Origin of the sequence: Anaerovibrio sp. RM50, from assembly GCF_000622005.1 — a bacterium.
GTDB lineage: Bacteria > Bacillota > Negativicutes > Selenomonadales > Selenomonadaceae > Anaerovibrio.
Genome location: NZ_JHWV01000006.1, coordinates 1 through 115343 on the forward strand (window position 1 = coordinate 1; position 115343 = coordinate 115343).

The 115343-nt window shown below is 44.5% G+C and carries 101 protein-coding genes (1 of these 101 running past the window's edge); 27 read left to right on the forward strand and 74 right to left on the reverse strand.

The genetic code is table 11. The features are described 5' to 3' along the window. The 9 genes from T525_RS0103580 to T525_RS14080 form a co-directional block, all read left to right on the forward strand. Positions 1–705, forward strand: a 705-nt coding sequence (locus T525_RS0103580; RefSeq protein WP_027406077.1) for an autotransporter domain-containing protein, incomplete at its 5' end; no start/stop codon positions are given. A 284-nt stretch (positions 706–989) separates the two neighbouring features. Further along, positions 990–2453, forward strand: a complete 1464-nt coding sequence (locus tag T525_RS14070; protein WP_051533376.1) for a radical SAM protein — start codon at positions 990–992, stop codon at positions 2451–2453. A gap of 60 nt (positions 2454–2513) precedes the next feature. Continuing rightward, positions 2514–6188, forward strand: coding sequence for an autotransporter domain-containing protein (locus T525_RS0103590; protein WP_037325053.1), 3675 nt, complete (start codon positions 2514–2516; stop codon positions 6186–6188). 214 nt (positions 6189–6402) lie between these two features. Continuing rightward, entirely contained in the window at positions 6403–6765 is a 363-nt protein-coding gene (locus T525_RS0103595) for a hypothetical protein (protein ID WP_027406079.1), read from the forward strand. Between the two features lie 144 nt (positions 6766–6909). Then, the gene (locus T525_RS0103600; protein ID WP_027406080.1) at positions 6910–7776 is read left to right on the forward strand and encodes a transporter substrate-binding domain-containing protein; all 867 of its coding nucleotides are present in this window, start codon (positions 6910–6912) and stop codon (positions 7774–7776) included. Between the two features lie 305 nt (positions 7777–8081). Then, complete coding sequence (locus tag T525_RS0103605; RefSeq protein ID WP_027406081.1) at positions 8082–8291, forward strand: hypothetical protein; 210 nt, start codon at positions 8082–8084, stop codon at positions 8289–8291. An 89-nt stretch (positions 8292–8380) separates the two neighbouring features. After that, entirely contained in the window at positions 8381–9247 is an 867-nt protein-coding gene (locus tag T525_RS0103615) for a hypothetical protein (protein WP_027406082.1), read from the forward strand. 428 nt (positions 9248–9675) lie between these two features. Continuing rightward, positions 9676–10428: a response regulator gene (locus tag T525_RS15465; protein ID WP_051533377.1), complete on the forward strand. Its 753-nt coding sequence runs from the start codon at positions 9676–9678 to the stop codon at positions 10426–10428. Between the two features lie 18 nt (positions 10429–10446). Next, positions 10447–13017, forward strand: a complete 2571-nt coding sequence (locus tag T525_RS14080) for an ATP-binding protein (protein ID WP_051533378.1) — start codon at positions 10447–10449, stop codon at positions 13015–13017. 95 nt (positions 13018–13112) lie between these two features. On the opposite strand, the gene T525_RS0103630 is transcribed toward T525_RS14080, so the two are convergent. Then, the gene (locus T525_RS0103630) at positions 13113–14741 is read right to left on the reverse strand and encodes a GDSL-type esterase/lipase family protein (RefSeq protein ID WP_027406083.1); all 1629 of its coding nucleotides are present in this window, start codon (positions 14739–14741) and stop codon (positions 13113–13115) included. 145 nt (positions 14742–14886) lie between these two features. Between T525_RS0103630 and murB the strand changes: the two genes are divergently transcribed. The 16 genes from murB (at position 14887) to T525_RS0103710 (ending at position 35149) form a co-directional block, all read left to right on the forward strand. After that, positions 14887–15804 carry a UDP-N-acetylmuramate dehydrogenase gene (gene murB / locus T525_RS0103635; RefSeq protein ID WP_027406084.1) on the forward strand — a complete coding sequence of 306 codons (918 nt, stop codon included), beginning with the start codon at positions 14887–14889 and terminating at the stop codon, positions 15802–15804. Continuing rightward, the gene (locus T525_RS0103640; RefSeq protein WP_027406085.1) at positions 15804–16268 is read left to right on the forward strand and encodes a CYTH domain-containing protein; all 465 of its coding nucleotides are present in this window, start codon (positions 15804–15806) and stop codon (positions 16266–16268) included. Before murB ends, T525_RS0103640 begins: the two co-directional genes overlap by 1 nt. A gap of 195 nt (positions 16269–16463) precedes the next feature. Next, positions 16464–18092 carry a ShlB/FhaC/HecB family hemolysin secretion/activation protein gene (locus tag T525_RS0103645; RefSeq protein WP_198022603.1) on the forward strand — a complete coding sequence of 543 codons (1629 nt, stop codon included), beginning with the start codon at positions 16464–16466 and terminating at the stop codon, positions 18090–18092. Positions 18093–18176: 84 nt separating this feature from the next. Then, entirely contained in the window at positions 18177–23402 is a 5226-nt protein-coding gene (locus T525_RS0103650; protein WP_027406087.1) for a filamentous hemagglutinin N-terminal domain-containing protein, read from the forward strand. Positions 23403–23711: 309 nt separating this feature from the next. Further along, the gene (gene ilvN, locus T525_RS0103655; RefSeq protein WP_027406088.1) at positions 23712–24242 is read left to right on the forward strand and encodes an acetolactate synthase small subunit; all 531 of its coding nucleotides are present in this window, start codon (positions 23712–23714) and stop codon (positions 24240–24242) included. Beyond that, the gene (gene ilvC / locus T525_RS0103660) at positions 24223–25239 is read left to right on the forward strand and encodes a ketol-acid reductoisomerase (RefSeq protein ID WP_027406089.1); all 1017 of its coding nucleotides are present in this window, start codon (positions 24223–24225) and stop codon (positions 25237–25239) included. Before ilvN ends, ilvC begins: the two co-directional genes overlap by 20 nt. Positions 25240–25387: 148 nt before the next feature. Then, positions 25388–26647, forward strand: a complete 1260-nt coding sequence (leuC, locus tag T525_RS0103665; RefSeq protein ID WP_027406090.1) for a 3-isopropylmalate dehydratase large subunit — start codon at positions 25388–25390, stop codon at positions 26645–26647. A gap of 1 nt (position 26648) precedes the next feature. Beyond that, on the forward strand, positions 26649–27149 hold the full coding sequence (locus T525_RS0103670; RefSeq protein ID WP_027406091.1) for a 3-isopropylmalate dehydratase small subunit: 501 nt from the start codon (positions 26649–26651) through the stop codon (positions 27147–27149). Position 27150: 1 nt separating this feature from the next. After that, positions 27151–28218, forward strand: a complete 1068-nt coding sequence (leuB, locus tag T525_RS0103675) for a 3-isopropylmalate dehydrogenase (protein ID WP_027406092.1) — start codon at positions 27151–27153, stop codon at positions 28216–28218. A gap of 15 nt (positions 28219–28233) precedes the next feature. Beyond that, positions 28234–29907 (forward strand): biosynthetic-type acetolactate synthase large subunit, encoded by a 1674-nt coding sequence (gene ilvB / locus T525_RS0103680; protein WP_027406093.1) that lies wholly within the window; start codon positions 28234–28236, stop codon positions 29905–29907. A 645-nt stretch (positions 29908–30552) separates the two neighbouring features. Continuing rightward, positions 30553–32850, forward strand: a complete 2298-nt coding sequence (locus T525_RS0103685) for an AAA family ATPase (protein WP_198022604.1) — start codon at positions 30553–30555, stop codon at positions 32848–32850. Positions 32851–32854: 4 nt separating this feature from the next. Continuing rightward, positions 32855–33298: a hypothetical protein gene (locus T525_RS0103690; protein WP_027406095.1), complete on the forward strand. Its 444-nt coding sequence runs from the start codon at positions 32855–32857 to the stop codon at positions 33296–33298. 25 nt (positions 33299–33323) lie between these two features. Then, on the forward strand, positions 33324–34019 hold the full coding sequence (locus tag T525_RS0103695; protein ID WP_051533380.1) for a hypothetical protein: 696 nt from the start codon (positions 33324–33326) through the stop codon (positions 34017–34019). A 13-nt stretch (positions 34020–34032) separates the two neighbouring features. Next, positions 34033–34197: a hypothetical protein gene (locus tag T525_RS16205; RefSeq protein ID WP_198022605.1), complete on the forward strand. Its 165-nt coding sequence runs from the start codon at positions 34033–34035 to the stop codon at positions 34195–34197. Positions 34198–34340: 143 nt separating this feature from the next. Continuing rightward, the gene (locus T525_RS16510) at positions 34341–34517 is read left to right on the forward strand and encodes a hypothetical protein (RefSeq protein ID WP_198022607.1); all 177 of its coding nucleotides are present in this window, start codon (positions 34341–34343) and stop codon (positions 34515–34517) included. Positions 34518–34528: 11 nt separating this feature from the next. Further along, on the forward strand, positions 34529–35149 hold the full coding sequence (locus T525_RS0103710; protein WP_027406097.1) for a hypothetical protein: 621 nt from the start codon (positions 34529–34531) through the stop codon (positions 35147–35149). A 224-nt stretch (positions 35150–35373) separates the two neighbouring features. Here the strand turns inward: T525_RS0103710 and T525_RS0103715 are convergent, their stop codons facing one another. The 3 genes from T525_RS0103715 to T525_RS0103725 all read right to left on the reverse strand — a co-directional run bounded on the left by T525_RS0103715 (position 35374) and on the right by T525_RS0103725 (position 38414). Continuing rightward, complete coding sequence (locus T525_RS0103715; protein WP_072031616.1) at positions 35374–35997, reverse strand: TetR/AcrR family transcriptional regulator; 624 nt, start codon at positions 35995–35997, stop codon at positions 35374–35376. A 195-nt stretch (positions 35998–36192) separates the two neighbouring features. Continuing rightward, entirely contained in the window at positions 36193–36645 is a 453-nt protein-coding gene (locus T525_RS0103720; RefSeq protein WP_027406099.1) for a low molecular weight protein-tyrosine-phosphatase, read from the reverse strand. Positions 36646–36887: 242 nt separating this feature from the next. Beyond that, positions 36888–38414: an FAD-dependent oxidoreductase gene (locus T525_RS0103725; RefSeq protein WP_051533381.1), complete on the reverse strand. Its 1527-nt coding sequence runs from the start codon at positions 38412–38414 to the stop codon at positions 36888–36890. Between the two features lie 366 nt (positions 38415–38780). Between T525_RS0103725 and mtnN the strand changes: the two genes are divergently transcribed. After that, the gene (gene mtnN, locus T525_RS14090) at positions 38781–39614 is read left to right on the forward strand and encodes a 5'-methylthioadenosine/S-adenosylhomocysteine nucleosidase (RefSeq protein WP_051533382.1); all 834 of its coding nucleotides are present in this window, start codon (positions 38781–38783) and stop codon (positions 39612–39614) included. A 398-nt stretch (positions 39615–40012) separates the two neighbouring features. Here the strand turns inward: mtnN and T525_RS0103740 are convergent, their stop codons facing one another. The 33 genes from T525_RS0103740 to T525_RS14105 all read right to left on the reverse strand — a co-directional run bounded on the left by T525_RS0103740 (position 40013) and on the right by T525_RS14105 (position 94329). Further along, a complete protein-coding gene (locus T525_RS0103740; RefSeq protein WP_027406101.1) occupies positions 40013–40945 on the reverse strand; it encodes an alpha/beta hydrolase in 933 nt (310 codons plus the stop codon). 55 nt (positions 40946–41000) lie between these two features. Beyond that, entirely contained in the window at positions 41001–41192 is a 192-nt protein-coding gene (locus T525_RS0103745; protein ID WP_156945541.1) for a hypothetical protein, read from the reverse strand. Between the two features lie 286 nt (positions 41193–41478). Next, positions 41479–42429, reverse strand: coding sequence for a hypothetical protein (locus tag T525_RS0103750; RefSeq protein ID WP_156945543.1), 951 nt, complete (start codon positions 42427–42429; stop codon positions 41479–41481). Between the two features lie 327 nt (positions 42430–42756). After that, positions 42757–43038, reverse strand: coding sequence for a helix-turn-helix domain-containing protein (locus T525_RS0103755; RefSeq protein WP_027406104.1), 282 nt, complete (start codon positions 43036–43038; stop codon positions 42757–42759). A gap of 527 nt (positions 43039–43565) precedes the next feature. Then, positions 43566–46220: an autotransporter outer membrane beta-barrel domain-containing protein gene (locus T525_RS0103760; RefSeq protein ID WP_027406105.1), complete on the reverse strand. Its 2655-nt coding sequence runs from the start codon at positions 46218–46220 to the stop codon at positions 43566–43568. A gap of 251 nt (positions 46221–46471) precedes the next feature. Next, a complete protein-coding gene (locus T525_RS0103765) occupies positions 46472–47425 on the reverse strand; it encodes a hypothetical protein (RefSeq protein ID WP_027406106.1) in 954 nt (317 codons plus the stop codon). 190 nt (positions 47426–47615) lie between these two features. Further along, the gene (locus T525_RS0103770) at positions 47616–52208 is read right to left on the reverse strand and encodes an autotransporter outer membrane beta-barrel domain-containing protein (protein ID WP_027406107.1); all 4593 of its coding nucleotides are present in this window, start codon (positions 52206–52208) and stop codon (positions 47616–47618) included. A gap of 332 nt (positions 52209–52540) precedes the next feature. After that, positions 52541–54040, reverse strand: coding sequence for a GGDEF domain-containing protein (locus T525_RS15470; RefSeq protein WP_027406108.1), 1500 nt, complete (start codon positions 54038–54040; stop codon positions 52541–52543). Positions 54041–54367: 327 nt separating this feature from the next. Next, positions 54368–54781: a peptide deformylase gene (locus tag T525_RS0103785; RefSeq protein WP_027406109.1), complete on the reverse strand. Its 414-nt coding sequence runs from the start codon at positions 54779–54781 to the stop codon at positions 54368–54370. Positions 54782–54849: 68 nt separating this feature from the next. Beyond that, positions 54850–55692: an AmmeMemoRadiSam system radical SAM enzyme gene (gene amrS, locus T525_RS0103790; RefSeq protein WP_027406110.1), complete on the reverse strand. Its 843-nt coding sequence runs from the start codon at positions 55690–55692 to the stop codon at positions 54850–54852. 65 nt (positions 55693–55757) lie between these two features. Then, positions 55758–59087 (reverse strand): autotransporter domain-containing protein, encoded by a 3330-nt coding sequence (locus T525_RS0103795; protein ID WP_027406111.1) that lies wholly within the window; start codon positions 59085–59087, stop codon positions 55758–55760. A 67-nt stretch (positions 59088–59154) separates the two neighbouring features. Next, positions 59155–62484, reverse strand: a complete 3330-nt coding sequence (locus T525_RS0103800; protein WP_027406112.1) for a S8 family serine peptidase — start codon at positions 62482–62484, stop codon at positions 59155–59157. A 224-nt stretch (positions 62485–62708) separates the two neighbouring features. After that, on the reverse strand, positions 62709–63323 hold the full coding sequence (locus T525_RS0103805; protein WP_027406113.1) for a hypothetical protein: 615 nt from the start codon (positions 63321–63323) through the stop codon (positions 62709–62711). A gap of 111 nt (positions 63324–63434) precedes the next feature. Beyond that, positions 63435–65051: a bifunctional UDP-sugar hydrolase/5'-nucleotidase gene (locus T525_RS0103810; protein ID WP_027406114.1), complete on the reverse strand. Its 1617-nt coding sequence runs from the start codon at positions 65049–65051 to the stop codon at positions 63435–63437. A 29-nt stretch (positions 65052–65080) separates the two neighbouring features. Continuing rightward, positions 65081–66352, reverse strand: a complete 1272-nt coding sequence (locus T525_RS0103815) for a hypothetical protein (protein WP_027406115.1) — start codon at positions 66350–66352, stop codon at positions 65081–65083. Positions 66353–66513: 161 nt separating this feature from the next. Beyond that, complete coding sequence (locus T525_RS0103820) at positions 66514–67149, reverse strand: TetR/AcrR family transcriptional regulator (protein WP_027406116.1); 636 nt, start codon at positions 67147–67149, stop codon at positions 66514–66516. Positions 67150–67462: 313 nt separating this feature from the next. Further along, a complete protein-coding gene (locus T525_RS0103825; protein ID WP_198022611.1) occupies positions 67463–69085 on the reverse strand; it encodes a methyl-accepting chemotaxis protein in 1623 nt (540 codons plus the stop codon). 296 nt (positions 69086–69381) lie between these two features. After that, positions 69382–70305: an RluA family pseudouridine synthase gene (locus T525_RS0103830; RefSeq protein WP_027406118.1), complete on the reverse strand. Its 924-nt coding sequence runs from the start codon at positions 70303–70305 to the stop codon at positions 69382–69384. A gap of 5 nt (positions 70306–70310) precedes the next feature. After that, entirely contained in the window at positions 70311–72317 is a 2007-nt protein-coding gene (gene ligA, locus T525_RS0103835) for an NAD-dependent DNA ligase LigA (protein ID WP_027406119.1), read from the reverse strand. A 21-nt stretch (positions 72318–72338) separates the two neighbouring features. After that, positions 72339–74636, reverse strand: coding sequence for a DNA helicase PcrA (gene pcrA, locus T525_RS0103840; protein ID WP_027406120.1), 2298 nt, complete (start codon positions 74634–74636; stop codon positions 72339–72341). 87 nt (positions 74637–74723) lie between these two features. Then, positions 74724–75656: a manganese-dependent inorganic pyrophosphatase gene (locus tag T525_RS0103845; RefSeq protein ID WP_027406121.1), complete on the reverse strand. Its 933-nt coding sequence runs from the start codon at positions 75654–75656 to the stop codon at positions 74724–74726. An 85-nt stretch (positions 75657–75741) separates the two neighbouring features. Beyond that, entirely contained in the window at positions 75742–76224 is a 483-nt protein-coding gene (trmL, locus tag T525_RS0103850; RefSeq protein ID WP_027406122.1) for a tRNA (uridine(34)/cytosine(34)/5-carboxymethylaminomethyluridine(34)-2'-O)-methyltransferase TrmL, read from the reverse strand. Between the two features lie 17 nt (positions 76225–76241). Continuing rightward, the gene (gene ilvD, locus T525_RS0103855) at positions 76242–77900 is read right to left on the reverse strand and encodes a dihydroxy-acid dehydratase (protein ID WP_027406123.1); all 1659 of its coding nucleotides are present in this window, start codon (positions 77898–77900) and stop codon (positions 76242–76244) included. Between the two features lie 235 nt (positions 77901–78135). Further along, positions 78136–78717 (reverse strand): YSC84-related protein, encoded by a 582-nt coding sequence (locus tag T525_RS0103860; protein ID WP_027406124.1) that lies wholly within the window; start codon positions 78715–78717, stop codon positions 78136–78138. Between the two features lie 29 nt (positions 78718–78746). Then, positions 78747–80576 carry an amidohydrolase gene (locus T525_RS0103865; protein ID WP_027406125.1) on the reverse strand — a complete coding sequence of 610 codons (1830 nt, stop codon included), beginning with the start codon at positions 80574–80576 and terminating at the stop codon, positions 78747–78749. 86 nt (positions 80577–80662) lie between these two features. Then, positions 80663–81490: an acetolactate decarboxylase gene (gene budA, locus T525_RS0103870; protein ID WP_027406126.1), complete on the reverse strand. Its 828-nt coding sequence runs from the start codon at positions 81488–81490 to the stop codon at positions 80663–80665. A 603-nt stretch (positions 81491–82093) separates the two neighbouring features. Then, on the reverse strand, positions 82094–82630 hold the full coding sequence (gene cobO / locus T525_RS0103875; RefSeq protein WP_027406127.1) for a cob(I)yrinic acid a,c-diamide adenosyltransferase: 537 nt from the start codon (positions 82628–82630) through the stop codon (positions 82094–82096). Continuing rightward, positions 82609–83970, reverse strand: a complete 1362-nt coding sequence (locus T525_RS0103880; protein ID WP_156945545.1) for an MATE family efflux transporter — start codon at positions 83968–83970, stop codon at positions 82609–82611. Before T525_RS0103880 ends, cobO begins: the two co-directional genes overlap by 22 nt. Next, positions 83971–87384 carry a DNA translocase FtsK gene (locus T525_RS15475; protein ID WP_198022617.1) on the reverse strand — a complete coding sequence of 1138 codons (3414 nt, stop codon included), beginning with the start codon at positions 87382–87384 and terminating at the stop codon, positions 83971–83973. 183 nt (positions 87385–87567) lie between these two features. Then, positions 87568–88284 carry a hypothetical protein gene (locus tag T525_RS0103890; RefSeq protein ID WP_027406129.1) on the reverse strand — a complete coding sequence of 239 codons (717 nt, stop codon included), beginning with the start codon at positions 88282–88284 and terminating at the stop codon, positions 87568–87570. 299 nt (positions 88285–88583) lie between these two features. After that, entirely contained in the window at positions 88584–91769 is a 3186-nt protein-coding gene (locus T525_RS0103895; protein ID WP_027406130.1) for an efflux RND transporter permease subunit, read from the reverse strand. 13 nt (positions 91770–91782) lie between these two features. Then, complete coding sequence (locus tag T525_RS0103900) at positions 91783–92976, reverse strand: efflux RND transporter periplasmic adaptor subunit (protein ID WP_156945577.1); 1194 nt, start codon at positions 92974–92976, stop codon at positions 91783–91785. Positions 92977–92982: 6 nt separating this feature from the next. Further along, positions 92983–94329, reverse strand: a complete 1347-nt coding sequence (locus T525_RS14105; protein WP_051533384.1) for a TolC family protein — start codon at positions 94327–94329, stop codon at positions 92983–92985. A gap of 253 nt (positions 94330–94582) precedes the next feature. Between T525_RS14105 and T525_RS14110 the strand changes: the two genes are divergently transcribed. Then, positions 94583–95707 (forward strand): twin-arginine translocation signal domain-containing protein, encoded by a 1125-nt coding sequence (locus T525_RS14110; RefSeq protein ID WP_198022619.1) that lies wholly within the window; start codon positions 94583–94585, stop codon positions 95705–95707. Positions 95708–95810: 103 nt separating this feature from the next. Here the strand turns inward: T525_RS14110 and T525_RS0103915 are convergent, their stop codons facing one another. The 37 genes from T525_RS0103915 to T525_RS0104100 form a co-directional block, all read right to left on the reverse strand. Then, positions 95811–96392 carry a viroplasmin family protein gene (locus T525_RS0103915; protein WP_027406132.1) on the reverse strand — a complete coding sequence of 194 codons (582 nt, stop codon included), beginning with the start codon at positions 96390–96392 and terminating at the stop codon, positions 95811–95813. Positions 96393–96556: 164 nt separating this feature from the next. After that, a complete protein-coding gene (locus T525_RS0103920; protein ID WP_027406133.1) occupies positions 96557–97159 on the reverse strand; it encodes a RadC family protein in 603 nt (200 codons plus the stop codon). A gap of 24 nt (positions 97160–97183) precedes the next feature. After that, positions 97184–97351, reverse strand: coding sequence for a DpnD/PcfM family protein (locus T525_RS15820; protein WP_084276875.1), 168 nt, complete (start codon positions 97349–97351; stop codon positions 97184–97186). Further along, on the reverse strand, positions 97348–97539 hold the full coding sequence (locus T525_RS0103930) for a DpnD/PcfM family protein (RefSeq protein ID WP_027406134.1): 192 nt from the start codon (positions 97537–97539) through the stop codon (positions 97348–97350). Before T525_RS0103930 ends, T525_RS15820 begins: the two co-directional genes overlap by 4 nt. A gap of 60 nt (positions 97540–97599) precedes the next feature. Beyond that, complete coding sequence (locus T525_RS0103935; RefSeq protein ID WP_027406135.1) at positions 97600–97818, reverse strand: YdbC family protein; 219 nt, start codon at positions 97816–97818, stop codon at positions 97600–97602. Positions 97819–97836: 18 nt separating this feature from the next. Next, the gene (locus T525_RS0103940) at positions 97837–98160 is read right to left on the reverse strand and encodes a hypothetical protein (protein ID WP_027406136.1); all 324 of its coding nucleotides are present in this window, start codon (positions 98158–98160) and stop codon (positions 97837–97839) included. Between the two features lie 14 nt (positions 98161–98174). Then, positions 98175–98549, reverse strand: coding sequence for a hypothetical protein (locus T525_RS0103945; protein WP_027406137.1), 375 nt, complete (start codon positions 98547–98549; stop codon positions 98175–98177). 14 nt (positions 98550–98563) lie between these two features. Then, a complete protein-coding gene (locus T525_RS0103950; RefSeq protein WP_156945549.1) occupies positions 98564–98926 on the reverse strand; it encodes a hypothetical protein in 363 nt (120 codons plus the stop codon). A gap of 74 nt (positions 98927–99000) precedes the next feature. Continuing rightward, entirely contained in the window at positions 99001–99273 is a 273-nt protein-coding gene (locus T525_RS0103955) for a hypothetical protein (protein ID WP_027406139.1), read from the reverse strand. 5 nt (positions 99274–99278) lie between these two features. Then, a complete protein-coding gene (locus T525_RS0103960) occupies positions 99279–99476 on the reverse strand; it encodes a hypothetical protein (RefSeq protein ID WP_027406140.1) in 198 nt (65 codons plus the stop codon). Between the two features lie 181 nt (positions 99477–99657). Further along, a complete protein-coding gene (locus T525_RS14115; protein WP_037325064.1) occupies positions 99658–99927 on the reverse strand; it encodes a hypothetical protein in 270 nt (89 codons plus the stop codon). Positions 99928–99966: 39 nt separating this feature from the next. Continuing rightward, entirely contained in the window at positions 99967–100380 is a 414-nt protein-coding gene (locus T525_RS0103970; protein ID WP_156945550.1) for a hypothetical protein, read from the reverse strand. Beyond that, positions 100373–100765 carry a hypothetical protein gene (locus T525_RS0103975; protein WP_027406142.1) on the reverse strand — a complete coding sequence of 131 codons (393 nt, stop codon included), beginning with the start codon at positions 100763–100765 and terminating at the stop codon, positions 100373–100375. The genes T525_RS0103970 and T525_RS0103975 overlap by 8 nt, the downstream gene beginning before the upstream one ends. Before the next feature lie 15 nt (positions 100766–100780). Next, a complete protein-coding gene (locus tag T525_RS0103980) occupies positions 100781–101302 on the reverse strand; it encodes an antirestriction protein ArdA (protein WP_027406143.1) in 522 nt (173 codons plus the stop codon). Between the two features lie 94 nt (positions 101303–101396). Continuing rightward, the gene (locus T525_RS0103985) at positions 101397–101795 is read right to left on the reverse strand and encodes a hypothetical protein (protein ID WP_027406144.1); all 399 of its coding nucleotides are present in this window, start codon (positions 101793–101795) and stop codon (positions 101397–101399) included. Between the two features lie 126 nt (positions 101796–101921). Beyond that, entirely contained in the window at positions 101922–102110 is a 189-nt protein-coding gene (locus T525_RS0103995; protein ID WP_027406145.1) for a hypothetical protein, read from the reverse strand. A 22-nt stretch (positions 102111–102132) separates the two neighbouring features. Then, positions 102133–102342 carry a hypothetical protein gene (locus tag T525_RS0104000; RefSeq protein WP_027406146.1) on the reverse strand — a complete coding sequence of 70 codons (210 nt, stop codon included), beginning with the start codon at positions 102340–102342 and terminating at the stop codon, positions 102133–102135. A 531-nt stretch (positions 102343–102873) separates the two neighbouring features. Further along, on the reverse strand, positions 102874–103599 hold the full coding sequence (locus T525_RS14120; RefSeq protein ID WP_072031617.1) for a peptidoglycan recognition family protein: 726 nt from the start codon (positions 103597–103599) through the stop codon (positions 102874–102876). A gap of 184 nt (positions 103600–103783) precedes the next feature. Continuing rightward, positions 103784–104080, reverse strand: a complete 297-nt coding sequence (locus T525_RS0104010; RefSeq protein WP_027406147.1) for a hypothetical protein — start codon at positions 104078–104080, stop codon at positions 103784–103786. Positions 104081–104082: 2 nt separating this feature from the next. Continuing rightward, positions 104083–104457, reverse strand: a complete 375-nt coding sequence (locus tag T525_RS15480; protein WP_051533386.1) for a hypothetical protein — start codon at positions 104455–104457, stop codon at positions 104083–104085. After that, complete coding sequence (locus tag T525_RS0104020; protein WP_027406148.1) at positions 104458–104694, reverse strand: hypothetical protein; 237 nt, start codon at positions 104692–104694, stop codon at positions 104458–104460. It abuts the gene before it with no gap. 32 nt (positions 104695–104726) lie between these two features. After that, positions 104727–104873 carry a hypothetical protein gene (locus tag T525_RS16210; RefSeq protein ID WP_156945552.1) on the reverse strand — a complete coding sequence of 49 codons (147 nt, stop codon included), beginning with the start codon at positions 104871–104873 and terminating at the stop codon, positions 104727–104729. Beyond that, entirely contained in the window at positions 104866–105090 is a 225-nt protein-coding gene (locus tag T525_RS0104030; RefSeq protein ID WP_027406149.1) for a hypothetical protein, read from the reverse strand. The genes T525_RS16210 and T525_RS0104030 overlap by 8 nt, the downstream gene beginning before the upstream one ends. After that, positions 105083–106306, reverse strand: coding sequence for a reverse transcriptase domain-containing protein (locus tag T525_RS0104035; protein ID WP_051533387.1), 1224 nt, complete (start codon positions 106304–106306; stop codon positions 105083–105085). Before T525_RS0104035 ends, T525_RS0104030 begins: the two co-directional genes overlap by 8 nt. A 217-nt stretch (positions 106307–106523) precedes the next feature. Next, positions 106524–107069: a hypothetical protein gene (locus T525_RS14130; protein WP_156945554.1), complete on the reverse strand. Its 546-nt coding sequence runs from the start codon at positions 107067–107069 to the stop codon at positions 106524–106526. Positions 107070–107125: 56 nt separating this feature from the next. After that, positions 107126–108049 carry a hypothetical protein gene (locus tag T525_RS14135; RefSeq protein ID WP_051533389.1) on the reverse strand — a complete coding sequence of 308 codons (924 nt, stop codon included), beginning with the start codon at positions 108047–108049 and terminating at the stop codon, positions 107126–107128. A 17-nt stretch (positions 108050–108066) separates the two neighbouring features. Then, a complete protein-coding gene (locus tag T525_RS0104050) occupies positions 108067–108483 on the reverse strand; it encodes a hypothetical protein (RefSeq protein ID WP_027406151.1) in 417 nt (138 codons plus the stop codon). A 16-nt stretch (positions 108484–108499) separates the two neighbouring features. Beyond that, entirely contained in the window at positions 108500–108769 is a 270-nt protein-coding gene (locus tag T525_RS0104055; RefSeq protein WP_027406152.1) for a hypothetical protein, read from the reverse strand. 95 nt (positions 108770–108864) lie between these two features. Further along, entirely contained in the window at positions 108865–109794 is a 930-nt protein-coding gene (locus T525_RS0104060) for a hypothetical protein (RefSeq protein WP_027406153.1), read from the reverse strand. A gap of 90 nt (positions 109795–109884) precedes the next feature. After that, positions 109885–110199, reverse strand: coding sequence for a hypothetical protein (locus tag T525_RS0104065; RefSeq protein WP_027406154.1), 315 nt, complete (start codon positions 110197–110199; stop codon positions 109885–109887). Between the two features lie 14 nt (positions 110200–110213). Further along, positions 110214–110654, reverse strand: a complete 441-nt coding sequence (locus T525_RS0104070; RefSeq protein ID WP_027406155.1) for a hypothetical protein — start codon at positions 110652–110654, stop codon at positions 110214–110216. Further along, entirely contained in the window at positions 110651–111754 is a 1104-nt protein-coding gene (locus T525_RS0104075) for a putative phage tail protein (RefSeq protein WP_027406156.1), read from the reverse strand. Before T525_RS0104075 ends, T525_RS0104070 begins: the two co-directional genes overlap by 4 nt. Further along, positions 111747–112898, reverse strand: coding sequence for a baseplate J/gp47 family protein (locus tag T525_RS0104080; RefSeq protein ID WP_027406157.1), 1152 nt, complete (start codon positions 112896–112898; stop codon positions 111747–111749). The genes T525_RS0104075 and T525_RS0104080 overlap by 8 nt, the downstream gene beginning before the upstream one ends. Before the next feature lie 17 nt (positions 112899–112915). Continuing rightward, positions 112916–113368: a DUF2634 domain-containing protein gene (locus tag T525_RS0104085; RefSeq protein ID WP_027406158.1), complete on the reverse strand. Its 453-nt coding sequence runs from the start codon at positions 113366–113368 to the stop codon at positions 112916–112918. 11 nt (positions 113369–113379) lie between these two features. Next, complete coding sequence (locus T525_RS0104090) at positions 113380–113775, reverse strand: hypothetical protein (RefSeq protein WP_027406159.1); 396 nt, start codon at positions 113773–113775, stop codon at positions 113380–113382. Between the two features lie 5 nt (positions 113776–113780). Further along, on the reverse strand, positions 113781–114866 hold the full coding sequence (locus T525_RS14140) for a hypothetical protein (protein ID WP_051533390.1): 1086 nt from the start codon (positions 114864–114866) through the stop codon (positions 113781–113783). A gap of 12 nt (positions 114867–114878) precedes the next feature. After that, on the reverse strand, positions 114879–115343 hold the 3' portion of the coding sequence (locus T525_RS0104100) for a LysM peptidoglycan-binding domain-containing protein (RefSeq protein WP_027406160.1). It continues 336 nt past the right edge of the window; only the last 465 of its 801 coding nucleotides appear in the window; its start codon lies off the right edge, out of view — the gene reads right to left on this strand; the stop codon is at positions 114879–114881.

The following is a 115343-nucleotide window of genomic DNA, read 5'->3' on the forward strand; positions in this document are numbered from 1 at the left end:
CGTGCTTATGGCAAGAACTGGCGTGCTGGTATTTTTGTCAGCCATGGCAGCTTTTCCTTTGCCGATAATTTATCCCATGACGATGTAAAGGATACTCGCCTTGGTGTATATGGTGGCTATAGCAATGGTCCTCATAATGCTCATGTTTATCTGGACTATGGCTGGCAGAAGAATGATCTGACCCGTCGTCTTACTGGTCTTGGTTTAAATGCCCGGGCCGATTATAACAGCCGTATTCTGGAGCTGGGTGGAGAATATAAATACGATTTAAATGCCAAGAACATGAAGGTATGGCATATCAGCCCTTACGTAAATGTACAGCTTTCCCAGCTGTGGCAGGATGGCTACACCGAAGGCGGAGCCGGCATTTTCGGTCATCGGGTGGACAGCCAGTCCAATACTTATTTCGCCGGGGGACTCGGCCTTGAATTTAAGCGCTATCTGAGCAATGGCAGCTACGCTTTGCGTCTGGGTGTTAAGCACGCCTTTGCTGGAAGTGACCCTAAATTTACCTACGGCTATGTTGGTGATACTACCAACAGCTACCAGCTGCAGGGCCAAAATGACAAGACACATTTCCTTATGTCCCTGGGTGGGGAGGCAGAATTTGCCCCTGGCTGGACTCTTGCCGGGGATTTGGCTCTCCAAAAGGGCAGCCACGATAAGGACATTATGGCAGCAGTTACCTTAAGAAGAATGTGGTAAATTAATAACGAGCTTTAAGATGTCCCCTTCCTCTTTAGGTGGGGGAAAACAAACTACAACAGCTGGTGAGAATATCTCCCAGCTCGTTGAAACGCTAATTGGAAGATTTTTCTTCTAAAGAAGAAAAATTTGAACAATGGCGTTATAACGAAAAAGGGCAGTGCATCACATTGCCCTTTTATCATGCAGGATATTCATATTATATGCAGAAGTATAAAAACAGAGATAATATTTTGTAAGGCAAAATCTAAACATAATTATGGAAATGAGGGGAGGAGAACCTGGTGTATTACAAGCTGAAGGATGATTTGCGACTAAGGGGTTGGGAGCTATTGTCCACGGGAATTGTGCGAAAGCTCTCCGAAGAAGTTAGCTTTATGCCTACGGAGGTTTATAGGGCCCTGCAAAAGGCATGCGGTTCAGTTCCCATAAATAGTCCGCTATTTTCACCAAAGGAAAAGAAAATACTGGATGAGCTGTTACAGGAAGGCATTTTGGAGAAAACAGACACTCCTGTGCCTCTTACCCCTGAACAAAAATATAGGTTATATCCCAACCGTTTTCTTTATTCTGTTCATTGGTCCATTACGGGAAATTGCAACTGTCGCTGCCGTCATTGTTATATGTCGGCGCCGACGCGCATGGACGCGCTAGTGCGGGGACAGGCACGTGATGTGCCGCATTTGTCCCCGCCGACGCGCATGGACGCTGAGCCTACCCTTGAGGAATGTCTTGATATCGTCCGTCAAATGGAGGCGGCTGGGGTGCGGGCCGTATCATTGACCGGCGGTGAGGCCTTGGTGCGCCCTGATTTCTTTAAAATTGTGGACGCACTTCTGGATGCAGATATTCTCATTAACACCGTTATGTCCAATGGTTTGCTGGTTAATGAACGAACCTTGGACGAATTTGAACGGCGGGGAATTAAGCCGGAATTTAATATGAGCTTTGACGGCATTGACTGTCATGATTGGCTTCGGGGAATTCCGGGAGTGGAAAAGGCCGTGAAACGGGCCTTTAAGCTATGCAAGGAACGTGGCTTCCCAACAGGGGCAGAATATTGTCTGCACAAGGGAAATATTCATGCCCTAAGGGATAGTGTGAAGCTCCTGGGAGAATTGGGCTGCCAAACCCTGAAGGTTAACCGTTTGAGTCTTGAGGGAGAAGGCGTGGCCATAGCAGATAAAGCCATTACACGGGACGAGGAATATCAGGCCTATTTGGATTATATTCCGCAATTTTACGAGGATGGTGCTCCTCTCAGTATTATGCTGGCGGGGATTTTCAGTAATATTGGAAAGGATGACTACATGATTCCATGCGAAAAGAATCTGGAAGATGAAGACTGTGGTAATTACTGTCTTTGTGGCCATGCCCGCAGCCAAATGTATATAACTCCTGATGGATATATGGTTCCTTGTATTCCTATGGGTAGTGTGGAAGGTGGACGACGCCATTTTCCTAATCTGAAAACAACCACCCTTTCCTCTGCATTGCAGGATTCCTATTATATGGACTTTATTGACATGAGATTGAGGGATTACTTCGCTCATAATCCTGGATGTGAGTCTTGTCAATACCGCAACCGTTGTGCTGGCGGATGTCGTGGACATGTGGCGGCCATAGGTGGCGGTGAGGATTTACTGGCCAGGGATGAGGACACCTGCGGATTTTTCCGGCAGGGGTGGTACAAGAAAATTACTGAACTAATGTCATCGGTGTTAAGTAAGAGTTCAAATATTGGATAATTGGGTTGCTTTATCAATGTTGTGTATAATTCAATTTTTAGTAAGGTGTGAAACATATTTATGAAAAAAGGAAAATTATCTCATAAACGCTTATGTGCATTGACAGCATCCATTTTGCTGGGAATGTCATCCATGTCTGTGGTCAGTGCAGGTGAGAAAATTAACAGTGGCAATAAAGATCTTTTTGACGTAAATATTATTGATGATACGGATGCTACCCGGGAGCAGATAAAAAAATATATTTTTTTCGATGGCGTAATAGGCAAGAACCCTATGACCATAAGTGAGGATAATAAGAACGGTATTATAAAGGGAATACAGTATTGGGCTGATATTTTGGCTCCAAATACTACAATAACTCACCCGGCCCAGTTTTTTGTGGCTGGTATAGCCAAGGAAAAAAATGCCTATGCTGGTTTTTATGGCTTCGATAAGGGCATCTTCACCATTCAGCCATATTTTGAAGAGTATCTTCAGGGGCTACGGGATTTAAATGATGTAAATATATTAAAATTTGAAACTGGTGCGGATAAAAAAACCTATGAAAATGGTCAGCTGGTGGATAATGGGGCCTATGGCACAATCATGCTTGGACAGTATATGGGAGCAAAGCGGGAGGGCTCCACGGATGGCTGGTGGATGAAGGGAAATGCCATATTGTCGGATAATGAGCAGGCTACTGATGGTGTAGCCATGATACGCCATGAAGTAGCCCATTCCTTGGGAATTCTTTCCCAAGTATATGTAGAGACGGATAAGGATGGCAATCCGGTGGTAGATAAGGATGGTACTACTGTATATTATTTTCCGGTAAGATTAGGCAAGAATAATACGTATGCGGATCATGTCTATGATCAGAATCTTAACCGGTACCAACCAAATCAGCTGATAATCACGTCAAAGGAGTTTGAACGTCGTCAGGTTGCTGACCCTACTCTTAAGCCATCAGATTTTTTCATTTTGGATAATAAATTGGACGATAAGTTTAAATCGGATAATCCACGGTCAGGCAACGCGTATTTTATAGGTGATAATGTATCCAAGGTATTAAATGGCCGGACCTTTGATGGGGTTGACGGTCTGCCGTTGAATACCTGGGAAAAAAATACAGATGCAAAGGTAGTATTGGATTTGGGGCATTTTAGGCTAAACAGCCTTATGAGCCATAATGAGTACCGCAATATGACAATATTTAATGAGGTGGAGCTGGCCGCGTTGCAGGATATAGGCTATAACTTTGATCGGCGGGCTCATTTTGGTTATTCCATCTATAATGACAATCTGACCTTTACCAATACCAATGGTTATTCAGCCCGTAATAGTGCTGGTACAGACTATATCAACGCATACAGCACCATTCCTTTTGGGGTAGGTCTTCATATTTATGGCACCAATAATGATATTACCCAGGCGGCTAATGTTTTTACCATTGGCGATGGGGCAGTTGGTATTTGGGTAAGTGGAACGGGTAATAAACTGACTCTGCCCCAGGGGCATGAAATTCATGCCGATGGTGAGGATGGCGTAGGCGTATTGGTATCCTATGGTGGCAATCAGGTCTTTAATCAACAGGGAACCGTTACTGCCAATGGCCAGAAGGGCAGTGGTGTACGCTTTGATTTTGGCTCCAATATGCTGGGGGCTGACGAAATCTATTGTGGCTCCTATATTTACTATGACAGGGATATAGAAGACCAAGGCAACATAACCACTGCTAAGAATGGAAATTACAATGAAAAAAAGGATATGGATAATTATGCACCGGAGCTGGGAGCCCCATTGATAAGTGAATATAATTTATCAGGGAGCTTGTCCGGTGGCGCTAATGCCATTTATATTGGCAAAAATGCTTTTGTATATAATATCAATGTAAATTCCGGTGCCCATATAACTGGCAATATAACCTCTGATTGGAAGCATTTTGGAGATTCTGTCTATGAAGGAGCCTATGACAGCAATGGTGCCAAACGGGATGTGCTGCGTATTCAGTATAATGGCATGATGGAAAAAAATGGCTATGAATACTACAAATATATACCTGATTTGGTAACGAACCTGAATATTAACACAAATCTAAAATATGATGGAAATATAACTGGTGTTGACAACATGAGGCTGAATGTTAATGCCGGTACCATGATTTATGGGGGAACTGCCAATGTGGTAAATGTCAATGTAGCTAAGGAGGCCGCATTACTTGGTGGCAGCTTCACCGTAAATGATATGACCTCCAGTATGGCAGAGGGCTTTAGCGATGGCACCACTGGCCAGTTAATTAATCATGGTACCATTGGGGCCAACAGTGCAACAAGTGACATGACCATAAAAGGTACTCTGGTGTCCGATGGAGTACTGCGTGGCTATGGTGGAGGCTCCAATGGCCAACTTGTGATTGATGGTAACGCAAATGTGAATGGATCCATAGCATCTGTCACAAATGCCCTGCCAAATGAAGAATTTACCGTTTTACGGGCCAATGCAATAAACGGTACGCTTGAAAATTCCACAACACCATATGCTGCCACGGGTATGCTGAATACCATCGGCAAAGTGACAGGCAATGAAATAAAAGTACAAACCACTGCAGCCAATAATCTTGGTCCCATAGATAACACTCAACAGCAGGCATACGATGCCATGACGGATATGCAGATGTATCTGTCAGCCAAGGGTGATAGCCGGGTCAATGAAATGCGCCCACTGTATAGTATGGACAGCAATGAGGCAAAGGAAGCCCTTACTGCCATTTCCTCCAGCCCTGTTCCAAATACCATGAATCTCATTCAGAGAAATACCATGAACAGCCATATTATTTCCTCACGGCTTAATGAAGCCTTTGCCAAGAAGGATTTGGAGGTCAATATTCCGACCACAAGCCTTGATACGGACAAATCCGATACGAATCCAACTATGAAGATGAAGCTGGATCAGCCAGTGGACAATGATTTCTGGTTTAAGACCGCCCGTAACTGGGGTGAGGGAAGCGGCAGCAGCTATTATCAGGGCACCACCTTTGCGGGAGGCTGGGACCGGGCCTATGGCAAGAACTGGCGTGCTGGTATCTTTGTCAGCCATGGCAGCTTCTCCTTTGCCGATAATTTATCCCATGACGATGTAAAGGATACCCGTCTTGGCTTATATGGGGGCTACAGCAAGGGGCCACATTCCGGCTATGTATATCTGGACTATGGCTGGCAGAATAATGATCTGACCCGTCGTCTTACTGGTCTTGGCTTACAGGCTCAGGCCGATTATAACAGCCGTATTCTGGAGCTGGGTGGTGAATATAAATACGATTTGAATGCCAAGAACATGAAGGTATGGCATATCAGCCCTTATGCCAATGTACAGCTTTCCCAGTTGTGGCAGGATGGATACACGGAGAAGGGAGCCGGCATTTTCGGACATAGGGTGGACAGCCAGTCCAATACCTATTTCGCTGGGGGCCTTGGTCTGGAATTCAAGCGCTATCTGAGCAATGGCAGCTATGGCTTGCGACTGGGAGTGAAGCACGCCTTTACGGGGGCTGATCCAAAGTTCACCTACGGCTACATTGGTAATGACACTGCTACCTATGAGCTGCAGGGACAGCAGGATAAGACCCATTTCATCATGTCTCTTGGAGGCGAGGCTGAATTTGCCCCTGGCTGGACTCTGGCCGGGGATTTGGCTCTCCAAAAGGGCAGCCACGATAAGGACATTATGGCAGCAATTACCTTGAGAAGAATGTGGTAGGTTTGGAGATTGCTTTAGTATTTAAAATAATATGTAAATTTATTTTAAATAAAAAGGATTTTGATAATTTTTGTTGAAGTATCTACTAATAGAAAAAATTAAATCACCTCGTATTGTATTTTTTATCTGGAGGAGGCGGTTACTGGCAAATACAAAGCAGTATCATAATTGTTTCCGTTTTTTATCAATTTTATGTAACAGGAGGAATTTGTTTATGAGGAAATTTAACTTGCACAAATTGTTGTTAGCTTTCGTTATGGTGTTAGGCTTGACCTTCATGTGTTCATCCACTGCAGATGCCAAGGAGTTGGCTTTGGTAAATAATACTGGTTCTACTATCGTGGTATTAAATTGTTCACCTACCATCAGCAATCAGTGGTATGAAGATGTACTTGGCAGCTCTGTTTGGGAAAATGGTACCACTATCACCTTGGATTTTGATCGTTGGGCATTGTGCGATACTTGGGATTTCAAGGTTCATTTCACTAATGGTGATTCCGAGGATTGGCGTGACGTTAATGTAAATAATGTAAATACCATTATTTTAGAGCCTAATAGTGTTAATACCTATCTTTGATTAACAGGTATAAAATAAGTTACGATAATGAAACAGCCTCTCAATTTTTTGGGAGGCTGTTTTTAATAATTTGCAGGAAATTTACATTATTTGCAGAAATAACACTTTAAAGGAAGTGATGATTTTTTAAAGGAGGAAGCGTTAATGAACATCAGAAAAATTATTGGTTTATTTCTCGGATGTGCAATGGCAGGGGCTGTTCTTGTGGGCTGCGGTGCCAACAGTGGTACCAGTGAGCCTTCAAACAGCGGTCCTGTGAAGCTTGGTATGCTGACCAATATGAACATAACTGAAATGGTATATGCTGACTTGCTGGAAAAAGCTGGTGAAATGGGCGGCCGTATGCCTGAAAGTATGCGTTTTGATATAACATACTATGATAATCTTAATACCATGCTCCTGGGATTGGATTCAGGTAGTATTAAGGAGTTAAGTACTTATCAGTCTATTGGAAAATATCTAATAGGTAAAAATTCCAAATATCAGCTTACTGACTTCAATAAGCTTAAGATGGCAGATGCTTTCTGCTGTGCTCTTAGGGAAGATGATAAGGAGCTTCTTGAAAAATTTGATGTTGCCATAAAATCAATGAAGGATGACGGAACCCTTGACCGATTGGTTAAGGAGTATATTGAAAATGTGAATGCCGGACAGAATCCGCCAGCAGTAACAATTGAAAAGGTAAATGGAAGACGCAATATTAATGTGGCCGTAACAGGTGATTTACCTCCTATTGATTTGGTATTGGCAGATGGTTCACCAGCCGGTTTTAATACTGCGGTATTGAATGAAATCGGAAAACGCATAAATATGAATATTGATATTGTGCAGATCGCCAGTGGGGCAAGAGCATCAGCTCTGTCTGCCAAAAAGGTTGATGTAATATTTTGGGCAGTAGTTCCAGCGGATAATAACCAGGTTCGCCCTGCAGATATAGACAAGCCAAAAGGAATTGCCACAACTGTACCATATTATAAAGATGAGATAGTTCATATTAACATGGCCAAATAATAACGAGCTTTAAGATGTCCCCCACCTCTTTAGGTGGGGGAAAACAAACTACAACAGCTGGCGAGCATATCTCCCAGCTCGTTGAAACGCTAATTGGAAGATTTTTCTTCTAAAGAAGAAAAATTTGAACAATGGCGTTATAATAAAGAACTTTAGTCCATGGGAGCAGTGCATTTTTTGCACTGCTTCTTTGCTATCCCGTTAGTTTTATTTTTTAAAAAAATTTATAACACTTTTATTATCTCGGGGATATAAAGAGTAAAAGATACTGAAAATAATGGACAAACAACACTGGAGGGATAAAAATGGATGATGAAAAGCTGACAAAGAGACTGGAAAATTTTGATTTTTCCCGCATTCATCCAGTGAGGGAGAACTTGCTGAATCAATTGATTTTTATGCACCGCAAGGATAATGCCCCACAAGGTGTATTGCCAGGGAAAATGACAGATGATGAGCTGGACATGGCAGTTGCTGCCGGCAATCCTGCTTTGGCAAAAAAAGATAAAGAATAGGAAGAATTAAGCATCATGGCAAAGGACGATAAAAACATGATAGATTTCGCCCACATGAGATTCTTCATAAAACAAAATAAGGAATTATTATGGATTTAAAGGTAAATGTATATAAGACATTTTTAAAACATTGCTATGATATACCGGAGAATTTGTCAAAGCTGCCACTGGAGGACGAGTCTTATGTGGCAAATTGGCAGAAGGCTGAAGGGAAAGATGTACTCAGATTTTTAGTGGATGATTTGGGACTTTCAGCTTTAGATTTTAAGTGGGAAAATGAGGCTGACTTAAGTATTTCCTTCACTGAAACCTTAGGAGGAAGACTTCCTGTTATTACCACCAAAAGCCACAAGGATTTTCTTTTTATGGATGCATTGCTGAATGGTCGGGAGCAAATAAGAGAGGTTCCCGCAACAGTAAATGCTTTTACTATGCAGACCAAAGCCGAGGCAATTTTTAGGCATCGCGTTATTCTCCTGAATTTTGCCCCATACAGCAATATTCCTGCTGAAAAAATAAGATTACCATGGGATGAGTGGCTGATTCTTTCACAAAAAATTCGCCTTGCCCATGAAAGTGCCCATTATGAAACTCTTCGTTTATTGGGGGGCATGAAAAATCATCCATTGGACGAAATTGTGGCAGATGCCTTTGGACAGCTTGCCGCATTTGGAGATTTTAGTGCTGACAGACAAAGGCTTTTCTTCGGACTGGAAAAAGGAAAAGATACTTGTAATGGCAGGCTGTCATTTTATACTTACAATATACCGGAGAATGAGCGGGGAAAAATATATAAGGCAGTTGATAATGTTCTTGATGATGTGGAAAAAGAAATACGGGATAGACTTTCACGTCAGGAGAATAAGGTACAGCTTTTTATGGCTCTGGCTGGAAAGAGCATATTTGACAGGCTGAATCATCTATCATTACATAAAAGAACTGCTCCGGGACGGTGAAGAACTGTCCCGTATTACCTATGAAAATACAAAGGATGGGAAAACTCCCCCTGCCGGTGATTACGGCTTCAGTTACATTACAATTCCGGGAAAAGACCCATTTCATTATGTCCCTTTAATCTATGGGAGCAATGCATTTTAGGTACATTGCTCTTATTTTTGGTTCCTGTGAACAAAGATAACTTTTTTTAAAAGATACTGCAAAATGACATGGTTTTAAAGGAAAATGGAAATGTATGTAGAATTTTTAGAAGATAGAATAGTTGTCCCAGGGATTGCTTTGATGGCATTATGACTTATGGAAAATTCCTCGTAAAAAATAATGTGGATAATATAATCTATGAGCGGCGAAACGATAAAAATATTCTTACCATAAAGAAGAAAATAGTTTAATAAATATAGTTAATTTATATAGGGGGTATTTCAATATGGAAATGGGTCTTAATATTTATTTAATTTTGTATAAACCAAGTGTGGTAGCAAAGGCCATTGAACGGAAGCTTACTGAATGTGGCTACAATGTGGTAACAATTGCCGGTGAATTTGGCAGTATAAAGGCTCTTGCGGATTCTGCCCTGTTGTTTATTATCTATTTGCCAGGGGATATTGCCGATGATTCGGAGGAGATGCAAATTCTGGACAATATTCATGAGCAGATTTGGCAAACCAGTACAAACTTGCTGCTTATTGGTGAAAAGAAGGACCGTTCCCGTCTGATACAGCATAATAATCGTCTTGAACATGTTGCATGGCTGGACCGCCCCGTGAAGATGGATGAGCTGGAGAAAACTGTTTTGAATTGTATTTACACCGGGGGAAAGAAAAAAATTCTTATTGTGGATGACAATCCTTCCTTTGCCAAAATGGCTACTGAATGGATGAAGGAGGATTATCAGGTTTACAGTGTAAATTCCGGAATGGATGCCATTACCTTTTTGCTGAAAACCCCTGTGGATTTAATATTGCTTGACTATGAAATGCCGGTGGTGGACGGACCCCAGGTTTTCCAGATGCTGCGTCAGGAGCCTTTAACCAGACGTATCCCAGTTGTTTTTCTCACGGGAGTGGGCACCAGGGAAGGTGTGGAAAGGGTTATGGCCCTTAAGCCTGATGGCTACATTTTAAAGTCCACTACCAGGGAAAGCTTGCTGGAAACCTTGCGTGGAGTACTTGCGAAATAAGGGAGAGGAGCAATCTCTATGTTTTATCTGGCTTTAATAGGACTGCTGGCTGTACTTATCCTTTTGATTGTAAATTATGATATTTTATTTCAGTATGGCAAAACACAAAATCTTCCTGCAGTAAAAATGTACAGGAGATTTCTCTTTGCTGTTTTGGCGTACTATATTTCCGATACACTTTGGGGTGTATTCAGTGAACTGAATTTATTTAACCTGCTTTTTACCAATGTGGTAATATACTATATTGTCATGGCTGCGGGCATACTGACCTGGACACGTTATGTGGTTACCTATTTGGGCGAGGATCACAAATTTGGAAAGTTTCTTCTTTGGACGGGACGCATTTTCTTTGTAACAATTACATTGGCATCCCTTGCCAGCATCTTTACCCCGGTGCTGTTCTGGTTTGATGAGGCCGGTGAATACCACGCATGTCCTGCCAGATATGCACAGCTTATTTTCCAGATTGTGCTGTTCCTTTTGACCTCTGCATACACCTTCAATGCCATGTTAAGCTTGGAAGGTGCAATAAAGAAGCGTCATCGTACTATTTGCCTCTTTGGCCTTGTTATAGCAGTATCCCTTATTCTTCAGCTGGAATTCCTTTTCATTCCGATGTACACCATTGGCTATATGCTGGGAACATGTCTACTGCATACCTTTGTTATAAGTGAACGCGTGGAGGAATACCGTAGGGCCAGTATTGAATCAATGCGCCGTGAAAAGGAGGCTGCTGAACAGGCATCCCAGGCCAAGAGCGAATTCCTTTCCAATATGTCCCATGAGATACGTACCCCAATTAATGCGGTTCTGGGCATGAACGAGCTGATACTTCGTGAATGTGATGACGATAATATTCTGTCCTATGCGGAAAATGTACGGAGCTCCGGCAATACACTGCTGGGACTCATAAATGATATTTTGGATTTCTCAAAGATCGAGGCAGGAAAAATTGAGATTATTCCCGTTGATTACGATCTTTCCTCCACCCTTAATGATATGGTGGTAATGATCCACAATAGGGCGGATGACAAGGGGTTAGAGTTTAAGGTGGACTTTGATCCAAATGTGCCAAAGCAGCTTTTTGGTGATGAGGTCCGTATAAAACAGGTTATCACCAATATTTTGACAAATGCTGTGAAATATACAGAATCAGGCAGCGTAACCTTTTCTGTAGGCTTTGATAAATGCGAGGATGACCCGGACAGTATTATTCTTCACGTGAAGGTGAAGGATACGGGTATCGGCATAAAGCCGGAGGATATGAAGAAGCTCTTCTCCAAATTTGAGCGTATTGAGGAAAAACGCAACCGCAATATCGAGGGTACAGGTCTTGGCATGACCATCACCAAAAATCTTTTGGATATGATGGGAAGCTCCCTGCAGGTGGAAAGCATCTATGGTGAGGGGAGCACCTTCTTCTTCGATTTGAAGCAAAAGGTTGTGAAATGGGAAGCCCTGGGAGATTATAAGACATCCGTTAATATGCTGTTAAAGGAGCATAAAAAATACAGGGAGAAGTTTACTGCTCCTGAGGCTGCGGTGCTTGTGGTCGACGATAATCAGATGAATCTGACGGTATTCAGGAGTCTCCTTAAGCGTACCAAGATAAAAATTGATACGGCCAGCAGCGGAGATGAGGCACTCACCATGGCTCAAAGCAAGATGTACGATATGATATTCCTGGATCACATGATGCCGGGGAAGGATGGTATTGAAACCTTGCATGAACTGCGGGAACAGGTTGATGGACCAAATGAGGCCACTGTTTCTGTTTGTCTTACTGCCAATGCCATATCCGGGGCAAGGGAGCAGTATATCGCAGCGGGCTTTGACAATTATCTTACCAAGCCAATTAATCCGGGCAAGCTGGAGGATATGCTGATGATGTATCTGCCAGGGGATAAGATCCGGATTTCCGGGGAAGATGATATTGACGACAATGAAGATTTAGATAAAGAGGGGCAGGAGAGTATTCCTGCAAAATTGGAGCCCCTGAAGGCAATGGAGTTAATTGACCTCTCAAAGGGTATCAAACACAGCGGAGGACCGGATATGTATTTGAATCTGCTGAAAATCTTTTATGATGCCTTGGAGAATGAGGCCACTACATTAAATGGATTCTATGATGACAGTAATTTCGATGACTACACCATACAGGTCCATGCCATGAAAAGCTCTGTACGGCTTATTGGGGCTGAGTCCCTTGCCGAAGAGGCCCAGTTGCTGGAAAATGCCGGCAAAGCAAAGGATATTGATTATTTAAAGCAGCATCATGAAGATTTCATAACAACCTACAGGAGCTTTAAGGAACCATTGTCTTTGATTTTCACTGATGAGGTGGAAGAAACGGGGGCAGCTGAGGTTGAAGAGGAAATGCCTGAGGCAGATGCAGAGCTCATGGACACCGTATATGAGGAAGTCAAAGCCTCCGCCCAGTCCAGTGATGCTGAAAGCATAGAGGCTGTTTTTGCGGAGATAGAGGGTTATCGTATTCCGGATTCTGAAGCTGACCTTTGCCAGAAAATAAGGTCTGCGGCAGCCAATGGAGATTTTGAAACAATTTTGTCCCTGCTGGCAGAGAGATAATTTTTAAATAATGAAGTCACTCTTAGTTGTGACCAATAAAAAATACCAGTCACCAAAGCTTAAACTTTGATGACTGGTATTTTTGTGCTTAATTTTTAATGTTTAAATACTTCCTTATGGGCATTAATGGCCTCTGCCATAATCATTTTACCCATTATATCAGGATGGAGGCCGTCGTTGGCGAAGGCTGGATCCATGAATGTGTGGGTGGGATCATAGAAATATGGCTCCAGATCAATGTAATATGGCTTGGTCTTAATATAGTTGTTTATGGTCACCAATTTGGAGTACCAGTTAGGGTCTGTAGGCGTCCTGAAGGCCAGCATGATGTTGGCAGGATTGATTGGGGGCAGGGTGAGCATAATAGGCCTGATATCGTTGGCAATGCACTTCTGATATATTCCCTCAAGATCTGCAATAACCATGTCAGCTGAAATATCGGAATTTCTCAGGCAGTTGGAGCCGGTGAGAATCATAAGATTTATAGGCTTAATCGGCAGTACATCGTTGTCGAAGCGGTCAAGGGACATTTTTGATGTATCGCCGCTGCGGCCAATATTGATGGCTGGAAAATCAAGATAAGTGGTGTAGCTGTACTGCATACTGCAAGGGGAGAAGGATACGGCACCGCCCCCGTGGGTAATACTGTCACCGAAGGCAGCAGCAAATGGGCGGGTGAGATGGTTTTCCATCTCAAAGGTATCAGTATCGGAGAAGACGCCGATGGTCTCACCCCGCATATTTACAGCCCTTACACGCCAGTAATAGGTGCCCGCATACATTCTTGGATATTCGTCATAGCAGCTGAAGGAGTCAGTAACAGTCTTGGCCCATGCCCTGTGCGGGGTTGCCACTGTGTTGTTTTCTTCCACAGGAGGCTTGGCCATAAGCTCCACCTCGTATCTGTCGGCTCCATACATTGGAATCCAGTGGAATACAGGATAAATAGGCTGCTTGAAATCAGGCATTACGTCGAAATTATTGAGAAGGGGCTTGTTTGGAATTGGCTGTGCTGAATCCACCATAATCTGCTCTGCCGTGGAGAAGACGCCAATTGGCTCCTTTCTGAGGTTTAAGGCCCGGACACGCCAGTAAAGGCGAGGCTGGTTCAGATATGGTCTAAGGTCAATCTGAATGCCGTTGGTAAACACCTGCTGGGTTGCCATAAGGTGATTTGTCTTGGAAAGAGTAATGGTATTTTCCTGATCCGGCGGGCCGGAAAGCAGCTCCAGCTCGTAGAGCACCCCGTCAGGAACACTGTGCCATACAAGATATGGTATAGGACTGGCGGGATTATCCTGGGTATATTTATATATTGGAATTGGTCTTATAGGATCGCTGTAATTTGGATTTGGTACGAAAATTTCATCAGAGGACAATTTACCAAAAATTCCGTAGGCAGTAATTTTATAATAGGTAGGAATTGCTGTGGTTGGCACATCAAAGGAATTTTCAAAGGTATATTCTTCCTTCAGCTGATGATATTCAGGGCTGTTTGGCACCTTTCCGGTGGTCTTGGAATAAACATCTACCTTATAAAAACAAGGATATGGGTACTTGTTCCAGTCCATGGTCATCTTGCCATTTTCCTCAGTAAAGTTGGCTTCTATTTTAAAGTTTTTTAAATTAAATAAATCAGTCTTCTCTGTCAAAAATACACATAGTGTGGTGAAACAGAAAATCAGCACAAGAAAAGAAATAAAACCAACGATAAGTTTTCGCATTACAAATCCACCTACAATTAAAAATCAACTCACAAAGTAGATTATATAACAACAAACAACTCTTTTCAAATAGATGGGAAACGAGTATAATATAGAAGTTAATTAAGTTGTTAATAACTAATTTACTTATTGGAGAAATGACGTAATGGAAATAAATCAGGAATTTGTTGATGGCATAAAGAAAATATTACCTGAGGAACAGTTTTTTATAAATGAACCCATGTGCAACCACACCACCTTTAATATTGGTGGTCCTGCGGATTATCTTATTTTCCCGGGCAGCATGGAGCAGCTTCAGTCCGTTATTTTGCTGATGAATCAGTGTGATATTCCCTTTACTATTTTAGGCAATGGTTCCAACGTGCTGGTGTTGGACAAGGGCATCAGAGGTGCTGTAATAAAATTCCACGCCCCAATGTCCTACAAGCGCTGTGAGGGCAATAGGATTATTGCCGGAGCGGGAGCATATCTGAAGCATATTTCCCAGTATGCCGCTGAAAACAGCCTTTCCGGCATGGAATTCGCATGTGGTATTCCGGGCTCCCTGGGTGGTGCGGTGTTTATGAATGCCGGGGCATACGACGGGGAAATGAAGAACGTGGTTAAGGAAGTAAAGACCGTAACTGCCACTGGTAAGATTTTGACCTACGGCCCTGATGAATTTAACTTTGGCTATCGCCACAGCGTTTTCCAGGCCAATGGTCAGGCCATTGCCGAGATTACCCTTGAGCTTCAGCCAGGTAATAAAGAAGAAATTTTAGCCAAAATGGATGATTATACTACCCGCCGTGAGAGCAAGCAGCCTTTGGAAATGCCAAGTGCCGGCAGCACCTTCAAGCGCCCTGAGGGCTATTATGCGGGAACCCTTATTGACAGTACGGGCTTAAAGGGCCTCCAGGTGGGTGGCGCCCAGATTTCCACCAAGCATGCGGGCTTCGTGGTTAATTCCGGTCATGCCACAGCCCAGGATGTCCTTGATCTCATTAAAGAGGTGCAGGACAGGGTATACAAGGAAAAGGGTGTTAAGCTTTATCCAGAGGTTCGTATTATCGGAGAGCAGTAATGGGTGTTGAAATAGAGCGCAAATACCTTATTAATGAAGGAAAATGGCAGCCCCAAAATGAAGGTGTAAATATCCGACAGGGCTATCTGTGCACTGAAAAGGAGCGCACTGTCCGGGTCCGCACCAAGGGAAATAAGGGCTACCTTACTATTAAAGGTGAAAATCAGGGGATTTCCCGTATGGAAATGGAATATGAGATTCCCTTTGATGATGCCACAAAGCTTTTGGACAGCCTTTGTCATAAGCCTCTTATTGAAAAGACCCGCCATATTGAGGAGCATTTGGGCCACACCTGGGAAATTGACGTATTCTTTGGGGATAATGAGGGCCTTATAGTGGCAGAGGTGGAGCTTGCCTCTGCTGATGAGGAGATAAAGCTGCCAGAGTGGATTGAAAGGGAAGTATCTGATGACAAGAGATACTATAACTCCTGTTTGTCCGTAAAGCCTTATAAAACATGGTAAAATTGGGGACCAGTATCCGCTGTCCTTTTAATATTTACATAAAAATTTAGGACCTTGGTTTTATGCAATTAGTATTATTGTGTGATATAATTTTTACTGTTGTGTATAAATAAGGTCTATTTTTATTGAGGAGTTTTATTTCTTTAAATTATGAGCAGGAAAATAGGTTTAATAAGTTTGGGCCTTTCCCTTTTAATGGTTCCATATAATGAGGTACTGGCAAATCCCATTGAGATGCCTAATGCCGGTGTAATTTCCTCAAATATAAATCAGGACAGAAATTGGAAGCCCAAGGAAGATACGGACGAAGTTGAGGTAAATATTGATCTTGGCCAGCAGAAGCTGGGAGACAATAAAATCAAGGTAAAGGTCAAGGAATTAAGGCTGAACGGAAATACCATTTTTACTACCCAGCAGCTTATGGATCAGGTGGGGCATCTTATTACCCCCCACATGACATTTAACGATATGCTGGCTGTAGGTCAGGCTATTACTGATTATTATCGCAATCATGGCTACATGACCACCATTGCATATCTTCCTACTCAAAATATAACAGAGGGAATTATCAGAATTGACATTATGGAAGGTGCCTATGATGATATTTCCTTTGAAAACGAGTCAGAGCTGGCAACGGGCAGGGCAGAAGGCTTAACCCACAGAGCGAAAAAGGATCGGGTTATTAACAAGCATGAGCTGGACCGTATGCTGCTTATTTTAAACGATATTCCAGGGGTAAAGGCCCATGCCTTCCTTTCACCGGGTAAATCCCACGGCGAGGCAAATACCGTATTTAAGCTTACCACCACCGAAAAACAGGGTGGCTTTATTTATGCGGATAACTTTGGCAACCATTATACGGGGAGAAACCGCATTGGTATGCTGTATCACTGGAACAATCTGAGCCATGTGGGAGATCAGCTCCAGCTTGGGTATTTACGAAGCACCCAATATGATGATTTGCAGAATTATTCCATTAAATATGAGCTGCCGGTATTTAATTATGGTACCTTTGCTTCATTGGAATATTACAGAACTGATTATGAGCTGGGGGAAAAGTATCGTCCCCTCAACGCCTATGGTATGTCCGATACCTTTAAGCTGGCTACCAGGACTCCATTAAAGCGTACTCTTGATAATAATCTCTATTTCCGCTTTAACGTGGAGTACACAAGACTCACAGACCGCATCGGCTATTGGAATACTGATTCCCAGAAGCACCATTATGGTGTTCGGTTTGGTCTTGACGGGGATTATCGTACCAAGGAAAGTGCATCCACATACAAGGTTATGCACACAATTGGACGGGCCGTAATGGATACCCCTTATGCCATGGCCGGTGACGTGCTGGGCATCGAGGGCTTGTATCAGAAGACAAATTTTGATTTTTACCATATACAGAAATTAAATGACAGATTGACGGCGCATCTTACCCTGTCCGGACAGAAGTCATGGAATAATCTGGATTCCTCCGAGAAGTTTTATATTGCCGGATATAACGGTGTAAGGGCTTTTCCTCAGGGTGAGGCCAGCGGTGATGACGGTTTCCTGGGCTCCCTTGAGCTGAGACAGGCCCTGGGAAATTCCAATTTCCAGTTGGCGGCTTTTTATGATATGGGCTGGGTTAATTATCTCCATCATAATCCTTTCGGTGACAGTGCATCCCGTTATCTTCAGGGGGCAGGCCTTGGGCTTGTTTATCAGAACCCGGGGGACTGGTATGCCCGCATCGATTACGCTGTGCCAATCGGCAACCGCCACTCCGACAGCTATGGCCATGATATGAATGGCATTTGGTGGTTCCAGCTGGTGAAGAAAATCTAAGCATTGTTTATTGATTGTTAAAATTTATTGCAGGTTATTTGTTGATAATGTCAATTGTTAATTAAACGGAGACGCTATTTTATAATGACTAACAGATATTTATTAAGTAAAAAAATAATATTAGGACTGGCCACAGCCACCTTGTTTTACGGGCCTTTTGGTGTGGTTTATGCTGAGCCGGCAACTAATGCTTTGCCAACTGACGGTAAAGTTACTTATGGTACAGCCACCATTTCTTCAGTAACTCCCACTGAGAAGAATCCTGATGTGAAGCCGGTAATGAACATTGCCCAGACCACAGACAAGGCAATTATTAACTGGAATACCTTTAACGTGGGCGAGAATGCTACTGTAAACTTTATCCAGACCCTTAACGGGAAGCCAAATGTAGCTGCCATGACCCTTAACAGAGTTGTTGGCACCGATGCGGGCATGTCTGAAATTGCGGGGCATATTAATTCCATTGGTTCCATTATTTTGGTAAATCCAAATGGAGCCATGTTCTATGATAAGTCCGTTGTTAATGCGGCTGGTGTTATTGTTTCCACCGCGGAAATAGATCAGGAGGCCTTTAAAAATGGCCAGCTGATATTTAGCCAGGATAATGGAAAAAATGCCAATATTACCGTAAATGGTACTATTAACGCTTCCACCAACGGTGAATATATGGAAGGACTGTTGGGGAAGGTTAAAGCAAATGTGGCTACATCTGTACTTAACACTGATAAAATTGAGCTGGCCACGGGCTTTTCCTTTGCCAACAACACCATTAAGCTGGTGGCTGATGGTGATATAACTGTTGGAGCGGGTGGCGCATTACAGGCCGTTACAACTACCACTATTTCCGGTGACAAAACTGTAGGTTCTGAGAACTTCTCCGTGGAGGGAGACAGCAACACAAGACAGGGCTCCATTACCCTGCGGGCTGACCAGAACGCTGATAATGTGGCCTATTATAAAAACAGCAACGGTGATATTGAAGTTAAAACCGCCAAGATATATCTGAATAATAATTCTGATTCTCAGATTGCCGCCCATAATGTAGGTATTTACTATAATCCTGATATTGTTAATACAGAGGCAGATGCCAGTGGTATTGATGGGCTTAAGGTTGATGGTAATCCAAAAAACACTTATGTCCAGAAGGATTATACCAAGTACAGTGAAGAAGCAAAAGCATATAATGATAAGGTAGCTAATAACTTTACAGAATTTTCCCGTAACAGTGATAAAACGATAAAGACTGTAGAGAATCGCGGGATTGTTAACCAGGGCAATCACATGCTGGTAAATGATATTTATCAGATGGAGGCTATTCAATATTCAGACAAGGCCAATTTGTACGGCTCCTATGCCCAAGGCAAAACCTTTGATGCCTCTGATACTGAAAATTGGAATGGTGGGGCTGGCTTCAAGGCTATAGGTCTTGTTGACACTGTCAACAATATCGATAACTCATTCCACGGCAGCTTTACTGGCAGCGGTGGAACTGCCAACTATTCCATAAAAGATTTAACCATCAATCGCCCAACTGAGGATAATGTGGGTTTATTTGGCGTGGCCAAGGATGCTTCCTTCTGGTCCGTAAATCTTGAAAAAGCCAATATTACAGGAAATAATTATGTAGCTGGTATTGCGGGACAGGCTGCTAATCAATCAACCTTCAGCAGTATTTCAGTTTCTGAATCAAGCAACATTACTGGTTCTTATAATAATGATAACGTAAGCGGTAATAATGTAGGCGGTAATAACGTAGGCGGTATTGTTGGCGAGATGACTGACAGCACCATCCGTTTCTCCAGCAACAGTGCAAAGGTGTCTGGCCACGATAAAGTAGGTGGTTTGGCAGGAAGTGTTTCTGGTGGTGCTTCTGGTGCCACCGGAGAAGGTTATAACAATAACATCTATAAGAGCCACAATAGTGGCACTATCGTATCAACAGGAAAATCTGCCGGTGGATTGGTTGGGTATGTTAAATCCGATTTAAATACCAAAGACGAGCAATTTGCTTCTGATGATGGCAAAGCAAAGGATCCTACCATGGCTTCTGCTGCTGTGGCCATTATTGAATCCTATTCCAATGGTTCTGTTGAGGGTAAAGAAGATGTGGGTGGTATTGTAGGTACCTTGGAAAATGGTACTATACAGTATACCTACAACACCAATGAAAAAGCTGCTTTAAGCAGTAATTCCGTTGTAAGTACTGCCTCCGTAGGTGACGGCACCTCCGTATATGGCAAGGTTCATGGAGCAGAGAATGTTGGCGGTATTGTAGGCAACATGACTGGTGGCGCCATAGATCAGTCCTATAATGCGGGAAATGTTGATGGTACTACCAATGTGGGCGGTGTAGTTGGCACAATGTCCAAGGGCGCCATTAACAAGGCCTATAATGCAGACAACAACACTGTATTAAAGACCAGCACCAATGACGCTGAATACTATGGTTTTAAGGTTCTGTCAGGCGAACACGCCGGTTCATATACCTATGACAACAACGCACAGACCTGGAAAAAATATACCACTGAAAATGGCGTACAGAAATGTAAAGACATTCCTGCAGACCAGCTAAAGAACATATCTGAGGATATCCGGGTATATAACAATCGTCTGGCCTACAGGGATGCCACTGTAACTGGCTCCACTAATGTAGGTGGTATTGCTGGAACCATGTCCAATGGTTCTATGAATGAGGTTTACAATGCGGGCCGAGTGAAGGGTAAAGAAGGGGCTACCAATGTGGGGGCCTTCGTAGGTAATTACTCTGGCGGCATTATTCAGAACAGTTTCTATGTAACCACAGCTAACGACGGTTCAGCTATTACTGGTCAGGATAAGGCGTTAGGTAATAAAAATTACTCATTAAATGGCATTGATTCTAAAACCATTAATGAAGCCCAGAGCCCGGATGATATTAAATGGACTGGCACTAAAGATAACAGCACTTCATATAAGAATACTGGCAAAGGCTGGACCATTTACAATAATTCATCCACGCCGCTGCTGAACCATTTCATGAAGTGGATCAACATTAACCGTCAGTACCAATATGATGGTACTGTTCACAACCTTATGACCACAGATGTGGACAATTATTATGGCGGTGCCTTCTTCGATAACGGTGATGGCAAGAATGTATTCTCAACCACTGGTAAATATGACTCCTTAAATAAAGCTATGGGGGGTTACGATGCCAACCAATGGGTTATCAAGTCAGGTACCGTTACCAAAGATGATAATAAGGACTTTATTTCCGTATATACCTACGATAATTCCACCATGTGGTCACCTCAGCACGGTTATTACACCAGCAACGATGCCCGCATGATTATCACCCCAAAGACTCTTACGGTAAATGTAATTGGCGAAAAGACCTATGGCAATGATAAGCTTTCCGGGGCAGAATTTGGTACCAAGGCTACTAAGGACAGTGGAATATATGCTGTTAATGTTACTGGTTTTGTCAAGGGTGAAGGCATTGATGATGCTGTTAGTGCTGATGGTCAAAATATAGTTGGTGTTTTTGAATCAAAGGATTTAACCGGAACTGGTTACAACCTGGACAAAAATGAATTGGCTGCAGGAACGTATACCAGTAACTTCACCAATCCAAAGTTTGAATTGAAGGAAAATAATCATAACTATCGTTTGACCTACAATGATAAATTAATTGTCCATAAGGCCAATTTGGATATTACTGTTAACGGCAGTAAAGAATACGGTGATACTGTCAATGGCTCCAGCGCTGCTTATTCCTTCACTTATGAGAAATCTGATAAGGATAATGAAAATAATGGTAAGTTAAAGAGCTGGGATAATATCAGTTCTGATAAAATCAACAGCGGCAATGTTAATGCTGTAAATGTAATAAATGTTGTATATCATAATGATAAGCAACAGGACACCAATGACATTACAGAAGGCTCTAATGTTATTACCAATGACAAGGGTGAAATCATTAGTTACGAGATAAATTCCGTAACCTTTGGGGATAAATCATTTTTTGATAATGTCGATGACAATAATGTCCTCAAAAACTATAATGTTATTGCCCACAAAGGAACCATGACCATCACTCCTGCTGCTTTAAAAGTAACCTCCAAGGCATCCAAGACCTATGGACAGGATGCTGTAGAGAGCGGTGTACTCAGCGAAACAGCCCATGAAGGACAGTACAGTATTGTTGTGGATGGTCTGAAGCGTGTTGATTCCCTGGACAGCTCCACTGAGTACAGCTTTAAGTACAAGGATGACAAGGCAGGATTAGGTGCAGGTACTTATGAATTTAAAACGCCAATATTCACCGATGAGCAGATAAATGGCAAAAATTATAATATCAGCTATAGCAATACGCTCACAGTAGATAAGGCCGATCTGAATGTAGGTCTGGTGGGCACCAAAACCTATGGCATGGATAATTCCACAGGCATTTACAAGTATTACGCTTTAAACCGTAATACAGATGCGAGCCTTGATAAGGAAAACAATGGTAATTTAAAAACCTTTGATTTTCATAATTCCAAATATAATATTCCTGTAAAGAATGAAGGCTTAAAGCCTATTCCTGCCGAAAAAATCACATCCATGGAAGCCACTGAGAATGTGAAGGTTAATGGTGTTGATTCCGACTCCAAGACCATCGGCACTGATGCAGATATGCTGATTTACCGTGATACAGATGGCAAGTACGCTGTATATTCCTACAAGCTTGGGAATGTGGTACTGATTGGCACGGATATTGAAGCAAATTACAATCTTCATTATTCCAATCTTGGCACAAGTGAAGGCACTATGACCATAATGCCGCCAAATACCACCAAAGAGCCAACTGGCCGTCTGGTTATTCCGGACAGTGCTGTTCCGGCAAATATTACGGAGATTGAAAAGCCCGCGGATGCGCCGGCACCGTATGTACCGCCGGTTATTCCAGTGAAAACAGTAACCGTCACTCCGGAACCAACTCCTGTAACGGAGCCAATTCCGACTCCAGAGCCAACTCCTGTTGAGCCTGTAACACCACAAAATAATGTAATTGATAATCCAATCAATGAAATTGTGGTTGTGGAAGTTCAGGAAATTGCCGAGGACACCAAGGCTGAGGTTACCGAGGAAAGCAAGAAAATCAGATACGGCGGTTACATTCCAAAGGATGCTCGTGACAGTATCAGATTTATCACTGTGGAGGACACAGGCATAAATGTTGAGGATGCAAGGGTAGAGCATACTACCATTACCATTGCTCCAGACAGTCTTGTGGATGGCAACAAAGAAGTAGTAATCAGTGGTGACGCGGAGGTCGCTACAGAGTAAATTTAATATTAAATGTTTAATGGCGGGGGCTGATGCCCTCGCTATTTTTTATCTATACAAGAGATGAACTAATGTGCATCTAAGATATACAAAATTACAAAAAATACAACAAATTTACAAAAATATGTCCTTCCGGTGTTGACAAAATTGCATAATAGCGTGATAATATACACATGTTTACAAGGTTTATAACTAAAGTAAGCAGATTTAACATGATATTATGGTTTTTGGCAATGTTTGGGACGAATCTTATCCGCCCCTGTTGCTGTTAAGGCAATGGGGGCGTTTTTATGTATCTGGAGGAGTTTTATGAAGCATGTTTTATCTGTGTTGGTTAAAAACCAGCCAGGTGTACTGGTGAGAGTTGCCAGTATGTTTTCCAGGCGAGAGTTTAACATAGAAAGCCTCACTGTGGGGGAAACGGAAAAAAGTGAGTTTTCCCGTATTACAGTGGTAGTCAGCGGTGATGAAAACATCATTGACCAGGTAATGAAGCAGTTGGGAAAGCTGCCTGACGTGGAGGTGGTAAAACGCCTCAACGAGGGTTCCTCCGTATGCAGGATTATGAACCTTATAAAGGTACAGGCTGATGACACCAACCGCTTGGATGTGTTAAAAATGGCGGAGCTTTTCGGAGCCCGCGTCATTGATGTGCAGCCCACCACATTGATCTTTGAAATCACGGGAAGCGAGGACAAGGTGAAGGCATTTAACCGTGTTCTTTCCTCCTACAAGGTTTTGGAGGTTATACAGACCGGCTTTACGGGTCTGGAGCGTGGGGAGCATACTATATTAGAATATTGCGAGGAGAGAGAGTATTATGGCAAAAATCTTTTATGATCAGGATGTTAATTGGGAAGTAATCAAGGATAAGACCGTTGCCATTATTGGTTATGGTTCCCAGGGTCATGCCCATGCACTTAACCTTAAGGAAAGCGGCCTGAACGTTGTCGTTGGCCTTTATGAGGGCTCCAAGTCCAAGGCTGTGGCTGAAAGCAAGGGTCTGAAGGTTCTGCCAGTTGGTGAGGCTACCGCTGCTGCAGATATTGTCATGATTCTTATTCCTGATGAGAAGCAGGCTGAGGTTTACAAGAATGAGATTGCTCCTAATCTGAAGTCTGGTGCAGCTCTCGCCTTCGCTCATGGCTTCAATATCCATTTCCAGCAGATCATTCCACCAAAGGATGTCGATGTATTCATGGTTGCCCCTAAGGGCCCTGGCCATCTTGTACGCCGTACCTTCACCGAGGGTGGCGGTGTTCCAGATGTATTTGCAGTAGAGCAGGATGCAACTGGCCATGCATTTGAACTGGCACTGGCTTATGCCCGTGGTATCGGCGGTACCCGTTCCGGCTGTATCCAGACCACCTTCCGTGAGGAAACTGAGACTGACCTCTTTGGTGAGCAGGCTGTTCTCTGCGGCGGTGTTTGCTCCCTTATCAAGAACGGCTTTGAGACTCTGGTGGCTGCCGGCTATCAGCCAGAGATTGCATATTTCGAGTGCTTCCATGAGATGAAGCTCATCGTTGACCTTATGTATGAGGGCGGTATGGCCAAGATGCGCAAGTCCATCTCCAATACTGCTGAGTTCGGTGACTATGTTTCCGGCCCTCGCGTTGTTGGTGAGCCAAGCCGCAAGGCAATGGAGCAGGTGCTGAAGGAAATTCAGGATGGTACCTTTGCCAACAAGTTCCTTACTGATAACCGCGCTGCTGGCTGGGCTAACTTCTACGCAATGCGCCGCCTCAATGCTGAGCATCAGATTGAGGAAGTGGGTGCAAAGCTCCGTGGCATGATGTCCTGGCTCAAGGACGGTGCAGACCTTTCCAAGGACTAAGATTTCCCGTTAATTTTTTAACAGTTTAATAACCTAATAAATTAATAATCTGGTAATCTAAAAAATTAATCAGCGGCTTACGCCAATTTTGGTGTAGGCCGCTCTTAGAATATTTAAGTATATTAAAAAATTTAGGAGGGTTTACGCTATGGGAATGAATATGACCGAAAAGATTCTGGCCAAGCATGCGGGGCTGGAATCCGTAGTTCCTGGTCAGCTTATTACCTGCAAGCTGGATATGGTTCTAGCCAATGACGTTACTGCACCGCCAGCCATTAAGGAATTTGATAAAATTGGCCGTCCTGTATTTGATAATACAAAAATCGCCCTGATTCCGGACCATTTTACCCCAAACAAGGATATAAAGGCAGCAGGGCTTGCCAAAACTGTAAGAGATTTTGCCAAGGCAAACAAAATAAAGAACTATTTCGAGGTGGGACGTGTTGGTATTGAGCACGTTATTCTTCCAGAAAAGGGCATTGTGGCTCCTGGTATGTGTATAATCGGTGCGGATTCCCATACATGTACTTATGGCGCAGTAAATGCCTTTTCCACAGGTGTTGGCTCCACAGACCTTGGTGTGGCCATGGCCACTGGGGAGGCCTGGTTCAAGGTTCCAAAGACCATTAAGGTTGAGCTTACGGGGAAGAAGCCTAAATATATTTGCGGCAAGGATGTTATTTTAACACTTATCGGGAAAATCGGCGTGGACGGTGCCCTCTACAAGTCCCTGGAATTTACTGGGGAGGGCGTGGCAGAGCTTACCATGACAGACCGCCTTACCATTGCCAATATGGCCATTGAGGCGGGAGGCAAGAACGGTATTTTCCCTTATGACAAGATTACAGAGGAATACGTAAAGGGGAGAGTGGATTACGATTTTACCCCTGTGGAGGCCGATGCAGATGCCCAGTATGATGAGGTTATTACCATTAATCTTTCTGAGCTGACCCCAGTGGTGGCTTTCCCGCATCTTCCTGAAAATACCCACCCTGTGTCTGAAATCGGGGAAATCAAAATTGATCAGGTGGTTATTGGCTCCTGTACCAACGGACGCTTTGAGGATCTGCAGCAGGCGGCGGAGATTTTCAAGGGCCACAAGGTTCACCCGGATGTGCGCTGCATTATAATCCCTGGTTCCCAGCAGATTTATATGGATGCCATTCACGCGGGCTTCGTTGACATATTTGTGGAGGCGGGCTGTGCTGTAAGCACTCCGACCTGCGGACCTTGTCTTGGTGCCCACATGGGCATTATGACAGCCGGGGAGAAGGCTGTTTCCACCACCAACCGTAATTTCCGCGGCCGTATGGGCCATGTGGATTCCGAAGTATATCTGGCGGGACCTTATGTAGCTGCTGCCAGCGCTGTTCTTGGACGGATTGCAGTTCCAGAGGAGGTTGAATAATATGGCACATGAAGGTAAGGTTTGGCGCTATGGTGACAATGTGGATACAGATGTTATCATTCCAGCAAGATATTTAAACTCCTTTGATCCCAAGGATCTGGCTGCCCATTGTATGGAGGACAGTGACGAGCACCAGGATGCTCCCTTTGCCACCAACGTGGTGGAAGGAGATATAATGGTGGGGGGCAAGAATTTTGGCTGTGGCTCCTCCCGTGAGCACGCCCCTGTTGCCATTAAGGCTGCAGGAGTTCCTGTGGTTATTGCTGCAGATTTTGCCCGTATTTTCTACAGAAACGGCATCAATATTGGTTTGCCGCTCCTTGAAATCGGTGAAGATGTTAAGAAAATAAGTCATGGTGATAAATTAAAGGTGGATCCTTCCACAGGGGTTATCGAAAATCTCACCACAGGGGAAACCTACCATGCCCAGCCACTTCCTGGCTTCGTACAGGAGATTGCCAAGGCCGGGGGCCTTATTAATTACATTAAGGAGAAGAAATAATATGGCTAAGAAGATTGTTGTTATTCCCGGTGATGGAATTGGCAAGGAAATAACCGATTCTGCTGTTGAGGTTTTAAAGAAAGCAGCAGGGAAGTTTGGCTTGAATCTTGAATATGAATATAAGGATGCTGGGGGTACTGCCTATGATAAATTTGGCGTGCCACTTCCCGATGATACCCTTAATGCCTGCAAGGCTGCTGACGGCGTCCTTTTTGGTGCCGTTGGCGGAGATAAATGGGATAATGTGGAGCCGGGGCTTCGTCCTGAAAAGGCTATTCTGGGCCTTAGAAAGGGACTGGGCCTTTATGCCAACCTTCGTCCCGTGAAGGTTGCAGATTCACTGGTGGAATATTCCCCGTTAAAGCCAGACCGCATCAAGGGCTGCGACATCGTTATTGTCCGTGAGCTGGTGGGTGGAATTTACTTTGGGGATAAATGCGAGTCCGAGCTCCATAACGGTGCCGAAAGGGCATGGGATCTGGAGAATTATTCCGTTCCCGAGGTGCAGCGCATCGCCAGGCTGGCCTTTGAAACTGCCAAGCTTCGCCGTGGCAAGGTGACCTCCGTGGACAAGGCAAATGTACTGGCCACCTCCAGACTTTGGAGACGCACTGTGGCTGAAGTGGCCAAGGATTATCCTGATGTGGAGCTTAATAATCTCTACGTGGACAATACTGCCATGCAGCTGGCTGTACGCCCAACCCAGTTTGATGTAATATTGACCGGAAATCTTTTCGGTGATATTTTAAGTGATGAGGCAGCAGTTTTAGGGGGATCCATTGGCATGATGCCATCAGCTTCCATCGGCGAGCTCACCAGCCTTTATGAGCCAATTCACGGCTCTGCCCCTGATATTGCGGGCCAGGGCATTGCCAACCCAGTTGGCACAATCCTTTCTGCAGCCATGCTCCTCAGATATTCACTTAAGGAGGAGGAAGCAGCCAAGGCAGTGGAAAATGCCTGCGACAAAGCACTGGAGGCTGGCTGGCGTACACCGGATCTCTGGCATGAGGGCTTTAAAAAGGCTGACACTGCAACAATGACACAGGCAGTAATTGACTGCCTCTAATGGAGGAATGCTCACATGAAGGGTGCTCAGATAGTTGTTGAAATACTTAAGGAGCAGGGCATTGATACCCTGTTCGGTTACCCGGGAGGAATGATTCTCCCTCTTTATGATGCCCTATATGATGAGAAAAATATTAATCAGATTCTGGTGACCCATGAGCAAAATGCGGCCCATGCTGCCGACGGCTACGCCCGGGCAACTGGGAAGGTGGGGGTGTGCATTGCCACATCAGGCCCTGGGGCTACCAATCTGGTAACTGGTATTGCCACCGCCTTTATGGACTCAATTCCCATTGTGGCCATAACAGGACAGGTGGATACCAGCCTTTTGGGAACTGATTCCTTTCAGGAGACGGATATAATGGGCGTAACCATGCCCATTACAAAGCATAATTTTAAGGTAAAAAATCCTAAGCTTTTGGCCAGCACCCTGCGGGAGGCCTTTAAAATCGCCAAAAGTGGCAGACCAGGCCCTGTATTGGTGGATATTCCCAAGGATATTCTCCTTAATGAAGCACCTTATTCCAAGGAGGAGGTCCTTCCAAAGAAACCATCAGAGCCGGATGCGGACTTTAAAATCTGCGCCGCAGAGGCAGCCCAGGTTATCTGCGATGCTGAACGGCCTGTAATAATCGTTGGTGGCGGTGTTATTTCCGCCGGTGCCACAAAAGAGGTTGTGGCCTTTGCTGAGCATTACAATCTGCCAATTGTATTTACCCTTATGGGAATTGGTGGCGTTCCCATGTCCCACCCAAATGTTTTGGGCTTTACGGGCATGCACGGGAAAAAAGATGCCAACAGTGCTATTTACAAGGCGGATCTTATCATATCCCTGGGCAGCCGCTTTGCAGACCGCTTAACGGGGAATGTGGATAAATACACTGCCAATACTAAATTCATTCATGTGGATATAGACCCGGCAGAAATAGACAAGAATATACCAAGCTCCATAGGGCTGGCCGGTGATATGAAGACTATTCTGGCCATGCTTATGCGCCGTGAACCAACGAAGAAGCTGGATAGCTGGTGGGCTGAAATCCGCTCACTTAATTCAGAATTTGAATATGATTATGACGTAAATCGCCTTACCCTGCCATGGGCTCTCCATCATGTTGCCAAGGCCACTGAGGGAAAGGAATTTGCCTTTGCCACGGACGTAGGACAGCATCAGATGTGGTGCGCACTTCATTTAAGGGTTGAGGAGCCACGCACCTGGTTTACCTCCGGAGGACTTGGTACCATGGGCTTTGGCCTGCCAGCAGCCATGGGTGCCCAGGTATCCTACGTATCCAGTGGCAGCAAGCGAAGGATAATTCACGTGGCCGGAGATGGGGGCATCAAAATGACAGGCAATGAATATTACACCATTGCCCGGCTAAATCTGCCGATTATTTCCATTATAGTGAACAATACCAGCCTGGGAATGATCCGTCAGCTCCAGACCGTATTTTACGATAAGCGGTATATTGCCTGTGAATTTGAATATGACATGGATTACGCTGCCTATGCCAGAAGCTTTGGCATAGATGCCTACAGCGTTTCCACCCCGGATGATTTCGCAGTGGCTTTCTCCAAATCCCTTAATGATCCGGACAGACCACATGTTATTGTGGTAAATCTCCACAGAAGCTTTGTGGAACCAATGACAAAAGGCGGGGCAAAAATAAACGAGTTCGTGGAATTTAAATAAGGCTAAATTAAATAAAAATTTTATAATATTAAACATGGTTGTGACAATATATATGATTATATTTTGTCACAGCCTATTTTTATTATGTTATAATATAGTGAAAAGGAAATAACATTTTGATTTCAACATCATCTAATAAAGGTGCCTATTATGAACGAGAGATTGGAAAAACTTTTAAAATTTTGGTTTCCTGAATATCAAATTATAGAATGTTTGCGACAACATGGATTTATTGTTGATGATGGGAAGCCTATGATTAATAATTCATCAGTAACTGCACCCGGCTATTCCAACGGTAATGTAGCTACTGTACCAACACGTGTTAACAGACCTGTACAATATATTCCTCCGGCATATTCCCCGAATAATGTATCGTCAGCCCCCAAAAATAAGGTTAATACTCCTTCAAATGACGCATTTGTTGATTTGAAAATAATTCTTAGAACCCAATGGACAGGCTCAGAAAAAGATATAATGGCTTTTGGCAAAGCTTTTGAACGGCCTTACCTTCGCGGTTATGACAATATAAAACCAAGGAATACCATACTTGTCATTGGCCACGAGAGTAGGGGGAAAGTTTATGGGATACAGTGTATCAGCAACATTTTAAAAAAGAAGAAGATTTTTAAACAGGCAGAAGTTTCTGTGTTGAATTTTTCTGATTATGAGACAGATGCTGCTAGTGATCTTTTTATGTCCGATTTGTACAAAGCGCTTAATTCAAAAGGTGAATCGGTGGTTTTTGAGAACATTGACAAGGCTTCCCCTTCACACTTGGAGATTTTATACCAGCTTATGACACAGGGCCGTTATAAATTGTCAAAAAGGTATATGCTGCTCAATGGCAGTTTGATGGAGGCCACCGGAGTATTGGATAAGGACATTGTTTCCCAGATTTCCGCCAATGGCAAATTCCTTATTTTTACATCAACTCTTGAAGAGAAAAAAGCAATATCTGCATTAGGTAATAAATTCATTGAGGAAATATACGATGTTATCGTATTGGAGCCATTCTCACCAATTCAAGTTCGGAATTTGGCCAATAATCTGCTTGAAAAATTTGGAACGAAATGCCGGGAAAAGCTGAGATTTACAATAAAAGTACAGGAGCCATTGATTGAGGAGATAAGCACTCATTATCGGGAAAAGGGTGGAGTAAAGGCTTTGGCAGAATATATAGATGAGCATCTTTATGAGCCTTTGACCGAGATGATTTTGCAGAATATTTTTGGAAATACCAATATAGGAGAAATAAATTACAACGATGGGTACGTTGTTACTTTGGACAGCGGTGCCAGCTTTATGATGGCTGATTTTGTGAAAAAATATAATGCCGTTGAACTGGAGGAAGCCCGCAAAGAACTTGAGCAGGTGGTAGGCCTGGCCAAGGTAAAGGAATACGTACTTAATCTGGAAAACAATTTTAAGGTTCAGCAAATGCGGGAGAACAAGGGCCTGAAGAAGTCCGATATTTCCATGCATATGATTTTTGCAGGTAATCCGGGAACAGGAAAAACCACTATTGCAAGAATAGTGGCAAAATATCTGAAAGCCATTGGTGTACTTTCATCAGGGCACCTTTGTGAAGTTACAAGAACGGATTTGGTTGGACAGTACGTAGGCCACACAGCAGTCAAAACCTCAGAGGTTATCAAAAGTGCCTTGGGTGGTGTGTTATTTATTGATGAGGCGTACTCCTTGTGCCGGGAACAGGGTGATATTTTTGGCTTGGAAGCAATAGACACTCTGGTAAAGGCCATGGAAGACAACAGAGATAATTTGGTGGTTATTTTGGCTGGTTACGAGGATGAAATGTCAGATCTTCTAAAGACCAATCCTGGATTGAAGTCCAGATTTCCAAATATTGTGCATTTTGATGATTATACTGTGGATGAGATGTATGAAATCGCCAATATTACTGCAAAAAATAAAGGATATAATTTGTCAGCAATGTGTGAAGCGGGATTGCGGCATCAATTTGAAGCTCGTCAGATTAAAGGAAAAAATGATGGCGGCAATGGCCGTTTAGTAAGAAATCTCATAGAGAATGCAATTTTAAATCAGTCACAGCGCATTGTCAAAAATCCTGAGGATGATATGGAACTGCTTATTCCAGAGGATTTTGGCTTAACCAATATGCCGGAATTCGATTTGGAACAGGAGCTTAATAAGGTTATTGGACTGGATTCTGTGAAAAAATACATTCGCAGCCTTAATGCCAGACTGAGATTGCAGGGGGAACGGAAGAAGCTTGGACTGAAAGTTGATACTACACAAACCATGCATATGATTTTTACAGGTAATCCGGGCACTGGAAAGACTATGATGGCAAGAACAGTAGCGGATGTTTTGTACAATATGAATGTTATTAAAATCAATAATTTGGTGGAGACTGACAGATCGGGATTAGTGGCTGGTTATGTGGGACAGACTGCCATAAAGACACGGGAAGTCATTGAAAGTGCTTTGGGCGGGGTCCTGTTTATTGACGAGGCCTATGCGCTTGCCCAGGGCGGACAAAATGATTTTGGACAGGAAGCCATAGATACCCTGGTAAAAATGATGGATGATAACCGGGATAATCTGGTGGTCATTTTGGCTGGCTACAGTGATGATATGAGACATTTCCTGACTAAGAATGTGGGGCTTCATTCACGTTTTCCTAATATTATTGAATTTCCTGATTATTCTGTTGATGAACTTATGCAAATTGCCGACGGCATGTATTCTGCCCAGGGATATGTTTTAAATGATGAAGGCAAAAGTGTTCTGCGGGAGCATCTGGCTGTGGCAAAGCAGGACAAACACTTTGGCAATGGACGTTATGTACGAAATGTTTTTGAACGTTCATTAAATAATCAGGCACTTCGCCTTAGCAACGAAACAAATCTATCCAAGGATGCATTGATCACTATTACGGAAGAGGATATTTGGGAGGTATAGTGATATGGGAAAAATACTAAAAAATTTTATAACATTTTCCTGGCTTCTTTTCTTGGGATTGGTATTAGTTCTTGCTGGATTTTCAACACTGATGCTGGTATTTCACGATATTCCAGGGATGATTCGCACTGGATTTGCAGGCACTACAGCTGGTTTTTCTATTTTTGGTACCCTGAGCTTTGTTGTTATGATAACAGGCTTTGTTCCGCTTTTTAGAAGGTGTTATTACATATTTCCTTGGCTTTATCCTTTTACTACAATGTTGATGATAAATCTTTTTATAGCAGCTTTGGCGGAGTTTATCTTGGGACAGGGATTTTCAGTTACCGACAGCCAACGCTATGAGATTACAATCTGTTTGATGATTATTATGGTTATTATTTGTCGCTTCATAATGTCTTTATATTTTAAAATAAGGCCGATTGTTTATCAGAGAGACGACAGGTAAGAATACAAATGAAAGGTGACCTGTTATGAATGAAATAAAGAAAGATTCAACAGATAAGCAGCCAATTCAGGGTGATTTATTACAGAATAGGGAACTAAATCAGAATGCAGCTCCAACTGAAAATAGACAGTATAATAATACTTATTATAATTCAGGCTTTGTGAATAATTTGGAAAATACAAGCGAGAAACAATCCAGGGATATAAGTTATAACAATTCATTTACCAAAAGAATAAAGCAGGGGGCATGGGTATTTTTGGCCATTATTTTAGTTGGCTTATTTTACACTTCCAATATATCAACTTCAGCAAAGGTTGATAACAGTCCCGCTGCCCAAGAAGCATTGGAAAGCCATATATCCACCACATTGGCCCCAGGCACCAGATTACTATCAAAAGATGGTAATTACGTTGGGGGCGACGTTGTAATTAATCATTCCAGCGAACAGCAGGAAACAAATCTGTTGGTATGGGATTATGCAGCGGAAGACGGGGATTATGTGCAGATTATAGCCAATGGCACTCCTTTGGGTGAACCTTTTATGATAAAAAATAAGCCAGTGTCCTTTACTGTTCCTACAACTGGTGATATTCAAGTGGTAGGAACCCATGACGGCGGCGGTGGAATAACCTATGCAGTTCATTACGGAATGAATAATACTACATATTTTAATGGGGTGAACCAAGGGGAGAATAATACATATACTTTGATACGGGAATAAGGCCATTATTTATATGGATATGGAGGTAATATACCTCTACACTCTAAAGGAAGATAAAGAAGAATTACCTGATGCCACAAATCTGGCTGATATAAAGACAGAGGGCCGTGATTTCGTATCAATGATAATATTTGACGAATTGGAATACCTGAAGCTCTCAGACAGCCATGCAGAATAGATGTATATGAGAAGTTGCTTTTATTAAAAGGAATTTTTTACGATATATAGAATATATAAGATGAGAAAATTATTATGATGATTCTTGATTTATTCTTGATATAGTATAGAATATTATATAGTTTATGCAAGGAGGGAGAGCATATGGCAACGAAGAGCATTTCAAAAAACATAAATATCAAAGGCCGTAAACAGGTTAAAAAGCTCGTAGATGCTTTGGAGCATGCACACCAACATAGAGGAAAGACAGTAACTATGTCTAAGGCCGTAACTGAGGTAAAAGGGGATAAAGTAAACGAGTTCTTCGTTAATTATCTTTAAGGAGAATAATAGTGCTGGGATTTACGAAAATTAATTTACGAGATATGTCCGAAAAGATGGATCCGGAACAAGTCAAGGCCATCCTTTCGGATTTTTATTGTCCATATAATAAGGATGTTGATGAGTTTATACAACTTAAGGCTCTGGAATTTTCAAAACAGCAACTGGCATCAGTATATCTAGTTTTTACGTCATATCAGAAGAGACCGGTTTTGGTTGGTTATTTTGCACTGGCATCTAAGTATTTCCATATTGACGCTGGGACAAGAGGCCGTATTGGCAGCAACCTTCGGAAAAGAATAAGTAAATTTGCCGAGTATGATGCATTCTTACAAAGATATATAGTACCTGCTCCGCTGATTGGTCAGCTGGGTAAGAATTATAAGAACAATTACAATGAACTTATTACCGGAGATGAGTTACTTCAGATTGCATGTGATACAGTTAAAGAAGGACAGCGCATTCTTGGAGGCAAATTGGTTTATTTGGAATGTGAGGATGTACCGTCATTGATTAGATTCTATGAGGAAAATGGCTTTTGCAGTTTTGGTAAACGTGAACTTGATGGAGATGAACGGGACAAAATAAAGGGACAGTACCTGATTCAGATGTTAAAATACCTCGGTGAATAATATCCAGAACCGTTTTGGGCTTAATTTGGCCTTAAATTTTTTGGAAAAATATAATACATTTTCTATCTGGGGCAAATGGGAATTATAAGGCCAATATTTTCAATGGGGCAGAATCGTATTTTTACTTCCGATAAGTATAAATTATCGGAAGTAAACTAAAAGCAAGAAAAAAAGGGATACATACATCAAATGTCTGCATCCCTGTATATGTACATCTTACGCCATTATGCGAAATAGGTATCCCATATAATACTGATGTGTTTCTCGATAAAATCAAGGGCCTTCTTCTCGTACTCAGGCTCAGTATAGCAACGGTTAACCACGGCAATAATTGGCAGATAGAACATATTCACCATGTGGTCAGTAGTAACCTTTGGCTTGCCCTTGCCGTTGTGCTTGTTCTTGAATAACCCCTCCAACAGATTTCTGATAACATTTTCAGTTCTGGTATAGGTCTTTTCAATATGCATCAATCTGATCTGCTCGTTGCGGAACTGCTCCAGAATCAAAAGCTTACGGACGCATTTAATAACATCATCCTGAATAATGTTTTTAACATGGTCCATATTGTACTTTACGAATTCCTCTTTAGTGAGATTCTTTAACTGCTCATCAGTAAAGTTGATAATAGGAAGACTGTGCTTATTATAGTTCTCCTCAGCCTGCTCTATGATAGTTTCAAGAATTTCACGTTTTCCCTTAAAATGCTTGTAAAGAGATGGTGGAGTCACCTTTACAGCGGCAGCAATCATCTCCACGCCTACAGCATTATATCCAAAATTGGAAAACAACTTCAAAGACTCTTCAAGGATACGTTCCTTAGTATTTGTCCTTCTTATGATAACCACTTCCCCTTATAAATCTCATACATATTATCCACCATGATTATAGCATTAAAAGGGGTAATATACAAGAAAAATCATATAAGTTTATAGACCTATGCTTTTTTAATATAAATGTCTTTGCAGGGGTAAAATAGTTTTGCTCAAAGCCTACTTAATAAGCATCATTTTCAGCAATCTTCGTCAATAGATAAGTTAATTTTACTTATTAATATGCTTCAGTAAGCCCTGGCAACCCCGCATTACATCATTGAAGGTGGCATCAAAATTGCCGGTATACCATGGATCCGCAATACTTCTGTGTTCCCCGGCAAAATCCATCAGCATGTAAACCTTCTTGTCCGGGTCTGAGCCAATAATTCTGCCAATGTAGTGCATATTCTCGTCGTCCATGCCCAAAATATAATCATATTTGTCATAATCTTCCTTGGTCATCAGTGTGGCCTTGCGCTTTGTATAAGGGATTCCCTCCTTGTCCAGCTTTTCCTTGGTGCCCCAGTAGGTATCTGAGCCAAGCTCATCCCTGTGGGTGGCCCTGGACTGGATGTAAAACTCCCCCTCCTGCCCCGCTTTTTTCACTATATCCTTCATAACAAACTCAGCCATTGTTGATCTACAAATATTGCCGTGGCACACAAAAAGTATATTGGTCATTTCTTCAAAACCCCTTTAAAACCTTGGTATTACAAGCTTTTCATTACCCCATAATTTTATCACAAAAAGCCATATTTTGGCATAAAATAGGCATAATTTTCCCTTCAAAAGTGGTAAAAAAGTGGTAAAACTCAAACTCGTTTCCACTGACCCTTTTTCAGTAATACCAAGGCTTTGGTGTTTGTGATTGTACCTATTTGATTTGAAATCGGCCTTAAAACGCATCTGAGAGCGTCACAATTTTATCCTTCACTTACATAGCTGCGCTCTGTGGCCGGTATTTTATCCCACTGTATGGCATTAACTTCCATATTATGTGCAAGTCCCCATGCAGCCGCAATACCAGCCGCTTCCCCCATGCTCATGCAGGTTGGTTGGATGCGGAAGGATGCCTGGGCGGCAAAGCTGCCACTGGCACAGCGGCCTACTACCAGCAGATTTGCAATTTCATTTGTCACCAATGCACGATATGGGATTTCATAATATTGTCCTTTTTCCAGCTTTTTAAATAGATCCAGCTTTACATCGTGGATATCAACTGGATAAGCTGTACGACAGACAGCATCGGTGAAATGACGTGCATGCAGATAGTCTTCAACATCCATATAGTATTTGCCACGAATCCGCCAGGACTCACGGACGCCGATCATACTGGCTTCGCGGCTGATATAGGCCTTCTCAAAGCCAGGCAAATTTTGGATAAAGAATGATGCCAAATGGCGCATCATCCGGCGGCCAAAGCTCACTGCCTTACTGGCTGAAACCGCATCTGTTGAACTAAAGGACATCGGGGGCATTTCCGGACAGTTCATTGACATAACAGTTGGCTTGCCTGGAATGGTAAATGCCTGAATATACAGAATGTCATCCTCAGTAAGTTCACCCTTTGCCACGCCTTCCTTGAAGAAATTTTCGCTCTTTTTCCATTTCGCAAATTCGAAGAAAGGTGGACGATTTTCCTTTAAGGCATCATCTGCAAGTCCAAAAATATCCTTTCCATAGTCGTCATTTAAATCATTTCTAAAGAAGTGATACACTTTCCCCACATCAATGCCACCCATTTCAAAACGCAGGCTCATGGGCTGATTGCGACCCGTTTTTTCCGAACCCTTTTCCGTCGGAACACCGGCAAATCGAGCCAACAGTGCATCCCCCGTACCATCTATGAAAACCTTGGCCTTGATCTTGGCAAGACCCTCAGCAGTCTGAACAACACATGCAGTGATTTTGCCGTCCTTGGTCACGGTCCCTACCAATGAAGCATTATAAAGTATCTCTACACCGGCCTCCCCACACATTTCGTCATAGATGAGTGTGAGATATTCCGGTACATACTGTCCTTTTCCCCCACCATAATAAGTATTCGTTTCTATACCCAAGTCAAGGGGGGCTCCCTGCTTTTCCATTCGTTTGTTCAAATCAGTAATGTAGGGGGTGTCACTGCCAGCAATAAAGGTTGGCATACATGGGAAAACACAACCCTGGGTCGCCAGACCACCAAGGGAAATCCCCCGCTCAACCAGCACTGTCTTTGCGCCCTTCCGTGCAGCACTTATGGCAGCCGCAGTACCGGCAGCACCGCCTCCTACCACGCAAACATCCGCATTAAAGAATACAGGAAGCTCTGCCTTGTCAAAATCCAAGGAAGGCGTAAGAGACGCAGCAGCATGGACGGCATCAGTACTACTCAGTACTGTTCCTACAGCTGCCATTCCCATCAATTTCATAAAGTTACGACGTGACATAGGAATAGAAAATGATTTTTCCATCAAGAAACATCTCCTTTGTTAAAAACACCCGTTGCAATTGCTATTTTCCCACAATGACAATGAAACCATTGATGTTTATTTCAACAGAATAATGCTAATTTCCTGCAAACTAAAATAGGCACCTTACTGGCAAGTTGCCTATTTAGTGGTATTTACTTATTTGATTTTAAATCGGCCTTAAAACGCATCTTCAGAAGATAAATATTAAGTGTTACACTGAAATCGGCGTGGTCCAAATAACGGTACATAAATATGACTTGCTATGCAAAAACGTTGGTAAGAACTACCACATAATGATATAATTTTTCTGACGACGGAATAAGAATGCTAACGGATAAAATTGTTAATAGTAAGGTGAAGATATATATGAGAAAAGATTTTACCAGGTACATTGTAACGTTTATAATAGCTTTATTTGTAGTAGTAACACCACTTTTAACGGAAGCGTCACGCCCAATCCTTATAGAAGGGGCTATGGAATGTGAGACTGATGTTCTCATAGAAAAACTACAGAATCCACAAGAACAGCGTATTGGAGGATGGCGTTTTATTAGTGGAGATTATGAGGGCATACCTTTGGTGGTGTCTGTCACATCAGTTGGTATGACAAACGCTGCAGCAGCCACGGTATTAGGGATTGAGACATATCATCCGTTTGCAGTTATTAATCAAGGAACTGCAGGGGGACATGATCCTGCGCTTCATAGATTTGATATAGTTTTGGGCGCGGAAACTATTGATTTGAGTGCATGGGTTAGTAAACGTGAAAGTAACGGTGCAGATGGACGACATATAAAGCTAAGACCTACTTACTATGATGAAAATGGTACAGAAAAACGAGTAATTGAGCTAAAAGCGGATTCAGAATTGCTAAAAGCAGCTGTTGACGAAGGTAGAAATTATCAAGCTGGCAAAGTGGTCATAGGAAAGATTTCGAGCAGTAATAATTGGAATAGGCAAATTGATATGATCCGTTTTTACAACGAAAAATATGGTTCTTCTTGTGAAGAAATGGAAGCTCATGCAGCTGCACATATTTGCAAAAATTATAAGGTGCCATTCTTAGGAATTCGTATTATATCAAATACAGAAATTCACAATGAAGATTTTGACCCAGCTGCCGGAACATCTTGTCAACAATATGTTCTTGAAGTAGTAAAGTCTTATGCAAAAAATAAAGGAATACGGACAGATGCATAAAACTAAAGCCCTATTCAGCTGGCATTAATTTGCCTCCCGAATAGGGCTTAAATTTTACATTTTTTGCTCTCAACCAAACTTAACGGCGATGCTATACCATTTCTGTTGCAATTTTTGATTGAGCATCAGGGTTAGTCATAGCTTGTAATTGTTCCTCATCATCCTGTTTGAGTCCCTTTATAGTTTCAGTGGAAATCACTGTCGGATTTTTTTCCGGACGGGTTGCAGGGGTTTTACTCGGGGATATTATGGAAGGGGACATCTTAAAGCTCGTTATTAATTTTCACCCAAAACACTCCTTAGCTGATAACAAAACTGCCATAACTTTTTTCATTATTACCATCCGCCTTTCTGAAGTGGTTGGTTGATATATATATATATATTGTGAGGTAAAGAAATCATATTGTTGACAAAAAATCGAAAATATTTTTCCAATAGGTTTCACTGTCTGTTGTCATAGAATCGCCATGTCCCGCGCCTTCTATAATAATTTTTTTCTTTTTGCTCCTGCAGGAATCATATAATCTATCCATCATACTTGGTGGAATAAGCTTGTCAGCAGAACCATGTATAAACAGCACCGGGGCCTTTATACGGTCTATCACGCGTATAGGTGCCGCATCGGAAACCTTAACCCCTGTCTTTAATCCACTTACCACATCAACACATGGCATAATAGGATATTCCGGCAGATCAAAAATAACACCTAATTGGTTGGAAAACATTTCATAAGCGCTTGTATAACCACAATCCTCGATAACAGCAGTAATTCCTGTTATATCATCTCTGGCAGCTGCCATCAAAACTGTGGCTGCTCCCATAGATACACCATGAAGCACTATCTGGGCATCAGGGTATTGGGCTTTGATCCTGTTCGCCCAAATAGCTATTTCCTCACCTTCCTTAACACCCATTGTAATATATTGCCCCTCGCTTTTGCCGGAGGCACAAAGATCTGGCGTCAATACCTGATAACCATGCTCAAGATATACTTCCGCATAATCGCCGGTATATCGTTGGTCCCTGCCATAGCCATGAACTAAAATTGCCCAACGCCTGCCAGGATTGTCAGGAATATAATGAGTCGCCGCCAAATGCCTGCCATCAGATGAAGTGGCAGTCCATTCTTCATTTTTATACTTAGACTGCGCTGGAATAGTTCGGTTTTTGTCATGTATGTTCAAGCAAGCCGCTGGTGGAGCCAACGGGTCAGTGTCGTTGCCACGTTTTAAAGCAAAATTAACAAAATACGTCCCTATTGCATATCCCAGGACCATAATTATTGCTATGAGCCCAACGATAAGGGAAGCTATCACGCCTTTTTTTTTCATATACATCAACTCACTTTATTAGTAAAACCTTAATTTACTGAACCGCCATCATGTTTCAGTCAGTCTTGCAAATACTTACTACAAACCGATATTTCCCTTTCCCTAGGCCACGAACATTTTCAATCAACCCCAGTTCCAACATTTTCTTTATTAAGGCGGAAGCAGGGCTTGGTGTGATCGCCAATGCTTTTATCACATCAGTACGTCCAAATATTCTTTCCTTACCAAAGGCATCATATAGAGCCATAATGTTGTTCCTTGTCCTGGCAGTACATTTTGCCTCAGCCAGCAAAGCCAATATCCTGTTTTTCCCATCAATGTCCTGTTGAATGTCCTGTTTTGATGGTGAAGTACCGTATTCAAAGAAGTTTTGCTGTTTAGGTTGCTCTTGTGGAAAACTCCCTTATTTGGGGTGCTTAAAACCAGGCTGGATAGATATATATTTCATGTGGCTCAGCCTTCTCCCAGACTATCGGCAATCCAGTCCATAGCCTGGGAGAAGTTTTTCAGCGTCATGGCAAACTGACTACCGCTTATTCGAGCGTTATAAGCCATAAAATTTTCTCGTTCTTAAGATTGTCCAGACGTTTCAGCTGTACTTTGTTCAACCCTTTTTCACTGTAGAGCTTTGTAGGTTCGCTGAACAGAGGAATCTGCTGTGCTTTAAGGCCCTGAGCCGTGATGAACTTCTGTACTTCCACATCACTTGCAAATAACTTCTGGTCAAAGTTTGCCCCAGCGATATCCTCATAAACTCTGGCCGATTCACGATATACTTCCCGGGCATTTTTTTCATCATAAACCACTTTCGAGGCATCCATGACAAAATCACGGGCAGAAAAATCAGAGGTAACAAAGCAGCCGCCATGCTTTTTCAGTACAGCCTTAATGTTTTGCAAAACACTGGCCTGCTGTTCATAGGTAAGATACATCATCAGACCGTCCATGGCAATACAGATAGGCCCTTCCATTTTATCGGCAGCTGCAAGCATTTGCTGCTTGTCCGTCGCGTCAACAACCTCGTAGGCTGCCAGTTTCAGCTCAGCAGGTTTCAGACATTTTTGCAGATAACCGTTGCCGGTAACTGCCACAGCCGGGAACTCTGCCCAGATATACTTCACCCCATGTCTGGCCATATACAGTCCTCGGCTCGAAAAACCGCAGGCGATATCCATAACATTTTTATACCCTTTCTGCTGCACATACTGATTGATAGCAGCATAGCGCATTTCATGATACAGCATATTCACAGGACGCAGGGTATAGAAATTCTTGATTTTCCCCGTAAATAAAAGATGCGTCTTGCCCGTAGCATTCGCATATTCCGCAGCCTCCGGCACCCCGGACTCACGCAGCCAGAACAGAGACGTATAAGCCGTATAAGAAACCGGCTCAAACTCCGCCGCCCAGCTTTTGCCGCTTAACATTAGAAATAATCCCAATATCATTACAGCAAGCCATCTAATTGGCAGTATTTTGTTCATGTTTAATACACCTTTCATTTTTTGTAGCTAAACACTATTTACGATAATTCGCCCCCTAATAAGAAATCCTGCCCCAACTTTGCAAGGAAACAAAATCACCTATATAAATTGCAGTTTGATGGTTGAACGAGAGGGTAATAATGGTGAATCGTTCAATAATAAGGCATTCTTATTCGCGTCTGATATGGATTTGTATACTGCCTTGGCACACAAAAAGTATATTTCATTATGTAATTGATATTTTGCTGGAACACCCGGAACATCTGGAACAATCCAGGACAATCAGATTAAAGCATTCTTCTTGCCAATCTCTTTAACTTGCTCGACTCAGCTACGCGGCTCGAAAGAGATTCTTAAATTCATATTTAACCCTTCTGCTAACCGCTGCAGGAGTTTGATGCTTGGATTTCTGCTACCATTTTCAATGCGACTAATTTCAGTCTGTGCGATACCAGTTCTCTCCGCCAACTCTTTTTGAGTAAGATTGGAAGCTGTACGAGCATCAATTATAGCACGCATAATTTCAAATTCTGGTTGTAATTCTTCATAGGCCTTTTTAAAACCTGGCTCTTTTAGTTTTTCTTCCTTATATTGAGCTAGTGTCTTCATTATCCTCACCCCTGTCGCTTTAAGTAATCATCACGGTATTTTTGGGCTAAAGATAACTCTTTAGCTGGTATTTTTTGAGTTTTCTTCACAAACCCATTTGTGAAGATGATAGTCAAATATTACTATCTTAATAATTTTTTGCTGAGGCTCTCAATAACTTATCCATAAAAAATTGTAAAAAAGTTGTAAATGTTAGTCTGTTATTGACAAAAGGCTTGAAATACCAGTCTTTTAAGGGGGCAAGTTCGTCTGCCGTGGCATACAAATAATATATTGGTCATTTCTTCAAACCCCTTTAAAACCTTGATTTTACTAGCTTTGTAAAAATTTCACTACCACATAATTTTATCACAAAAAGCTATATTTTGGCATAAAATAGGCATAGTTTTCCCTTCAAAAGTGGTAAAAAATTGGTAAAACTCAAACTCGTTTCCACTGACCCTTTTTCAGTAATACCAAGGCTTTGGTGTTTTCACTACCAGTAAATGTTAAAAAAATTGGGACTGCCGAAGCAGCCCCTTATTATCTTAAATATGGAATACCGCAGACAGTCCCCCGGTGAGGCCCTGCTTCTTCCCGGCAAAACCACTGAGGTTCAGATCAAGGGTAACATTGCTCTTTTCCCCAGGTCTGAAGGTGGCGCCGATTTCACCCCTTACACTGGTTCCGCTGATATCTGCCCCACGAATGGCCACACCATCAGCAAAGCCTGATGCTCTGCCGCAGAATTCATGCTCTACAGCCAATCCGCCATAGTAATTAATATTATCGTTTTGTTTTACAGTATAGCGGGTACCTACACGAAGTACGCTGGATTCCACTGCATCAAGGTCGTAGTGGCCCCCTGCATCAAAGGACACACTGCCCCTATGGTTGTAGAAATACTTGGCATAAAGGTCCAAAACATCAGTCTTGTTCAGCTTGATTTCACGGCCTACACCAATATGGGCGCCCCAATAGGTGGCATCTGTGGTATAACTGTATGGATTGCCATTTACATCCCGAAGCACATTGTTGGCATCATCATGGATAGAACCGGCCCGCAGACTCCCCTCTACGTAAAAGCCGTTATTCTTCTGCCATTTGCCAAGGATACCGCCACCAGTATATCTGGTTGAGCCGTCGCCTCGTTCATCACCGTTAAAGGTGCTATAGTTACCAGTACCGTATTCAAAGAAGGCTCCGTACTCTGTGGTGGACAGCTTCTTTTCATTCTTATGGCCCAATGCCAAGATGGCGTTCCATGTATGGGTCTTTACATGGGAACCGGTTTCCACATTCATGGAGCCACCACCCATATTGGCGTATGTGGCCATACCGTCAGTGCCTGTATTCCCTGCCATAGCCAGCCCTTCCGTGGCAGCACCAACGAAATCGTTACCAGCAGAGAGAGCCGCCATGCCGACCTCCGCGCCCATGACCGTATTGTGCGTCTGTTCCTGTGAAGTGCCCGTCTCGGCGGTGAAAATCAAGTCGTTGCCGGAGAGCGACGCTTTGCCCGTACCTTCGAGCGTGGAGCCAACCTTGTATTTCGTACCGGTAATCTCGCCTACACTATTACCAAAATCAGATACCAAGGTCATGGTTTTGTTGGCTTCCAGCTCCTTGATATTGGTGAAATTAATATTGGAGGTATCTACAGCTGCCCCGTTGAAGGACACGTTGCTCAAAGTGGTGGCATGATTCAGTAGGGCCCCGCTGTCCTTCCACTCCACGTCAGTGAAGGTCAGCTGGCTGGCATTGTTTGCGGTGTTGGTATAAACAAGGTTTCCCCCAGATGAAGCTATATTACCCGTAATCTGCCCAGCCAAAGTAACCCCAGTTACTGGAACACAGCTATAATTAGAAGTCAGCCCAGTGAGGCTCAGCCCATCCGACAGGGTATTATTGGCGGCGAGCAGGATAGATGAGGCATTTACCCCAATATTTTCTGGATTCTTAAAAGACAGACTTGTGCCATCTATATCGGAGCTGGTCACAGCTGAATAGTCATAGCCAGTAGTGGCACTGCGGCCATCATTCCAATTCATTTCCCCCAGTGTAATGGTATTGACCTTGCCCGTGATGTCATATGTGACCTTTTTATAGGTCTGGGTTTTGTCAGCATCGATAGAAACGGTCTGCAGCGCATCATAGGCAAGCCTCACGCCGTTCGCCTCGCTGGTCTGCCCCATCAAGGCTCTGATTATCTGGCTTTTGTGCTCTTCATTCAGCTCCACTGGATTTGTTTGGGTAGCTGTATCATAGGTCAGCTTGAGAACCTTAAAGTCATCCCTGGTGCCAGACTGCAGCAGGGTCATTGAACCAAAGGTATCTGTGTTCAGCCCCGTTGCCTCGGAGATGTCCAGAGTGCCCATGGTGGAATCATTCATTACTCCAATGGTAAAGTCATTGGCCTTGATTACAGTGCAGGCGGGGTTGAATACCACCTGGGAGCCAATCTTGATGATATTGGCCCCCACCTCGTTTGTGGCTTCAATGCCCGTGGCCTGTAGTATCAGCACATTGCCGGAAGTGGTGCCGTCGGACTTTCTAACGTAGCCGGCACCAATACCTTTAACTTTGAGATTTTCCCGGGCCAGAGTAAGGATATTATCTTGGGCCAGACCTGAATTATTTACATAGCCACTTACATAGCCACCATAAATACCATCCTCTTCGCCAAGCTTCGCCTCACCAGAAATGGTGACCTGATTGCCCCTAACAGTACCTTTGCCCATACCACCATAAACAAGTCCTACCTCTGCACTGCCAGAAATGGAAACATTGTTGTAACTCGCCTCGCCACTGCCGCTATAACCACCATAGACATGCCCACTAACCTTGCCGCCGGTCATGGTGACACTGTTGCTTATAGCATTACTATTGTTGCTACTGCCGCCATACGCACTATAGTTTACTGTACCGCCTGCAGTGATGGTGGTGCTGTGGTTCGATTGCTCGCCTGCATCGTTGTTGGCGGTGCCGCTGGTATGCCCGTTGTATACATAGTCGCAGGAAGCGACATCGCCGCCAGTTCCGATGGTAATATCCGCCGCTTCGACGCCGCCCACCGCTATCCACAGCGATACGGCCAGTGCCAGAGCCGCCTGTCCCTTTAACCCTTTCCAGCCATTACCCTTAGCAACTTTGCGATTGCTGATGTCCCCCCCTAGTGGACTTTTATACTTCCTTGTTTCCATTTTTACATCCTCCATGCTTATCTGTTGTGCCATAAGGCACATTTTTTTCCTTATTTTAGAAAATATCACAAATATTCCAAACATTCAACGACTTTGCAAAAAGTGGTCGATTTTTAGACCTTTTAACTTTTCTGTTATAACAATATTGTTATACTTTTGTAGTGGTAAACTAAAAATATTGCATCAAAAAAGCCGGGTTTAAAGCCCGGCTAGTATGATTGTACATACTTGATTTAAAATCGACCTTAATATCAAAGTAAAGCGTTTTTCTTGCCAATTTCCTTTACCTGTTCAACGGTGAGCTTAGTGAAACGAGCAATCATGTCAACTGACATTTTTCCTTTGAGCATTTCAATAACAGTCTCATTTGCCATCTGTTCCCTGCCCTGTGCTATTCCTTTTTCTATTCCTTTTTCTATTCCACGTTGTTCTATGCCTTCGCTCAAATTACACATTTCCTGTACACCCCTTTCAAGCCTTGGTGTCATTTTTATAGAAAATTCCTCTGCCAGTTTGTTTTTCTTTTCCTGCTGCTTAAGGTCATTATCTACAAGTACAAGATTTAATAGTCTCAAAAGACCTTCCAGCTCGGTATATTGTTTTTTTCCAAGACAAATCATCACCACTGACAACAAATCATAATGAGAAGTTTTTGCTTTCGCCTTGCCGATAATATTTTCTTCTATTATACCATACCTGGCAATATTATATTCCCATTCTTTATTGGAATTAGTACAAACCCAAATTGAATATACCTTCTTTATTTTCTCATAGTGGGATTTGGTGAATACCGTTCCATATTGACCGGAAATCATCCGACTACAATAATATATTCCACGTTTCAAAAGGGGATAACCGGGATTAAATTTGTTCTGTGCCTCAATGTTAATAATCAGCTCAATAAGTTCCTCTGTATCAGGTACCAATGCAGTGAATCTCACATCAAAGAATACTGCGTTTTCTCCTTCGCTTGTATCCTCGATATGCTGACTCTCAATGCGATAAATGCCATCATCAGGCTGAACTAGAATCTTTTCCACTTCTGGTGTCCCTTGAATATATTTATTAACTATATCCTCAATAGGGACATTTTCATATTCCCTTACGCAAGTTTTTAATATATGGCCTATAATCCCCTTCTCGGATAAAACCTCCTTGCAGGCCTTATCATATTGTATTTTCCGCCGTTCATCAGCACGACCCATGCCCATTCTCCTTAATCAAGTTTCTACAATATTGTCATTAACTATATTATTATTTTAACATACCTTGTTTAATAATTCAATAATAATATAATTGTATACATTATATTATTATTTATTTTTAGGTTTTATTAAAATAATTACAGGCACCATAAAAAGGACTGCCGAAGCAGCCCCTTCAAATATTATTTTCTTAAATATGGAATACTGCAGAAAGTCCCCCAGTGAAGCCCTGTTTCTTCCCGGCAAAGCCGCTTAAATTCAGATCAAGGGTCACATTGCTCTTTTCCCCTGGTCTGAAGGTGGCGCCGATTTCGCCACGGACACTGGTGCCGCAAATGTCTGCCCCACGGATGGCTAATGGCACCCCAAGTGTGGTTACAGTTCCATTGGCCCTGCCGGCAAATTCATGTTCAACAGCAATGCCGCCATAGAACTTGAAGTTTTCATTTTTCTTCACTGTATATCGGGTGCCGATGCGAAGGACGCTGGATTCCACTGCATCAAGGTCGTAGTGGCCCCCTGCATCAAAGGAAGCACTTCCCCGATGGTTATAGAAATACTTGGCATAAAGGTCCAAAACATCCGTCTTATTAAGCTTTATTTCCTTACCAACACCAATATGGGCACCCCAATAGGTGGCATCAGTGTTGTAGCTGTATGGATTTCCAGCACCATCACGAAGCACATTGGAGGCATCATCATGGATGGAGCCAATTCTTAGGCTGCCCTCCACATAGAAGCCGTCATTTTTCTGCCACTTGCCAAGGATACCGCCGCCAGTATAACGGGTGGAGCCGTCGCCCCGCTCATCTCCGTTAAAGGTGCTGTAGTTTCCTGTGCCATATTCAAAGAAGGCACCGTATTCTGTGGTGGACAGCTTCTTTTCGTTCTTGTGCCCCAATGCCAAAATGGCGTTCCATGTATGGGTATTCACGTGGGAGCCCGTATCCACATTCATGGAGCCGCCACCCATATTGGCATAAGTGGCAAGACCGTCAGAACCTGTATTATTCGAGTTGGCCAAGCCCTCCACGGCAGAACCAATGAAGTCATTACCAGCAGAAAGTGCAGTCATTGTAGCCTCTGCCCCCATAACGGTGTTATGGGTCCGCTCACTGGCGCCAAAGGTTTCCACATTATAGATAACATTGCTGTTATCATCAAGGGAAAGGGTACCAGTACCGGCACCAGCAGTACCTACAGTAAATTTGGATTCCTTGGTGACCTTGGTGGCCTTCTTGTTTGCCCTGCTCTGGTCAAGGAGAGTCATTTTATCACTTACGGAAAGCTTATCAACACCAGTAAAGGCCACATTTTCAGCAGATACGGTGGTCATGGAAAGATCACTGGCTGTGCCATTGGAAATTGTGACAGCCGCAGTGCTTTCGCTCCATGGAACCACACTAAAGTTAAGAGCTTCAAAATTTGAAATATTCTTCACGGACTGTCCGCCGCCGGTCCAGGCGACTTTATTGTCATCCACTATACGGCCAATATTAAGAACGTTGCCAGTGGCTTCAAGATTGCCACCATAGAGATTGGCCGTGGAAACATTGGCAGTTCCGTACAGAGTAACACTGTTGCCAGAGGTAGTGCCGCTGTCGCTGTAGCCGCCATAGACATTCTGATTAACAGTGCCGCCACCAAGATAAATCTTATTGTTGGTGGCACTGGTGCCAGTCTTGGCGCCATAGATATTCTCCACAGTACCGCCATTTATATTTACAATATTGCCCGCAGCGGTATCACAGCCACCGCCAATGAGATTGTGGGCTGTACCACCATTGAAGTTTATTACATTATTATTGGAAGCCTCGGCACTCTTGCCGCCGTATACATCCCCGGAAATATTGCCCCCATTCACTTCCACCTGGTTAGCCTCGGCGGTCTTTGACTGGCTGAAACCACCATAAACATCATGGGAAACATTGGCATCAGTGATAACAACCTGGTTGGAGTTGACCTCGCCGCTGTCGCTCTTGCCGCCGTAAACGCTGCCACCAACACTGCCGCCAGTTACTTCTGCCTTGTTGCCGTTGCTGACGGTACCGCTGGTGCTCTGGGCAGCTATAACATCGCCGCCAATTGTGGCATCGGTGACCTTGGCAACATTATTTGTTGCTACTCCATTTTCACTGACAGCAGCAATAACACTTCCTGTTACCTCGCTGCCCGCCAGAACTTCCTTGGTGTTGTCCGATGCTGTACCATCATTTTGGGCCACGCCACCAGTCACATCCCCGTCCACATGGCCGCTGACCGGGTCACCGCCCTGATTAATGGCATTCTCATTCTGTGGCTCCGAAACAGCTCCCTTGGTAACCACATAGCGCAAATCACCGCTCTCATAGTAGGCATGGCCCTCACCAGTTCCTTTGCCCAGCTTAAAGGTGTTGCCGTTAATGGTTCCCACCCTAGTACCAAAATCTGATACCAAAGTCATTTTATTGTCAGTATCCAGGCTATCCTTATTGGTAAAAGCAATTTGTGTGGTATCCACATCAGCCCCGTCAAAGGTAATATTTGTCGGGCGGGTCATAAGGGCCCCTGTGTCCTTCCACTCCACATTGCCAAAGGTGAGCTTGGTGGCGTTATTGCCTGTAGCGGTATAGCTGATTTCTCCCCCAGTAGCCTTATAACTGCCGTTGATTATTCCATCCACAGTTACCCCGGAAACAGGGCTGTATCCATAGGAAACATTATGAACAGTTTCGTCAATATTACGGAGAGTATTGTTGGCTGTAAGGAGTGTTTTCGTATCAGCAGTAACATCCTCCGGATTATTAAAGGTCAGTCCGCTAAGATTTACTGCAACATTTGTATAATCATAGCCAGCTCCATTGGCAGTACGACCAGTTCCCCAAGCCATGGAGCCAAAGGATACATTATTGACATTGAAATTACTTCTGTCATAGACCAGTGCCTTACCGTCATCAGATGCCTTGACACCCTTGGACTCGGAGCCGGTCAGGGTAACGCCGTTTATCGTGTCGGAGCTGTCGGCCTGCTGGGCATATTTCATGGCCCCGGTAATCTGGGTATCACTAAAGAAATTATCCGTGGCAGTTGTCAAAATATCCTTTGACGTGCCCGCATCAATGGTCGGGGCGGTAAAGCCCGCCGCCGTGACGGAGTTGGCGGTGAGGCCCGATGTCCAGCCCGCAGGAACAGACGAAGCCGTGCCATTCCAGCCTGTGAGGTTGACCCCCTTGAGGGCTGTCCCTGTTGCCTCATAACCCAGCTGTCCCTCTGTAGTACGGATTACATTGCCGGAAAGAGTGGCTGACAGGGTTGCTCCGTTGACCGCTTTGGTGAAGTTTTGTGTATGGTCAATATCTTCTCCCACTGCAAGATTTGTCGCATTGGTAAGCAAGGTGGTGGTGCCAGTTGCCGACTCAGGATTGGTAAATTTAAGGTTCGCCGTATTTATATTGGTATTGGTAACACCGGTAAAGTCAAAGTCCCCTGCTGTCAAGGCCCGTGGCGTGCCAAAGGTCATATTCCCCAGGGTAATGCCTGTGGCGGTGTTACCTATGGAATAGGTTACCTTGGAGGTATCTGCAATGGAAACGGAATGGATTGCATTATAAGTCAAGGTCACACCTTTGTCCGCACTGGTTCCACCCACAACATTTTTAACAACCTGGCTGGTAGGATTAGTATCGCCCAGTGCCGCTGTTGATGTTGTTGTGCCATTATTATAGGTCAGGTTCAGTGTAGAGAAATTACCTGTCGTCCCCTGCAAAAGCGTCATGGTTCCAGCCGGGGTGCCTTCAAAGGTCATGCCGGATATATCCAGCCCGCCGCCAAAATTAGTAAAGCCATTGGTTGCCTTTAGGGCTGGGGTGGTCGTATCCCACTTTACCTTGTGAAGAACAATTTTATCGAAATAATCAACCGTGTTTACTGTATTGGTAACCGCTGTTCCATCCGCATTGTACCCCTGCCAGGCTGAAATGGCTATGTCATTGACAGTCTGCCCGCTTTTTGTACCGCCCAGATGAAGCTCGTTGTTGCTGTGGGCTGGAGCAGCCATACCGCCCCAATTCATCGCATTAAAGGTTACACTTTCCATTGCCGCCGCTCCATAAAGATTGACGGTATTATTGGAAAATGTATATGTTGAGGCTGGATAATCATTACACCCTGCGGTATAAATATATTTGCTGCCTTCGGAAAAACTGGTCTTTGGTTTACCAGCGGCATCCAGTGTCCCCGCGATGGTAATGGTATTGTTTTCGATTGTTTTGGTATAATCGCCATATCCACCATAAATTACGGCGTCACCAATAAATTTGCTGTCAGTAATCACCACATGGTTATCGCTCAAAGTAGACCCATTTTGCCCTTTTGCGACTCCGTACATGGTCAAATATCCTACATTATTAAAGGTTGCACCGTTTACGCTCAATGTATAGCCTGTATTATGACCAATCGAAGCATTGCCTGCGTAGATATAGTAGCCGTTGCAAGAAGGGTCAGGAGTTGGAGTTGGACTTGACCATGTCCCACCAATACTCAGCGTCTTTTTATCCGCAGAAACCGTCATGGTGCCAACACAGGATTGGTCTTTGATTGTATCTTTTATATGAACTGAACCATCGCTAAGAATATAAATATTCGCTGGTGCTGTCGCTCCAGCCACGCCGCCGGTCGCTATCCACAGGGAAACAGCCAGTGCCAGAGCCATATGTCCCTTTAAACCTTTCCAGCCCCTGCCCTTAGTGGCTTTGCTGGTGTCGATGTCCCTCCCTAGTGGACTACAATACCTCCGTGTTTCCATTTTTACATCCTCCATGCTTGTCCATTGTGCCATAAGGCATGTTTTTTCCTTATTTTAGAAAATATCACAAATATTCCAAACATTCAACGACTTTGCAAAAAATGGTCGATTTTTGCAAAAAGTGGTCGCTTTTAGACCTTTTGACCTTTCTGTTATAACAATATTGTTATGCTTTTGTAGTGGTAAACTTAAAATATTGCATCAAAAAAGCCGGGTTTTAATCCCGGCTAGTGTGATGGTACCTATTTGATTTGAAATCGGCCTTAAAACGCATCTGAGTGCTTCACAATACATGCATAACTTACTATATAAACAGATTTTCATGTTATTTTTTATCTTCTTCTTTCTATCCCACGTTCCTTATAATGCTTTTCTTTTTCGGCATACATATCTGCGTCCGCGATATGTTCAAGGTCATCGATTGAAACGCCCGGATGGTCTTTAAGTGCAGCGTAGCCCACTGACATGGTGAGCTCTTCTGTATAGATGCCGTGCCACTCTTTGGATTTATTCTTTATGTCATTCCGCAGTCCCTCAGGATCACTCGTATGGACTACAACCATGAATTCATCCCCACCGGTCCTGTAAGCTTTTCCTTTCTTTCCGACTGAAAGGGAAATACAGTCGGCAGCGCCTTTGATGAGCTCATCCCCGGCCGCATGTCCCTTTGTATCATTTACTGTTTTTAATCCGTTCACATCGATAGAGAAAAGTACAAAGTCCTCTGAAAGAGCTCCGTTCCTATACTCACTCAGATCCTCATCATAGCATCTACGATTGAAGAGCCTCGTCATCTCGTCAGTCATGGAGATCCTGATAAGATGCTCCTCCCGTCTTTTCTCATCATCCACATTTCTTGTCGTATAAATAACTACATTGGGGATCCCGTCCAATGTAGAATCAACTGTGATGTATTGTGCCCTGAACCAGCCAAAGACTACATCAATAAAATCTGCACTTATAAGCTTTTTATGAGAAAGACGCGACCTTATTGTTTTGATATTGGTGAAAGCCAGGAATTCATCGATCTGATCCGACATTACCTGATTCACAAGCCTCTGATTCATGATAGTGTGCGTCTGTGCACTTAGATCAATGCCGTGCTTCTTCTGCTCAGAATCCCTTAACGACATCTCAGTGTTATTTATGAAATCAATAAGGTTGACGTTATCGTAAATCTCCGCCATAGAATCCAGGAGGTGTATTTTTTCCTCCATGCTTCTTTCCTGTTCCATTATCAGCCTATACTGGTCAAAGAGGGTTTTGAAATATTCGAGGATCAGTTTCCCGATGATATAACCTGATGCAAACATGATAATGGACTCAATTGTGAATCCGCTCATCATATCCATAAAGTATTCCGAGGCGCTTTCGTATTCCGTCCTCATAGCAGCCTCAAAAGGGGCAGTAAGCCAAGTCGTTATAAACATGAGGATGTAATTTAGGGCAGCCCCATAGAAGTATATGTATTTGTCGCAGAATAGAAGACTCAAGAGTGGAACGAGAAACCATGTAAGATATATATGAACATGTGAATAAGACATATATACCAACAACAAATCGAGAGCAGTAAGCGCAAATATGCATGTAATTTTTTTGCTGGGATATGCCTTTAACAATAGCAGATGGATTACGGACAAGATGGCAATGATCACTGATATGCCTATACAGGTGGCATAAGTAATATCATAAAAAATACCTTCCCGTATTCCCACTGCTATGGCCGGTCCCGTCACAACAAAGAACCACATTACTCTGTTCAGATATTTGTTTACTTTGATGCGATTATTATGCAAAAATTCACTGTATTCAGTTGAGATATCGATTTCCATATTAAACCTCCACACCGACCACTTTGTACAAGGCAGCATTCGAGAATATTCTTGAAATACCGCCATATTTCATCCATACGGGGTAATTCTCTATCCATAAACAAGGCTCTATACTGTACCCAATTCTACACTATATTCTAAAACCCTTTTATTACCGTTAATTTCGTATTTTCTACAGTCTGTTTAATATAGAATATAGCGCGTGATGTGTCAGATGAACACTTGCCAATAATAAGTTTATGATGTCCCCAAGGAATGGACAATAACATCAACTTGTCCAATTGTCCCCCAACTTGGGGGACAATTTCATCCATGAAATTATACTGGTCATACTAATTTTCCCTCCAAGTGATCCAGTTCATGCTGTATAATTTCAGCCTCAAAGCCAGTGAACTTGCGTTTTTCCCTGTTCCAATTAATATCACGGTATTTTACCTCAACCCATTCATGTCGCTCCACCTCGCGCTCTCCGGGAATGGAAAGACAGCCCTCTGTGGTTTTATAGGTTCTGGGAGATTTCTTTACAATAACAGGATTAAGCATAGCGGTCAGCTCATTACCTTCAGCAATGGCAATAATGGCCCTCCGTTCACCAATCATGTTGGCTGCCATCCCCACACAGTGCTCTTTATGGGCTGCAAGGGTATCCAGCAAATCCTTTGCTATAGCTATATCTTCTTTTGTTGCTGTTTCAGCCTTCTGGCCGAGGAACAACAAGTCCTTCATTATTTCTTTTACCATGTATAACCTTCCCTTTTGTTAAGTTCCATTTTGGAACAAGTTTAACTTTCAGCTGTATGTATATTACCTTACACATTCCCCAAATACACATATTCCAGATGTTCCTTGCATATTTCCTGCATTTTGTACAGTGTTTCCACCGGTGTGGCCCCGGTTTTCAGCTTATAGCGTGGGAAATAACGGGATAGATGAAGGGGAATATCCTTCTTTAATTGGGAGAGCCATAGTGCCTCTGAACTCATCATATCAGCATCATCGTTGATGCCCGGAATCACAAGGGTAGTTACTTCCACGTGAACACCGGCCTTCACTGACATTTCTATGGTGTTCTGGGCCGTTTTAAAGTCTCCCCCCATCCATTTATAGCCATCCTCTGAAAATACCTTTAAATCAATGTTCATGGCGTCCACATAAGGAAGGACAGCCTTCAATGGCTCCTGGCATATCTGCCCATTGGTAACCAGCACCACCTTCTGGCCATCCGCCTTCAGCAATGGTACCACATCCAACAGATATTCGTAGCTGAGGAAGGGTTCATTATAGGTAAAGGCCACCCCTATGCTTCCCGCCTTTACAGCTGCCCTGCGGGCAAATTCCAGCATTTCCTCCGGGGACACATAGCCCTGGGATACCTCAATACCCTGCTGTGATATGGAATAATTTTGGCAGAAGGGACACTTCATATTGCAGCCAAATCCACCTACAGACAGAATTGCCGTTCCGGGATGAAAATGGTATAGAGGCTTTTTTTCAATGGGATCAACGGCCAGAGATGTGACCTGACCGTAGGAAATGGAGCTGATTTTTCCATCAATATTTCTTCTTGTACCGCAAAATCCCGTCTGATTCTGGCTCAAATTGCATTTATGTGGGCAAAGATCACATTGCACCGGACTTTTTTCCTTATCCATGGTAAATTACCTCATATACTACGACTATCAGTCAACGGGCATATCTTAGTGAATCGCATCTTATTTTACCACACCCGTCGGAGGGTCAGTGCGCACATTACATCCTTGTCGTGGGCACCCTTTTGGAGCATGGCATCCCCCGCCAGCCACCAGCCAGGGGCAAACTCTGCCTCACCGCCAATTGACATTACGAAATGGGTTTTATCCTGTTCATTCTTCATTTCATAGCTTGAAGCATTGTCTCCCACGTAGCCGAAGGTCAGCCGTGGATCAGAGCCAGCAAATGCGTGCTTTACACCCAGCCGCAGGGCATAGCTGCCCCTTGGGAGATAACGTTTGCACTCAATACCAATGGTGCCGGCGAAATATGTATTCGCCACATCAGAGACACGCTGCCCGAAAATGCCTGCCCCCTGTTCCGTGTATCCATCCTGCCAAAGTCTGGAAAGCTGTACATTGGCATAAGGAATGAAATGCCAAGGGGTATTTTGCTTTGCGTTTAGGTCGTATTTGTATTCCCCGCCCAATTCAAGAATTCGGCTATCATAGTCCGCCTTCGGCGTGAGTCCCAAATACGGAATGCTCCGCTGAAGGTCATTTTTCAGCCAGCCGTAATCCATATAGACATACCCTGTATGAGGTCCGTTGCTATAACCGCCGTAGAATCCGAAGCGGGTATCCTTTATATCATTATGTGCCCCTGTGTCTGCAAAGGATGTGGTACCATGGGAAATGAAGGTTCCCAGCCGCCACATTTTTCCATCGGCCTTGTCCCAGCCAAGGGCAAAAGCCGTACTGTTATAATAGGCGCCCCCCTTAAGGTCACCCCAGCTCTTTGCCGTCTTGAACCAAAAATCGTTTTCAGCAGGAACGTCAAGCTTCATAGGGATATCGATTCCCTCAGTTTCCCCCTCCCCAGTTAAGTTAGCAAGGGGTATTTTTACATTCACAGGCTTTTTTACAAAGGCCTCGGCAAGACGGGAGGAAATCAGATGTTCTGTGAGCTGGCTTCGCTGAACCGTGGAAAGGCTTTGGGCCGCAGCGGAGGAGGAAATAGAAGCAAGAGTGTCCTTAGCCGCTACAGCATCAAGATTAAACAGCGGGCGCATCTCCTCACGGCGCGGGTCGCCTATGAGAGCAGTATTCATTGCCGTCATGGCATCAAAGGTTTCGTTAATAGTTCCATCTGTGGTGCCGAGATTATTGCTGGCTACAGCAGTGACGGTGACAGTATTTCCGCTGACCGTACCCGTGGACCCCAGCATTCCGGAAACGGCGGCTGGGGTTGATGCGTTTTTCAGATTGCCAGTAACCGAGACAGCAGTTACGATATCACCACTTTCCCCTGGCAGGGCATTTTTCAGCTTGACGGTGGAATTATCAATGTTGGCGTCACCAGCTACGACAAATTTTGTGTTGCCGTTTTTTGTCATATTGCTTTCAAGGATACCAGAAGATACCAGGCCTCCCATCCGCAGGTTCCCCGTTCCCGTTGTATCTCCTGCCACAGATATATTACGATTATAAAGTGTACCATTGATTGTGCCACGCCCAGCTATAATGCCCTTTTCAACGCTATAAGCATCCCCAGCCACGGAGCCATCGATGGAGAGTGTTCCCCCAGCTGCAATGCTGGCTCCCTGGTAGGTGTTGGTTCCAGTAAGGGAGAGCCGTCCTTCCCCCTCCTTTAATAGCCCCACGTGTAGACCTAAAAGTCCGCTGGCCTCTGCGTCCCCATTGAAGTCCGCAATATAGCTCTCCATAACCTCTCTTGAGCCCTGCACAGAGTTATCAAGCCAGTTAGTCTTGTAGAATTTATAGCGCTCCCTAAGGTCTGCCTCAGTGCTGTCCTCTGCCAAAATACCAACACGTACTTCCTTAATGTCATTGGACCAGACAGAGTCGTACCCCTTTGTGTCCACTCTGTACATTGCCTGATTTTGGGAAACACCGCTTACAGTGTACGTATTGCTTATATCATTTGAGGTAAGCCGCCGTGCGTTAAGTGCCCCAGGGCCACGTACAGCCTTGCCAACATCCAGTACCCCCTGTCCTACCAAGGTCTGCATCGGGACTTGGTAATAGGCGTTGATGGGGTAACCATAATCAAGAAGAATGGAAAGCTCCTTTGCCTCATCACTCTTCGGGTCCAGTGCAGCGATGTATGCTTCAATATCGGCTTTTTGTTGTTCCGGTGTCTTTGATATTACAGCTGGATCGGTGTATAAAATATTGATGGCTGGATTCTCCGGATCGTAGGCATTATACTGCATCATAACCACATATCCATTAGTTACGGATACATTTGAATTCGCCGTGGAGAGCAGCACATCCCCAATTTGCTTGCCTCCAAAATAGGGGAAGGCCTGTTGGACAAGAGCCGCACCCCCCGCCACGAAAGGTGTGGCCATGGATGTGCCGGAAAAGACGATATCCCGCTGTCCGTCGGCAGCGAAGTTCGCATTAGATGACAGAATATTATATCCTGGCGCAGCCATGGCATTGTCCTCCCCATAGGTGGCAAGATTTGAAAAATAGCCCATTAGCTGTGCCCCCGAAATACTGCCACCATTCCGGGACAGCTTGGTGGCATCGTCCAATAATGATACCGAGATTATATTCCGTTCCACACTCTTATCTAAAAGCCCCGCTGATCCGTAAAGCTGAGGATCAATACACCCTGAATTGCCAGCTGCAAATATCAGTAGCTTGTCCATCAGTACTATATTCTTAATGGAACACATATAGTTATTTATATTGCCAGTTGCCTTGCAATAGGCGCGAAAATCCGCCAAACTTTTATGAGAATCAAGGTGTTCACCCCCCCCCCAAGAGTTGTTAACAACCTTCACGTCTTCCATGGAATAATAGGGTGCAAATGGGTCGAAACCTTCGTCTTGCCAGGCAGATCTATCCGCGCCGAAATACTGGCCAAAGGTTGTTCCCGCCACATCAGCATCAAAGGCCACCCCATGCATCCCCGCACCATCCCGGCTGGCTGCTGCAATGCCCGCCACATGAGTTCCGTGGACCAGTACGCTCCAATCATAGACCCCCGGCGGCTCAAGGTTCGTATCCCCGTAGCCACCATAGGTAAACTGCGCAGTATTAAGCATGGATGAGCCCTTCTTCCCCGAAAAATCCGGGTGACTAAAATTTATGGGATGATCGCAGACGCCCATGGTAATCCCACGCCCTGTATACCCCTGATCGTAGGCCGCTGCCGCATTGACTATGTCTAATCCATTACTGGCCAAATATTCCGGTGTCTCCCAATCCGAGGCATAGGCCACGGGTGCCCAGTGTGCTGCCATAAACCCTGCCGTCATAAATCCTGTGGTCAGCGCCACCAGCAGCCGCTTCCTCAACTGGTTTTCTTTATTTTTACTTTTCATGGCCTAACTTACACCTCCCACAGCTTTTTCAAAAAATCCTTTGTCCATGGGTTTATTATTTATAATTTTACCACACCCGTCTGAGGGTCAGAGCGCACATCACATCCTTGTCGTGGGCGCCCTTTTGGAGCATGGCATCCCCCGCCAGCCACCAGCCTGGGGCGAACTCCGCCTCGCCGCCAACGGACATGACGAAATGGGTTTTATCCTGCTCATTCTTCATTTCATAGCTTGAAGCATTGTCCCCCACGTAGCCGAAGGTCAGCCGTGGATCAGAGCCGGCAAATGCATGCTTTACACCAAGCCGCAGGGCATAGCTGCCATTGGTAAGATACCGCTTGCACTCAATGCCAATGGCACCAGCGAAATACGTATTCGTGGCATCGGAGACACGCTGGCCGAAAATGCCAGCGCCTTGTTCCGTGTAACCATCCTGCCAAAGTCTGGAAAGCTGTACATTGGCATAGGGACTGAAATGCCAAGGGGTTTTTTGCTTTGCATTTAGGTCGTATTTGTATTCCCCGCCTAATTCAAGAATTCGGCTGTCATAGTCCGCCTTCGGAGTGAGTCCCAAATACGGAATGCTCCGCTGAAGGTCATTTTTCAGCCAGCCGTAATCCATATAGACGTACCCAGTGTGTGGTCCGTAGCTGTACCCGCCGTAGAATCCGAAGCGGGTATCCTTTATATCATTATGAGCCCCCGTGTCTGCAAAGGATGTGGTACCATGGGAAATGAAGGTGCCCAGCCGCCACATTTTTCCATCGGCCTTGTCCCAGCCAAGGGCAAAAGCCGTACTGTTATAATAGGCGCCCCCCTTAAGGTCACCCCAATTCTTTGCTGTCTTGAACCAAAAATCGTTCTCCGCAGGCTGGTCAAGCTTCATGGGGATATCGATTCCATCAGTTTCCCCCTCCCCAGTTAAGTTCGCAACGGGAATTTTTACATTCACGGGCTTCTGTACAAAGGCCTCGGCAAGACGGGAGGAAATAAGATGTTCCGTCAGCTGACTTCGCTGAACCGTGGAAAGGCTTTGGGCCGCAGCGGCGGAGGAAATAGAAGCAAGAGTATCCTTGGCCGCTCCAGCATCAAGGTTGAACAGTGGACGCATCTCCTCACGGCGTGGATCACCGATAAGTGACGCATCCATTGCCGTCATGGCATCAAAGGTTTCGTTAATAGTTCCATCTGTGGTGCCAAGATTGTTGCTGGCTACAGCGTTGACTTTGACAGTATTCCCGCTGACTGTACCCGTGGAACCCAACATTCCGGAAACGGCGGCAGGGGTTGAGGCGTTTTTCAGATTGCCAGTGACGGATACAGCGGTTACTATATCTCCACCTTCCCCTGGCAGGGCATTCTTCAGCTTTACAGTGGAACCATCAATGTTGGCGTCACCAGTTACCACAAATTTTGTGTTGCCGTTTTTTGTCATATTGCTTTCAAGTACGCCAGAGGATACCAGGCCACCCATCCGCAGGTTCCCCGTTCCCGTTGTATCTCCTGCCACAGATATATTACGATTATAAAGTGTACCATTGATTGTGCCACGCCCAGCTATAATGCCCTTTTCAACGCTATAAGCATCCCCAGCCACGGAGCCATCGATGGAGAGTGTTCCCCCAGCTGCAATGCTGGCTCCCTGGTAGGTGTTGGTTCCAGTAAGGGAGAGCCGTCCTTCCCCCTCCTTTAATAGCCCCACGTGGAGACCTAAAAGTCCGCTGGCCTCTGCGTCCCTATTGAAGTCCGCAATATAGCTCTCCATAACCTCTCTTGAGCCTTGCACAGAGTTATCAAGCCAGTTGGTCTTGTAGAATTTATAGCGCTCCCTAAGGTCTGCCTCAGTGCTGTCCTCTGCCAACAGACCGACACGTACTTCCTTAATGTCATTGGACCAGACAGAGTCGTAGCCCTTTGTGTCCACTCTGTACATTGCCTGATTTTGGGAAACACCGCTTACAGTGTACGTATTGCTTATATCATTTGAGGTAAGCCGCCGTGCGTTAAGTGCCCCAGGGCCCCTCACAGCCTTCCCCACATCCAGCACCCCCTGTCCCACCAAGGCCTGCATCGGTACATGGTAATAGGCGTTTACGGGGTAACCTTTCTCAATAAAAAGCGAAAGATTCTTTGCCTCATTACTCTTCGGATCCTGTGTAGCGATATATGCTTCGATATCGGCTTTTTGTTGTTCCGGTGTCTTTGATATTACAGCAGGGTCGGTGTATAAAATATTGATGGCTCGATTCTCCGGATCGTAGGCATCATACTGCATCATAACCACATATCCATTAGTTACGGATACATTTGAATTCGCCGTGGAGAGCAGCACATCCCCAATTTGCTTGCCTCCAAGATAGGGGAAGGCCTGTTGGACAAGAGCCGCACCCCCCGCCACGAAAGGTGTGGCCATGGATGTGCCGGAAAGGACGATATCACGCTGTCCGTCGGCAGCGAAGTTCGCGTTACATGACAGAATATTACGTCCAGGCGCAGCTATGGTATTGTCTTCAACATAGGTGGCAAGGCACGATCTAAAGTTCATGAGCTGTGCCCCAGAAATACTGCCGCCATTTCGGAACAGCTTTGTGGCATCGTCCAATGATGATACAGAAATCAGATTTCTGGACACACTCTTATCCAAAAGCACCGCTGCACCGAAAAGTTGAGGATCAACGTAACCTGCATTGCAAGCCGCAAATATCAGCAGCTTGTCCATCGGTACTATATTCTTAATGGAACACATATTGTTATTTATATTGCCAGCTGCATTGCAATAGTCGCGAAAATCCGCCAAACTTCCAAAAGCATCAAGGTGTTCAAAACTACCCCATGAGTTGTTAATAACTTTCACATCTTCCATGGAATAATAAGGTGCAAATGGGTCGAAACCTTCGTCTTCCCAGGCAGATCCATCCGCACTAAAATACTGACCAAAGGTTGTTCCCGCCACATCAGCATCGAAGGCCACCCCATGCATCCCCGCACCATCCCGGCTGGCAGCTGCAATTCCCGCCACATGGGTTCCGTGTTTTAATACGCTCCAGTCGTAGACCCCGGGCGGCTCAAGTTTCGTATCCCCGTAGCCACCATAGGTAAACTGCGCAGTATTAAGCATGGATGAGCCCTTCTTCCCCGAAAAATCCGGGTGGGCAAAATTAATGGGCTGATCGCAGACGCCCATGGTAATCCCACGCCCCGTATACCCCTGATCGTAGGCCGCTGCCGCATTGACTATGTCTAATCCATTACTGGCCAAATATTCCGGTGTCTCCCAATCCGAGGCATAGGCCACGGGTGCCAAGTGTGCCACCATAAACCCTGCCGTCATAAATCCTGTAGTCAGCGCCGCCAACAGCCGCTTTCTAAGTTGGTTCTCTTTCTTTTTACTTTTCATGGCCTAACTTACACCTCCCACAGCTTTTTCAAAAAATCCTTTGTCCATGGGTTTGCTGTTGAAAATCCGTTTAATGCTCTAATTAAGAAGCCTCTCATTAGTTTTCTTAATTTTATCATAAATAAAAAAATTGGGAAATCGCATTCAGTAATGCGACTCCCCATTTCATTTTTCAGAACTAACTTGCTTTAGAACTGACTTTGGTCTTATATCAAGCTAAAATCTTACTCCTGCTTGTCTTTATAAATAGGAGCCCAGTCTTTTCCGAGATCTCTGTAACCAAACCATTTGGTGGAATTATCCCAGAAGAACTGGTAGCGTGCGGAGCTTGGATATGGACGATATACCTGCTCAAAGGCAAGTACCAGCTTTCCGTCCTTTAATGTAACAATGGTAGGCTGAGCTCCAAGCTCATGAGCGTAGTTCAGGCTGTCAATATAGGTCATCATAGCGTTTTTATCCGGTGAATAACCGTACATATAGGCACGCTCCTGAGACTCAATTACAAAATACAGTTCGCTGTTGCTGGTATTCTTGATTACACGGAAGGAATAGCCGCCGGTGCTTACTTCAGGATAATAGTTATCAGAGATTCTCTTGTCATCCAGCCATGTGAGAACGTGCATTCTCTTGTCACTGCTGGCATTCCAGAGCTTTCTCATCTGAATCTTAATGGTACCATACGGAGTGTTGAATTTTTCGTTTACTGCCTCATCATCACCTAATTTTTCAGAAAAATTAATTGCTTCATAAACGGTCTGATAGGTTTCAGCAGCAAAGCACACAGAGGCGCATGCAATAACCAGCATACTGACTAATACGGCAAAAAGCTTTCTCATTTCTTGTCCTCCTCATAATAATAAACTTTTTTCCTAATGCGTAATAAATAGTACACATCAAAATCTGACTCTTTAGATATTCTACAACCACCTGGATAAATCCTTCATTGATTAAGAAATAATCTTAATGCGTCCCTGTACCTTGCTGTATTCAGGACCAATTTTGCCGTGGAGTCTGTCAGCAATGTAATTTTGCAGACATTCGTTGTCCAAAACACCTAAACTTTCAGCATCTACAATGGCATTCTCTGTTGTGAGGCCGCCGTAGCTGTCGCCACCGGCTTTAATGAAGCTGAATACCACTATTCTGTATTCAGCGTCAGGATCAAAGGCCTTGCCACCCACAGACTTAATGGTTACGCGGCTTCCCGGGGCTGCCGGGGCATAAAACAGCGAATTTGGATACTGAGGCCCATTTTCATAAGGAACTGTTAAATTCAAGGTATATTCAATCCCCGCAACCTGTGGGAATCCACCCATTTCGTCAGGAGTTCTCTGGGTGGAGGATTCAATTATTTCCAAAAGCTTTGAGCCCTTAAGGGTAAGAACCCACATTTCGTTGTCAAATGGGAATACAGACTGTACATCCTTAACCTTGATTTTTCCGGCATTGAAGCCTGTTCTGATGGCCCCGCCGTTTACAATACAGCCATCAGCCTTTTTATCCTGTCCCAAAATCTGATTTGACTGCCATAAAATAGCATCTGAGCAGAAATCTCCCATGGCCATTTCCTGATTTCTCAGCCCTGGCATAAATTCTCCGCTCATATCATTTACAGCTTCACCAACAGGAGCTGACAAATTCTGCTCAACGTTATAGGAGGCATTGTTTACCAGCTTCTCCACATTTCTGTCAGCCTTTGTGTATTCCCCAAGGGAAATCATCTTTTCCGTCCATTTGCCGTCCTCGTACACTATACAGCCCAAATGCTCGGTAAAGCTGCCGGTTTCCACCTGCAATGCATGACCAATAACGTTATTTTTCACTTTATGATCATGGCCGTCAATGAAAATATCAATGCCTCCTACATTGTCAATGATATCCTCGGAACGGTTGCCAATACAGCTGTCGCTGCTGCCCATGTGACCAAGGGCGATAATAAGATCGCACTTTTCCGCAATTAATTTGCTTACATACATCTGGGTGGAAGCCATAAGAACCTTCCCCTCCAAGAAATTCAAATCGGACACATATTTAGGCATGGCACTGGTTTTTGTTTCCGGGGTAGTCATACCGATAATACCGATTTTTCCGTAAGGCTTGTACAAAATTACATAGGGCTCTACAAAGGTTTTTCCCGTGTCACTGTAGACAATATTTGAGGAAACAAATGGAAATTTTGCCTCCGTCATTCTGTCCTTCAGCACATCAATACCATAATCAAATTCATGGTTGCCCAGGGTAGCAGCATCATAGCCTATGGCGTTCATAAATTTAATACAGGATTTACCCTTGTCGTATTTTGCCAGGGCGCTTCCCTGAATAATATCCCCGGCATCCAGCATAATTACCTGATAGCCCTTGGACTCCATATCCTTCTTGATCTGGGAAATAATAGGCATGCCGATATGCTTGTCATCCCCAATGTCATAGCCGTGGGAATCGTTGGTATGGAGAATCATTACCTTGCTGAAATCAGCCGCAAATACGGTCTGGCAAAGCAGCAAAAATACTACCAGAAAAGAATACAGCGACCGCTTCAAAATGGTGTCCCGTCTTTGATGCATTTTTCATCCCCCTTTAAAATCTCTTTCATTTATACAGCTATTTTAGCTTCACCTACTACCTCGCCCTTGGCATTTCTTATGGTTCCGTCCTGGTGGTAGGTCCTGATAACCTTGTCCTCACGATTTACCAAAACCTTGTCCCCATCAGGATTTTCCTTAATTCTTCCCATGAGATTGCCATCAGCATCAATTATTGTGCCGGAAGCCTTGGTGAAAATAAGCTCGTTGCCGTCCTCCAACAAAATTCTGTCCGTATCCGTGGACTCATCATAAATTATTTCAGAGATATTTTCTCCATTCTCGTCCTTAATGGTTGTATGGTTCTCATCGTCCTCCCTAATGGTCTGAACGCCGCCATTAAAGAGGGTCTGGAAGCCTGTCTTCCCTTCGTATTTTTCGGACCCCACGTAGATTCCCCGCACAGCCAGGGTTGCCATGGAAGACTCAATTGCCGGGGAAAGGGCCGCCGCATTATCCACAAACCAGCTTCCCATATCCAGATTGGCCACATCCATTACTGTTGTCACCTGACTTGGCAGCTCCACAGTAGGAACATGAATGGTATTGTTTACCCCGTCAATGCCCGCAACGCCGTCGGTACCGTCTGCCAAAGAGCCGGAGAACAAAGTATCCCCTGCCAGGTCAATCTTAAGGAACGGCAATACAATGGCCATAACCACCAATGGAGTAAGACCGATTACGTAGAAAGCCCTGTCCGTGGTATAACCGTGATCATAAAGCCAGCCCAATAGTCTATGAAAGAAGAAGGCCAAAAACAGTGGCATTACATAGGAGCCCACATGAAGGGCCTCCTTGATAAAGCCCGTGGTGGCATTTACAGCATCAACACCCTGCTGGCCAAATGTTTCAACAGCAGTTTCCCCACCCGCATTAAAGAAATCCACAACTCTAAGGGTGGCCTGAACAACTATTGTTTCATAAAAGAAGGAATTGAATACCACCACCAAAAGATAGATGCCATAGGCGTATAGGCCAACGGATAAGGCCCGCCAATTATCTATAACGAAGGTGATGCGCATCAGGAAAAATATCAGTGCCAGACAGGCCACAGCGAAGCCCAGAGGCGGAAATATGGCCGTCAGTATAAACACCGCCAGCATTATCAATACAGATTTTTTCAGCACACCCATGGCTGTCATGGTGAAGAAAAAAAAGCTGAGAACAAGCCCCAAAATGGCGGAATTGGTGTCCAGGGCAAAGCCCAGGGAAAGCCACCATACCAATAAAAACAGATAATGCTTCAGCGTATATGTCCCCTTGCCATCTCCGGTTTTTTCCATGTAAAATCACCCCAAATCTAATGTGTTCAGAATAATTTCTTCCCTATTGTATTTCAAAATTTCTCCTAAATACAATTATAACGCAGTTACTCAGAATTTTCCTTCTAATTCAGGAAAAAAAGAATAACTGCGTTATCATTTTTTAAGCGTACTTTATTTTTTTAGGCGAAATAAAATTGCCATGCCTTATGAAGATGCTTTCTCAAAAATTCCAGGCCCTTCTTTTCATATTCCGGCTCACAATAGCATCTGTTCAAAACATTGGTTGCAGGGAAGGTAAGAACCTTTGCCACATAATCAACGTCAACCTTCTCCTTCGGCTTTCTCAGTTTAAACAAGCGCTCCACCAGATTACGGGTATGGCGCTCCGGTGTTTCATGAATTTTCTCAATGTACATGGTACGGGCCCGTTCATTGCGGAACTGCTCAATGGTGAGCAATTTTTTTATGCTCTGTAAGGTTTCATCATGAAGTACATTTTCAACTAACGGCATCAGATAATTGACAAAGGTTTCCTCATCCATTTGCTCAATATCAATGTCATCCAGATCAGTAACTGACAGGGTGTGCTCCTCGTAGAGCTCCTCCACCATGTCGGTGATGGCCTCCACGATCTCCTTTTTGCCGGTAAAATGCTTGTACAGGGACGGAGGAGTAACCTTCACTGCCGCAGCAATCATTTCCACACCAACAGCCTCATAGCCATATTCTGAAAAAAGCTTTAATGATTCTTTTAAAATTCTTTGTTTAGTATCTGTGCGTCTTATGATAATCAAATCCCTTCTTACATTAACCATAAAAACAAAACTTACTTATCCAGATTCCAATTTTAATTATACTTTGAAAAATAAATTAACACAAGAAAAAATAATGCTTTACACTATAAAAGCTAAAGTCATTTACTGATTTATTTTAAATTATTTGGTAAATGAATAATAGCCTAATTATCTAAAGGTATATTCCATTTTTTCATATATTAAATTTATTATTATTATGTAACTTCAATAAAATAAGCTCAAAAAATTATCATTATTTCAAAAAAAATTCCTGGGGAACCATCAAATCAATTCCCCAGGAATTTCAATGCTAGTATATTTAATTGGCCAAATCTTAGATTCTGAACTTGGTTACATAATTCTGGAGGGACTGGGACAGCTCAGCAAGGGAATTACTTGCTCTGGCTATCTCATCCATCATGGCGGCCTGCTCCTCGGTGGAAGCACTTACGCTCTGAGCCTCATCTGCGGAACGGTTACCCAGCTGAACCACGTTGTCCATGATATTCTGAATATCGTTGCAGACAACCCCGGTCTTTTCAATGGCCTTCAGTGATACATCAATCTGGTTGGTCATGTCTGTAATAAGTTCGGAAATCTGATCAAAGGCATCACCGGCTTCGGAAACAATCTTGGTTCCTTCCTGTACACCCTCGTTATTTTCCTTCATGGCCTGAACAGCCTTGATGGTATCGGACTGAATGGTAGTAATCATGTCAGAAATGCTCTTGGCTGCAATCTCGGACTGCTCAGCAAGCTTTCTAACCTCCTCTGCTACTACGGCAAAGCCGCGGCCTGCCTCACCGGCACGGGCGGCCTCAATAGCTGCATTGAGGGCCAGCAGATTGGTCTGGCTGGCAATATTGGAAATGGTCTCAATAACCTGAACAATATCCGCAGAACGCTGACCAAGGGCCTCCACAATAACGGAGGACGCATCAATCTGCTTGGACATATTGTGCATGGTATCAATGGCCCTGCGAACAGTAACCTGTCCATTTTCAACGCCCTTGAGACTGTTGTTGGCTGCAGTCTTCATATCGTTGGAATAGCTGGTAAGGTCACCCATATCCTGATTCATGTCAGTAACCTTGCCATTGGTATTTTCAAGCTCTCTGACCTGATTCTGATTATTTTCGGCCATCTTTACGGCACTGTTGGCAACCACCCGGATACTTTCACCAGTCTGGTTGGCAGTAGCCGTCAGCTGCTGGCTGGCAGCGGCAACCTGCTCTGCTGATTGGGCAATGTTGGACATCAGTGTTCTGATGGCATTCTTCATCTTGTTCGTATCGTGGGCCAAATGGGCAATTTCATCAGAACCGTCAATCTGAAGATCCGGAATACTGAGATCACCATTTGATACACTTTCCAGAGCACTCTGAACATACTTCAGAGGCTGAAGGGTATGACGAACAGCGAAGGTAACAACCACACCCATAATTAGGATAAGGATAATAGTGGCAATGGCCATGCTGGTCAAGAAGACGCTTGACATTGCGTCAAGGTCAGATGCAGGAACACCTACAAACAACATGCCGATAATTTTGTTACTTGAATCTTTAATAGGCTGGTAGCATACATAATAGTCCTTGCCCACAACCTTGGTTACCATGTTAACGGTTTCACCCTTGTTGAGTACCCGCTCTGCAACTTCCTCAGAGCACTTGGTGCCAGTGGCACGGGAACCGTCTTCCTTTTTAACCGTGGTGGAAACACGGGTATCTCCCTGGAAAATGGTAATGGCATCGCCGGTATACTCGCTGATACGGTCAATGTTGTCAGTTTTGCCATTGAGTACAACATCGCCCTTGTACAGCTGACCGTTCTTAATACTCCAGGCACCGGCGTACTTGCCCTCAATAACCTCCGCCAAGTACATGCCATCATCCAAGGCCTTGTCTGTAAGTGACTTATCAAATCCTGATACAGCATTCCGATATCCTAGAAATGCCATTGCCACACAGACGGCTATAATACAGATACTAAAAAATAAAATTGCTTTCTTTTGCATATTCATTATAATTTCACCCCTTTTAAAATTCCCCCTCAGCATGTGTCCAAGATTTTGACCATAGTAATGACTACTACTATCCTAATTATGAGTAAATATTTCTACACAAATATATATTTCCCTTCTTTTTTTTTAAAAAAAAAGAAAAATTTTTCCCATAATTTTATTCATAAAAAGTAAAAACACGTCATAAAAAAGATTTTATAACGTGTTTCAAAAAAGATATTTGAATATTATTCTCAGTCCCAGAAGGCTTTCAGTTTTTCAATGCAGACCACCATATCCTCAGGCAATGGGGCCTTCACTTCCATCATCTGCCCCGTTACGGGGTGCTGAAACTGAATGGCCGAGGCATGGAGGGCCTGGCGGTTAATGAGTCTTGAAGGGGTGCCATACATCTTATCCCCCAGAACCGGGTGCCCTGCATAATCCATGTGGACCCTTATCTGATGGGTACGGCCCGTTTCCAGCCACAGCTCCAACAGTGTGTTGGGCCCCACTTCCTCCACCAGCTTGAAATGGGTTACAGCAGACTGCCCCTTGTCATCAGCCCTGCGGCGGTTGCCCATGCCCGGCACCTTGCCAATACCCTGTTCAATGCGGCCGTCGGGATATTCATCAAGGATTCCCTTCCCCATTACTATTGCAGTATATATGCGGTGCATGGTCCTGGCCTTAAGCTGTGCCTCCAGCTTTGTCTGATATTCAGGCTTCTTGGCAAAAAGGACACAGCCCGTGGTATCGCGGTCAAGGCGATGAAGGGGACGAATGGTAATAATCTGTCCCTTATCCCGAAAATAACCAGCCAGAAAATTGGCCAGGGTGAAGCTGTCCGTCTGGCCTGTTGGATGCACCAGCATATTGGCAGGCTTGTTCAGCACTATCACAGCATCATCCTCATAAAGCACATCCACGGGGCCAATCTGGGGCTTTACACCAAAGGTGTCATCGGCAAACAAGCGAATGGCCACCATATCCCCGCCTTTAACCCGCTGCTTGGAATGGACGGGGCGGCCATTTACAAATACATTTTTGGAGCGAAAGAGACGCTGGCGGTTTCGGGAGGAAACCTTCATAACGGATTTAAGATAATCCTCCACAGTCATATCCCCGTATTTGTCCGCCACTATATATTTTTGCAATGAATTTTGATTTTTCTTCATTATAATTACTGTCCTATCATTTTTAGGAATTCAGCCTCGTCGATTACGGGAATCCCCAGCTCCTGGGCCTTTGTGAGCTTGCTGCCCGCAGCCTCTCCCGCCAGGACATAATCTGTTTTCTTTGATACGCTTCCTGCCGCCTTGCCCCCGTTGGCTTCAATAAGGGACTTGGCATCATTGCGGCTGAGGGTTGGCAAGGTTCCCGTTACCACCACAGTTTTTCCAGCCAGTATATCGCTGACTATCCCCGTGTCCTCCAGCACCATATTTACCCCCTGGTCCTTCAAACGGTTGATAATGTCAACATTAACCTCATCCCGGAAATAGTCATAAATGGCCCTGGCACTGATTTCTCCAATATCCCGGACCTCCATTACAGCCTCAAGATCAGCAGCCGCCAGGGCATCAATACTGCCAAAGTATAATATAAGCTCACGGGCTGCGGCCTTGCCAATGCCGGAGATACCAAAGCCTGTGAGAAGCCGCTGTGGCTCGTTGTTCTTGGCTTCCTCAATAACCGCCAGCACCTTGTCCGTGTTCTTTTCCTTGCCAATAATTCCCTTTTCAATGAGCTCGTCACGATAATTTTTCAGCTGGAAAATATCTGCAATATCCTTGATATAGCCTGCTTCGATAAGAGCCTTGATATTCTGCTCACCAATGCCCTTGATGTTCATGGCATCACGGCTAACAAAATTAATGATGTGATTTTCCAGCTGGGCCGGACATGATGGATTGATACACTTGATATCAGAGGTGTTTTCCTCCCTTATGGCCTTTGCACCGCAGGCTGGACATATATTGCCAATGGTAAATCGCACAGCCCCGGCGGGACGCTTTTCCTTCACCACTTCACGAACCTTTGGAATGATTTCCCCGGACTTGAACACCTTGATGGTATCCCCAATGCAGATATCCAGATCATCAATATAATCCTGATTGTGCAGAGTGGCACGCTCCACTTTGGTGCCGCAAAGCTGCACCGGCTCAAAAATGGCTGTCGGGGTAATGCGGCCCGTTCTGCCCACTGACAGTTCAATCTCCTTCAGAACAGTTTCCTTTTCCTCTGGAGGATATTTATAGGCCACAGCCCAACGGGGCACCTTGGAGGTGGCACCCAGCTGCTCTCTCTGGGCAAGACTGTTCAGCTTCACCACTGCACCGTCAATATCGTATTCCAGCTGGCCACGGGATTCGCCAATCTCATCAATGGCTGCCAACACTTCCTCAGCAGTATGGCAAACCCGATAATTATGAATTACCTTGATGCCCTGCTTCTTCATAAATTCATAAGCCTCGGTGTGGGTGGCAAACTCAATGCCCTCAGCAGTCTGAAGGTTGAATACGAACATGGAGAGATTACGCTCCTTGGTAATACGGCTGTCCAGCTGTCTCAGGGTTCCCGCAGCGCAATTGCGGGGATTGGCAAAGGTCTTCATGCCCAGCAGCTCCTGACGTTCGTTGACCTTTTCAAAGGCCTCACGGCTCATATAAACCTCGCCACGAATCTCAAAATAAGGAACCTGCTCCTTCAGCTTCTGCTTAATATCCTTTATAACCCTGGCATTTTCCGTAACGTCCTCCCCCTGGACAACGCCGTCACCACGGGTAATGGCCTGGGTCAGCTCCCCATTGCGGTAGCGAAGGGCAAGGGAAAGGCCGTCAATCTTTTCCTCCACCACAAACTCCGGATTGTCCAGCTGCTCCTGCAATGAGGTAACAAAGGATGTTACTTCTTCCTTTGAGAAAACGTCCTGCAGTGAAAGCATTGGCACATCATGGGCCACCAAAACACCGGCCTCACGCTTGGCTATACCTCCTACCATCTGGGTTGGTGATGTTTTGGTAATAAGCTCCGGATACTCTGCCTCCAGCTTCTTTAATTTAAGCATAAGCTGGTCAAATTCGTAGTCGGAAATCTCCGGGGCATCATTGTTGTAGTACAGATTGCTATGATATTTTATTTCTTTTCTTAGAGCCGCCAGCTCTTTTTTTATCTCTTTAATATCCATTTTGAGCCTTCTTTAATATAATTAAGCTTTCTTTATAGGGGCGTATTTCAGCATCAGCATCTTGACTCCCTGATTTGGGAATGCTATCTGAAGCTGGGTGTCATCACCGCTGCCCTTTACAGCCACAACTGTTCCAGTGCCAAACTTGCCATGGACCGCCTTGTCCCCCGCCTTCCACTCTATACTGGTATCGGGCTTTATAGGGCCGGATGGTCTAAGAGCATCCATGGCAGACATGGACTGACCCTGACGATTGGCGCTGCTGCCCTGGGAAAATCTTGGCATATATGAGCTGACCTGGCCCCTGTTATTTCCATAGGCTCCATAGCTGTTGCCAAAGCTGCTGCCCCCAAACATTCTTGGTCCTCTGGCAGAAAGCTCCTCCTTGTACTGTGGCGGAATCTCCTCCAGGAAGCGGGAGGGATCATAAACTCTTGTCTGTCCGTAAATGGTACGCATGGAGGCATAAGTCAAAAACAGCTTCCGCTCAGCTCTTGTAATGCCCACATAGCAGGTGCGGCGCTCCTCCTCCAGCTCCTCAGGACTGTCGAGACTTCTGGAATGAGGGAATATACCCTCCTCCATTCCCGCAATAAATACCACAGGGAACTCCAGACCCTTGGCTGCATGAAGGGTCATCATGGTAACCCTGTCCGTAGCCTCCACGGTCTTGTCAAGGTCTGTAATAAGGGAAATATGCTCAAGGAAATTAAAGAGACCAGTCTCAGTTTCCGTCTTTTCAAAATCCTTGGCCACACCCACAAATTCCCGGACATTTTCAATGCGGGAGGTATTGTCCTCCCCCTTCTTTTTGTCCGCCTTCAGAGCCTCAATATAGCCAGTTTGGTCAATGATTTCCTCCATAAGCTGGGAAACAGTCATGCTGTCCTGCTTGTTCATAAGATCCAGCAGGAGCATGGAGAAAGCACCCAAAGGATTTTTGGTACGGGCAGTAAGGCCCGGAATTTCATTAAGGATATCCGGATTGGCAATTATCTCAAAAAGTGAAATTTCCTTTTCATTGGCATAAGCCGATAATTTTCTAATGGAGGTATCACCAATGCCACGGCGTGGCACATTGATAATGCGCTGGAGACTTTCGCTGTCAAAAGGATTTGACAGCACCCGCATATAGGCAATAATATCCTTGATTTCCATACGCTCATAGAATTTCAGGCCACCAACCATGGTATATGGCATTCCCTGGCGCATAAAGGCTTCCTCCAGTATACGGGACTGGGCATTGGTTCTGTACAGCACTGCCATATCCCCATAAGGAGTGTTAAACAAGGTATTTTGCTTAACGATGTTGTCCAATATAAATCTTGCCTCGTCCCGTTCATCGGAGGCCAGATAGGTGGTGATTGGGTCTCCCTCGGTGTTGTCAGTCCACAGCACCTTTTTCTTTCTGTTGGGATTATGCTCAATAACCGCATTGGCCGCCGCCAAAATCTTCTTGGTGGAACGGTAATTTTGCTCCAGCATAATGGTCCGGGCCTCAGGATAATCGCTTTCAAAATTAAGGATATTGCGCATATCCGCACCGCGCCAGCCGTAAATGGACTGGTCCGCATCACCCACCACACAGAGATTGTGGTGTCCCCCGGCCAGAAGCTTGGTAAGCTCATACTGGGCCCCGTTGGTGTCCTGGTACTCGTCCACCATAATATATCTGAAACGACGCTGATAGCGGGTTCTGATTTCCTCGTTTTCCTCCAGTACGGAAACGGCCACCAGCAGCAGATCATCAAAATCAAGTGCGTTATTTGAGCGGAGCTTGCTCTGATAAAGGGTATAAACCTCGGAAACCTTCTGGTCGAAGAAGGTGCCATTGGTGCGGACGTGCTGGGAAAAGGCCACAGGCCCCATCATCTGATTTTTGGCATTGGAAATAGCCCCCAGAACAGCTCCTGGGGAATACTGCTTGTCATCGAGATTCATTTCCTTAAGGCACTTTTTCAACAATGACTGGGTATCGCTGGCATCATATATAACAAAATTTTTCTGATAAATGCCAGTAGCCTCTATCTCACGTCGTAAAATACGGGCACAGAAGCTGTGGAAGGTACTGAGCCATATATCCTTTGAGCCAATGCCAATCATGCGGTCAACACGTTCCCGCATTTCTGTGGCCGCCTTGTTGGTAAAGGTAATAGCCAAAATGCTGTATGGCGATACACCATGGTCTAAAAGATTTGCAATACGATGGGTCAGAACTCTGGTCTTTCCGGAGCCTGCTCCCGCCATTATCAAAAGTGGTCCCTCAAGGCACTCCACCGCTTCCCTTTGGGCGGGATTCAATCCACTGAAAATATCCAAGGTTATCCTCCTAGTTGTTGATGAAAAGAAATAACCCCTCCAGCACATATTTAAGCAATAAAAACGGGCTGAAGGGGTACAAGTCACTTAGAATTTTGCAGCAGCCTCAGTAAGAGGAGGTACAATCTGCTTTTTACGGGACATTACCCCTGGCAGATGAATGCAGTCACAATCGCTGCCAATATCCTGCTTGAAGGCATCTGCAATGAGCTTCTTAGGCTCCCCGTAGAATACAAGATCAGTGGATTCCTCAATAATATCGGTAACCATGAGCATAATAAGGTTGTAGCCTTCCTTATCGCAAATAGCCTTCATGGCAGCGGTAATATCAGCCTTCATGTCCAGAACCTCAGCAGTGTCCATAACGGAAATCTGGCTTACAAGGGCCTTGTAGCTGCCGAAGCTGAATGGCTTGGAATCAGTCTTGGCAATCTCCTCAGGAGTCTTGTCGCCAACGCCGGCACCGGCCTTCAGCATTGCCATGGCATACTCGTGGAGATCAACCTCGGCAATCTCAGCCAGCTTCTCAGCTGCATCGTGATCCTTGTCAGTGCAGGTTGGGGACTTATAAAGAACAGTATCGGACATAATAGCGGACAGAAGAAGGCCTGCAATATCCTTTGGAATAGTGATGTTCTTGTCCCAGAACATGTTGGCAATAATAGTGGAAGTACAGCCAACAGGCTCAGTGTGAACAAAGAGAGGGCCTGCAGTATTAAGACCGCCGAAACGGTGATGGTCAACGATTTCCAGAAGCTCTGCATCAGCAAGACCGTCAATAGCCTGGGCCACCTCATTGTGGTCCACCTGGATAACCTTCTGGCCAGCTTCAACCTTGGTTGCCAGAATTGGGGCAGCCACATCGAAATAATCCAGTGCGTACTGGGTTTCCTTATTGATTTCACCGCAACGGATAGCAGTAGCATCCTCTCCCATGGCCTGCTTCAGTGCTGCATAGGAAATAGCAGCGCAGATGGAATCGGTGTCAGGGTTCTTGTGTCCTACAACATAAATACTCATTTAAAATTTTCCTCCTAAATAATATGGTAATGACCTCATCCGTCAGCCTATCGGCTGCCACCTTCCCCAGAGGGGAAGGCTCTAATTAACTTCTCGGTCCCGGCCCAACCTGCTGGAGATTTGCATAATCCAGCTGGCGCATGGCCTCATAGGCCACTATTGCCGCAGAATTGGACAGATTCAGTGAACGGGCACCTTCTATCATTGGAATACGAAGGCACTTTTCCCAGTTTGCCTTCAAAATAGACTCCGGGATACCGGCTGTTTCCTTGCCGAAAACCAGCATGTCATCAAGCTGGAAGGTGGCTTCGGAATGGGCTCTTGGGGCCTTGGTGGAACAATAATGGAAATTATTGTTTGGATATTTGTCCAGCACCTCCTGAAAATTTTCATGGACGTGGACCTTCACCATGCTCCAATAGTCCAGACCAGCCCGTTTTAAGTGCTTGTCGTCAATTAAAAAACCAAGGGGCTTCACCAGATGAAGCTCAATACCGGTGGCCGCACAGAGGCGGGCAATATTACCGGTGTTGCCGGGAATTTCCGGCTCAATAAGAACAATATGCATTTACAAAACCTCAAAATTTAATCAGCTGTCACCACAGCACCCTTTGATGCAGAGGTGGTAAGCTTGGCATAGCGTGCCAGATAGCCATGCTTGATCTTTGGCTCCGGCTTCACCCATGCTGCCTTGCGCTTTGCCAGTGTTTCATCATCTACACGAAGCTCCAGCTTGCGATTTGGAATATCAATATCTATAATGTCCCCGTCCTCAATAAGGGCGATAGGACCGCCGGCCATAGCCTCCGGGGATACGTGACCAATGCAGGCACCACGGCTGGCTCCTGAGAAGCGGCCATCTGTAATAAGGCCAACCTTCAGGCCACGGCCCACTATAGCCGCAGTAGGATTCAGCATCTCCTGCATGCCAGGACCACCCTTAGGGCCCTCGTAGCGGATAACCACCACGTCACCATCGTGAATGTCACCATCCATAATGGCATTTACAGCATCCTCCTCGGAACTGTAGCACTTGGCCTTGCCGGAATAAACCAGCATGTCCTCAGCCACTGCAGAAGCCTTCACAACGGCATTTTCAGGGCATAGATTTCCGGAGAGAATGGCAAGACCGCCCTCTGGACGATATGGCTCCTCCACAGTCTTTATTACATCTGGGCGAAGAATCTTGGCATTGGCAATGCGATCTGCCACAGTGCCGCAGACAGTAAGGGCGTCAGTGTGGATAATGCCCTTCTTGGACAGCTCCTTCATAACTGCGGAAATACCGCCAGCCTCGTTCAGATCCACAATGTGGTGATGTCCCGCAGGACTGAGACAGGCAATATATGGAGTACGATGGCTGATTTCATCAAACTTCTGGGCTGGCAGCTCAATGCCCGCCTCATGGGCAATGGCAGTGAGATGAAGCACAGTGTTGGAAGAACCGCCGATACCCATATCCACGGTAATGGCATTTTCAAAGGCCTTCTGTGTCAAAATATCCCGAGGCTTAATATCCTTCTTCACCAGCTCAATAATCCGCTCGCCGGCTCTCTTGGCCAGGAGTCTGCGGGCGCCGTTGTAAGCAGCCGGAATTGTGCCGTTTCCAGGAAGGCCCATGCCCAGAGCCTCAGTAAGGCAGTTCATGGTGTTGGCAGTAAAGAGCCCCGCACAGGATCCACAGCCAGGACAAGCCACAGCTTCAATGGCCGTCATATCAGCCTCGCTGATTTTCCCCGCAGCAAACTCACCTGCCGCCTCAAAGGACTGACTTACGCTGATGTCCTTGCCACGATAACGGCCAGGCAGCATAGGACCGCCGCTGACAACGATACAAGGAATATTGAGTCGGGCTGCTGCCATTATCATACCTGGAACAACCTTGTCGCAGTTTGGAATAAGCACAAGTCCGTCAAAACCAGTGGCCATGGCCACTGCCTCAATGGAGTCAGCTATCAGCTCACGGCTGGCAAGTGAATATTTCATGCCTGTATGACCCATGGCAATACCATCGCAGACACCGATTGCAGGGAACTCCATAGGAGTACCGCCAGCTGCGGCAACCCCCAGCTTGGCTGCTTCCGCAATCTCCTTGAGATGAATATGGCCTGGTATTACTTCATTAAAGGAATTGCAGATACCAATCAATGGCTTCTTCAAATCCTCAGGGCCAAAGCCCATGGCATTAAACAGGGAACGATGGGCGCAACGGGTGGCGCCTTTTTTTACAACATCTGATCTCATAAATACACACCTGCCTAAATATATAATTCTCACGTGATTACTAAGTCACATATGATTTATTTTATCATATTTCGGGTTCGTTTAAAACTGTATCTTATCATTTACCTTAAGCAGAAAATGGTATCAATAAATCGGGTGGCCTTTCCCATGTCAGGCCCCGCCGTACATAAAAAAATCCTGCTGACCAGTCATTGACCAACCAGCAGGAACCATACTTATCATTAAGCCACATCTGTCATTTCTTATTCAGATTCTTGTCTGCATAAATCTTAGTTCCCTTAATTGATACATCCAGGGTCAGGCCCTTTTTCGTCATCTGATACACCCAGATTCCTTCTGCGGCAATGGAGGCACCTTCAAGGGAATCCCCTGTTACTCCGTCATTGGCGGCAGCCTCCGCAGAACCGGCAAACTTAATATCCCCGGAAATAAAATCCCTCCAGGCCTTTTCCGTGCCAATAACAAAAATAAGGTCGTATTCCTTTATCCCAAGGCCGAGACCCAGTCCCACTTCCTTCATGCGCATGTAGACCTTTTCCCCGGTTTCATTATTTATGGCCAATCCCCTGCCGTGGGCATCACCAAAGAGCCCAAGCTTCATGCCCGTATTGCTAAGCGTTGCATAGGCGTAACAGTTTTTGATAACCCTTTGAGACGAAGGTACCTTTTCATACAGATTATTAAGGGCTGTCACTGACAAAGCGTCGATTTCTCCCCGTTCCTTGTCAATTTTCTCCTGACTTGGAGCAGCGAAGGAAGTGGCCGTCATAAAGCAGACCAGAAGAGCTGTCATCAACAGTACAAATAATTTTTTCATACACATCCACCTCAGTTCCATATTCTTACTTAATTTTTCCCATGAAAAGCTTTAATTCTCTTAGCGACATTATCCTTGATGTTGTAGTAATAAAGGGCATAATCCACTGATGCTATTGATGTACCATAGAAAACCCGTTGTCCCTCGAAATAGGTTGCTTCAGGCTTGGCTGTGTGAATTTCTGTAACAGGACAGGTCAGCACATCCTTGTCAACAAGGAGGAAATCTGCATATTTTCCTTTTTTGATGCTGCCACGTTCATCTTCAATGAACATTTGTTTTGCAACGTTGATGGTCAGAGCTGTGAGGGCCTGCTCCCGGGACAGGAGTTCTTCTTTCCACCAAGGTTTTCCATTCTCTGGATAATATACACCTGTTACGGCAATCTCCATAATGCCAAAGGGATCATCAGGACTGTTAGAAAGTGCAGGATAATCAGAATGTGAGGACATGTTGACACCGTAATCGAAATAGGATTTCATTGGATACCCCTTTTCCTGCATTCCCTCAGGAAGTACGGTACTCAACTCCGCCCTTGATTCATCGGTGTCATGATGCCAAAGCATCCCCTCGGTGACATAAATGTTATTGTCTGCCATACGCTTGTAATCCGATGGAAATGCACTATGCACATGAACCAATGTATTGCGCATTTTCTTATTTCCGCCCTTAATTAAGGCATTGACAATACAATTAACACCTTTGTTGCCCATAACATGTACATGCATGGTCAGGCCTTTATCATTTGCCTTGCGTGTGATATTTGTCAGTTCCTCTTCTGACCAGTTCGGGATCCCCTGATGGCCGTCCTGATAGAGGGGATCAACATAGCCGGTGCCAGTTTCCACCGTACCATCCATAAAGAGCTTAATCCAGTTTGTCTTTACCCGGGTAGAAGCATATTTTTTGGCGTTTTCGGCTTTGGCCAGGACTTCATCCACATCCATCCAGCTATCCATTTCGTATGCCGTCCCCAATACAAAGTGCATATCACCAGCCTTGTCCATCTGCTGGGCTGCCTCATAGAAATTATCATTAAAGAAATAGGATGAGTAACCATCGAGGTACATGGTATAGCCCTCTGACAACAGCTGCTCCTGAATTTTTTTCATATTTGCTTTCGCCATGTCAACAGGAAAGAGATTTTCATTGTCCAGGAATGAGCGTACATAGGTCCCGGCCTGTTCCTTAAGATAACCGGTAGGAGTGCCGTCTTCCCCCATCACAATCTCACCACCGCGTATTTCTTTCCTAAGCACAGTGCCATCTTCCTTCATAATGCCGGCTCTTACCAGGCAGATGGTGTTTACCAGGCCCTTATGGCATTCCTCATCTGCAAAGTACATGGGAATATCGCTGCAAATTGCATCCAGCTGTTGACGGGTGGGCATATTTTTCTGAAAAGTCATTATATTCCACCCCTCCCCGAAGATAGACGTAGCCCCATTAGCCTTTGACTTCTCCACAGCAGCCGGAACAACCTTAGTCAGAAAATCTTCCACACTGGCTTCCCTGTCAACCATGGTTCCAACTGATTGTATTGCATATCCCATGGAATAATGGGCATGACCGTTGCCGCAGGAAGGCATTACCAGTCCCTTCCCATTATAATCCAGCACCTGGGTTATGCCGTTTTCAATATATTTCTGGACTCCTTGTCTGTCTCCTACATAGACGTATTTGCCATCCTTCACAGCAAAGGCTTCAACCAGCTGATTGTCTTCGGAGGTGAAAATCTTGCCATAAACCACCAGGTCTGCCAGTGTTCTGTCAGCATCTTTTGCGGAACAGCAGCTTATTCCTGCCACCATCAAAAGTACCAGAAAGGCTGTAAACAGCCTGTTTATCCCTTTGTGCATGATGCTATCATCTCCTTACTTAATTCTTTTCCCATGAAAAGCTGCTATTCTCTTTGCCACATTTTCCTTTATGTTGTTGTTCATCCTTATTTATTCATGTTGGCCTGGGTATCCTGCTCGGCACTTCTGATGTCCTTGCTCATGTCCTTAGCCAGATTAAATTCATGGAAATGAGGATCATCATGGATTATCATGGTGAATTTATCCGTCTTATCAAGCAAAACAGTACCCCGCTTCAGTGACAGTTCAAGGATATGTCCACCCTGCTTTCTGTCATCGGAAATAAAATGGAAGTGCCAACCCGGAGAATTCAGCCCTGCCATGTAGTTCGGGCAGTACAGGCCAACCAGGGTGCCCCTGATATTATTGGCAGTAAACTCCGTCTGCTTTCCCTTTAGGGCTTCCACCAGCGTAGGATAAGGCTTCTGGCTGCCGTATTCACTGCGGAACAAAATTGAGGAAAATTCCGTATGGAGCTTTATCATATAAAAGCTGTTTTCCCCGCACTTTTTCACTTCCTCGTTCAGTGCTTTTTCAAAGGCTGCCTTATCGCCGATATCCTTCAGATCAAGGGCAACATCATCGTCAAAATAAGTCACAGTGGCATAAGGAACGGCGGTCTTGTCGTCAGCCACAATAACCCGTCCGTCTCCCAGGGCCTGATACACCGTGCCGTCCAGCATAATCATTTCACCATTAAGCCCCTCAAAGGTACCGATACCCACATCACCAAGAGATCTCATATCCCGTACTGTAACCGTGCCCCCAAAATATCCTTGGGCCAATGACTGCAATAGTGCCACCTGGTTCAGGCTCTCACGCTCCGTCACAGAAGGAGTGGCATAGCTCACACTACCCGTCAAAAGGCCAGCAAGCACTGCCACAGCAAGCTTCTTTTTAAGATTCATTTTCATAATCATCAGTTCCTTTCTATACTTTTTATTATTATCATTCACTTTCTTTTAAAACCAACTCTGAGGACCATATTCGCCAAATACAGCTGTTTTTCCTTCAAAATATATTACTGAAACAAACGGGTGGCATGGGATAAGGACATCCCCCTATCCCATGACAGGACCCGTATAATTATTATAAAACATTAAAGAAATAAAAAACTGCCACACCAACGTGCAGCAGTTCGGATACTTCTTGATAGAACATACATTTTATATTATAATACAAATCGAGAGACAGTTGATGTGTCGGTTTCCTCCTTAAAGGAGGTGGTGACTATGAGTCTTTATGAACAGCTATCCTTGTTGGTAGCCCTTCTAACTCTTGTCGTTACCGTGTTTAATCTGTTGAAGTAAATCCTCAGATAAAGACAAAACCGACCATTCGCCGTGGTCGGTTTCTAAAGAATACTCCGAGGAAGCTGACTAACGCCATCAGCTGTCTCTTTTCTTGTGCTCATTATAACACTAATAAATTTTAATATCAACATGGGAGAATATTTATAAATACGGGTGGCATGGGATAAGGACATCCCCCTATCCCATGACAGGCCCCGTATTTTTTTAAAACTCTATCCCCTTCTGTGCCTTGATGCCCTTTTGGTAAGGGTGCTTTATAAGCTTCATCTCAGTCACAAGATCTGCCATGTCAATAAGCTCCGGACTGGCATCACGGCCAGTGAGAACAACATGAAGCTCCGCAGGGCGCTTGGCCAGAAGCACCTTCACATCTTCAATGGAAATCAGTTCAAACTTTACGGCATAATTAATCTCATCAAGGATTATAAGGTCGTAGTTCCCCGATTCAAAGGCCTCCCCGGCGGCTTTAAGTGCCTCCCGGGCTGCCTCAATATGCTCTGTCTTATCATCAGTCTTTCGCTGAAAGCCCTTGCCAAGCCTTCTCAGCTCAATACGTCCGTCCATTTCCCCCAGTTTTTTAATGGTTTCAATTTCCCCGTATTTCCAGCCGCCTTTAATAAACTGCAAAATAAGAACCCGCAGGCCATCACCCCAGGCCCTTATGGCAAGGCCAAGGGCCGCCGTGGTCTTTCCCTTGCCGTTTCCCGTATGAACAATAATTAAGCCATTTTTTTCTTCCATAGCTTCTTCTCCACCCGATTAAACACGTGAATATACAGCCCCACTATTACAAAGACCGTTACGCTCCAGCTGATTGGATATACCGCCATGAGCACCTCAAAGGTAGGATACTCCGCAAAAATAGTATAAACGTAAAAAATACGGAACACGCAGACACCCAGCATACATGCAATGGCCGGAACCAGGGAATATCCCACGCCGCGCATGGCACCGCTAAGTGTCTCAATGAATATATTAATTATCTCAAAGGTAAGAATATAACGGATACGGATTGCGGCGTATTCCAATACCGCAGGATCAGCGGTAAATATTTCCGCCAAGGGATAGGCAAATACAGCAAAGGCAATACTTACAGAGCCTGTAATCAATGTGCTGATTCCCAATGTAACCTTGATAACCCGACGGCAGCGGGCAATATTCTTGGCACCGTAATTCTGCCCCACAAAGGTGGTTGCGGCCTGGGAAAAGGCCTGCAAAATAAAGAATCCTGCAAACTCAAAATTCAGGGCAACAGCAGTGGCGGCCACCACCTCGGCACCTAAATTATTTAAGGCCACCTGAATAACTACGTTGGAAAAGGAAAACACCATGCCCTGGAAGCCGGTGGGCAATCCCACCTTGCAAATATGAATAAGTATGGACTTATCCACGCTGAGCTTGTCAAAGCGAAGCTGCATAGGTCCCTTTTCGTTATGGAGCCAATACACCATCAGACTTGCACTGGCACAGCTGGCTATTACCGTGGCAATGGCAACGCCCTCCACTGCCCAGCCCAGCTGGGTAACGAAAAACAGATTCAACAGCACGTTGATGGTTCCCGCACACAGCATGGCGTAAAGGGGACGCTTTGTATCCCCCTTGGCCCTTAAAAGAGAGGCACCGAAGTTATACACCAGCATAATTGGCACGCCACCCATAAGGATACGGAGATACAGCACCGCCTGGTCCATAATATGCTCCGGGGTATCCACCATACGCAAAATATCCGGGGCAAAATACACCCCAAAAACGGCCATCACAATACCGCTGGTGACAGCCAGCACAATGGAGGTATGAATGGTCTTCTTAATGCGAAGGTAATCCTTGGAGCCAATGCGCATGGCACAAACCACATTTGCGCCAATGGAAAGACCAATAACCAGGTTCAGCATGAGATTGATGACAATGGCGTTGGCACCAACCGCAGCCAGGGCCTCCTTGCCCACAAACTGACCAACCACAGCAACGTCTGTTGCATTGAACAGCTGCTGCATAATGCTGGTGCAGGCAAGGGGGATAGCAAATTTTAAAATCTTATCCCAGATGCTGCCCTCCAGCATATTTATTTTTCCTAATGCCACTTAATTCTCTTCTTTCAAATGTTCTTCCAATTTATCCATGATTTCAAAGGCCTGATCCTCAGTTACCAAAATTTCCCGTGGTTTACTGCCCTGAGGTGGCCCCACAATTTTCAGCTGCTCCATGGTATCAAGGAGTCGGCCGGCACGGGTAAAGCCAATGTGATAACGGCGCTGGAAGCTGGAAGCAGAGGCATTGCCTGTCTGCATAACAAGCTCCACAGCCTGACGGAGAAGCTCATCCACAGAGCTCTTCATCTTGCCGCCGTCCCCATCGCCACCCTCGGCCTCCTGCTCGGCCCTGTTGGTGAAATCGATAATCTCCTGATTAATCTCCAGCTTATGGCCCTGCTGTCTGATGCGCTCCACAAGAAGCTCTACATCAGCATCGCTGACAAAGGCTCCCTGAACGCGGATGGCCTTTGGCTCTGTCTGAGGCTTAAATAGCATATCGCCCTTGCCCAGCAGCTTTTCAGCTCCCGCAGAATCCAAAATAGTTCTGGAATCAATCTGGGAGGTAACGGCGAAGGAAATTCGGGACGGAATATTGGCCTTAATAACGCCTGTTATAACGTTTACAGACGGGCGCTGGGTTGCCAACACCAGATAAATCCCCGCAGCACGGGCCTTCTGGGCCAGACGGCAGATTGCATCCTCCACGTCATGTGGAGCAACCATCATAAGGTCAGCCAGCTCGTCGATAATAATAACCACAGAGGACATCTGCTTGTCCTTTTCATCGGCATAATACTTATTGTAGGTCTCAATATTCTTTACCCCTGCTTGGGCAATAAGGCCATAGCGCTTCTCCATCTCCTGAACAGCCCAGTTAAGTACAGAAGCGGCCTTTCTGGCGTCTGTAACAACAGGCACCATCAGATGTGGAATTTCATTATAAATGGACAGCTCCACCATCTTAGGGTCAATCATAATGAACTTGACCTCATCTGGCTTGGCCTTGAATAAAATACTGGTAACAATTGTGTTTATGCATACAGACTTACCAGAGCCAGTGGCACCAGCCACCAGCAAATGTGGCATATCCGCCAGATTGCCAAATATGGCCTTGCCGCTGATGTCCTTGCCAAAGCCTACAGTAAGGCGGGATTTGGCCTCCTCAAAGGCCGGATTTTCCAGCACTTCACGGAGGGGAACGCTTTCCAGCTTGCGGTTTGGCACCTCAATACCAATGGTGGAACGGTTCGGAATCTGCTCAATACGCACAGATGTAGCCGCCATACTGAGGGCAATATCGTCAGCCAGGCCGGTGAGCTTGTTCACCTTTACCCCCGGAGCCAGCTTAACCTCATAGCGGGTTACTGCAGGGCCGTGGGTTGCTCCCAAAATAGTTGCATTAACCTTGAAATCCTTAAGGGTCTGGGCAAGGACCTTGGCCTTTGACTGGATTTCCGCCTCCAGCTTGTCGTCCTTTTCCTTCACGACCTCCTTAAGAACATCCTTAACATCAGGCACCTCATAAGGAGGCAGTTCTTCCTTTTCCTCCTGATTCTGGGCACTTAATGCTGCGGCCTGGGCCAGCTTGTCCACTTCCCCTGCTGCCGCTGCAGCTCCCGCAGCCTTGGCTGCTTCAATAGAAACAACCTTTGAGGCCCCAAGAGCAGCTGCACTTGAAACAGCGCTTGAAGCCACATTATCGTCAATATCATCATCTGGAAGACTCTGGGTGAAGGAAGATTCACCTTCGTGATCGGAGCTGAAATCTATCTTAAAATCCCTGTCTACACTGTCCTCATTACTGTCAGACTCAGCATTATCAGTATTTTCAGCATCATTAAACTCATCATCAGACTCATCATCAGTTTCAACGTCATCAGTTTCAACGTCATCAGACTCGTCCTCATCATCCAGAAGGTCATCAATAGAGGCCACGATCATTGGTTTTTCCGAGTCTTCACCAATGCCACCTTCATTAATATCAGACTCATCCTCTGCTTCCAGTACAGTGTCTGAGCTTTCACCGATTTCACTATTATCAGCAGCTTCAGCCACATTTTCCCTCTGCTCCAGAAGGAAATCCAGATCCTCCTCGGATTCAGGGGCGTCTGCCACATCAAGAATATCATCCTCATCATCGAAATCAGCAGCCATTTTTTTCTTTAAGCGCCAATTATCAAAGGTACGGGGTCCAATCTTATTGGTGTGAATATTTTTAAAGCCGGAGGTATCGAGATTTTTAAGATTTTTGTCCAGATTGCCGGCGGCCTTGTAGGCAAATTCGCTGATATATTCCTCCCCATTTGGGGCAGTAATAACAGAAGCCCCACCAGCTACAGAAGTACCAGCCCCATTCATATCAGGACTGTCAAACATGGACTCATAAAGGCCTGTTCCACTGCTCTGGGACTGGTTATTTTGAGCCTGGCTGTCCTGGGACTGGTTGTTTTGGGACTGCCTTGAATATGGTTTGTTGAAAAAATCTCCATCAGTGGCCGACTCATTAAAATACGGACTGTCAAAGGGAACATTATTTTTCCTTTGGTTAGGGGCCTGCCATTCCGGCACATTATCCTGCTTGTAAAGATCTATAATAGGCTCAATATCCCCTACAGAATCATAGCCATTGGCAGAAACCTGGCCATCGGAATTTTGGGCATAAATATCCCCCATTTCAGGCCCATCATCCATGAAGGAGTCATCACGGCTCTGATCATAGAAGGAATTTCTGTTCTTAAATTTCTGAACCTGCTCCTCCACATGGTTATGGACCTTGTTCCCCACCTTGCTGCCTACGGATTTGGCATTGTCATATACCGTCTCTGCCATATCCATGGCCACATCTGCACCCTTTTCAGATACTGCCTTTGTGTTAAGTATGCCCTGGGCCAGGGACCAAGGGGTAGCCAAAAGAATGGAGCCAATAATGGCCGCAATAAAGATAATTACAGTTCCCGCATTGCCCAGAGGCTTATGGAGAATAAAGGTCAAAGCTCCACCTACGATGCCGCCGCCATCTGCCAGGCTGCCGGGCAAAATCTCGGAGCCCGCGGGAATAACCATGTGGTGATAAAGCCCCAACAGGGAAATAAGGAGCAGTATAACACCCAATGAAGTCTTGGTAAAGCCCACCCTTTTATGCTGCATAATGTGATAGCCACCCACCACAATAAACAGCAGGGACACAACAGCACAGCCAACACCAAAGAAATACTTCAGGAACTGGGCAAAGTATGTTCCCACATAGCCCACATTGACCCCAGCAAGACCGCACAGGGTAATAAGGCCAATTGCCACAAATATTACGCCGATAATTTCAAACTTTCTTGTGGAAGGCTCAGCTACCTCTGCTTCAGTCTCCTTTGCAGCCTTGGCTGCTTTATTGGTGGACTTGTTTTTGGATTTATTTTTAGTATCCTTCTTCTCCTTATCCTTGGAGCGTTTAGTTACTTTTTTCTGCAAAATATTCACCTCTATATAGAATCCTTCAGCCTTGTATATCCTCAGCATAGGATTAATTTGAAACACTCGTTATATTATAACAAAAACAGGTAAATAATAAAAGGCTTGAGAACATATCTCAAGCCTCAGACCATACTGTGCAAGTCTTTTTTATAATTATTCAATTTGCGCCTAATATAGAGATCAGATAGCCCTTTTGTAATTTTTCAACTGGTATATTCCTGTAGGTAATGGCAAATTATCATAGGTATTCCTGATGATTGCATGAAGGACTGCTTTTCGTGCAACACTGGTTTCCGGCTTTCGCCATTCCTCATATAACTTGTGGGTAAAATGATAGGCCTTCAGAGTCTCCCGGGAGTGTATCTGTATTTCAAAGGTCTGGCCGGATGGGCTTAAAACATTAAGATGAACTGCCTTATAACGACCCTTACGAACAAGATATTTATTGTCTAATTCATATAAAATGTACCCCTTATCCTCAAGAAGCAGCACTGTGTTACGAACCTTATCAGCCATTTCATCATGCTGAACCAGCTCAGTATAGCGAATCAGATCACCCAATTCAGCCACATAAACGTAATCCTTCTTTGGGGGCTCACCTTCCAACAATGCCTCGTAGGTAAGGCGTTCAATCTTTTTCTTGATGCTGGAAGCTGTTTTGATGGAATGCTCAAGTCCCACCATGGCAGTATCCAGCTTTTTGGCTATATCCAGCATATCCATGGTGATGTATTGTTCCTTGGCTATTGCCATGTTATAAATCATCTGGGCCCGCTGATGACATCCCTCTAAAATATTATCCTGGGCGGCAGCACTGCCGGAAATTATTCCTTTATTAACAGGACTGAAGCATGGCAGTAATAAATTGTTTGTTTTGGAATACATCAATTTTTCCATCTTTTCTCTCCTATTTGATCGCAGATGATTAAATAATGCCTTTCAATCATTACATACGAATCAGAAGAGGATGTATTACAAAAAATAATAACGAGCTTTAAGATGTCCCCTTCCTCTTTAGGTGGGGGAAAACAAACTACAACAGCTGGTGAGAATATCTCCCAGCTCGTTGAAACGCTAATTGGAAGATTTTTCTTCTAAAGAAGAAAAATTTGAACAATGGCGTTATAAAAAATTGTCCACCCCCAAAAAATGTCCCAGCCAAATATTTATGGCTGGGACAAGTTCACATTTTATTACTATTTTTTATCCATTAAGGCTTCCTTTTTCTTCGTAAACTTCTGGGATACCCAGATTACCACGCAGTAGAGTACAGGAATAAGGAATATTCCCAAGGAGGTGGCAAAGAGCATACCGCCTACTACCGCTGTACCCATACTGTTTCTGGCAGCTGCACCGGCACCGCTGGCAGTGGCCAGTGGCAGACAGCCGATGATGAAGGCCAGGGAGGTCATAAGAATTGGACGGAGTCGCAATCCCGCAGCCTCGATGGTGGCCTTTATAGGGTCCATTCCCGCATCTACACGGGCCTTGGCGAACTCAACTATGAGGATGGCGTTCTTGGCCGCCAGACCCATAAGCATAATTACGCCAATCTGCATGTAAACGCTGTTTTGAAGTCCTCCGTTCATATAACCGCACATGGCTTCAATCATCAGCAGGCTGTACTGAACGAAGAAGGCTCCAAAGAGTCCTGTCGGAACTGACAGAAGTACGGCAAACGGAACGCTCCAGCTCTCATAGAGGGCAGCCAGACAGAGGAATACGAATACTATTGAAAGCAACATAATCTGCCCGGTGGATCCCGCGGACTTCTTCTCCTCACGGCTCTGGCCCGACCATTCAATCATGTAGCCGGCAGGTGCTTTTTCCTTTACAAGCTGTTCCATGGCAGCCATGGCCTGGCCGGAGCTGTAGCCCTCGGCAACAGAACCCTGAATACCAATACTTCTTGCACCATTAAATCTGGTTATAACTGAAGTAGATGTGGAAAGCTTCGGAGTAAGAAGGCTGTCCAAAGGAACCATGGCCCCGTCTTTATTTCTTACGAAGCAGAACTTCAAGGCCTCGGACGCACTTCGATACTGGGCATCGGACTGCATCATAACCTTGTATGTACGACCGAACTGAACGAAATCGTTCACCTGGGTACCACCATAGTTAATCTGCAGTGCTGTAAATACATCTGAAAGATTTACACCCATCTGCTTAACCTTTTCCCTGTCCACATCGTATTTGCAAATTGGTGAATCAATGGAGAAGGTACTGTATACCATAGCAAGCTCAGGCCGCTGGTTGGCTGCTGCCAAAATTTCCTTTAGGAGAGTATCCAGCTCCTGATCCGTGTGACCAGTTACATCCTGCAGCTGCATGTTCCAGCCGCCGACCATACCCAGGCCAGGGAGAGACGGAGGAAGAATACCCATAATCTGGGCCTCATTATGTTTGCGTCCCAAAATATTGGAATTTTTGATAATTGACATAATAGAAAGGTCATCGGTGGTACGCTTACCCCAGTTGTCCAAAGCTATAAACAGAGTACCCGCATTTGATTTGGTACCAGAGGAAAGTACATCATAACCGGAAACCTTCAGAATGTGAGCAATACCCGGTGCTTCCTTCAGTTCTGCAGCATAGGAATCCAAAGCATCGTATGTGCGATTCAGGGATGTGCCCTCAGGCATTGTCAATGATACGATGAAATAGCCCTGGTCTTCGTCCGGAACGAAGGTGGACGGCAGCTTTGTGAAGAAGAAGCCCGCCAATACGCAGATTACCAGCAGTGAAGCCAAACCCGTCTTGGCATGATCAATAACCCATGCAACACCGCCAGTGTAGCGGTTCTGGGTACGGTCAAACCAGGCATTGAAGCGGTCAAAGAATCTGTCAAGGAAATTCTTCTTATCGGAATGGGAATTTGGATCATGGGGCTTAAGCAAAGTGGCACAAAGGGCTGGCGTAAGTGTCAGTGCAACGAAGGCCGACAATGCCATTGATACCACAATGGTCAAAGCGAACTGACGATAAAGCACACCAGTTGTTCCCGAAATGAAGGCTACCGGAATAAATACCGCAGACAAAACGAAGGCAATTGCCACAACAGGGCCCTGCACCTCGTCCATGGCCTTTTCCGTGGCCTCAACAGGCCCCAGACCATCACGCTGCATGTGGGATTCAACATTTTCCACCACAACTATGGCGTCATCTACTACCAGACCTATTGCCAATACCATTGCAAAAAGGGTCAGGGTGTTAATGGAAAATCCCAAAATGATAAAGCTGGCAAATGTACCAACCAGTGAAACTGGAATAGCCAGAACCGGAATAAGGGTTGCTCTCCAGCTCTGAAGGAAAATGAACACGATGATTATAACCAGAGCCAGCGCCTCTTTAAAGGTCTGTACTACTTCACCGATGGACTCGGTAATAAACTCAGTGTTATCGATGATAGGAACATATACCATATCATCAGGGAAATCCTTGGAGGCTTCCGCCAAAATCTTCTTGACTGAACCAATGGTCTCCATGGCATTGGCATCATCAGTAAGCTTAATACCATAACCAGCAGCCGGGGCACCATCGCAGTCGGAAATTACGGAAGTTGTCTTGGCACCAGTCTCTACACGTCCCACATCCTTAAGATATACGCAGGAGCCATCGGAATTTGTCTTCAAAATAATATTGCCAAATTGCTCCGGAGTTACAAGGCGTCCTTCCAAGCTGCCAGTATACTGCTTCTCCTGATTGGCAGGGGTAGGAAGCTGACCTATGGTTCCCGCAGGAGCCTGGACATTCTGTTCCTCAATGGCATTCTTAACCTCAGAAATGGTAATGCCCAGCTCAGCCAATTTATCAGGGTTCAGCCACACGCGCATGGCATAGGTGGAACCGAAGGAGGTTACCTCACCTACGCCCGGAATACGCTTCAGACTATCAACAATGTAAATATCCGCATAGTTCATCAAAAAAGTACGCTTAAATGTACCATTTGGAGAAACCATGGCGAACAAATAAGTCATATCACTTGAGGACTTTTTCGTGGTAACACCAGTTTCCTGTACGTCGGATGGCAAACTTGCATTGGCGATGGAAACGTTGTTCTGTACCAATACGGAGTCCATGTTGCCGTCTGTTCCCAAAGTGAACATCACATCCAGACTGTAGCTTCCGCTATCATCGGAGGTGGAGGACATATAATCCATGCCCTGGGTACCATTAACCTGCTCCTCAATAACCTGGGCCACCGTCTGGTTTATTACACTGGCGTTGGCACCAGTGTAGGTGGTGCTGACATTAATAGTCGGCTGGCTTATCTGAGGATACTGGGCAATTGGCAGGCTGAAGCCCGCCAATGTACCCATGATAACGATAATAAGGGCTATTACAATGGCGAAAATCGGGCGATGTATAAAAAATCGAGCCATAATTCCCGCCTCCTTAGGACTTGTTTACAATATCAGAAGTTTCTTTAAGTGAGAATCCCATATCATCAGCAGTTACCATAGTTACATCCAGATCCTTGCCGGACTGGAGGTTGGTCAAACCGTCCACGATAACAGTATCGTCCTTGGTTACACCTTTTTTAACTATATAATAGCTGCCTACCTTTTCACCCAAAACAACGTTCTTGGAAAGTGATTTGCCATTCTCATCAACTACAAGAACAAAGGACTCCTCCAACAGCTGCTGAACAGCTCTCTGAGGTACAAGGACAGCGTCCTTCACCATTACATCAAAGAACTTAACGCGGGCGAACATACCAGGGAGCAATGTCTTATACGGATTGGAGAAAAGTGCCTTTATGGTAAGTGAACCAGAATTATCATTAAAGGAGCGGTCTGCTGCAGTGAGCTTGCCCACCAATGGATATTCATACCCATTTGAAAGGACAATCTTCACATCCGGCAGAGCTTCAGAACCTTTAGCATACGACGTACCCTCTTCCTCTGCCTTGGCCAGAATATCCAGATATTCTGTCTCACTGACGCTGAACTGGGCATAAATAGGATCAAGGGAACCGATGGATACCAGCTTGGTGGTTCCGGCGGTGGCGTAGGTACCTACAGCCACATCATCAACGGAAAGTCTGCCGCTCATAGGAGCGTAAACGATGGTATCGTCAAGATTTTCCTGGGCCTTTCTCACAGCTGCCCTTTCAGAGTCAACGGTGGCCATGTTTGCCTTCACGTTTTCTCTCTGATTAAAGAGTTCCTGCTCGGAAATAGCTTTTTCGCTAAAGAGCATTTCATCCCTGTACAAATCATCCTGGGCTGTTCTGAGATCAGACTCGGCCTTATGAAGATTGGCCTGGGCCTCAATAACTGCAGATTCATACTGTCTGGAATCAATGCGGTACAAAGGCTGGCCCTCAACAACAGTGTCGCCGCCTTTAAAATACTTTTCCATTATACTGCCGGAAACTCTGGAATGTACCTCAACATCATCTGTGCCCTTCAGCTGTCCCGGGTAGCTGTAGGAGACATTTGTATCCTGCTGGAGTACCTTCATAGCCTTTACAGGAGTCTTCCCAGCGGCTTGTTGATTATCACCGCCGCAGCCGGCAAATATCATACTTGTCAATAAGGCAAGGGCGCTAATAACAGCTCCTGCCTTTTTTCCTTTAAAACCCATCACCAGTTATTCCCCCTTATTCTCGCTTTTTTCCATGGCCTGACGATAAGGCTCCACATCAAGATCAACTGGAACACCCATCGCTTTATCGAGATCTGCCTTGCTGTAGTTGTATTTATACAATGCATTAATATAATCGCCCTTGGCGGAAACCAGCTTGTCCTGGGCATCCATAACCTCAAGGTTGGTTCCCACACCAGCATTGTAGCGAACTACCTCAATGCGGTAATCCTCCTGGGCCTTGGCCAGGGCTTCCCGCATGGTACCGATATTTTCCTCTGCAGCCCGCATATTCAGATACGCTGTGCGGACCTCAAGCTTAACGGTATTTAACTTATCCTTCAGCTCAGCCTCTGCACGGTGTACAGCTGCTTTCTTTTTATTCACCTGGGCTGAGGCGATACCGCTGTCAAAAATATCCCAGGTCAGCTGAACACCTGCAGTCCAGCTGTCGGCGGAAACACTGTCGGTTTTGAAAGGAGAGCTGCCACCGATATTACGGTTTACTCCCGCATCCAGCTTTGGACGCATGCCGGATTTCGTAGCTTCCATCTCTGCTTTTTTCTGTTTGAGATTATACATTTTCTGGAAGAGATCCGGACGATGTAACTGGGCATATTCATCACATTCCGGCAAAGTCATGGTATATTCTTCGTATACCAGCTGTTCCTTTGCCTCTGTCTCAGTCTCCGTAGGCAGTCCCACATCGTTATTAAAGGTTGACACTGCCACCCGATAATCATTAACCATTGTTACAAGCTTTTGTTTTCCCTCAGCCAGGGAAACCTCTGAGCTCAGCACGTCCTTCTGTGCCACTACACCAGCCCTCAATTTGGCGCTGACGTTGTCCAGATGGGCCTGGAGATTGTTTACAGACTCCTGATAAACCTCCACTTCACTGCGGCATCTCAAAATATTGTAGTAATCCCCTGATACTGTACAGCGAATTTCCTGCTTGGTACGCTCCAGATCAAGCTCTGCCCCGGAAAGCCCCATTTCTGCTGCCTCAATATTGTTCTCGATTTTTCCGCCGGAATAAATTGGCATGGACAATGAGAACTGATTGGAATAGAGTCCGTCATGGGACCAGGTTTCATAGGACTTGCCCCCTACCCGATAGGCGGAGCTGGTCCAGCTCACTTTAGGTCCCCCATTGCGCCGGGCCTCTCTCAAGGACCAGTAAGCGCTGTCCAGATCTGCACCACTTTCCTCAATGGTGTAGTTGTTATCAAGGGCCATCTGTATTCCTTCATCCAGAGTAACACTCACACGCTCTGCTGAAGATGTGCCACAAGCAGTTAGCACGGCAAGAGCCAGGGCAACAGCTCCCGCTTTTCTCCTTTTAAAATTCATATTCTTTTTCCCCCTGAAATAGCAAACAAATTATAAATAAGTCCATTGCTATAAAAAAAATTATATATTACACTTTCCTAGAATTCTACTTGCACATAGGTAATTCCTGCATTTTTTTCATTTTTTTTGCAAAAAAACAGACCAGACATCAGGTCTGACCTATTAAAGGGAAATAATTAATATTTGTCGAATGGTAACAGAGCAGGTAATGGGCTTTTACAAAGTTATTTATTACAGAAGGGCGATGAAATTAATGGCGGTTCATAAAAAGGACAAGACCAATTCCATATCAAGACGTGATTTCCTTAAATTGTCAGCGGCTGCGGGTATTGCACTGACAGGCTTAGGGGGAAATGTGGCTAAAGCCGGAACGAATGAGGCAATGGCCGAAATAAGTAATTCAGTGAAGACCATCCCTTTAGCTGATGTTGACCAGATCAGAAATAAAAAAATAAAAATTGTTCCACCTAAGGAAGCTGTCCGTTATGAAATAATTGACAGCCATCTCCATTTCACGGATTTTTTACAAAAATCCGATGGTTTTCCGGCTTTATGCAGAGCCATGGATATGGCAGGGGTGAAAAAATCTGTAATATTTGGTATGCCTATAGCCATGGAGTGTGACAGCCACTTTTATTACTATTCCGCAACGGATTATTTGGTGGCTCAGCAGCTTTTGGCACAGCCCGATGAAATACGCCATCGTTTTTATCCCTTCTGCTGCGGATTTAACTGCAACGATAAATATGCTGCCGACCATTTGGAGCGACTACTTCACATCTATCCGGATTTCTGGAGGGGCATCGGGGAAATTATGAGCCGCCATGATGATTTAACGGCCCATACATACGGTGAGGTGCCTCACATGGATGGGGGCGGCTTTTTGGGGATTTACGATGTTGCGGCCCAAAAGGGGCTGCCGGTGCTGGTTCATCACAATATTACCGCCCAAAATACCGAAAGGATTCTTTACCTTCATGAACTTAAAAATGCACTGGCATACAACCGCCAATGCAATATTATCTGGGCCCATATTGGTATTTCCCGCCAGGTGGAGGTAAAGGAGCTTCCCCAGATTGCCCATGAGCTTCTAAGGGACAATAAAAATCTATGGATGGATATTTCATGGCTGGTTTACGATCATTATTTCCTTGATAAATTCCCTGATAATTATTATGACGGAAATACCATGGAGGACTGGGTGGAGCTTATTGAACGCCATCCGGACCGTTTTCTTTTGGGCACGGACAAGGTGGGACACTGGCAGACCTATCCAGCCGAGGTGATGAAGTATTACCCGTTGCTGGACAAGCTGAAGCCCTCCACCGTTGCTGCCATCTGCCACAATAATTTACTTTCATTGATAAAAAAATACTGAGTTGTATATTTCCACAATAAAAAGGGTGCCATTTGATGATTTTCATCAGTTGACACCCAATTTTCATATTAATTTATAAAATTATCTCAAACAAACCAGTCCATCAGATTTCAAGGGCGGCCTTGGCCAGCTTATCTGCCAGTTCATTGCCCGCAACCCCCGTATGTCCCGCCACCTTTACAAAGGTAACAAGATTGCGTCTTTCCTTCATAAAGGCCGCGTACTGGGTGGTAAGTGGTGTATTGGTCTTCCAATGGCCCAGGGCCCACTCGGAAATCCCCACATAATCATGGCAAATGGTGATGTGCTCCAATCCCTGAGCTTCGGCCCAGAGCACTGCCTCCATGGCCCCTGCTACTTCCCCGGCCACATTGTGGAGCTTGGCAGACTCCTCAGAGGTGCCCTTACCGTTGGCCTTATAGATGAGGCCACCATTTTCATAAATGGCCATGCCCCAGCTGTATTCCCCGTTAAAATAGGAGCCGTCCACATAGGCCACTACCCCTTCAATGGGAGCAGCCAATACTTCCTCATCATTAATGTAGGCATCGGCTTCAGCCCTTGTAACAAAGCCCTTGAACTTGGCACCTTTAAAGCCCACAGTCTGCTTCTGGCATTCAGCCCATGTGGTATAGATTCCCGGCTGACGCCCCTGCTTCACAGCATAAAACTTCTTTTGAGCCATTATCTGTTCACCAAATCCTTTTTTGCACTTTTTCATGCACATACTAAATTTTTAAATCTTCTCTAAACCGCATGTTTCCTGCACTTTTCAACATAGTTGATTATATCACGTTTTCACAAAAACATTTTTGATGCAGACAAAATGCAGACAAATCTCTGGCATGATTACAAGTCACCATCTCCATGCTCTTTCATGCTGTAGTAGGTGCCATAATCTGAAAGCACAATATGGTCCAGTATGACAATGTCCATTATCTTGCCAGCCTGTACGAGTTGGCGTGTTATCGTGATGTCATTACCGCTTGGAGACACATCGCCGCTTGGGTGATTGTGGGCTAATATGATGGCGGCACTACTATGCCTGATTGCTTCCTTGAAAACTTCACGAGGATGCACAACAGAAGCTGTCATGCTTCCACAGCTTATCTCTTTTACTGCAAGGACATGATGCTTTATATCCAGACAGGCAATAACAAAATGCTCTTTCATCATGTCATAACGGTTCGCTTTCATGTGCTTATATATTACATCAAAAGAGTCGTCTGGGCAACGGACTGTAGGTCTGTCAATCTTGTTCTTCTTCTCAAACATACGCCTTGCCAGCTCATTCATGGCAATAACCTTCTTGGCTGTTGCTGGTCCTACATTCTCCACTATCTGGGGATTCTCCATTATATCTTCTATGCTGTAGCACGAAACAGCTTCCTCATTCACGCCTAAAACTGTTGCAATCAATGAAGCGTTATTCTGGTATTCAACCTTATCCATACTGCTGTCATCCTCTCTCATTCTTCATTTAACAACATCGAATTCAACGCCAACAAAGTCATCAGAACCAAGTATGATATGCTCATGCTTGTACATCTCATCTATGATGTTCTTGGCTTCATCTTCTGAACTGGCGACAACATTTATTGTCCTGCTCAGCACCTCAGTTATCTTGACTTTGAACTCACTCATTGCTTATCACCATCCTGTACGGCTCCCCAAACTTCAACTGTCTGGTTTACAAAATCATTGTCATCAAGTACGATTTCTTCTCTTTCGCACATCAACTCAACATTACAATGTGCATCATAACCGCTATCAGCTTCAACAAATACAAATCTCCTGATTGTCTTTTTCACTTCCACCTTATACAAAGCCATTTCAATCACACACCTTTTCAAATTAAGAAGTCGGCTGACATATAGCCAGCCGACTGCCAATTACTTATTCAGAAAATCCTTCAATGCTTCCAGCTCATCATCAGTCAGGGCGATACCTTTGCCCATCTTGCTATGGTCTTCGTTCCAAGGGCGAATATCCCACTTCGCTGGTCTACCTCCAAACGATACCTTGTTAATCTCTGTGGTCCAGCCTTTTGCCGAAGTATCACCCAGCTTTGCGCCAAACTCAACAATCTCAAATTCAAATTCCTTAGTCATTTCAAAAAACCTCCTTTATCAGCAGAACACTACTTTGCCAAACAGGCAAGTCTGCAATACTTCATCTGAATAATCTTCCCAGTATTCCCAGTCGTGTTCCTTCTCCAGCTTCTTAACGCCTTCCTTGAACTTTTCCAGTGTAAGCACATACGGCTCACCATCTTCAATATCAAAGTAGGTGACTTTGCCACCGTTCATGATGCAGTTTACCAATCTATCCTCGAAAAACTCAAACTTGTCTTTCGTCAGCTTGTCCTTTTCATAGTCAACTTCTCCAGCCCAGTAGGAACAGGCGTAAGTTGCGTTCGCCAATACATCTGACAGCTTCTCCTCAATAGTCATATCAAATACCTCCTTTAATATTCGCCCCACTGTTCAGGTGGCAACAACTCCTGACCAAACAGGTTGTACCACTGACCACATTTATCGCACTGGCATGCACCCATATACTCATTTTCAAAGTAAACTGTGTTGCCACAGTGACAAGTGCCATAGGAGCTAGGCTTGAAATAACGGACTCTGGTACGCATCTTGTTGTAACTGCCAAACTTCTGCGGATTATCCATACACATGTGGTAATTCTTGATAGCACCTTCGGTCATATCATCAAAATCAGGCTTGCCGTTCTCATCACACGGAAAACTGTAGCCACCCTGACCGTCCTCATAATAGAACTCAACAACATGTTCCACAATCTTTTCTTCTTCTGGTCTGACTATATTCTTCAACATAACAGCCACCTCCATCAATATTCATCGTCTTCTTCGTCCCAGTCATCATCTTCTTCATCATCACTGTAGAAAAATCCTTGGTCTGGACATTCATCTGAAGCACCAAGCCTGTTGTACTTTCGCTTCATCTGTTCCTTGTCTGCAATAACTTCCTTATCAAGATGCTTCAGCTCGGCAAACTTCAGCGGATATTTCAGATCTTCTTCTCTGAGGTATATGCCAACCAGTCTGTCCTTCTCAACATCCCCAGTGCATTTCTCTGGACAATTCCACTGTGCAAGCAATGCGTATGCGTCCTGCCCAGCGAATACTCCGTAGCCATCGTAATTCGGCTCATAATATGTGGTGCCATCAGGAGCTATCAGATATACTGGCAATGCTCCACGTACTGAATAGACGTTGCTTATGCTTTCGTGCGTGTCTGATGTAATCCAGCTAAAAAAGCCCATAATCAAGCACTCCTTCCAATGTTGTAAAATCTTATAACAGCTTCCTTGTTCAAGTGATACATGATGTCTTCTACTCTCATATCAGTATCGCTATGCTCAAGAATATCAAATGCTACATAGTAGATAGATTCTGGCGTTGCGTACATGGTCTCTCTTACCTCATCGAGCAATGCTGAGTAGTCCTCGTTGCTTCCGCAGGTGTAGAGGCTATGGTTAATGCACATATTCCTAACCCCATACCAGTCCCAGTGTACTTCTTCAACTATTCTGGTCATATCGCTTACCTCCATTCATCTAACCGTTTCTCATCGGTGATGTTGTAGCTGGTTCTGACCATGTTTAAAACATGGTCTAAATCGGTCAGCTTAACATAATCTTCATAAACCTGTTTCCCATTGCTGTCATAAACGCTTACGACTTCCTTACAAGCGTTTCTGTCATACCAGCGTTCAAGGAAGAACTTGCCTCTTGCTGCCATCGGCTCTCACCTCCGCTTCTTCTAATGGGTAGATTTATCTTATCTTTATCTTAGCAAACTGCCCCTATAATGTAAAGCGTTTTACAATAAATATTTACGAAAAATGTAAATATTTTTACATAGCAATCAAAGCTATTTCTTTGCAAAAAAATAACTCCCAGACTAAATCTGGGAGCAGCCTTCACATGTTCTGTTTTTCCTTGAGCTTTCTCAGCTTCTCTATTATCTTCTTGTTGCCAACACCAAGGTATTCAAGCACGTCCAGTGCCATTCTGCAAGCATCAACATCTGTACGAACCATACCCATGAACCGTCTAATCTCAGTCCATTCATCGTCATACGCCCTTATCATGTGAATGCCTCTTGCCTTGCTCTCATAGCCTTCATCGAGTCTTGGTCTTCCTGATCCAGCAACAAATTCCTTTTTCTTTGCTTCCTGCTTAACGTCCATTTCATCACCGCCTTATTTGCTATACATTTTAGCAGAAAACTATCGCAATAACAAATCATCGTTCCATTTGACTTTTATCTCGACATTAAACGGCATATCAAATTCTGGATGATACACGTCATCGTCATCCATGCAACGGCAATCATATTCGGTGGTGTGGTCCTCACCAATTCTCAGAAAAGCAAACAAGCCTTTTCTCATGGTACTGTTAATGAGTTTAACTTCTTCGTAGCTACAGTACCATCTGACGTCATCCCAGTACATGATCTTGACCTTATCATCTTCTACGGTGAAAACTTTTGCAGTATCAAGAAACCTTACATATCTGCAATGCTTTTCATTTTCCTCGGCATATATCTTTTTGCTTGCTTCGTTCATTATCTCGTCATACGTGCTGGACGGAACTGCTATATATACGCTGCTGTAATATCCCATAATACTCACCTCACACAAACAACTTTTTCGCACAAGCTATGCTGGCTTTAATCGAGTTTTCGTCAGTATACGTCCAAAGCTTATCAATATCTTCATCGGTCAAGCCAATGGTCCTGCCTTCTTCATCATGTTTGGCAATCATCCAGCTACCGCAAATCGGAATGCAGCGACCTTTCTTCAACTCTCCAAGGACAAAGGTGCAAGCCAACGGCTCTCCTTTAAGTAAAAACTCCTCGTCAAACCAAATGTCGTACTCAACACCGTCAATGTCAAAACTCTGCACATCTACAAGTTCGCAATGAAGCACTCTGTACATTTCATGCAAGGAATCTTCTTCGTCAATCTCGACTACTTCTCTGCAATAATGGTTCTTGTGGTCCAGTACAAATACTTTAATTTTCATAATACACGCCTCCTATCATCGAGCAGCAATATATCCAACCTTTGAATGGTAGCCGCCATCGTTTAAACGTCTGTCCTGACCGTATTTGTCATAATCAATATATGTGGCAAGCTCTTCTGGAATATCGGTCATGCCTTGCTGATATAACCACTCACCATAGCTTTTGTCATCTGACACTTCAGGAATAAACGTATAATCATGGTTGGCAAAAATGCTAACTGCGTGATTGAGATTAAAAAAGCCTTGATACTCTACCAATGCAGCGAAAGCGTCATATTTGAAACTTCCCTCATCCTCAAGCTCCAGCTCAGCAAGGTCGTATCTCAGGTCTTCAATAACATCTGAAGGCTCCTCCTTTTTGTAATACTGTTTAAACGCATCTGCAAAATCGCCACGAAAATCAACAGCCACCAAATCAACATTCGCATCGTCATCTGGGTTCAGCTTTTCTTCTGCCTCGCATTCATCAAAGTTGAACACGTCAAACCACGCATACTTCTTGTTTACCTTGTTGGTAATCATTACTTCCAGCTTCATGTTCATCATCCTTTCGTTGTAAAATCATTCTTCTTAGAAGGTCATGCCTTCTACAAAGCCAACCAGCTATAAGCTGACTGGCTCATAGAAACCATCACGCAATCTCTGCTTGCAAAAACTCACAAATCACATCAATCCGTTCCTGTGTCCAATCAGTCTTTTTGTGCCAACGCTTATTCAGAAGCTGGTCAACCATTACAAGGTTTTCGCAATAGTCATTGAGTATAATCAGCTCAAGCTTTTCAGCATCAAGAGGATTGAAGTCAATCTCGCCACAGCATTTAAGCTCACTGTCAACAAAAATCTGGAGGTCAATCCAATATTCCATCACCCATTTTCTTGCTTTTTCGGTATCGCATGAGTAACTGCCATTTGCCAAATCTTCACCGAGTATTGCATGGTAAAACTCTCTACCAGTCATTTCGGTACCCTCAAGACCACGAATCTTGTCTATCAGAATCTCAACAGCCCATTCTTTTAAATCCTTGCTCATATCTCTCATCCTTCCTTTACAATCACTGCATTATCGCCAGTGTACATATCATTTGGAACCTTACCGTTGTGCCATACATTGGTGCTCACAATTCTTTCGTGAGTATCATTCATTTCAAAAATAAATTTATGACCACCAAAACCTCTGAATGAGCTTTTTGCTGTCTTCGTCTCCTATCTGGTAACATTCCTGATTTACGATAATTCCAGTTTTCAGTGCCGTTCTCCAAAAATCTACAGCGAAGCATTTGCTGGAACAGAAATGCTGGCAGGTCGGGTACTTGACCTTCTTTCCGCAAATTATGCACCGTGTCATAATCTCATCCTCCTTCTTCAGCTTACAGGACTTCCTTTAGGCAGCCATTCAGCTTCTTGTTGTTCTTGTCTATCAGAGCATTGATTTTTTCAGTCAGCTCATCAACGATGTCGTTCCGACCTTCCGTCAGGTAGTACAGTCTCTCGTCAATCAAATCATGCAGTGTCCTTATGTCGTTCTTGACTTCCTTGGTACGTAATGCTTTCTTTACATCGTCCAACTGCTTGCCCATGTCTGACAGCTCCTTTCGTACAAATCGTATAGTGTTTTAGGTGTAATTCTTATCTTAACTTTAGCAAATTAAACCTATATTGTAAAGCGTTTTGCGTTTATTTTATTGGGTATTTTGTAAATGCTTTTACGTGTTTTTGTCTTTATATAGTAGATATGAAACTTGGCTTATAAAATCTCCTGAAATATTAGGGCAGAAAAATAGGCGAACAAATGTTAGAAAATGCGTAAAATCCTCTGTATTCGTTGATAATTTTGTGGCAAAAATTTTACTCAATATGCTGAAACCATTGTGATTATTGTCTTAGCGGTCTTTCTCTAAATGCCTCTAAAAATAAAAGGTATAAATATATTCAGGTGCTTTTGAAAATCGCTTAAAATCGCTTGTAGTGCGCCTCATTTTGTCCACTTATGATGGACATTTCACAAAAAACAGATAATAAAAAAGCCGTGCTGCAATGGGGTGAAAACAGCACGGCTAAATCAGGGGTTATTACAACAGCCAAAAATAGCTGTGGCAACCAATATAAAATTACTTGTACAGACCAGCACGGTCATTGATTACAAACAACCTGATCATGTCACGAGACAAATCAAGGTCGGCAGGAAGCCCGTCCTCATCCTTCAGACCGTTACCGCACAGGTAGCCTTTTTCAATCATCTTTCTGATTGTAGGCTGGGACCATTCAGGACAGGATGCCAGCGTATTGAATCGTTCAGTGCTTCTTGCTCCCTGTGGTTCACATGCTGGCTCAATGCTGTCAACGCTGTCACAATTACGATAATAATTTGCTTTACCAGTAATAGTGCCATCGTCAATCAGAGCCTGAAGGTTCGCCCCTGGGCAGGACGTTGCCATAAGCTCACCGTGTCCAACTACATGGTCACGGTCAATAGGTATGTCATACCGTACAGCAATATCTGCAATAAGCTCACAGCAGTTTTCAATCTGCTTCTCAGTAGGATAGGAACCATCAAACTCGCCACTGAGATGGATGCCGATGGAATGACTATTCTCACCGTAGGCATGGCTGCCAATAGCCCACTCTGGACGACCACGCTCAATGGTGCCATCCTTGCGGATAACATAATGATAACCTATACCAGCCCAGTTATTATTTTTGTGCCAGCCGTGTATCTGCTCAGCACTGGCATCAATATCACTGCCTCCAGTGTGATGGAGAACAATCAAATCTGTAACGCTCCGCTCTGACAGGCTTGAAAAATCAAAGTCTTTTTCAACAATCTTTAAGCTCATCTATATTCTCCTTTCGTTCATGGTGAATCGAAAAAGGCGACTGCTCATAGAGCCGACTTTCGATAATACCCAATAAATCACTGCAAAATCCATTGGCTCTGGCTTCAGCTACAAAATTGAATGTCGCATTAGCCAAAGCTGTCCATTTCCGAGGGTCGCTGTTGTTGTTCATGATTTCACCATTCTACAGCTTGTTGATGCCTTGTTTGATAGCTTTATCGACTGCACTGGTAACAACATTGGTTGCTGTCTCCTTAGCAATCTCTTTTACCTTTTCTGGAAAATTTTCAATGGTTGCAGCGGATTCTTTTGGTTCATAGTGACTGGCAAGTGCCTTGCCGCCAATGGCTCCTCCGATGGCTCCGACAATGGTGCCAGTAACTTCTGGGCTGTACCCAGTCATAATACATGCGATGAGGGCAACGCCCAAGGATATACCGCATATAATATCAAGTGTAAGCAAACCTTTAAGATTCTTCATTTTTAATAGTCCTCCTTAATGGGCAGTGCAGTTATCTTTTGGAAAACAGCCGTGATTGTTCCGTTTCCACCAAGGGCGTGATAAGCGTCATACAGCTTTGCCATTGTCTCCAAATCCTGAGTGGTTATACCACCCTGTTGTCTGTAATACCTGTAGCCCTGTAAAATTCTGTCCCTTGTCAGTGCCAAAAGAGATGCCCTGAAGGCTTCACTTTCAATTTTATGCTGGGTAATTCTCGCTAATTCTTCGACATGGCGTTGCTGTGCTTCGGCTTCTTTGTTTTCTTCATGCTTTTTCAGCTTGTACATCAGCCAGCTTATTACCGCTGTAGCAATAGTGCTGACTATTGACAGCCCAGCTCCAAACATGTTGTCCATCTACCACACCCCCAGTATGGAGGGAAGATAGAGAATAACACATCCAATCGCACCACCTTGGGCAGTTGCAAGAAAATCTTCAAGCTCACTAACTCCATGCCCAAAATAGTCCCAGATTTCTTTTGCAAGTCCTGCAACTAAGGAAATTAAAAAACCTCCAAATGGGTCATTGAGAAGGCAGCCAAATAACAGGGCGATAATAAATCCTGCTATCATGTGTTTCATTTTGTCGTTCATGTGCATTCTCCTACATCTACGCAACAAAACGGCTATGCTCCGTTTTCATTATCATAGGCATTTAACAGCTCAAGTTCATTTTCCAATTTTTCTGTTTGCTTTAACAGTCGAATGATAATATCAACAAGCACATCAACCGTTTTGTTGCTAAGTTCTTTGCGTAAATCAAGCTCATTCATTATCGAGTTCATCAAGCTGTCTCTGGAGTTCATTGATGCGGTCACGGATTGCCTGACGTGCAGCCATAAGCTCATCAATATCATAAGGCAGCGGCTTGCTCTGAAGGCTTGCCTCGTAGCACTTGATAATCTTCCAGTCACCAATATCACTGGCATTGGAAGCGAGGTCTGCTTCAAGGTTTAAAATCTCCTGCTGGATTCTTGCTTTCTCATCCATTTTTATAATCCTCCTTAAAAATCTTTTTAAAATACTTATCCAACTTAAACAGTTTAGTTTTACTGTCATATTTCTTGTATGTTCCACGCCATGACTTATAGCATTGCTTTACCTTCGCCAAAGTTATCCTGCCATCCATCAGTAGCTTATAGAAGGATATGAGCTTTCTCCGTTCTCTGGCGAAGGTTTTGCTGTGTACCTTTCTGATCAGTCCACCTGTAGGCTTAACCTTGTAATTGATTTTCAGCCACGGCAGCCAAGATGTAATTCTGTAAATATGGGTCTTTTCCATATTCACAAAAATACCAATATCCTGAAACTTGGTTTTAAGCTCGGACAGCAATGCTTTCAGTTCAGCCTTACTTCGCATGATGATGTAGGTATCGTCCATGTACCTTCCGTAGTACCGTATACCCTTTACAGTCTTGCAGTACGTATCAATGCTGTTTGGATAATAAACGCCTGTTATCTGGGAGGACTGGTTGCCTATCCCTACAGACTTCTTCAAAAATCTTTCTCCAGTCTTTAGGTTGCTTGGGATTTTGGAATACTCCAGCGCATTGAATATACTGCTCATGCTGTTCTGGTATTCTTCCTCGGTCATGTATGAAACATCAATCTCAAATTCGTTGAACGTTATCTTTAAAAACTCAAATTCATCTGCTGACAGATGCTGCCCGAATTGCTTCAACGCTACATCGTGCCTGATGTTGTCATAATACTTCTTAAAATCCATAAACAGTATATAGGCATTTTCGCCATACTCTCTGTACGCATTTCTCAGATGTATTTCAAACCGCTTCCTTGCAAAGCTAAGTCCTTTACCCTTGAGGCTTGCACCGTTATCGTAAATCAGATACGGTCTAATCTTGGGTATAAGGACATTGTCATTCAGGGACCGCTGGACAACTCTATCAAAAATATGCTGAGCCTTTATCTGTCTTATATGTCCTCTCTCACAAAGCGTAAACTCATACATCGGTTTAGGCTTGTATGTGCCTTCGACTATCTGTCTCTTGGTTTCAAGGATATTAAGCAGCAGGTTGGATTCATATTTCTGTACAGTTGCTTTCCATTCTGTTCCCTGTTTGGCAACCATGAAAGCGTTAAACAGGCTGTCAGCACTGTAAACTTGTTCCAAAGGCATAAACAGGTACAGGGGCATATTGCAGCCCCTGTTCTCCTTTCTGACAGGGTGAATAGCACCATCAGCCATAGCTGGGTGCATCCCTGCCCTTGAAGTTCCTCCAATAATAGGAGCAGGTCTGTTTCCCCTTATCTAATCAAGCCACAGCGGTAAACAATGACCTAAGTGTGACTCTTGATAATCGGACGAACGCCATTAGCGTTACTAGCGTTGTTGTTGTTCGCATTACCATTGTTGTTCGCATTGCAGAAGTTGGTAGACGAGTTGACCGCCAACGGAAACCGACCTATTTTTGTGTTGATTTCTTCCGCTGCTGATTTGTTCTGCGTTGCCAGTTTTTCAACGCCTTCATCTCAGCATCAATAAGCTCAACATACGGCATAATCTTTTCCTTGTTCATCGGCAATATATAGGTAATATTCTGTAGTGCCTGTAAAAGCTGATAACAGTTCGATTGTGCCAATTTCTGGTATTTTCTTCGGAGATTATGCCAATACTCATAGTCAGGTTCGCACGGATAAATTGTATTGGCTGTCGTGATGTTCTCGCATAGGTTCTGTAGCAAATTCAGTATCACGTTTCTGTAATGTTCAATCAACCACAACGGATAACTGGCTTCAACATCAATATGGTACTGCTTGCATATCTCCTCAAATGCTTTTCTGTCCTCCTCCTTCATCTTGGCAGCGTGAGTAAAGGTTTTCAAATCCCTTGATATACTCTTTACGCCAAAATCTCGGATGAGCAACAGCGTAACATCACGGTTCAGCTTATACGCTAGATGGAGATATTCCATCGGAGATTTGCTTCTTTTTCCTTCTGGTACTGACATAAAAATCCTTTCTATTGGAGCGTGCCGACACAAGGTCGGCACGGTTACCAGCCTAATCAGCCTACGCAGATAAGCGGACGAACGCCAAGAGCGTCACTAGCGTCGTCGGGGTACGCACCACCAAAGTTGTCCGCATAGCAGAAGCCGGTAGACGAGGCGACCGCCCTGAGCCAGTAGTATTCACGTGCATGAGAATGACCCTTGAAATTGAACAAAGGCAGTTTCTCACAGCCGATACCAACATCGTAGAAGCTGGAGCTTAATGCAGTACAGCCGTAAATCTCAACTTCGTTTGGCAGTACAGCCTTAACATCAGACCATGCCCAGTTATTGGATGCACCAGTCTGACCAGCACCAGCCATAGAAGCAAGGCTTGTACTCATTGAAGTAGTCAGTAACTCTCTACGAGTCAGCAGATGATTACCAAGAACTGTTGCCAGCTTGGTGTTTATCGTAGGAATATGAGTCGTGTGCATCTTACTTCCAGCATAACCATTTGCCGTAGTGTTGCTGTCGTTCATACCTGCTGTAAACAGGTTAGTCTTAGGTATCAGTACAAGGTGGTGAGTAGCGAAGTCAGTATCGCCCTTATGCAGATAATGGTCAAAACCTGCAATCTCCCACTCCTTGTTGTACGTACCGTCCTGAATGGTGAAGTAGTCACCAAGGTACAGGTCAGTAAACTTACCAGACGAAACCTCGTGTGCAGTAAGGAATGCTTCAAATGCTGCAACAGACGTGAAGGTTCCAAGGTTCTTGCCACGATAAATGCCGTTGTGAGATAAACCGACTGTAGACAATATATTGCCAACTTCCTTGGCAGCCGCACCCTCAGCAGAGTTTGCTGGCGTATATTTGTCTGTTCCATCGGCATTCTTGACATCACCGTACAGATTGGTTGCAAAAACATTAAGCAGTGGTTTTGCTGATGTGCCGATACTATCAAAGTTGTCATTAGTTACCATAGCTTTTTTGGACATATTATTTCAGCTCCTCGTTAAGTCATATTTGTATCAAAATTAGGCGATATGTTACCATCCTCGTCCTTAATCCACCACTTGGATTCAAGGTTTGGAGATATGTTCCCGTCCTCCTCTTTAATCCATGCACAGTTGTCATCAAATATCATGACATTTGGATTAGGAGAAAAATCGCCATTTTCATCGTAAGACCAGCCAGCATTGATCTGGCTAACAAAATCCTGAATCTGTTGGTTTAATTCTCTGAAATTCGAGAATATCTGCCTGAATACCATGTTGAATACTTCAAAACTTGCTGGGTCGTTTGCTATCAGTTGCGGAAAACTGGTTGCAAACGGAAAATCTGTTGGAATGCTGTCAGATGGTCGAACCTGACCATTGACTACATCTGGTAAGACTTTTTTGATTTCTTCTATTCTTTCATCTTCTGTCATTGCTTACTCACCGCCTTTATACGTTTGGACTAATATCACCGTTACTGTCGGTAATCCAAGGAGCAGTAAACTCATCGTACCAAGGCAACTTCTTCCAGCCGTTGGTTGTGTACACATACAGTCTTTCATCAGAAACCTGAAAAGCAATCCTACCAACATAGTTATATTCAGTCGGCAGCGTAGGATAGACAATTCTTGCTAAATATGTACTAGCGTTTTGAGCATCCTGCTTCGTTTTGAATCTCTCCAAAAGGTCTGCCGTAATAATTTTTTTATTTTGTGCCATTCATCATCTGCCTCCTGAAATACAATATAATATGGCTCCCACAACTCAATGCAGGAGCCACATACTATACTGTTTATTGATTAGCAGATGCCATATTACTCAGAAGCAAACATAGCATCAATGTCAGACTCGCTTGCCCAGCCATCCATATAGATGTCAGTGCCAGTGCCGTTGATAGTAACAGTAGCGAGCTTAACACCGCTGTTCTTCTCAGCAGTTACGGCAACGGTAGGAGCATAGATGGCAGTATTAGTACCATCAATGCCAATGTCAGCAACCTTAGTACCAGCAGTGAAGCTTACAGCGGTAACTGTGGTCTTGTTAGCCTCATCAGACATAGCTGCCAGACGAGTAATCTCGCTGGTGGAAATCAGGGACTTGCCAGTTTCCTTGTCAACCTTGCCAGACAGGTCAATGTCAACAGCCTTGTTGGTAACAGTAAGAGCTGTACCGTCAACCTTTACGGTGTCGATAACATTTACTTCTGCACCAGTAGCAACGCCAGCAAGCTTGGTCTTCTCAGCATCAGTGTAATCGTTGGTGGACAGGCCCTTGCCATTCTCCTTCTCAACATAACCGCTGAGGTCAACAACACCAGCAAGGTTATCCCAGCCAGTACCGTTCCAAGCAAGGTTATCGCCAGCATTTACGCCATGAGTGGAGTCAGCAGCCTCTACGTTGTAAACATCACCAGTCACCTGACCAGTAGAAGGCAGTGCAGCGTAGCTGGCTACGGAACCCTTGTAGCGATAAACGGTAGACAGGTCAGAAGTCTTTGCGTATGCGGAGAGGTCAATAGATACCGCTTTATTGGAGACAGTAACGATGTCCTCATTTGCAACGGAAACAGACTCAATTACGTTTACCTGTGCGCCAGTAGCGATACCAGCCAGCTTGGTGCCTTCATCGTTTGTCATCAAACGCTTGCCAGACTCCTGTGCAACGTAAGTTTCTGCGTTAAACGCATCCTGCTTACCCTTAAAATACTGTAACAGTTCGACACTTACATGCTTAGTGTTAGACATTTTCAATTCCTCCATTTTGTAAAAATTTTTATTTATTCTTCATCACACCTCGCACCGCTGCAGTCGATTCAAAGCATGATAAATTCAAAGTTATTCAAACAGTGCGTCAATATCATCCTGTGAAGCTGTATTGTTTTCGTCAGCTTCCTCAACACACTCACCAATCTGCTCAGCGTTGGCAGTGTAGGTGGACTCCTGAAACGGAACAACCCTAACAGAAACAGGCTTGCCACAGCTACGTATATTGAGCTGGACATCATCAAACTTGAACCTGCTCTTTGGCGGTATAACAACGCCAAAATCGTTGTTATGCGAAAGCTCAATAGGAACCAGCGTGTCATTCTCAACTGTCCCAGACAGGTATGGCAACGGCTTCCAATCGTTTGTTATAGACAACTTAGACATTTTTCACATCTCCTTTAAAAAGATACTGTCCATCTGATAACAGCACCAATCTCCTGATTGATACCCATATCATTCGCCAGCCTTATCTTGGCGGCAGTTTCATCATTTTCATCAAGCAAGGCAAGCTCATTGATAAAGGTTTCGCCTATGTCTCCAGCGACAATCTGAGCTTCAAAAGTGACCTTGCCTGTACCAGTAAATGTGGTCTTTTCTATTTCTTTTACAACGACAACGTGGTTTAATGGCGTTGCTTCGTCTGGAGGGGCAGGATTGCCATAAGAGTCAACATTGCCTTGGTCTCCAAAAGCCATTTTCTTGATGACTGGTATCTGACCTGAGCTGCCTATAGCCTGTGCCAAGGCATCACGGTAATGATTTGTAGTTACTTTGTTAATCTTGTAAAAATCTTCATCACCAACGCTCAATGTCTGAGCCATTGTAATTTCATTCGTCATAACACATTCCCTCCAATTTCATACGGTTCACTGTTCATAACAAAACTTCCATCCATAACATGCCTTCCGTTCAACATGGTCGGCATCCTTATCGTGATTGTATTAGCTGTCTGTTTTGCAAGATGCTGTTTTATAGGAACATCCTTCATGAACAAAACATCATGGCTAACCAGTTTCACGCTTCCACGGCAATTAAGATTTTTATCGTGATTCAAGGTGTCCTGACCATTGAGCCTGTTCACAACAAAGTTCCTGTCATGCAGGTGATTAAACACCCTCAGGAACAGAGCTTCATGGTTAATGAGCTTCCTGCTGTCACCACGGTTGAGCTTCTTCTGGCTGTTCAGGCGGTTCTGGCTATTCAGCCTGTTTGGAACAAAATTCTGGTCATGCAGCAAGTCATACTGCATAACAATATCAATGTCATGATCATGGTTGCTGCCAAAAACATTTTCATTGATGTAACCATCGTGATACCCTAAGAACCGTTCTATCCTGTAGCCTGAAAGCGTAATAGCTCCATTGAGCAGGTGACTTCCATCAAGAATATTCGGATAATTCCTAAACGGATCATGGGACGGAGCCATACTCTGGAAGATGTCAGCTACCATCCTCAACGACAAGTGCGATGGCTTTTCTTTTCTCAGCACCTTAAACATATAAGGAATTTTGGACAAATCATTGTCAATATCAAACTCTATTGCAACAACGCCATAATCAAATGTTTCATCAACATTGATGTCAATGCCTGAAGCTTCCTCTGCAAGCATTTCAAAGCGTTTTGGATTGAGCGGATATTTCACGACCCTCCTCATCCTGATGTTATCTCGCCTTGTCTGCAAATCAAGGTCGTAATTATGAGGAATGGAATACCTGTCTTCCCAAGCATCTATGCCAAAGCCCCAAGTACATTTACATACAAAGCCCTGTTCCCTTACGCTCTGGAGATATTCCCAGACCTGTTCCCACTCTATGCCAATTACCTCAAAGAGATTTTTGGCAACATAGGACTTTCCGTAAATCGGGGAAACTCGCTTGAGCATTCGTTTGCCTGTTTTCGTGGTAGGAAGTTTTTCGGTAATTATGTCTTTATTACTCATACATAGTCACCTCTAAATCTCCAGTTACAGGGTACTCCTCTCTGCCAAACTTGATGTTATCGTCAGCTCCGTTTACAAGAACGTCATCAATATCATTCACACCTAACGTGTCAGTGATGATAGCTGCTATCTTGTAAAACTTCAGCTCACGCTCATAATTGCTTGTGTCCATTGCAACGCTGGCGTAATACGACATAAGAGATTTTCTGATATTTGCTATCACTGTATCTCTTTCATACTCAGTCTCAAGCTTCAGCTTAAAACTGATGTCTACTGTAACTTCTTCTGGAGCAACAACAGTGAAATCAATAACACCAACAGGTGCCAATCGGTTAATATCCTTCCTGTCTGTTCCAAAAATATGCGTGTAGACATTCTGGCAAATAATTTCATTGGCAGGATAGCCATTGGCATCCACTACGACAACCTTTACGCTGTTTGGACCGTGATACTCTGGAATGGTATATGCAAAGCCTACTCCAGCAACTTCCTCAGCCCATCGCTTGTAGTCTGCGTTATTACCTACAAAGCTGTTCGTGTTTCCAGCCAAGTAGTAATCAATTCGTCTACGCAGGTCATCATCATTCTCTGTCTCCGTACCGCCAGTGGTCGGATGCACATTCGTAATCTTCTCAATGCCCTTGATAGGTGTCTGCATTATGGTGATGGTATCTTCATCAACATTGGAACCAGTACCGCCATTTACAGCCTGTACTTCAATCTCTATTTCTTCATCATCACCTATAACGTACCTGTTCAGTGACTCAAACGGTATAGCAGGTACATTGCCATCTGAAGGAACGCAGAATACAAAGCCTTTATCAATGACAGTCCCCTTTTTACCAGTAATCTTCAATATTCCATACGACTTGGTTGCAGCCTTCCGTTCAAGTCCGTTCTCGTAAGCGTGAACATCCAGCCAGTCACCGTCTGCCCACATCGGATGCAGGAGCTTCAATGTCTGTACAAGATAAAACTGCACCATTTCTGCCTTTTCCAAGGATGATGGTTTGAGAAAATCCCAAACAAAACCGCCCTCGGTCTTATCAATATCGGCAGGAACATTGGCAAGCATACTCTGCATTATGGTGTCGGCATTGACTCCATCAAGCCAATCAGGAATTTTAAATTCTGTTATACTCACTCATTTTCCCTCCCATATCAATAAGCAACTGTAAGCGTAATGTCTTCTGCCCACGGCTTGCCCTTTACAACAAACCTTACATACAGTGAGTCGCTTCCGTCCCACTGAAATTCAAACTCTCTGACGTACTCAGTGATAGGATTGACCATCAAAGCCTCTGTGACTGTACGCTGAATAATGCTTTCAACGCCTTCAACGTCTGTTACGGATTTGATACCTTCCTGAATCTCTACTCCAACGCTGTTACTGTAAGCCAGCTTCGTGAAACGCTCTGTAACGCATTGTTTCAAACACCACTGAATGAATGTATCCTTGCCGCTGGCAAGCACCATTTTGTTGGCTCCGTCCAGTACGAAGTCACCAGTATCATAATCAAAGGCAACTGACTGTTTGTATACTTGTTCTTGGTCAACCTGCCCAGGCGGTATCAACGTAGGCAAATTCACAACTGGATATAAATTTTCTGCCATGTTATCAGCTCCTATCCGACACGGTCTCCACTGAGGACAATATCAACGACAACAGCTTCATTCTGTACCCACGCCACAAGTACCTTATCATTCGGTCTGATCCAGTACATCTTTTCTGGAAGCTCAACCTGATTGATATGTGCGCCACCGTACCCAGCATCTGGCTGGCTGTGTTCACCATCGTAATAGGTCTTGGTCAGCGGAACGCTTGGGTCGTAGGTTATGCACCTGCAAACCGAGTATTCGTGCTTCGGTATTGGTACAGGAAACGTGTTTGTGGTCAAGCTGTAGTCAGCGTTAATAATTCCAAAATCGAGAACAAGCGGCTGTTCAGATACTTCGCTGGCAATACTTCCAAGCAGACTGGCAAGCTTATTCATGCCAGCATTACCCATCTTTTCTGCCATAGCAATCAGCTCCCTGTGTACTCATCTTCGGTTACTGTATCTAACTCAACATAGGTTTCACCATTTGCCTCGGCTACTTCCCTGTTCTTTTTCTTGTCTTCATCTAGTTTCATGGTCATGGTCTTATTCTCAGCATTATGCTGGATTGACTGTACAAAGAAATATCCGTGTACAGTATTCGCATGAACCCTTATTCTGTCTCCCTTCCTTATGAAAGGAACGTCTGGTGCCTGAACGCTTGTGGAGCGTTTCATACCACCTTTTTCTTTCAGCAGCTCATTGGCTGCCTTGGTCGCATCATCGAGGCTCTTGTCTGTGTCTCGTTGATAAATCTCCTGTCGGACTCCATAAGTCTCAGTCTTTTTGCTTATAACAGACTCAACCTTCTGGTGTCCTTCCTTGTCTTCCTTACCGACAATGACAACTCTGGTCACAACATTGCTGCAATCAAACGTGTCTGTCGTCTTTACCAAATTATCATCCATTCCAAAATGGTATATGTCTTCATTACCGCCTCTTGGAACAATATCAAGTACACCCTTGTTCGCCCTGACAAAGAATGAGCCAGCACCCTTTTTCTTGGCATCATCAAGAACCTTGAAAATCATGTCGCTAAGGTATTCATTCTTGAAAGCAAACTTGGCGTGCTTCACATCTGGACCTTGATAGTTGTACTTAACGCTCCAGTCATCAAGGATTTTGCAGATGATAGCCTTGCTCGTTGCTCCATCAGAAAAATACCTGTTTTCTTTGTTGTGCCTTAGAGCTATAGCCTCATCGTAAGCAGTTATACTTATGGACTGAGTGCCGTTATTTTCATTGACTCCCCAGCTCATAACCGTACCTCTGATAACTTCTTCGCTCTTTCCGTCTATAACGGAATAAACAAAAATCGGTGTCATCGGCACAATCATTTCGTGCATGTACTTGCCTTTGTACTGTGCATCATAAATATCAAGACTGATCCTCGCACTCAGTTCCTTGGCTCCTTCTTCCCATCCAAGCTTGGTAGAGATGTCGGTAATATCAATCTGCTCACCTTCTGGCGTAACAGCTACTATCCTGTATGAAACTTTTGCAATATCAATCATTTGCAACACCTACTATTTGGATGGCATGTTCAGCTCCTGCCCAGCATATATCATGTCAGGGTCGCTGATTTTGTCCTTATTCAAATCGTAAATCTCCTGCCACCTTGAACCATCGCCAAGCTTGTCCTGTGCGATACTCCATAAGCTGTCACCACTTGAAACTGTGGCAGTAGCTTCAACGGGCTTCTCTGGTCTGCTTTTAAGCTGGTTGCCTTCCGTCTGCTTGTTCTCGTCCTTTTCTGAAACAGTTTTTACAAGCATTGGCTCAGCAGCTATAAACTCTATGGAATAATTGATACTTCCACCAGTACCTTCATAGCTGTAATCAAAGGACTTTATGTACACATCCATGTTTATTCCAGTTTGCGTGATCAGGAGCTTCAGCTTATTTCCAGCCTTTCTCCATTCGTCAAGAATAGATGCTACTTCATCAGGCTTCTTCCAATACTCAGCAAAAACAAAACCGTAGTTGCTCAT

Bases quoted from the DNA above. Each gene is read 5' to 3' on its own strand.
- T525_RS0103590 (WP_037325053.1), top strand. From the start codon at position 2,514: ATGAAAAAAGGAAAATTATCTCATAAACGCTTATGTGCATTGACAGCA.
- T525_RS0103595 (WP_027406079.1), top strand. From the start codon at position 6,403: ATGAGGAAATTTAACTTGCACAAATTGTTGTTAGCTTTCGTTATGGTG.
- T525_RS0103600 (WP_027406080.1), top strand. From the start codon at position 6,910: ATGAACATCAGAAAAATTATTGGTTTATTTCTCGGATGTGCAATGGCA.
- T525_RS0103605 (WP_027406081.1), top strand. From the start codon at position 8,082: ATGGATGATGAAAAGCTGACAAAGAGACTGGAAAATTTTGATTTTTCC.
- T525_RS0103615 (WP_027406082.1), top strand. From the start codon at position 8,381: ATGGATTTAAAGGTAAATGTATATAAGACATTTTTAAAACATTGCTAT.
- T525_RS15465 (WP_051533377.1), top strand. From the start codon at position 9,676: ATGGAAATGGGTCTTAATATTTATTTAATTTTGTATAAACCAAGTGTG.
- T525_RS14080 (WP_051533378.1), top strand. From the start codon at position 10,447: ATGTTTTATCTGGCTTTAATAGGACTGCTGGCTGTACTTATCCTTTTG.
- T525_RS0103630 (WP_027406083.1), bottom strand. From the start codon at position 14,741: ATGCGAAAACTTATCGTTGGTTTTATTTCTTTTCTTGTGCTGATTTTC.
- murB (WP_027406084.1), top strand. From the start codon at position 14,887: ATGGAAATAAATCAGGAATTTGTTGATGGCATAAAGAAAATATTACCT.
- T525_RS0103640 (WP_027406085.1), top strand. From the start codon at position 15,804: ATGGGTGTTGAAATAGAGCGCAAATACCTTATTAATGAAGGAAAATGG.
- T525_RS0103645 (WP_198022603.1), top strand. From the start codon at position 16,464: ATGGTTCCATATAATGAGGTACTGGCAAATCCCATTGAGATGCCTAAT.
- T525_RS0103650 (WP_027406087.1), top strand. From the start codon at position 18,177: ATGACTAACAGATATTTATTAAGTAAAAAAATAATATTAGGACTGGCC.
- ilvN (WP_027406088.1), top strand. From the start codon at position 23,712: ATGAAGCATGTTTTATCTGTGTTGGTTAAAAACCAGCCAGGTGTACTG.
- ilvC (WP_027406089.1), top strand. From the start codon at position 24,223: ATGGCAAAAATCTTTTATGATCAGGATGTTAATTGGGAAGTAATCAAG.
- leuC (WP_027406090.1), top strand. From the start codon at position 25,388: ATGGGAATGAATATGACCGAAAAGATTCTGGCCAAGCATGCGGGGCTG.
- T525_RS0103670 (WP_027406091.1), top strand. From the start codon at position 26,649: ATGGCACATGAAGGTAAGGTTTGGCGCTATGGTGACAATGTGGATACA.
- leuB (WP_027406092.1), top strand. From the start codon at position 27,151: ATGGCTAAGAAGATTGTTGTTATTCCCGGTGATGGAATTGGCAAGGAA.
- ilvB (WP_027406093.1), top strand. From the start codon at position 28,234: ATGAAGGGTGCTCAGATAGTTGTTGAAATACTTAAGGAGCAGGGCATT.
- T525_RS0103690 (WP_027406095.1), top strand. From the start codon at position 32,855: ATGGGAAAAATACTAAAAAATTTTATAACATTTTCCTGGCTTCTTTTC.
- T525_RS0103695 (WP_051533380.1), top strand. From the start codon at position 33,324: ATGAATGAAATAAAGAAAGATTCAACAGATAAGCAGCCAATTCAGGGT.
- T525_RS16205 (WP_198022605.1), top strand. From the start codon at position 34,033: ATGGATATGGAGGTAATATACCTCTACACTCTAAAGGAAGATAAAGAA.
- T525_RS16510 (WP_198022607.1), top strand. From the start codon at position 34,341: ATGGCAACGAAGAGCATTTCAAAAAACATAAATATCAAAGGCCGTAAA.
- T525_RS0103720 (WP_027406099.1), bottom strand. From the start codon at position 36,645: ATGACCAATATACTTTTTGTGTGCCACGGCAATATTTGTAGATCAACA.
- T525_RS0103725 (WP_051533381.1), bottom strand. From the start codon at position 38,414: ATGGAAAAATCATTTTCTATTCCTATGTCACGTCGTAACTTTATGAAA.
- mtnN (WP_051533382.1), top strand. From the start codon at position 38,781: ATGAGAAAAGATTTTACCAGGTACATTGTAACGTTTATAATAGCTTTA.
- T525_RS0103740 (WP_027406101.1), bottom strand. From the start codon at position 40,945: ATGAAAAAAAAAGGCGTGATAGCTTCCCTTATCGTTGGGCTCATAGCA.
- T525_RS0103745 (WP_156945541.1), bottom strand. From the start codon at position 41,192: ATGGCTCTATATGATGCCTTTGGTAAGGAAAGAATATTTGGACGTACT.
- T525_RS0103750 (WP_156945543.1), bottom strand. From the start codon at position 42,429: ATGAACAAAATACTGCCAATTAGATGGCTTGCTGTAATGATATTGGGA.
- T525_RS0103755 (WP_027406104.1), bottom strand. From the start codon at position 43,038: ATGAAGACACTAGCTCAATATAAGGAAGAAAAACTAAAAGAGCCAGGT.
- T525_RS0103760 (WP_027406105.1), bottom strand. From the start codon at position 46,220: ATGGAAACAAGGAAGTATAAAAGTCCACTAGGGGGGGACATCAGCAAT.
- T525_RS0103765 (WP_027406106.1), bottom strand. From the start codon at position 47,425: ATGGGTCGTGCTGATGAACGGCGGAAAATACAATATGATAAGGCCTGC.
- T525_RS0103770 (WP_027406107.1), bottom strand. From the start codon at position 52,208: ATGGAAACACGGAGGTATTGTAGTCCACTAGGGAGGGACATCGACACC.
- T525_RS15470 (WP_027406108.1), bottom strand. From the start codon at position 54,040: ATGGAAATCGATATCTCAACTGAATACAGTGAATTTTTGCATAATAAT.
- T525_RS0103785 (WP_027406109.1), bottom strand. From the start codon at position 54,781: ATGGTAAAAGAAATAATGAAGGACTTGTTGTTCCTCGGCCAGAAGGCT.
- amrS (WP_027406110.1), bottom strand. From the start codon at position 55,692: ATGGATAAGGAAAAAAGTCCGGTGCAATGTGATCTTTGCCCACATAAA.
- T525_RS0103795 (WP_027406111.1), bottom strand. From the start codon at position 59,087: ATGAAAAGTAAAAATAAAGAAAACCAGTTGAGGAAGCGGCTGCTGGTG.
- T525_RS0103800 (WP_027406112.1), bottom strand. From the start codon at position 62,484: ATGAAAAGTAAAAAGAAAGAGAACCAACTTAGAAAGCGGCTGTTGGCG.
- T525_RS0103805 (WP_027406113.1), bottom strand. From the start codon at position 63,323: ATGAGAAAGCTTTTTGCCGTATTAGTCAGTATGCTGGTTATTGCATGC.
- T525_RS0103810 (WP_027406114.1), bottom strand. From the start codon at position 65,051: ATGCATCAAAGACGGGACACCATTTTGAAGCGGTCGCTGTATTCTTTT.
- T525_RS0103815 (WP_027406115.1), bottom strand. From the start codon at position 66,352: ATGGAAAAAACCGGAGATGGCAAGGGGACATATACGCTGAAGCATTAT.
- T525_RS0103820 (WP_027406116.1), bottom strand. From the start codon at position 67,149: ATGGTTAATGTAAGAAGGGATTTGATTATCATAAGACGCACAGATACT.
- T525_RS0103825 (WP_198022611.1), bottom strand. From the start codon at position 69,085: ATGGCATTTCTAGGATATCGGAATGCTGTATCAGGATTTGATAAGTCA.
- T525_RS0103830 (WP_027406118.1), bottom strand. From the start codon at position 70,305: ATGAAGAAAAATCAAAATTCATTGCAAAAATATATAGTGGCGGACAAA.
- ligA (WP_027406119.1), bottom strand. From the start codon at position 72,317: ATGGATATTAAAGAGATAAAAAAAGAGCTGGCGGCTCTAAGAAAAGAA.
- T525_RS0103845 (WP_027406121.1), bottom strand. From the start codon at position 75,656: ATGAGTATTTATGTTGTAGGACACAAGAACCCTGACACCGATTCCATC.
- trmL (WP_027406122.1), bottom strand. From the start codon at position 76,224: ATGCATATTGTTCTTATTGAGCCGGAAATTCCCGGCAACACCGGTAAT.
- ilvD (WP_027406123.1), bottom strand. From the start codon at position 77,900: ATGAGATCAGATGTTGTAAAAAAAGGCGCCACCCGTTGCGCCCATCGT.
- T525_RS0103860 (WP_027406124.1), bottom strand. From the start codon at position 78,717: ATGAAAAAATTATTTGTACTGTTGATGACAGCTCTTCTGGTCTGCTTT.
- T525_RS0103865 (WP_027406125.1), bottom strand. From the start codon at position 80,576: ATGCACAAAGGGATAAACAGGCTGTTTACAGCCTTTCTGGTACTTTTG.
- budA (WP_027406126.1), bottom strand. From the start codon at position 81,490: ATGAAAATGAATCTTAAAAAGAAGCTTGCTGTGGCAGTGCTTGCTGGC.
- cobO (WP_027406127.1), bottom strand. From the start codon at position 82,630: ATGGAAGAAAAAAATGGCTTAATTATTGTTCATACGGGAAACGGCAAG.
- T525_RS0103890 (WP_027406129.1), bottom strand. From the start codon at position 88,284: ATGGAAAAATTGATGTATTCCAAAACAAACAATTTATTACTGCCATGC.
- T525_RS0103895 (WP_027406130.1), bottom strand. From the start codon at position 91,769: ATGGCTCGATTTTTTATACATCGCCCGATTTTCGCCATTGTAATAGCC.
- T525_RS0103900 (WP_156945577.1), bottom strand. From the start codon at position 92,976: ATGGGTTTTAAAGGAAAAAAGGCAGGAGCTGTTATTAGCGCCCTTGCC.
- T525_RS14105 (WP_051533384.1), bottom strand. From the start codon at position 94,329: ATGAATTTTAAAAGGAGAAAAGCGGGAGCTGTTGCCCTGGCTCTTGCC.
- T525_RS14110 (WP_198022619.1), top strand. From the start codon at position 94,583: ATGGCGGTTCATAAAAAGGACAAGACCAATTCCATATCAAGACGTGAT.
- T525_RS0103915 (WP_027406132.1), bottom strand. From the start codon at position 96,392: ATGGCTCAAAAGAAGTTTTATGCTGTGAAGCAGGGGCGTCAGCCGGGA.
- T525_RS0103920 (WP_027406133.1), bottom strand. From the start codon at position 97,159: ATGGATAAGGTTGAATACCAGAATAACGCTTCATTGATTGCAACAGTT.
- T525_RS15820 (WP_084276875.1), bottom strand. From the start codon at position 97,351: ATGAGTGAGTTCAAAGTCAAGATAACTGAGGTGCTGAGCAGGACAATA.
- T525_RS0103930 (WP_027406134.1), bottom strand. From the start codon at position 97,539: ATGGCTTTGTATAAGGTGGAAGTGAAAAAGACAATCAGGAGATTTGTA.
- T525_RS0103935 (WP_027406135.1), bottom strand. From the start codon at position 97,818: ATGACTAAGGAATTTGAATTTGAGATTGTTGAGTTTGGCGCAAAGCTG.
- T525_RS0103940 (WP_027406136.1), bottom strand. From the start codon at position 98,160: ATGACTATTGAGGAGAAGCTGTCAGATGTATTGGCGAACGCAACTTAC.
- T525_RS0103945 (WP_027406137.1), bottom strand. From the start codon at position 98,549: ATGTTGAAGAATATAGTCAGACCAGAAGAAGAAAAGATTGTGGAACAT.
- T525_RS0103955 (WP_027406139.1), bottom strand. From the start codon at position 99,273: ATGACCAGAATAGTTGAAGAAGTACACTGGGACTGGTATGGGGTTAGG.
- T525_RS0103960 (WP_027406140.1), bottom strand. From the start codon at position 99,476: ATGGCAGCAAGAGGCAAGTTCTTCCTTGAACGCTGGTATGACAGAAAC.
- T525_RS14115 (WP_037325064.1), bottom strand. From the start codon at position 99,927: ATGGACGTTAAGCAGGAAGCAAAGAAAAAGGAATTTGTTGCTGGATCA.
- T525_RS0103975 (WP_027406142.1), bottom strand. From the start codon at position 100,765: ATGAAAATTAAAGTATTTGTACTGGACCACAAGAACCATTATTGCAGA.
- T525_RS0103980 (WP_027406143.1), bottom strand. From the start codon at position 101,302: ATGAAGCTGGAAGTAATGATTACCAACAAGGTAAACAAGAAGTATGCG.
- T525_RS0103985 (WP_027406144.1), bottom strand. From the start codon at position 101,795: ATGAGCAAGGATTTAAAAGAATGGGCTGTTGAGATTCTGATAGACAAG.
- T525_RS0103995 (WP_027406145.1), bottom strand. From the start codon at position 102,110: ATGACACGGTGCATAATTTGCGGAAAGAAGGTCAAGTACCCGACCTGC.
- T525_RS0104000 (WP_027406146.1), bottom strand. From the start codon at position 102,342: ATGGGCAAGCAGTTGGACGATGTAAAGAAAGCATTACGTACCAAGGAA.
- T525_RS14120 (WP_072031617.1), bottom strand. From the start codon at position 103,599: ATGAGCTTAAAGATTGTTGAAAAAGACTTTGATTTTTCAAGCCTGTCA.
- T525_RS0104010 (WP_027406147.1), bottom strand. From the start codon at position 104,080: ATGAAGAATCTTAAAGGTTTGCTTACACTTGATATTATATGCGGTATA.
- T525_RS15480 (WP_051533386.1), bottom strand. From the start codon at position 104,457: ATGGACAACATGTTTGGAGCTGGGCTGTCAATAGTCAGCACTATTGCT.
- T525_RS0104020 (WP_027406148.1), bottom strand. From the start codon at position 104,694: ATGAACGACAAAATGAAACACATGATAGCAGGATTTATTATCGCCCTG.
- T525_RS16210 (WP_156945552.1), bottom strand. From the start codon at position 104,873: ATGAATGAGCTTGATTTACGCAAAGAACTTAGCAACAAAACGGTTGAT.
- T525_RS0104030 (WP_027406149.1), bottom strand. From the start codon at position 105,090: ATGGATGAGAAAGCAAGAATCCAGCAGGAGATTTTAAACCTTGAAGCA.
- T525_RS0104035 (WP_051533387.1), bottom strand. From the start codon at position 106,306: ATGGCTGATGGTGCTATTCACCCTGTCAGAAAGGAGAACAGGGGCTGC.
- T525_RS14130 (WP_156945554.1), bottom strand. From the start codon at position 107,069: ATGTCAGTACCAGAAGGAAAAAGAAGCAAATCTCCGATGGAATATCTC.
- T525_RS14135 (WP_051533389.1), bottom strand. From the start codon at position 108,049: ATGTCCAAAAAAGCTATGGTAACTAATGACAACTTTGATAGTATCGGC.
- T525_RS0104050 (WP_027406151.1), bottom strand. From the start codon at position 108,483: ATGACAGAAGATGAAAGAATAGAAGAAATCAAAAAAGTCTTACCAGAT.
- T525_RS0104055 (WP_027406152.1), bottom strand. From the start codon at position 108,769: ATGGCACAAAATAAAAAAATTATTACGGCAGACCTTTTGGAGAGATTC.
- T525_RS0104060 (WP_027406153.1), bottom strand. From the start codon at position 109,794: ATGTCTAACACTAAGCATGTAAGTGTCGAACTGTTACAGTATTTTAAG.
- T525_RS0104065 (WP_027406154.1), bottom strand. From the start codon at position 110,199: ATGTCTAAGTTGTCTATAACAAACGATTGGAAGCCGTTGCCATACCTG.
- T525_RS0104070 (WP_027406155.1), bottom strand. From the start codon at position 110,654: ATGACGAATGAAATTACAATGGCTCAGACATTGAGCGTTGGTGATGAA.
- T525_RS0104075 (WP_027406156.1), bottom strand. From the start codon at position 111,754: ATGAGTAATAAAGACATAATTACCGAAAAACTTCCTACCACGAAAACA.
- T525_RS0104085 (WP_027406158.1), bottom strand. From the start codon at position 113,368: ATGGCAGAAAATTTATATCCAGTTGTGAATTTGCCTACGTTGATACCG.
- T525_RS0104090 (WP_027406159.1), bottom strand. From the start codon at position 113,775: ATGGCAGAAAAGATGGGTAATGCTGGCATGAATAAGCTTGCCAGTCTG.
- T525_RS14140 (WP_051533390.1), bottom strand. From the start codon at position 114,866: ATGATTGATATTGCAAAAGTTTCATACAGGATAGTAGCTGTTACGCCA.